Here is a 113399-nt window from a genome sequence, read left to right on the forward strand (position 1 = left end):
AGCGACACCACTTTCTTCATCACCTCGATCGGGCATGGCGAGCCGGCCATGATGCCGGTGCGCAGGCTGGAGAGATCGAAGGACTGGAAGTCCGGATGATCGAGCAGCGCGACGAACATGGTCGGAACGCCATAAAGACCGGTGCAGCGCTCATTCGCCACCGCTTTCAGCGTGGCGCCAGCATCGAACCCCTCGCCCGGGAAAACCATGGTCGCGCCTTTCGACACGCAGCCCATCGTGCCCATCGACATGCCGAAGCAGTGATAGAGCGGCACCGGGATGCAAAGCCGGTCGTCGACGGTCAGCTTGATCGCCGAGGTGACGAAATTGCCGTTGTTGACGATGTTGTTGTGGGTCAGCGTCGCGCCCTTGGGTGCCCCTGTGGTGCCTGACGTGAACTGGATGTTGATGGCGTCGCCGGGCTTCAGCCCCTCGGAGATGCGGTCGAGGCTGTCATGCTCGTCGCGCCCGGCCATGGCCAGTACATCAGCGAAATTGAACATGCCGGGTGAGTTGTCCTCGCCCATGCGGATGACGATCTTCAGCGCCGGCAATGCCTTTGCCTTGAGCTTGCCGGGTGTGGCGGTCGCGATCTCGGGCGCCAGCGTCTCGATCATGCCGAGATAGTCGGAGGTCTTGAACTTGACCGCCGTCACAAGCGCCTTGCAGCCGACCTTGTTCAAGGCATAGTCGAGCTCGGTCAGCCGGTAGGCCGGGTTTATGTTGACCAGGATCAGGCCGATGCGCGCGGTGGCGAATTGCGTAACCAGCCACTCCCAGCGGTTGGGCGACCAGATGCCAACACGATCGCCCTTTTCCAGGCCCAGCGCCAGGAAGCCGGCGGCCAACGCATCGACCGTGTCCGACAGTTCGCTCCAGGTGAAGCGCTTGTCCTGGTCGACGAAGACCGCGGCATCGAGCGTGGCGTATTTGCTGGCGGTGTCGGAAAACAGCGCGGGTATGGTCTTGTTGAGCAGCGGCGTCGTGCGCTCGCCGGAAACGTGCGCCGTGCCGTCGACGGGTGCCACGAAGACACCGCCATCGCGCGATCCACGCCCGCGCAAATTGGTGGCATTCTTCAGCTCGTCGAGATTGATCGGCATCGCTGTCTCCTCCCAGGACGGGTCGAGCCTATCAGCCCGCCGGGATGGTGGAAATCCCGTCGATGGTACTGGAGAGCAACCTTAGCTGACGATGGCCGCCATCTTCGCGGCCACATCGCGCAACAACGCCTCATCCGCCGCCGCGCGCTTCTTCCTTGACGCCACCAGGCAGGCCTGCGAGCGCAGGACGAGGCCGTCGCCGAGCACCTTGAGATGATTGGCGCGCAGCGTGGAGCCGGTGGTGGTGATGTCGACGATGACATCGGCCAGGCCCGCCGCCGGCGCCCCTTCGGTGGCGCCGAGGCTCTCGACGATGCGATAGACCTGGATGCCGTGTTTTTGCGAGAAGAACTGCTGCGTCAGCCGCCAATATTTGGTGGCGATCCTGAGCCGCCGGCCATGGCGCTGACGAAAATCGGCAGCGACATCGTCAAGATCCGCCATGGTGTCGACGTCGAGCCAGATGTCGGGCACGGCGACCACGACATCGGCATTGCCGAAGCCGAGACGAGCGACGATTTCGGCGCGGGTTTCCCAGTCGGCAAGGTTCTCGCGCACCAGGTCCTCGCCGGTGATGCCGAGATCGACCGCGCCCTGGCCGATCTCGCCGGCAATCTCGGAAGCCGACAGGAAGGCCACTTCGATGCTTTCCCAGCCTTCGATGCGGGCGCGATAGGAGCGCTGGTCGCCAGGCAGGCTGACGGCGAGCCCAGCCTTGGCCAGCACGTCCAGCGCCTGCTCCTTGAGCCGGCCTTTCGACGGGATTGCCAGCGTGATCATGGCGCCGTCTCCCGCAATGCGTCGATGCGGTCGAGCCAGACGGAAAAGCCGACGCCGGGGATCGGCGCCTTGGCGCCAAGCAGCGTCAGCAGACGGTCGTAACGGCCGCCACCGACGAGCGGGCGTTCGCCATCTTGCGCCGCGATTTCGAAGACCAGGCCGGTGTAATAGTCGAGTGGACGGCCGAAAGCGGCGTCGTAGCGGATACTTCCCGTCGGCAAGCCATGCGCTTCGATCGCCTTGGCGCGGGCGGCGAAATTCTCCAGTGCGGCGCCCAGCGAGAGCCCGGCGCCGCCGGCGAAGGTCGCCAATGCCTGGGCCGCGCCATCGAGCGGCACATCGATCGCAAGAAAACTCTTCAGCGCCGCGAAGGCCTCGTTGGACAGCCGCACGCTGCGCAATTCGGCCTTCTCGATCAGCCGCCGTGCAATGTCGGCCGGCGAACGCCCGGCGGAAGCCGACAGGCCGGCTTCTTCCATGCCATTGGCGATATGCGCGGACAGACCTTCGAGATCGCCGTCGAGAACGAGCGCGGCGACCGGACCGGAGAGCTGGCCGTTGCGGGGCGGGTTGGCGAGATCGGCGAGCGCCGCCTGCAGCATCGGCGCCGAGCCGAAGGCACGGGCAAGACGCATGCGCCAACCGCGCGGCAGGCCAAGGGCCGCCAGCACGGCCTCGAAAATGGTCTGGTCGCCGAGGGTGATCGCCAGCGCCTGGCCGGGCAGCACAAGGGCAAGCAGCGCATGCGCGTCGGCCAGCGAGCGGGCATCGGCTTCGGCGGTGTCGCGATCGCCCAAATCCTCGATGCCGGCCTGGAAGAACTCGTTGCCGCCTTCGCGGCGCTGGCGAAACACCTCGCCGAGATAGGAATAGCGGCGCGGCGTGCCGGCCTGCGATCTTATGTGGTCGAGACAGACGGGAATGGTGAACTCCGGCCGCAGGCACAGCGCCTGACCGGTCTCGCTTTCGGTGAGAAAAATACGCCGGCGCAGATCCTCGCCGGCCATGTCGAGGAAGGGGTCCGCCGGCTGCAGCACGGCGACTTCGACGGCATGCGTGTTGCGCGTGGCGAAGAGGTTGATGATGTCGGCTGATATGGCGGGGTAGCGGGACGTCATCGATCAGACGGGCGCGAGGCACCCCCCTCTGGCCTGCCGGCAATCTCCCTCTCAAGGGGGGAGATTGGATGTCGAGTAGGCTTTCGCCAATCTCCAGCGCTGAAGAAGAGGCGCCGAGCCTCAAGCTGCCAATCTCCCCCCTTGAGGGGGAGATGGCCGGCAGGCCAGAGGGGGGTGTTCAAGCGCCACCTTTCGCGCGATCAGCCGCCTGCGCCGCCAGGATCTTCTTCACCTCTGCTACCAACTCACTTTCCGCCACCGTCACCTGCGCTGGACGTGCGGCGCGCCATTCGGCGTTGTCTGATATTTCGGCCGACATGCGGGCGCCCTCGATCAGGTCCTTGATCTGCAGCTCGCCCTTGGCGCGCTCGTCGCCGCCCTGGATGATTGCCACCGGGCAGCCGCGCCGGTCGGCATATTTGAGCTGCGCCTTCATGCCGGCGCCGCCGAGATACATTTCAGAACGGATGCCGGCGGCGCGCAGCTCGCTCACCATCTTCTGGTAGCGGCCGAGGCTGTCGGTGTCCCTGTCCATGACCAGCACGACGACGGGCGCGATCACATCCGCGCTGTCGAGCTTGCCGAGGTTTTTCAGTGCGGTCATCAGCCGGGAGACGCCAATGGAGAAACCGGTCGCCGGTACCGGCTCGCCGCGAAAGCGCGAGACGAGGCCATCATAGCGGCCGCCGCCTCCGACAGAGCCGAAGCGGACGATCTGGCCGTCCTCATTGGGGATCTCGGCCAGCAACTCGGCCTCGAAAACGGGGCCGGTGTAGTATTCAAGGCCGCGCACGACGGAACGGTCCATGGCGATACGGTCTTCGGCGTATCCCGCAGCCCGGACCAGGGCTTCGATCGTCGAGAGCTCGCCGACGCCTTCCTGATAGACCGCATTCGTGCTGACGCTGGAATCCTGGCCGGCCTGTGTGTTCCTTGCTGTTGCGCGAAGCACCGCCTCGGCTTGTCCGTCATTCAACCCGGCGCCCTTGGCGAAATCGCCCTCGCCTTCCTTGCCGCCATCCCAACGCCCCGGCCCAAGCAGAAGTCTCACGCCTTCGGGCCCCAGCTTGTCCAACTTGTCGATCGCCCGCAGCACCGTCAGCCGGCGGCCGACATTGTCGTCGCCGCCAAGGCCGATCGCCTCCAGGACGCCGTCCAGCACCTTGCGGTTGTTGACGCGGATGACGTAGTCGCCGCGCTTGATGCCGAGCGCTTCCATCACGTCGGCCATCATCATCGCCATCTCGGCGTCCGCCGCCACGCCCGGCGTGCCGATCGTGTCGGCATCGAATTGCATGAACTGGCGGAAGCGGCCGGGGCCTGGCTTCTCGTTGCGGAACACCCAGCCGGAGCGGTAGCTGCGATAGGGCTTGGGCAGGCGCTCGTAATTCTCGGCGACAAAGCGCGCCGTCGGCGCGGTCAGGTCGTAGCGCAGCGACAGCCACTGGTCGTCATCGTCCTGGAAGGAGAAGACGCCTTCGTTCGGCCGGTCCTGGTCGGGCAGGAACTTTCCCAGCGCATCGGTGTATTCGATCAGCGGCTGGTCGGCCGGTTCGAAGCCGTAGAGCTCATAGACCGAGCGGATCGTCGTCATCATCTTCTCGACGGCGCGAATGTCTTCCGCACTGCGGTCGGCAAAACCGCGCGGCAGCCGCGCTTTCGTCTTTTCCGATTTGTCGGCCATGGGATGGGTACTCGGTGTTTCGTGGCGCTGTGCGATAGGAAATTTCCTATTTCCGCAGCGCGCGTGTCCTAACCGATGCAGCTTTGTGCGGCAAGGGTTTGCCGCCTTGCCTCTCCCTGCCGGGAGAAGATCGAACCGAACCACCCTGAAACAAGAACGCACCGAAAATGAAACAATCCCGCCATGGCTACGGCATCGTGCCGACACAATCGCAGCCGATAAGTCGCGCCGACACGAAGGGTTCGGGCCATGACCAGCGCAGCAAGATTCCATGCCGTCGACGGCGGCGCAGGCGAAGTGCCCGCGCGCCTGCGTCCAGCCGACCTCCACGCCCGGCAAATGGTCAGCCAGGCTGCTGGTCCGTTCGAGATACCGGCCGACACCGGCAAGGGACCATCCATGCGCGACGCATTGATGACCGGCCTGCTGGTGATCTACCCGACCGTGGCCACGGTGGTGGCGATTGTCGCCGGGCTTTTCCTGGCCAGCGCCAACGGCACCTGAAAGATACCCCCACCCGCGCCGTCGGGCGACTCCCCACAAGGGGGGTGCAAGCGCCGCTACTTCGGCCGCTTGAAAGCCTTCCGCTCTTTCTCGACTTGCTTGCGGCAGACACAGCCCTCGAGATGGTCATTGACCAGGCCCATGGCCTGCATGAAGGCGTAGACCGTGGTCGGGCCGACAAAGCTCCAGCCGCGCTTCTTCAGCTCCTTCGAAATGCGAACCGAGACCGCCGTGGTCGGGTTGGCGCGCAGATGGGCGAGGTCGACGATTTCGGGACGCTCGTCCTTGCCGGGTTCGAACTTCCAGAACCAGGCGGCCAGCGAGCCGAATTCATCGGCCATCTCGCGGGCGCGCTTGGCGTTGTTGATGGTCGAGACGATCTTGCCGCGATGGCGGATGATGCCGGCATTGCCTAGCAGGCGCTCGACATCCTTGTCGGTGAAGGCGGCGACCTTGTCGAATTCGAAATTGGCGAAGGCCTCGCGAAAATTCTCCCGCTTGCGCAGGATGGTCAGCCACGAAAGGCCCGACTGAAAACCTTCGAGGCAGATCTTTTCGAACAGCCTGCGGTCGTCCGCCACCGGCCGGCCCCATTCATGATCATGGTAGTGCAGATAGTCGGGCAGGTTGCCGTGCCAGAAGCAACGCGCGACACCGTCGGGGCCGGCAAGCAGGCCGGTGTTTTCTTTTTCCATAGCCAAAAACCCGTTCGTTAATACGCCTTTGCGCTGCATTTACTGCGGCTTTACCAGATTCCTGAACCCGGCGGTAACCACACCAAAAGGTTTACTGACAACGGCGCATTTTACGCATTCCGATTCATGTTTCGGTTGCTGCTTGCGCGCCAATGATCGCCGAACCGGGGGGCGTTCCACCCGGTTGTTTCAGACAATCAAGGTGCGTTCCGATGAAGACAGTTCTGTTTCCCGTGCTCGGCGCCGTGGCTGTTTTTGCCGCAGGCGTCACGCCTTCAACCGCTGGCGACCGCTATGCCGACAGGCCGCCGGTGATGGTGAGCCCCGACCTTTCCGCCCCCTGGGTGCTGCAGCTTGGCCATGCGCCCGGCATCGTGCGCCAGAACCGCCAGGTCGTGCAGCAGCCGCGCCTGCGCTACGCGCAGCCGGGGCAGCCCGACCGGGTGCAGACGGCGGCCGTGCAGCCGCCATCCAAGCGCATGGTCATGCGTCCACAGATCAACCCGATCTACCTGCCGCAGGAAGTCGCCTATGACGGCCCGCAGAAGCCGGGCACGATCGTCATCGATACGACGCAGAATTTCCTCTTTCTGGTCGAGAAGAACGGCAAGGCACGGCGTTACGGCGTCGGCACCGGCAAACCCGGCTTCGAATGGTCGGGCACGCACAAGATCACCAATAAGCGCGAGTGGCCGGACTGGCGCCCGCCGGCGCAGATGATCAAGCGCGAAGCCGCCAAGGGCCGCTACCTGCCGACCTATCTGGCTGGCGGCCTGGAGAACCCGCTCGGCGCACGCGCGCTCTATATCGGCACGACCGAATATCGCATCCACGGCACCAACCAGCCATGGACGATCGGCGGCGCGGTGTCGTCGGGTTGCATCCGCATGCGCAACGAGGACGTCGTCGACCTCTATGAACGGGTCAATGTCGGAACCACGGTCGAGGTGATATAGTTCGAATTGCGAATCACTTGGCCGGCAAGCACCTCGCTTTTGACGGCCAGTCCAGGAGATAACGGGGGACGGGCCGTATGGGGATGCGGCCAGTCAGGAAGGGCAGCACGGGAAACCGCGTTGCCCTTTCCGTTTCGACCGGAGCCTGACGATCAGCGGGGCACTCCCTGGTCGGCACGTCGCGCAAAAAGCATGACGGTTCGCTTTCGCGCTGCCCTTGGCGATGTTCTTTTGCTATGTCGGCGGCAACCAAGCAAAAGAGTTCACCCATGTCCCTGTCCGACGACAGCCGCTATCTCAAGGGCGGCCCGGTTGCCCAGCGCATCATCGCCGCCGTGCGCGAGGATGCAGCGATCGCCAAAGCCGAGGGGTTTCCGCCCAAGCTGATCTCGATCACCGTCGGCGATACCGCGGCGGTGGATGTCTACGTGCGCAACCAGCGCGCCAAGGCGCAACTGGCCGGCATCGATTTCGAGGAACGGCGCTTTCCCGCCACCATCACATCAGGCGAACTGGAAGCGGCCATCCACGGACTGAACGCCGATCCGCGCGTCACCGGCATCATCATCCAGCGGCCGGTGCCGGCACATATCCCGGTCCGGACGCTGCAGGCGGCGGTGCATCCGCTCAAGGATGTCGAGGGCATGCATCCGGCTTCGATCGGCAACATCGTCTACAACCAGCTCGACCTCGCGCCCTGCACGGCCGCCGCCTCGGTCGAGCTGCTGAAGGAGACTGGACTCGATCTCAAGGGGCTGGAAGTCGTCATCGTCGGCCACTCCGAAATTGTCGGCAAGCCGATCGCCTTCCTGCTGATGAGCGAAGGCGCGACGGTGACGGTCTGCCACCACATGACCCGATCGGTTGCCGCGCATGCCCGTCGCGCCGACGCACTGTTCGTCGCCGTCGGCAAGCCGCGGCTGATCAAGGCCGACATGGTCAAGCCGGGTGCGGCGGTCATCGACATCGGCATCAATTCCGAAATCGGGCCTGACGGGTCCAGCCGCATCGTCGGCGACGTCGACACCGAGAGCGTCCGCGAAGTCGCCTCCTGGATCACGCCGGTGCCGGGCGGCGTCGGCCCGATCACGGTCGCGATCCTGCTGCGAAACACGATGGTGGCGCTCAGCCGGCAGCGCGCGCTCTACGAGGCGACCTACGGCACGGTTGACAGGCTGGCGGCCGAGTAAGCACCGAGACAGGCCGCAGAGGTCTACTCCGCAGCGATCACGCTGTCTTCCGCAACGCCTTCCGGCTTCGGCCCGCCGTAGGCCCAGTCGAGCAGCTTTATCGTGTGCACCACCGGCATCTTCGCCGCGGATGCGATCTGGGTTATGCAACCGATGTTGCCGGTGGCGACGATCGAGGCCCCCGTCGCCTCGATGTTTTTCACCTTGCGGTCGCGCAGCCTGGCCGAAATCTCGGATTGCAGGATGTTGTAGGTGCCGGCCGATCCGCAGCACAGATGTCCCTCGCGCGGTTCGCGCACCATGAATCCGGCCTTGGCCAGCAATTCCTTCGGCTGGCGGGTGATCTTCTGGCCGTGCTGCATCGAACAGGCCGAGTGATAGGCAACGATCGTGCCCGGCTTGCGCACCGGTTCGGGCAGGTTGATGCCGGCCAGATACTCGGTGATGTCCTTGGCCAGCGCCGACACCCGCGCGGCCTTGTTGGCATAGGCCGGATCGAGACGCAGCATGAAGCCATAATCCTTGATCGTCGTGCCGCAGCCGGATGCGGTGATGACGATGGCATCGAGCCCGCTTTGTTCGATGGCGCGCGTCCAGGCGTCGACATTTTGCCTCGCCGAGGCAAGCGCTGCCTGCTCCCGCCCCGTGTGATGAACCAGCGCACCGCAGCAGCCCTCGCCCGGCGGCACCACGACCTCGACGCCGAGCCGCGTCAGTAGCGAAATCGTCGTTTCGTTGATGGCGGGATCAAGCACCGATTGCGCGCAGCCGGTGAGGATGGCGACGCGGCCTTTTTTGGTCCCTTGCCCGGCATGGATACCCGGCGAGGCCATCGGTGACGTTTTGGGGATCGACGCCGGAGCGAGCTTGAGCATTGCGCTGAGCGGCTTCAGCGCCGGGACCTTCTCGAACAGGCCGATTAACGGCTTGCCCAGTCTCGCCAGCCTGAGTGCTGCGCGAAAACGCGCGGGATAGGGCAGCACGAAGGCGAGCATGGTGCGGGTCAGGCGGTCGAGCAGCGGGCGCTTGTAGGTCTCCTGGATGTGGGCGCGGGCGTGGTCGACCAGATGCATGTAGTTGACGCCCGAAGGACAGGTGGTCATGCAGGCAAGGCAGGACAGGCAGCGGTCGATATGGGTGACGATCTCCTTGTCGGCCGGGCGACCGTTCTCCAGCATGTCCTTGATCAGGTAGATGCGGCCGCGCGGCGAATCGAGCTCGTTGCCGAGCGTGACATAGGTCGGGCAGGTGGCGGTGCAGAAGCCGCAATGCACGCATTTGCGCAGGATCTTCTCGGATTCCGCGACATGCGGATCGGCAAGCTGGGCAAGCGAAAAATTGGTCTGCATCGCGCTAAGTCCTAACCCATGCGGCCGGGATTGAGGATGTTTCTAGGGTCGAATTCCTGCTTCAGCCGCGCGCTAAGTGCGGCCAGCGCCGGCGCCTGCGGCTCGAACACCGGCAGGGCGGCGCGATGGGAAGGGGCGGCGCGCACCAGCGTCGCATGGCCGCCGCCATGTTTTCTCAACAGCCCGCGCAGCAAAGCAGCCTCCGGATCACCCTCTTCCATGCGCAACCACAGCAGCCCGCCCTGCCAGTCATAGAAGGCGCTGACGGCTGCCTGCATGCGCAGCGTCAGAACCATCTGGTGGCCTTCTCCCGGCGTCATCGACACGCGCCAGACCGGTTTCTCGCTGCCATCGGCGAAGGGCCTGCAATCGCGCACATCGCGCCACATCAGCCGTGAAGCCTCGCCGGAAATCTCTTCCAGTGGCCCGGCCTTGCCGAGCAGCGTTTTCAGCGCGGCGATGCGATAGGCGACGGAGGGGCCAAAACCTTCAACGCGCAGCAAAGTCGCGGCCTCGCTGCCAAGCGTGCCGCCAGCGACGCGCGCGGCGATCCGCTCCGGCAGATGGGCGGCACTCGACACTTCGGCGCTGGAACCAAGCGCCAGGGCCATGGCGGCAGCAGCCGCGTCGTCGAGCAGGCCGCGGACGGCGAGCGTGACCTCGGTCTCGGCGGCGGGCAGCACCTTGAAGGTGACGTCGGTGAGCACGGCCAGCGTGCCCCAGCTGTTGGCCATCAACTTCGACAGATCGTAGCCGGTGACGTTCTTGACCACGCGGCCGCCGGACTTGAACGCCTCGCCGCGGCCTGAAACGGCATTGATGCCCAGGATATGATCGCGCGCCGCGCCCGCCTTCAACCGGCGCGGGCCGGAAAGGTTTGCGGCAAGCACGCCGCCGATGGTGCCTTTGCCAGGCTGCCCCCCGAGCAGCGGGCCGTAATCCATCGGCTCGAAGGCGAGTTGCTGGGCGTTTTCCGCCAGCAGCCTTTCGATGTCGGCCAGCGGCGTGCCGGCCTTGGCCGACAGCACCAGTTCGGCGGGCTCATAGAGCGTAACGCCGCTGAGGTTCGACAGGTCGAGCGTGTGTTCGGTCTGCAGCGGACGACCGATGCCGCGCTTGGAACCATGGCCAAGGATTTCGAGCGGCGATTCCTCCGCCGCCGCCCAGGCAACGGTGGACACGACTTCGTCCGATGTGGTCGGGGTGAGTGTGGTCATGGCTATTTCTGGTTCGCCCCCGTGAAGCGAGGGAGAGGTGGCTCGGGCAAAGCCCGAGACGGAGAGGGGGCAATCATAGAGCGTCGCCTCCGATCTTCCTGGCCGCGAAAACGAACCTCGGGTCTGAGGCGATGACATCCTGGTGGAGTTGTCCTTCCAGTGCCGCAAGAACTGTCTCCCAAACGCTCCGAGGACTCCTCAGCACATCGACGTTCCAAAAACGCAACATCGAGAACCCCTCACCCCGCATGAATTCGTCACGTCGCCTGTCATAGAAACTCTCGGCATGCTGACTTCCGTCCAGCTCGATGACCAGCTTTTTGCTGCGACAGGTGAAGTCGGCGAAGTATGGCCCAATCGGCATCTGACGCACGAACTTGTAGCCACCAAGCCGTTTGGCCTTCAGCTCGTTCCAAAGGGTTGCTTCCGCCGGATTGTCACCATGCCGGAGCACGCGAGCACGCGCGATCTTTTCCGGCGAACGCCCGCTCGGCATGTCGGGCGTCCCCCTCTCCGTCTCGGGCTTTGCCCGAGCCACCTCTCCCCCGCTCTGCGGGGGCGAGGAACCCCCATTCCGATGGGCCGTCACACTCAAAACCTCGGAATGTCCGGAAACGGCAGCTTGCCGCCGGAAATGTGCATGCGGCCGAGTTCGGCGCAGCGGCGAAGCTGCGGGAAGACCTTGCCGGGATTCAAAAGATGATTGGGGTCGAAGGCGCATTTGACCCGCATCTGCTGGTCGAGGTCGATCTGGTTGAACATCTCCGGCATCAGGTCGCGCTTCTCGACGCCCACGCCGTGTTCGCCGGTGAGCACGCCGCCGACCTTGACGCACAGCCGCAATATGTCGGCGCCGAAGCTTTCGGCCTTGTCGAGTTCGCCCGGCACATTGGCGTCGTAAAGGATCAGCGGATGCAGATTGCCGTCGCCGGCGTGAAAGACATTGGCGACGCCGAGACCGTAAGTCTCCGACAGCTCGCGCATGCCGGCAAGCACGCGCGGCAGTTCCTTGCGCGGGATGGTGCCGTCCATGCAGTAATAGTCGGGCGAGATACGGCCAACCGCCGGAAAGGCCGCCTTGCGGCCAGCCCAGAAGCTCAGACGCTCCTGCTCCGACTGCGAGATGCGGCAGGTGGTCGAGCCGTTCTTGTAGGCGATTTCTTCGACAAGGCCGATCAGGTGATCGACCTCGACGCTCGGCCCGTCGAGCTCGACGATCAGCAGCGCCTCGACATCCAGGGGATAGCCGGCATGGACGAAGTCCTCGGCGGCATGGATCGCCGGCCGGTCCATCATTTCCATGCCGCCCGGAATGATGCCGGCGCCGATGATGTCGGCGACGCACTGGCCGCCCTGCTCGCTGGTCGGAAAGCCGATCAGCAGGGCGCGTGCGGTCTCCGGCTTTTTCAGGATGCGCACGGTGACTTCGGTGACGACGCCGAGCAGGCCTTCGGAGCCGGTCATGACGCCGAGCAGGTCGTAACCTTCCGCGTCAAGGTGACTGCCACCGAGCCGCACCACCTCGCCATTCATCAGCACCATCTCGATGCCGAGCACATTGTTGGCGGTGAGGCCGTACTTCAGGCAGTGCACGCCGCCGGAATTTTCCGCCACATTGCCGCCGATCGAGCAGGCGATCTGGGAGGATGGATCGGGGGCGTAGTAGAAGCCCTCCTGCTCGACGGCGGTGGTGATGCCGAGATTGGTGACGCCCGGTTGGGCGACAACGACGCGGTTGGGGAAATCGATCGCAAGAATGCGGTTGAAGCGGCTCATGACCAGCAGCACCGCGTCTTCCAGCGGCAACGCGCCGCCAGACAGCGAGGTGCCGGAACCGCGCGGCACGACACGGATGTTGCGGTCGTTGCAGTATTTCAGCACGCGGGAAACCTGCGCCACCGTCTGCGGCAGCACGACGACCAGCGGCAGCTGCCGATAGGCGGTCAGGCCATCGCTCTCGAAGGCCCGCATGGAATTGGCGGCGTCGACAACGCCCTCGCCCGGCACGATGATGCGCATGTCGGCGACGATCTCGTCGCGCCGGCGCATCGTGGCGTCGTCTGGTTTCGGCATGGCCAGGCCGGACATCAGCAGCCTCGTTTCGCTTGACTGGTCAAAATCTTTTACCAGTGAAGCGCGGCGGTTGCAAATCCCGCTTTGGTGGAAAGTCCAAAGTTGCGGTCGGACGGGCTTCCGCAGCGGCAATCTGCCGCTGCGGATACAAGTCTTATTCGCCCGCCAGCTTGCTGGGCTCGGAATGCATCCGACGCACGCGGCGCACGCCCCACCAGACCAGCAGAATGGCGACTGGTACCGAAGCCGCGGTGACGACCTCCGGCGCGAAGGCATGGCCGAAGATGGAGGCGCCCTTGGCGACATAGCCGACGAGGCCGACCACATAGTAGGAGACAGCGGCGACCGAGAGACCTTCGACGGTCTGCTGCAGGCGCAGTTGCAGGCGGGCGCGGTTGTTCATCGACGCCAGCAGGTCGCGGTTCTGCTTCTCGACCTCGACATCGACCCAGGTGCGCAGCAGCGTCGTGGCGCGGGTCAGCTTGCGCGACAGATTGGCCTGGCGCTCCTCGACCGAGCGGCAGGTGCGCATGGCCGGTGCGACGCGGCGCTGCAGGAACCCGCCCCAGGTGTCGTAGCCGGGCACGGCTTCTTCCTCGAGCGCTTCCAGGCGCTCGACGACGATGCCGTCATAGGCGCGGCTGGCGCCGAAACGGTAGAGGCTCGACGCGGCGTCCGCCTCCAGCTCGGCGGCAAGCTCGGTCAGGTCGGCCAGCAGCGTCTGGCTATCGCGGGTTTCGGCGACCTTCATTTCCAGCGTGGTCTGCGCCAGCCTGTCCTCGATGCGGCGGGCGCGGCCGGACAGCGTCAGCGCCAATGGCAGGCCAAGCATGGCCAGTGTTCGGTAGGTTTCGATGTCGATCAGCCGTTGCGACAGCGCCCCAGTGCGCGCCGGCGTCAGGCCGCGGTCGAGCACCAGCATGCGGGTCATGCCGTCGCCATCCTGGCGGAAATCGGTGACGATGGCGGCGTTGCCGCGTTCGACCAGCGAATAGCACAGGCTGGTTGGATCAAAGCCGGCGATCAGCCGCTCGCTCGCCTGCGTCCATTTGCGGATTTCGAGCCTGATCCCCGAGATGACGGTTCCCGGCGGCGAAAATCCGTTGCCGAACGGCGAGTCCTCCTGCGCCCTGCCGCTTTCGGAGAGCGGGCCTTCCCACAGATAGGTCGAGAATTCCGTGTGCCGCTCCCAGCGCAGCGAGCCCTTGCCCCACTTCATGGCGTGGTGGCGGGCCTGGCGGTCGGGCGCGGCAATGCCGAGGCGCCGCGACAGTTCGGACAGCACCGCATGGTCGACACTGGATCCGCCCTCGGTCATGAAGGCGAGTTGCACCAGGACACGCGGCTTTTCGATCAGCGGATGCGGCCGGGCATGAACCTCGCCGAGCGCACCGGGCCGGCCTTCATGCGCGGGAAAACCCATGACGCTGCCCTTGGCGCGCGGCAGGAACTCGAGATTGGACGGGTCGTCTGACACGGCTTGTCCCCCGGGGTTCTCTAGACCCTCTTACATTGCGTCCCTCTAGGGCCAATGGCCAGATGACGCAAACAACAAAGTTTAGCCGAAGACGATATGGCGTCAGGTGACAGAATCGACCCGCTTCGGCCAATTGGATAAATAATTTGACCAGTTGGCGACGCAGGCTTTATCCTGCCCGACAGCGGTTCACCTTCCAGGCATTCTTTTGAGCGACATTTTTTCCAGGATCGAGCATTCGCGCACCGCCGACGAGGTGGTGCAGCAGATCGAGGGCCTCATCCTCGAAGGCGTGCTGCGCACCGGCGACCGGTTGCCGGGCGAGCGCGAACTTGCGCGCCAGTTCGACGTGTCGCGGCCGATCCTGCGCGATGCGCTGAAGGCGCTCGAAGGGCGCGGCCTTTTGACGACCAAGGCCGGCGGCGGCACGCATGTCGCCGACATCATCGGCCAGCTGTTCACCAAGCCGGTGGCGGACCTGATCTCGATGCATCGCAAGGCGGTGGCCGACTATCTGGAATACCGCCGCGAGATCGAGGGCGTCGCGGCCGAATATGCGGCGCGACGCGCCACGCCGGAGGATCTGGCGCTGCTCGACCGCATCATGGCGCGCATGGACGAAGCGCACCGGACCGGCGATTTCGACGACGAAGCCGAGATCGATGTCGAGTTCCACCACGCGATCTGCGAGTGCGCGCACAACATCCTGCTCTTGCACACGCTGCGCTCCTGCTACCGGCTGCTGTCGGAAGGCGTGTTCCAGAACCGGCTGCTGGTGTTCACCGTGCCCGGCGCGCGCGACGCGCTGCTTGCCCAGCACCGGGCGATCCATGCCGCTGTGAAGGCCGGTGACCCTGCGGCCGCGCGGCAAGCGGCGATGGACCACATGATCTATGTCGAGCGGTCGATGGCCGAGGCCGAGCGCAGCGGCGACTGGCAACGCGTCTCGCGGCTGAGGCTCAGGCAACGCTCTGAAGGGGCCAGATGAACCCACACGCTCCCAGGACTGATAAGCGGGGACCCTCATGAGCCAAATCCTCACCATCGCCGATCTCAAGGACCTCGCGCGCCGGCGCGTGCCAAAAATGTTCTTCGAATACGCCGATTCCGGCGCCTGGACTGAAAGTACCTACCGGGCCAACGAGGAGGATTTCGCCAAGATCAAATTCCGCCAGCGCGTGCTGGTCGACATGAGCAACCGCTCGCTGGAATCGACCATGATCGGCGAAAAGGTGGCAATGCCGGTGGCGCTGGCGCCGACCGGCCTGACCGGCATGCAGCATGCCGATGGCGAGATGCTGGCGGCGCAGGCGGCCGAGGAGTTCGGCGTGCCATTTACCCTGTCGACGATGAGCATCTGCTCGATCGAGGACGTCGCCTCGGTGACCAAGAAGCCATTCTGGTTCCAGCTCTACGTGCTGCGCGACAAGGATTTCGTGCTCGACCTGATCGACCGGGCAAAGGCGGCGAAGTGCTCGGCGCTGGTGCTGACGCTCGACCTGCAGATACTCGGACAACGCCACAAGGATGTCCGCAATGGACTTTCGGCGCCGCCCAGAATGACGCTGGCCAACATCGCCGACATCGCCATGCGCCCGCGCTGGTGGATGGGCATGGCCGGCACCAAGCGCCGCACCTTCCGCAACATTGTCGGCCATGCCAAGGGCGTCGGCGACGTCGCCTCGTTGTCCTCCTGGACGACCGAGCAGTTCGATCCGCATCTGTCGTGGAAGGATGTCGCCTGGATCAAGGAACGCTGGGGTGGCAAGCTGATCCTGAAAGGCGTTCTCGACAAGGAAGATGCGCTGATGGCGGCCAAGACCGGCGCCGACGCCATCATCGTCTCCAACCATGGCGGGCGCCAGCTCGACGGCGCGTCGTCTTCGATCATGGCGCTGGAGGAGATTGCCGACGCGGTCGGCGACACGATCGAAGTCCACATGGATGGCGGCATCCGCTCCGGCCAGGACGTGCTGAAGGCGCTCTGCCTCGGCGCCAAGGGCACCTATATCGGCCGGCCATTTCTTTACGGCCTGGGTGCGCTCGGCAAGGAAGGAGTTACCAAGGCATTGGAAATCATCCGCAAGGAGATGGACATCACGCTGGCTCTGTGCGGAAAGCGTCTGGTCACCGACATGGGCAAGGACCAGCTCCGGCGCTAAGTCCGTGACAGCCTGACCACGGAGACGGCGCAGAGTTGGCAGAACCCGGCATCCATTTTCTCGACGCGCATGGGCCGGAAGGTGTGCGTCTTTATGCGATCGGTGACGTGCATGGCCGGCTCGATCTGCTGGCCGCCATGCATCAACGCATAGAGGATGAGATCGAGCGGGATTTGCCTGCCGACTGGCGTGTCATCCATCTCGGCGACTATGTCGACCGTGGACCGGATTCCAAAGGCGTCATCGACTTCCTGATCGAGGCGCGAGAGCGCGACTCGCGCCATGTGATGCTGGCCGGCAACCACGACGTCGGCTTTCTCGACTTTCTCAAGAAGCCCGACCCGGAAGGGCTTTTCATCCGTTTCGGCGGCATCCAGACGGCGCTGTCCTACGGCGTGGCAATCAGCGAAGGCACCAGCATGTGGTTCGGCAAAGCCGAGGCCGCCGTGCGCAAAGGACATGAATCCCTGGTCGAGGCGGTGCCGCAAACCCACATCGATTTTTTGCGATCGCTGCGGCTTTCGCTGACGCTCGGAGATTTCTTCTTCTGCCATGCGGGCATCAGGCCGGGCATCGCGCTGGCAAGGCAAAACCCGCAGGATCTGATGTGGATCCGCGACATCTTCCACAATTACCAGGGCCTGTTCCCGAAGATCGTGGTGCACGGGCACACGCCGGTGCCGGAAGCGGAAGTGATGGCCAACCGCGTCAATGTCGACACGCTAGCCTGGCAATCAGGCATGCTCACCGCGCTCGTCGTCGACGGCCCGGACAAACGCATCCTGACGATCACGATCAAGGAGCCTGGGACGACAAAGGAAGCGTGAGCGGCGCGTCCGAGGACGCGAAAACGCTCCGGCTTTTAGCGAAGCGAGGCGGTTACGCCGTAGCCGTCGACGGCGTTGTGGTTGTTGGCTGCGTCGGCGGAATAGATGCCGAGGCCGCACAGCACGATGGCGGACAACATGGCAAAGGACAGAAGCGCTGCTTTCACGGACGTCATCTCTTGTTGAGCTTGCTGCATCTGTGCACCAGGCGGTTACCAATGCGTTGAAACGGAGAATTCGCTTCAAAGTTTCGACGATTTCGCGCTTCTAGGCGCGTTCTGTATCGACGGTGTGTCGCGCGGGTCACACCAAAGGTTCATCGCGGTTGCACAGCCGATGCAGAGCGCGCGCCTTCTAGGATGACGGGCGGACACAAGCCAAGGATGAAAGGTGTTTTCCCCAGCCGGTTTCACCGCCGCGTGCCAATTATGTCACGCGGCGAGGCGCCAAGGGTTGGACGCTCAGATCGTTGCGACCCAGGCGCGGGCAATGGCCAGGCCGGCAGCGTCGGCGTCGGGCCCGTTGCGGGCCATTTCGCCATCGAGCTTGCCGGCCCAGTCGGGGTGGCGCGCGGCGATGGTCGGGGCAAAGGAGGTGCTCCAGTCCTGCACCATCGGGCGGTCGGCCTCGAAATGGAACTGGAAGCCGTAGACCGCGCGGCCAACGCGAAACGCCTGGTTCTCGGCGACATCGTTACCGGCAAGCCGCACGGCGTTCTCCGGCAGCACGAACGTGTCGTCGTGCCACTGGAAGATCGGGAATTTTTCCGGCAACGCGCCCAGCACCGGATCGGCCCTGGCGTCCGGCGTCAGCGACACGCCGTGCCAGCCGAACTCGTTGGCGCCACCGATGCGGTTCTCGCCACCGAAGGCGCGGGCAACGAGCTGACTGCCCAGGCAGATGCCGAGCACTGCACGGTCCTTGTCGGCGAAATCACGGGTCAGTTCGAGCAGAGCCGGGAAATAGGGGTAGTCGTCATCGTCCAGTGCATTCTGGCCACCGCCGAGCACCACCATGGCATCGTGCCCGGCCGCATCATCCGGCAGCGGATCGCCCTTGTAGGGCAGGCGCAGATCGAGGTCGGCGCCCGCTTCCGCCAGAGCCGCGCCTACCTGGCCAAGGCCGGTATTGTCGTAGTTCTGGACCACCAGCACCCGCATCGCAAAAACCCTGCTGACATGAAAATGATGCGACGAGCGATATCATGCCGCCTGCATTGCAGCCAAGATGCGTGTTGCGGGAGAAAGCTATGCCACTGCAGAACCGGGTCGATCCGTTCGGCGCCATCCACGCCGTGCCCGAGCGCGGGCTGTTCACCGGAAATCGCGGCATCATCCATGATCCCGAGACAAAGACATTGCTGAAAAAGCGCTGGGCGCTTCCGGCCTGGATCGTTTGCGTCTGCCAATTCCGCGGCGTGCGGCGAGAGCCGATGGGGCGTAACCGGAAGAGCGACGACCATTTGGGTGGCAAAGCGGGCTGGACCGAGCTGTTCTTCCTCGACGAGGTGACGGCACTGGCAGCCGGGCATCGGCCCTGCTTCTTTTGCCAGCGCGAACGGGCCAAGGATTTCGTCGGCCGCTTCGGCGATGCCTACGGCATTGCCGAGCCACGCGCGCCGCAGGTCGACAAGCGGCTGCACAAGGAGCGACTGGCGTCCGGTGGCAAGCCGCCGATGCTGGCCCTAAAGGAGCTTGCCTGTCTTCCCGACGGTGCGATGCTTGCTGATGGCGGCACCGCCTATGCCTTGCGCGGCGGCAAAGCGCTGCGCTGGTCCTTTGCCGGATATGGCCCACCCGGCGATTTCAGCCTGCTCGAAAGCCAGGTGCTGGCGCTGCTGACGCCGGCCACCACGCTCGCCGTCCTGCAGCATGGCTTTCGGCCGGCGTGGCATCCGACCGCCGAGGCTTGACGCCGGCGGGCGGCTCGCTCATTCCTCGGCGATGCGCGCCAATTACAAGATGCAACGCCTGTTCGTGCCCGACGATCTCGGGCCAGAGATCGAGTTCGACGCCGGTCAGCAGCAGAGCCACTATCTCCTGCATGTGTTGCGGCTTGGAGAAGGCGCCGAAATCCTGGTGTTCAACGGCCGTGACGGCGAGTGGTCGGCGGCCATTGCGGCGAAATCAAAAAGGGCGGTGCGCCTGAAGGTGTTGGCGCTGCAACGGCCGCAGCCGCCGCTGCCCGATCTCACATACTGCTTTGCGCCGCTGAAGCAGGGCCGGCTCGACTATCTCGTGCAGAAGGCGGTCGAGATGGGCGCCGGCATCCTGCAGCCGGTCATCACCCAGCACACGCAAGTGGCCAAGCCCAGTATCGATCGCCTGCGCGCCAATGTCGTCGAAGCCGCCGAACAATGCGGCATCCTGGCGGTGCCGGAGGTGCGCGAAGCGGAAAAGTTCGACCGCCTGCTGACCGGCTGGGACAGAGAGCGGCGGCTGATCTTCTGCGACGAGGACGCCTCGACCAACAATCCGCTGCCGGCTCTGCAGGCGGTCAGGGAAAAGAAACTTGGGCTGCTGGTCGGGCCCGAAGGCGGCTTTTCCGATGACGAGCGCAAGATGCTGCGCGCCCTGCCCTTCGTGACAGCCATTCCACTCGGACCGCGCATCCTGCGCGCCGACACGGCGGCGGTGGCGGCACTTGCGGTGATCCAGGCAACCGTCGGAGACTGGTGAGACTTCATTTCTTGCAAGGGACGGAGAGCGCCGTATCGTTCAATTCCTGTTGACCTGTGGCTCAGGATTTTTCGCTTGATCGACTACTGACATTTCGTCCATCTAGCGCCGGCGGTCGTGCGGCCGTCCTATAGCGCCGCGCGTCCTTTCGGACGCGCAAAGGACGCTGTAGCATTTTGAAGGGGCACGTGATCCTTTCCGAAAATCGAAAGCCGATTTTCGGGATCACGTGCGGAGGGCTTTGTCATGGCGCGCGACACTACCGATTTCCGCCCGATCGAAGGCGTCGATGAGCTCGTCGAGCATCTGGCCGAAGGCAACAAGCCGCGCGACAAGTGGCGCATCGGCACCGAGCACGAGAAATTCCCGTTCTATGTCGATGGCAACGCGCCCGTGCCCTATGGCGGCGAGCGCGGCATCCGCGCCATCCTCGAAGGCATGCAGCAGAAACTCGGCTGGGATCCGATCATCGATGACGGCCGCATCATCGGCCTGGTCGAGCCGACCGGCCAGGGTGCGATTTCGCTGGAACCCGGCGGGCAGTTCGAGCTGTCAGGCGCGCCGCTGGAGACGATCCACCAGACCTGCCGCGAGGGCAATGCGCATCTGGCGCAGGTGCGCGAGATCGCCGAGCCGATGGGCATTCGCTTTCTCGGCCTTGGCGGAAGCCCGAAATGGTCGCTGGCCGAGACGCCGAAAATGCCGAAGTCGCGCTACGAGATCATGACGCGCTACATGCCAAAGGTGGGCACCAAGGGTCTCGACATGATGTACCGCACCTGCACGATCCAGGTGAACCTCGACTTCGAGAGCGAAGCCGACATGCGGCGCAAGATGCAGGTATCTCTGAAGCTGCAGCCGCTGTCGACGGCATTGTTCGCCAATTCGCCGTTCACCGAGAGCCGGCCAAATGGATTGCAGAGCTGGCGCGGCGACATCTGGCGCGACACCGACAACCGGCGCTCGGGCCTGCTCGAATTCTGCTTCTCGCCCGATTTCGGTTTCGCCGATTATGTCGAATGGGCGCTCGACGTGCCCATGTATTTCGTCATCCGCGACGGCCATTATCACGACATGACGCACATCACCTTCCGCCAGTTCATGGCCGGGGCCGCCCGCAATGAAGTGCCGGACGGGCTGCCGACGATGGGCGACTGGGCGAACCATTTGTCGACGCTGTTCCCGGACGTGCGGCTGAAGCGTTTCCTCGAGATGCGTGGCGCCGATGGCGGGCCGTGGCGGCGTATCTGCGCGTTGCCGGCTTTCTGGGTCGGATTGCTCTATGACGAGGCAGCGCTCGATGCCGCCGAGGCACTGACCTCAAGCTGGACATATGACGAAGTGCTGGCGATGCGCAACGCGGTGCCGGAACAAGGCATTTCCGCGCCCTTCCGCAACACCACGCTGCGCGAGATCGCCCGCGACGTGATGGTCATCTCACGCATGGGTCTGAAGAACCGTGGTCGCAAGAACCGCGACGGCTACGATGAAACCTCGTTCCTCAACACGCTCGATGAAGTCGTCGCACGCGGCACCACCAGCGCCGAGGAGATGCTCTCCGCCTACCACACGCGCTGGGGCGGCTCGATCGAGCCGGTATTCATGGAATACGCCTATTGACCCTGCAAGCGTCGGCGCGGCCGATTGATTGGCAAAAGCCGCTTCAATCGGCCATCGAAACGAATTAGGCTCTCCACCCTAGGATTTCCCGGAGGAGAAAGCCGATGCCTACCTTGTTCGATATGCTGGCGCAGGCCCAGAACGGCAACGGCATGCAGGCCCTTGCCCAACAATACGGCCTGTCGATGCAGCAGACACAGGCGGCCGTTGCCGCTCTGCTGCCGGCCTTTTCGCAGGGGCTGCAGCGCAACACTGCCGATCCCTATGGGCTCGGCGCCTTCATGACGGCAATGGCAAGCGGCCAGCACGCCAAGTATTTCGAGGACGCAACCCGAGCCTTCTCGCCGCAAGGCGTCGATGAGGGCAACGGGATTTTGGGGCACCTGTTCGGCTCGAAGGACCTGTCGCGGGCCGTGGCCAGCCAGGCGGCGCAAGCCAGCGGCGTCAGCCAGCAGATCCTGCAACAGATGCTGCCGGCGATCGCCTCTATGGTCATGGGCGGGCTGTTCAAGCAGACGACAAACCAGATGCAAGCCGCTGGCGGCCTCGGCGGCGGCAACAATCCGCTCGGCGAGATCATCGAGCAGATGATGCGGCAAAGCGGCATGCAAGCCCCCGCTCCACAGCCACGCCAGGCACCGCAGCCCCAGAATCCGATGGACAACCCGCTCGGCAAGGTTTTGCAGGACATGTTCGGCGGCGGCGCCCCGCAGCCGCAAAGCCAACCGCAGCCGGCACCCAATCCCTATGGCGACAATCCGCTCGGCAAGGTGTTGCAAGATATGTTCGGCGGTGGGGCGTCGCAGCCGCGGCAATCGCAACCGCAGCAGACCCAGAGCCCCTATGGCGACAACCCACTGGGCAAGATCTTCGAGGAGATGCTGCGGCAAGGCGGCGGTGGCGGCTTCGGCGGGGGCGGACAGCCCAAACCGCCACAGCCACAGGCACCACCGCAGCAGCCGCAGCCGCAGACCAATCCGAGCGGCCGGCCGAGGAACCCGTTCGACGACCTGTTCGGCAAGATGTTCGAGACCGGCGCCCAGCAGCGTGACGAGTATCAGAAGGGCGTGGAAACGATCTTCGACCAGTTCAAGCGGGATATGGATCGGCGGTAGCCTGATTGGTCCTTCAAAAGAAAAGCCCGGTCCTGGGAGGACCGGGCCAGAGTGCAGGCGGGCCGGCGGGGATCCGGCAGGGAGTGGGGGCCTGCATGCTCGTCAGTCGCGTCGAACCTTAAAAAGGTTCACGGCAACCGATGCGATAGCAACCAAGCTAGGCTATCAGGCCACCTTGCGGGCGAGATCCTCGATCGTTTCTACGCGATCGCTGGCGATTGCGCGCAAGATCTTCGTCGGATCGCGGCCAAACGGTATGTCGATGGCGACATGGAGGTCGGCGCGGGTCAGGCCGATATCGGCGAGTTCGGAATCCGACATCTCGCCAAGGCGATAGAAGGCGCGGCGGTTTTTCCAGGCGCGGTAAACGTTGGAGACGGTGTTTGCCACGCGCGTCGCAACGGCCGGACGCGAGGTGATGCGCGAGGTCTTGGTGGCGAAATCAAACGTGGTCATGTCGGTCTCCTTCAGACTCGAACGGACAAAGCCCTGCCATCGGCGCTGGCGACAGCGGCCGTTTCGGCTTCGATTCACATGCCTTCATGTGGACAATCACAATTTGCCATCGACCGATTGATTAATCCAACGAATGTTTCTAATCCTAGGCATCAACACTAGTGATGGATTGGACCCGATGAAAGCGCCACTCGATCTCGATCAGTTGCAGACCTTCATCTCGATTGCCGACACCGGCAGCTTTACGCGGGCGGCCGAAGAGGTGCACCGGACCCAGTCGGCGGTGTCGATGCAGATGCGCCGGCTGGAGGAGCGAATCGGCAAGCCGCTGTTCGAAAAGGACGGGCGCACCAACAGGCTGACCGAGGAAGGCGACAAGCTGCTCTCCTACGCGCGGCGGCTGCTCTATCTCAACCGCGAAACGCTGGCCGCCTTCGACGACCGGCGGCTCGAAGGCACGATCCGCATCGGTACGCCCGACGACTATGCCGATCGTTTCCTGCCCGAGATCATGGCGCGGTTCACGCGCTCCAATCCGCGCGTCGAACTGACCGTCATCTGCGAGCCGACGCCAGGACTGGTCGAGCATATCAAGCGCGGCAATCTCGACCTGGCGCTGGTGACGCACAATGATGTACGCGGCCAGTCGGAGGTGGTGCGGCGCGAGCCGCTGCTGTGGGTCACCTCCGCCAACCATGCGACGCACGAGCAGCAGACGCTGCCGATGGCCTTTGGCCGGCCGAATTGCATCTGGCGGCGCGCCGCCGTCGATGTGCTCGACCAGCAGAACCGCGACTATCGCATCCTGTTCACCAGCTTCTCGGCAACCGTCATCACCGCGGCTGTGCTTTCCGGCCTGGCGATCTCGGTGTTGCCGGAATGCGCGCTCAGGCCCGGCATGCGGGTGCTGGGTGAAGCCGACGGCTTCGGCGCCCTGCCCGATTGCCGCATCGGCATCATGCGCGGCCAGACGTCGCGGCCGGAGATCGTCGATGCGCTTGCCCGCCACATTTCGGAAAGCCTGGACAATATTTCCGTGCCGATCGGTGAAGAGACCGGGACATTCGACTTCGCCGCCCTCGCCTATGCCAAGATGAAGCGGACGAAGCCGAACCAGATCCTGCCGGGCTGGTAGGCCAGATCCTCCCTGACAGGAAGATCAACCAAGAGCCGATGCCGACCTGCCCTCACCGGGCGACGGGCCTGCGAGGGCCAGCATCTGGGCCGGCTCCAGCGGCGGTGACAGCAGATAGCCCTGCAACTGATGGCAGCCCATGCCGACGAGCAGAGCCTTTTGCTCCTCGGTCTCGACCCCCTCGGCGGTGACCTCGACGTCAAGAGCAATGGCAAGGTCGACCAACGCCTTGACGATCGCGGTGGAACTTCGATCATTGTCGAGAAGGCGCACGAAGGAACGGTCGATCTTGAGCTTGTCGATGGCATGGCGGCGCAGGTAGTTCAGCGAAGAATAGCCGGTGCCGAAATCATCGAGCGCGACCCTGATGCCGGTTTGGCGCAAGGCCGCCAGTATCGTCCTGGTGGTGTCGTTGTTTTCCAGAAGCACACTTTCGGTGATCTCGAGTTGCAACCGCGACGGCGCCAGCCCGGTCTCCGCAAGGATCAACGCAACCTCGTCGGCGAACCCGCCGTCGCGCAGCTGTAGCGGCGACACGTTGACGGCCACCCAAGGCAATTGCGTGCCGACGGCGAACCGGCAGGCTTCGCCCAGCACCCATTTGCCGAGTTCGCCGATCATGCCGCGTTCCTCGGCAATGGCGATGAACTGCTGGGGCGGCAACGCACCATGGATTTCATGCGCCCAGCGGATCAGCGCTTCGGCGCCGGCGATCGTCCTGCCATCCGCGGTGAAAATCGGCTGATAGGCCAGTTTTATCCCGGTCCCGCCAGCAAGGGCGCTGCGGAGCTCGTTCTCGACCTTGCGCTTGTGCAGCAAGAGGTCGTCCATGTCGCCGGCGAAGACCTGATGGCGACCGCGGCCGTTCTTCTTGGCCTCGTAAAGCGCAATATCGGCCTTGCGCAGCAGATCGTCAGCATCGACTTGCGGACCCGACGCCAGGGCAATGCCGATGCTGGCACTGACGAAGACCTGATCGTCCATCAGCCTGAACGGCTCCTGCATCTTCCGCAGCAGCCGTTCCGAAACATCCTCGGCCGCCCTGATGTCGCGAACATCGACCAGAATGATCGCAAACTCGTCGCCGCCGAGCCGCGCCACCGTGTCGATTTCCCGGACCGTCTGCTGCAGCCTGGTCGCCGTCTGGCGCACAAGCTCGTCGCCGGCGGGATGGCCGAGCGTGTCGTTGACATGCTTGAAGCGATCGATATCGAGATAAAACAGCGCCATCCTTGCCGTATCGCGCCCGGTCGTCAGCAAGGCCCGCCGCAACCTGTCCTCGAAGAGAGCCCGGTTGGGGAGGCCCGTCAGCGTATCGTGAAAGGCGAGATATTGCGCCTGCGCCTGGCTGGTCTGCAGCGCCAGCGATGTCCGCCGCAGGCGCCGCAGGAGAAAGATCAATGCACCCGCGGCAAACAGCACGCCGGCGACCAATGCAGGGCCCGCCTTGCGCACCAGCGTCAGACCGGGGCGCTCCTGATCCCAGCCGATGTAGCCGAGAATCACTCCGCGTGAATTCATCAGCGGAATGGCGGCTGAGCTGATCGGTTGCGACAACAGCAGCAGGTGCGCGCCATCGAGCAGGTATTTTTCGGCGATCTTGCCGATGACAGCGTCGTTGATGAACTCGATCGAGACATGCAGATATTCGCTGCCCGGCGCCTGGGTGACACGGTCCGAACTCGGCACCAGCGGTGCGATGCTGAGGATCGCGGGCTTGCCCCCAAGCGACACGAGGTCCTCGGCGACCATTTTGGTCGGGCCGCCGGATGCGTTCCCTTGCGGCGGTTGAGTGATCAGCTGGCGCAGCTTTTCGATGGTGGGCCGCAAAGCAGGCTCATCCGCGCCATAGACGGCCAGCGGCATCACCTTACCTTCCTGCATGGCGTGGATCGGCCGGTTTGCATCGTCCAGCACATAGACACGGTTGTGACCGTAGTAGGTGTACATCCAGACGCTGATGTTCTCGACCATCCATTGCTCGTTGCCGGCCTTGGCGTTGAGGATGGAATCGTCCCAGACAGAGATACTTTCCTGCTCGCGCTCCACGGTAGCGATCTGATCCTGCAAACCGTTGGCGAAGAATATCTTTTGTCGCTCAAGCGAGGCACGATCGGTCTGCACGGCCGCGTAGAAGCCAAATCCGACGACCATGACCAGCGCAAAAGCGGCAAGCGCCAGCACGGTCAGCGTGACCTGATACGTCAATGGGCTGCGATGTCCGCTTGCGCTCATGCGTCCTTGGCCAGCTTCGTTGGATGCAACTCAATCAAAGCAGGCTTAAGATCACGTTATGACGTGTGGTCCGTCACAGGCGCCTTGACGCGAGCGTTCAACCGTTCCCCAATCGGCCAATGAGCGAGGCAGCATCCGAATCACGCACCAACGCCACCGAATACACGGTGAGCGAGATTTCCGGCGCGCTGAAGCGCACGGTCGAGGATGTGTTCGGCAATGTGCGGGTGCGTGGCGAAATATCCGGCTATCGCGGGCCGCATTCGTCCGGTCATGCCTATTTTGCGCTGAAGGACGACCGCGCGCGGCTCGACGCCGTCGTGTGGAAGGGCACGATGAGCAGGCTGAAATTCCGCCCCGAGGAGGGGATGGAGGTGATTGCGACCGGCAAGCTCACCACCTATCCCGGCAAATCCAATTACCAGATCGTCATCGACAATCTGGAGCCAGCCGGCGCCGGCGCCCTGATGGCGCTGCTGGAAGAGCGCAAGCGCCGGCTGCAGGCCGAGGGCCTGTTCGACCCCGGCCGCAAGCGCTTGCTGCCGTTCATGCCGCGCGTCATTGGCGTCGTCACCTCGCCAACAGGTTCCGTCATCCGCGACATCATCCACCGCATCAAGGACCGGTTCCCATTGCATGTGCTGGTCTGGCCGGTGCGTGTGCAGGGCGAGACGGCAGGCGCGGAAGTGACCGCCGCGGTCAATGGCTTCAACGCGCTGGCCTGGGACGGCGCCATCCAGCGCCCCGATCTGCTGATCGTGGCGCGCGGCGGCGGCAGCCTCGAAGACCTTTGGGGCTTCAACGACGAAGCGCTGGCGCGCGCCGTTGCCGCCTCCGCCATCCCGGTGATCTCGGCTGTCGGCCACGAGACCGACTGGACGCTGATCGACCTCGTCGCGGATCGCCGGGCGCCCACGCCGACAGGTGCCGCCGAAATTGCCGTGCCGGTGAAGGCCGACCTCGAAGCGACGCTTGCCAGCCTTGGCGCGCGGCTCAAGGCGGCGGTCTTGCGCAATTTCGAGCGCAAGCGGCAAGCCGCGCGTGCGGCCGCCCGCGCTCTGCCCTCGCCCGATCAATTGCTGGCGCTGCCGCGCCGACGCCTCGACGAGGCGACAAGCCGGCTTGGCCGGGCGCTGTCCGTCAGCGTCGACCGCAAGCGGGCGCGACTTCAAGGCCAAAGGCTGACGCCGGCCACGCTGTCGCGGCGCATGAATGAAGCCCGCACGCTGACCGGCCGCGACCTCGCCCGCGCGCAGGCGGCATTTTTTGCCATAGTACGCGAACGGCGCGCACGATTTTCGCGCACCGCGACGCGGCTGTCTCCGGCCCCGATCGCGCGGCGCCAAAAGCTGCAAGGAGAGACGCTGGCAGGACTGGCGCGGCGGCAGGATCGGGTGATCTCCGTCCGGCTCGAGCGCTTGCGCGGACAATTGAGCCAGGCCGACCGCCTGTTGACCACGCTTTCGCACAAGGCCGTCCTGGCGCGCGGCTTCGCCCTGGTGAAGGACGCCGACGGAGCGGTGATCAAACATGCTGCCGAAGTGGCGTCGGGAATGGCGCTTTCGCTGGAGTTCGCCGACGGCACCGCCGATGCGATTGCCACCAGCGGCACGGCAAGACCGAAAGCCGTGGCCAAGCCGGCGGGCAAGGCCAAAGAGCCCGGCAATCAGGGATCGCTGTTCTGAGATCATGACCGACAATCCGAACCATCTGGCAACGCCTTCCGGCAAGCCGCGAGCGCGACATTTCGGCGTCGGTTTCGACGGCACGCCCGGTCCGTTCAACGCCATCACCGATGTGCCCGGCGTCGCAGTCGGTTACACGACGCTGATTTCAGGTGATGGCGCACTCGTCGTCGGCCAGGGACCGGTGCGTACCGGCGTCACCGCGATCCTGCCCCGACCGCGCGCCGATCTTGCCACGCCGGTCTTTGCCGGCATCTTCAGCCAGAACGGCAATGGCGAACTGACCGGCTCGCACATCGTCGAGGAAACCGGCGCTTTCAACTTCCCGATCACCATCACCAACACCCATTCCTGCGGTGTTTCACGCGATGGCACGCTGCGCTGGATGCAACGTGTGCTGCCGTCGGCACTCGACAGCGGCTGGGGCCTGCCGGTGGCAGCGGAGACCTATGACGGCTTCCTCAACGATATCAACGGCCACCATTTGACATCAGAGCATGTCGCGCAGGCACTTGACGGTGCGGCCAGCGGACCGATCGAGGAAGGCAGCGTCGGCGGCGGCACCGGCATGATCACCTTCGGCTTAAAGGCCGGATCAGGGACCGCGTCGCGCATCGTCGAATGGCAAGGCCGCGCCTACACGGTCGGCGCGTTCGTGCAGTCGAATTTCGGCAAGCGTCACAATCTTACGGTTCGCGGTCTGCGCGCCGGGCCGGAGCCGGCAATCCGGCAGGGCACGCAGCGCGCCGAAAAGGGCTCGATCATCGCCGTCATCGCTACCGACGCACCATTCCTGCCGCATCAGATGAAGCGGCTGGCCCGCCGTGTGCCGCTTGGCGTCGCCATGACAGGCGGCTTCGGCTATCACAGTTCAGGCGACATCTTTATCGCCTTCTCAACGGCCAATGCGAGCGCGGCGCTGGCGCCATCCGGCCGCATCGCCAGCGCCGATTTTGTTCCCGACGCCGACATCGATCCTTTTTTCGATGCGGTGATCCAGAGCGTGGAGGAATCGATCCTCAACGCCTTGGTCGCCAATGACGACATGAGCGGGCGCGACGGCAATTTCGTGCCGGCGTTGCCGAAAGTGTGGCTGAAAGAGAAATTTGGCCGAAGGGATGACTGATACGAAGACGCGGGCCGAATAGCCCGCGTTTCAGACAGTTTTCCTGGAATTGCTCTAAGCGGCTATTCCGCGGCTTTGTTGGGGGCCTGCTGGTTCTCGTCGGCCTCGGCCGCTTCCTCGAGCCGGGAGGCAATCAGTTCCTGAATGTCGCCGACCTCTTCCTGGATATCCTCCAGGGGGATGCCGACCTCTGCCGCCTTGGCAGCGCATTCCTTGGCCAGAGTCTCGGCCTGCTTGTCGATCCTGGCGTGGGATGACTGGCAGTGGACCTTTTCGCCAATCCATCCCCGCAAGAACTCGATCGCGTGTTCACTCATACTGCTGTTCCCTGGCGGCAAAGCCGGTTGGTAATCATAAACGCCGACACCCCGCAAAGGATGCATGCTCCCATACGAACCGAGTCGTCGCCAACCGGCAAGCCGATCTTGTCCAAGGTCCACAGCGTCAAAGGAAATCGAGGGGTCAAGAGCATTCTGTTTCTGAGGGGTCGGTACCGTTGGCTGGGATCACGCCCAGCTTTGCGCCACTGTTTCTATTTGCTTTTTTCCGGTTTCCGAGCCGATTTTCGTCACAATAGATGGCGCAATCCGTAACACATTTACAGTCGCCTCGGCGGCGCTGCCCTCAGGCGCGCGGGTCGAAGCCGCCGGTATATAGTGACATCCTGATGCAATGTCGACTCTGCTCGCCATCAGCTAGTGTCTCAGTTTGAAATTTTGCGATACGGACAATGCCGAGACCCGAGAGGCAGATCGACCCAGGTCATTTCTCTCGCACATAAGTCACTTCGTGAATAATCTCGCGCCCGTCGAACGGATTTTGGGCGGGGGGCGAGGTGTAAGTCAGCGTATGTTCGTCGACTTTGCAGAACCGCACCTGTTCCGTGCCGCTCCATGCTTCATTCCAGCTCATGTCGACATGATGGACCACCCGATCTGCCTCAACCGTATAGCTGCCCGAATAGGCGAACATCGAGTCGAACAACGCAATCTTCTCTTCGTCGGATGGCGGCAAACGCTCCGGCGGTTTGCGATCGTTCCTAAGGATAAAGAAAATGACGCGCTCAGGTGTATAGATGACGATGCCATGAGGTTCTTGACCCAGGGCTGGCTGCCGCTCCCCGGTCGAAACGTCTCTCGTCATCCAAGACGTCATCCGCCAGCTTCCAAGCAGGAGATCGCGGCGAATCGGTTGAACGGGCATATCTTCAGCCATTACCCACACCTCCGTTATTCCTCGGCAAAGCGCTCTCTATACCATCCACGTGGTCCCGGCCTCGGCGCAGTTGCGTCCAGCGGGGAGCGCATAAAGGCAATCCACGTCATCCGGGCATGTCTGGACGGCATATGGCATGAAGCCTCCCCATGCTTTGTGGAAAGCATACAGGAGTTCGGCCCGGATCGCGACCAGCGAGCCTTCAAACCGAGACACTCCGGATCATGCGCATCGACAAACGGGGCAGCGAATGCCGCCACCGCGTCCAAGCCGACAATGTGCTGGAGTTCATGCCGCCATCGACGCTGACGCAGGACGAGCGCGGTGGCAACGGGCAACCCCTATGTTCCCGGACGCGAAGCCCCATATTCATGGTACGATCCACCGTCTTGCTGAGCCCTGCCGGGCAAGGAAAAGTGCGAACGACAGGGACGCAACCGGATGCCTTTTGGGATCGACCAGGCGACGATCGCCGCCTATCTGGAAGTCGTGACCATCAATCTCGTCCTGTCGGGCGACAATGTCGTGGTGATCGGCATGGCCGCCGCCGGCCTGGCAAAGGCGCTGCGGCAGAAGGCGATTGTCGCCGGCATTGCCGCAGCGGCTGTCATCCGCATCGTCTTTGCCGTGGTGGCGGTGCAGTTGCTGGCGATCCCGGGCATCATGCTCGCCGGTGGCCTGCTGTTGTTCTGGGTCTGCTGGAACATGTTCGGGGAATTGCGATCGGCCGGCGATGCCGATGACGGCGCAGACGCCGATCCTGCGGCGGCAACCCATGCGGCGACCCGACCGGCCAAGGCATTGCGCACCGCGATCCTGCAGATCGTCGTCGCCGACGTCTCGATGTCGCTGGACAATGTGCTCGCCGTGGCCGGTGCTGCCAGCGACGACATGGACGCGCTGGTCTTCGGCCTCATCCTGTCGGTGGTGCTGATGGCGGTTGCCTCGACGCTGGTGGCGGCGCTGCTGGCAAGGCATCGCTGGATCGGCTGGCTTGGCCTTGCGATCATCGTCTATGTCGCAGGCAGTATGGTGCTGGATGGCGTCGAGCAGGTGAAAGCGCTCAACCATTGGACGGTTCTTTCAAGAACGTCGAGCTCGATGGGAGCCTCAACAACTAGAGTCTCCATCCGGGCCAAGGAATGAGCGACCATTTCTGGATTCGAATTGCCGGAATCGTCTTGGGCACAGCCCTCAGGGACTTCCGGCGACCCGCACGATGAGCTTGCCGAAATTCTTACCCTCGAGAAGGCCAAGGAAGGCTCGCGGAGCGTTCTCTATTCCATCCACGATATCTTCCCGGTACCGAACGCGGCCGGATGCTATCCAGTCGGCCATGTCGCGGTAGAATGCCGGGCGCTGGTCGACGAATTCACGCTGGATGAATCCCCTGATCGTCAGGCTGCGGTGGAGCACCTGCTGCATCAGCGTCGGCAGCCGATCGATGCCGGACTCCGCGATGACATTGTATTGCGCGATCAACCCGCAGACCGGCACGCGGGCAAAATCGTTCAGCAGGGGGAACACCGCATCCCAGACAGGGCCGCCGACATTCTCGAAATAGACGTCGATGCCATCAGGGCAGGCCGCCTTCAACTGCGCGGCAAAATCATCGGCACGGTGATCGACGACCGCATCGAAGCCGAGCTCCTGCCGCACGAAAGCGCATTTGTCAGCCCCGCCGGCGATGCCGACGGCACGCGCTCCCTTGATGCGCGCGATCTGTCCAACGGCTGACCCGACCGCGCCGCTGGCCGCCGCCACGACGACCGTCTCGCCAGGCTTTGGCTGTCCGATCGTGAGCAGGCCGGCATAGGCGGTGAAGCCCGGCATGCCGAGCACGCCGAGTGCCGTGGTGACGGGCGCCGCCGCGGGATCGAGCTTGCGCAGCCCGACGCCATCCGACAGTGCAAAGCTCTGCCATCCCGAGTGCGACAGGACGAGATCGCCTTCAGCGAAGCCGGCATGGCGGGATCTGACGACACGCGCAACGGTGCCGCCTTCCATCACGCCGTCGATCGCGACCGGCTTGGCATAGGATTTGGCGTCGTTCATCCGCCCGCGCATATAGGGATCAAGCGACAGATAGAGGATCTGCAGGAGGACTTCGTCCTCCGCTGGCTCGACAACTTCAACCGTCTCGATACGAAAATCGCCTGGCTTCGGCCGGCCTTGCGGTCGCGCTGCAAGCACGATGCGGGTGTTTGTCTGGGCTGACATTTGGAGACAACCTCGCTGTCAAGAACACTCTATTCGAAAAACCGGTTGGGCGGCCGCTTCAGGCCAAGATTCTCGCGCAATGTCGTTCCCTCGTACTGCCGCCTGAAGATCCCACGTCGCTGCAATTCGGGCACGACCTTCTCGACAAAATCGTCGAGCCCGGCGGGCAGATAGGGAAACATGATGTTGAACCCGTCCGAGCCCTCGGTGACCAGCCATTCCTCCATTTCGTCGGCGATTGTTTGGGGCGTACCGACGAAAGCAAGGCCGGAATAGCCACCCAGCCTCTGTGCAAGCTGCCTGACGGTCAGGTCCTCCTTGCGCGCCAGTTCGATGACACGCTCGCGGCCGCTCTTGCTGGCATTGGTTTCCGGAATTTCGGGCAAGGGCGCGTCCGGGTCAAAACCGGATGCATCATGCCCGAGCGCGATCGACAGCGAGGCGATGCCGCTCTCGTAGTAGACGAGGCTGTCGAGCTTCGCCCGCCTGGACTGCGCGTCCTCGACACTGTCCCCGACGACGACAAAGGCGCCGGGCAGGATCTTGATGTCGTCGCGCGAGCGGCCGAGTTTCTCCGCACGACTTTTGACGTCGGCGAAGAAACGTTGGCCGGCGGCGAGATCGGCATGCGCGGCGAAAATGACTTCCGCCGTTTCCGCCGCCAGTTGCCGCCCTGCTTCCGACGCGCCGGCCTGGACGATGACCGGCCAGCCCTGGATTGGCCGGGCGATGTTGAGCGGCCCGCGCACCGAGAGGTGCTCGCCCTTGTGATCGAGCACATGCAACCGCGCCGGATCGAAATAGAGACCGCTTTCGGCGTCGCGGATGAAGGCATCGTCAGCGAAGCTGTCCCACAGACCGGTTACGACATCATAGAATTCCCGTGCCCGCCGGTAGCGCTCGTCATGCTCGACATGTTCGTCGAGGCCAAAGTTGAGCGCCGCATCGGGGTTGGATGTGGTGACGATGTTCCAGCCGGCGCGGCCGCCGCTGATATGGTCCAGCGAAGCGAAGCGGCGAGCGATGTGGTAGGGCGTGTCGAACGTCGTCGATGCGGTTGCGACCAGCCCGATGTGATCGGTGACGGCGGCCAGCGCCGACAGCAGCGTGAACGGCTCGAACGACGTAACCGTGTGGCTGCGCCGCAGCGCCTCGATCGGCATGTTGAGGACGGCCAGGTGGTCGGCCATGAAGAAGGCGTCGAATTTCGCCGCCTCCAGGGTCTGGGCGAAGCGCTTCAGATGCGCGAAATTGAAATTGGCGTCAGGATAGGCGCCCGGATAGCGCCAGGCGCCGGTGTGCAGGCTGACGGGGCGCATGAAAGCGCCAAGCCGCAATTGTTTCTGTGTCATGAAATCGTTCCGACCGATCAATACGATCGAGCGCCATTGCTCGAATCCTGATCGTTAGGATCGGCCCGTCCGACCAACCCGGGAAGGTATTCCGTTGCGCCGCGCCCGGTTTTTGCAGCAATTCCGTTTTGCGATCCACGACCGTGGCATAAAAAATGGCCGGGCGCGAATGCGGCCCGGCCAAAAGAAGGTTCAAACCTTCAGAGGGGAACACCGCTCAGCGGAATGGGAGGAAACCACCGAACGATTCTACCTGTTTGAGCTTATTTCCGCGACTTGGCGACGAATGACGTTCCAAAGAACAGGCAGAACGGCGAAAATCTGTTCGGCATTGGGGTTTTGCCTATGCAGTCGATCTCCCTATTGTGTGGCGACGTGCATTGGGCTTCACGGGCGCACCGCTCCGGTCTGGAGAAGATCGGCATAGTGGCGGCGCGCCACGTCGGGATGCGAACGCAGACGGCTTTTCAGGACATTGGTGCCGACATCGCGGAACAACGGGTTGTCCGGGTCGCTTGCCGGTCCGCGTGCCTCGGCCGCCAATTCCTCGGGCAAATTTAGCAGCGGTATCGTCGCATCCAGCCGCGCGCTGAAGAAGAAGGGAACGGAAATCCGCTCGACGCCGGCAGGTGGCGTCACGACGCGGTGAACGGTGGCGCGCAGATAGCCATTCGACGCCAGTTCGAGCAGTTCGCCAATGTTGACGACAAGCGTTCCGGGGAGCGGGTCCACATTCACCCAGCTGCCGTCATATTCAACCTGTAGCCCCTTGTTGTCGTCCTGCAGCAGCAGCGTCAGGAAGCCGCCATCCTTGTGCGCGCCGACACCCTGGTCGCCATCCGTCGCGTCACGCCCGGGATAACGCACGATCTTCATGCGATGGTTTGGCGAGTCCCTGTAGATCGCATCGAAGGCGTCCTCGGGCTGATCAAGCGACAGCGCGAAGGCTTTCAGCAGCCGGATCGCCACAGCTGTAGCCCTGGTCTGCCACGCCAGCAGCGCCGGCTTGAGATCGGGCAGTGCCGACGGCCATTGGTTCGGTCCTTGCAGCCGTGTCCAAGGCGCAATTCCCGGCCCTTGCGGGATGGGCTGGCGCTCGACGCCGATGTCGAGTTGTTCACGCCAGTCGGCGGCGCCCTTGGTCAGTTCACCGCCGGCGCGCGTGTAGCCGCGAAACTGCGAGGACTTGACCATTTCGATCGCCAGCTTGTCGGTCTCCGGCAGGGCGAAGAACCGGCGCGAGGCATCCAGTACTTCATCGGTCTCCGACGCCGAAATTCCGTGGCCGCTGAGATAGAAGAAGCCGACGTCGCGCGCCGCCGTGCGCAGATCCTGGAGAAAGGTGCGGTGCTCGGACGCTCCTTGTTCGAGACGGCTCAGATCGAGTACCGGCACAATTCTGGGCATGGGCAGGTTCCTTCTTTTCTCCGCCCTTGCCGAGGAGAAGTAGAAGCGACCATCGGCAAGCACTCGAGGCGTGGATCGTGCATCCAAGGTGCCACGCAGGGCCTGCCGATCAAAGCAATGGGCTCTCCAATCTGGGCACCGACAGAAGAAAGTCAGCGCTGCATATCATGGCCTGGGGGCAAATAATATTCCCAACGGATGTTCTATGCACAATGCGACGAGACATAGATGGAGAGGTTTACGCGGACTTCGGCATGAACTGAAGGCCCCGCAGGTTGGCCGTTGAGCCCGTATCCCTCCTCACGCCGCCTGCCTGATGACTTCAAGCCAGGCCGAACGTCTCCACGGCGCGCATGATGCCGCGCAGCTCGGCGAGGCCTTTCAGCCGGCCGATGAGCGAGTAGCCGGGATTGATCCTGGTCTTGCCGATGTCGTCGGCAAGCAGGTGGCCGTGATCGGGGCGCATGGGGATGCGCCAGTCGGCGCGGCCTTCCCTGCTACGGCGCGCCTCTTCCTGCATCAAAGCGAGGATGACATGCGCCATGTCGGTGCCGCCCTCGAGATGCTCGGCTTCGTAGAACGAGCCATCCTCCTCGATGGTGATGTTGCGCAAATGGGCGAAATGGATGCGGTCGGCGAACTCCTTGACCATGGCGACGATGTCGTTGTCGGCGCGCGTCCCATAGGAGCCGGTGCAGAACGTCAAGCCATTGGCCGGGCTGTCGACGGCGTTGAGGATGAAGCGCGCATCCTCGGCGGTCGAAACGATGCGCGGCAGGCCATAGAGCGAGAAGGGCGGATCATCAGGATGGATGCACATGCGCACTCCTTCCTGCTCGGCCACCGGAATAATCTCGCGCAGGAACCAGGCGAGGTTATCGCGCAATTCCTTCCGCCCGATCGCATCGTATTCCGCCAGCGCCTCGCGAAAACTGTCACGGTTGTAGCTGCGCTCGGTCGCCGGCAGGCCGGCAATCAAATTGCGCTCGATCCTCTCGATCTTCTCGTCGCTCAACTCCTTCAGCCGCGTCTCCGCCTCGGCGATGCGGGCGGCGCTGTAGCTCGCCGCGGCATTCCTGCGCTTCAGCACGAACAGGTCGTAGGCCGCGAAATCGATCGCATCGAAACGCAAGGCGTAGCCCGTCGTCGGAAGCCGATAGGCCAGATCGGTGCGGGTCCAGTCGACCACCGGCATGAAATTGTAGCAGACCGTGGTGACGCCGGCCTTGGCAAGGGCGCGGATCGTGTCGCGATAGTAGCCTGCATAGCGCTCGCGCTCCGGCGCACCGATCTTGAAGGAATTGTGGACGGGAATGCTCTCGACGACCGACCAGGTCAGCCCTGCCGCCTCGATGATCCGCTTGCGCTCCAGAATGTTCTCGAGCGGCCAGGCGCGCCCGTCGTAGATGTCGTGCAGCGCCGATACGATACCCGTCGCACCTGCCTGTCTGACATGATCGAGCGTCACCGGGTCGTCCGGTCCATACCAGCGCCAGCATTGTTCCATTACCGCTTTCCTTCTGCGAGGACGGCAACCTATTGTTGGACGGCAATGAGTGTCAAACCAAAGCGCGTCGCATTTGAGCGGATTCAGGCGACGCGCCTTAGGTCCCTGTTTTTATGCATGTACAAGAGCCGCCTTCGACGGCAAATAATGGAGTACCCGAAATGAAGGATTTCGACGGCAAGGTTGCTCTGGTGACGGGTACGACCGGGATTGGCCTCGCCAGTGCCAGACGTCTTGCGGCAGGTGGTGCCGCGATCATCGCCTGCGGCATCGACCGCGCGGCCAACGCGGCGATGCAAGCGCAACTGGAAAGTACCGGAATGGGCGTGCTGGTCATAGACACCGACGTCTCCGTGCCGGATCAGGTTCGCGATGCGGTCGCGGCCGGCCTCGAACGGTTCGGCGGCCTCGATATCATCGTCAATTCGGCGGCGGTTCATCCATACGGAACCGCCACCAGCACCGATTTCGAGACCTGGAACAAGGCAATGTCGGTCAATGTCGGCTCGATCTACCTGACCGCGCATTTCGGCATCCCGGAAATGATCCGGCGGGGCGGCGGGGCCATCGTCAACGTGGCCTCGGTGCAGGGTCACGCTTGCCAGCAGAATGTCGCCGCCTATGCGACGACCAAGGGGGCGATCCATACGCTGACGCGCTCGCTGGCGCTCGACTACGCACGCCAGGGAATCCGCGTCAATTCCGTCAGCCCGGGCTCGATCCGCACCCCGATCCTGGAAAAAGCGGCACGCGGCGAAAACGGCACCGATGCCGATGTCGAGGCCGCCTACAAGCGCTTCGGCGAAGCACACCCCATAGGCCGCATCGGCGAGCCGGAGGAGGTGGCGGAATTCATCGCTTTTCTCTGTTCGGCCAAAGCCGGATTCTGCACCGGCGCGGACTACAAAATCGATGGCGGCCTGACTGCCGGCATCGGCGTGAAATAGAGCCATTAGGCTTTACCGGGAGTCGCTGACATCTGACGGCCTCCGGCGCTTCTGCGGGCGCGGCGTTGAAGCCTTCATTGCCCAGCTCGCAAGTACTGCCATCGCGAATCTCGACCAACACCAACTTTGAGTTTTTGAACAGATTTAACTCGGCATCTAGGCGCCTCTACCAACTGCTCTATTTCCTCCATTGTCGCATTGATCAACGATGGAGGTTGGCATGGATCGGCGATTATTTCTGACTGGAATGTTAGGATTGGCGGGCGCTGCGGCCGTGGTCACCGTAGCTCGCCCCGTGAGGGCGCTGGCGGGCATCCCGAGCACTGGGAACGGCATTCTCAATGAGCTGGACAAGCCGGTAGACGACCTTGTGGAGCCGGGTCCTGATAGCCAGAATGACGTCGAACCCGTGCAGTACTATCGATGGAGGCGGCGGCGTGTATGGAGGCGGCGGCGTGGATGGCGAGTGGTTTGCCGTCGCTATTGGCGTCGAGGCCGCTGGCGCCGGAGATGTTTCCGCCGATCCTACTGGATCTATTGAAATCCCGTAAACCGCGAAGGCTCCGGCATGTTGTTGGAGCCTTCGCAAAGAATTTCAAAGCCGGGGATGGAGGCCTTCGGCTGAGTTCATTCCTTGTTGCCAGCTCTAATCGGCTGCGCTTGCGGCGGCGGCTCCCATCCGAAAACACTGCGTCCGCCCAGCATGTGCGACTGGTCAAACTCGCCTGCCACGATTTCCTTCAGGCTGGGACCGGTGACATAGCGCTCGACCTGGCGTGACTGGTTGTCCAACCGTCTCAATGCATCGATTTCCTCGGTGCGGCCGAGCTTCGCCTTGTGAATGGCCGATTTCAGCACGCCGATCGTCTCGTCATAGACTTTCAGCGGCACGGGGAACGGGTGTCTGTCTTTGCCGCCATGCGCCAGCGAGAACCGGCCGGGGTCCGAGAACCGGCATGGCGCTCCATGAACGACCTCGGCCACCATCGCCAATGCACGCACGGTGCGGGCACCGACGCCCGGCACCATGAGCAGCTCCGGAAAATCCGCAGGCCCGCGTTCGACGGCAGCGGCGATGTTGCCGTGCAGGCGGCGCATGACGACGTCGCTTTCGCGGACGTCATGATGCGCCGGCATGATCAAATGCGGCAGCAGGGGCTGCGCGGGCGCGGGCGGCGAGCCATGCTCCAGCAAGGCGAACTCCTTGACGATGCGATCGGGTCCCAGATCCCGCAGCAGCTCCAGTTGGCCGTGACGCGAAGCATCGGCGCGCCGGTCGGTCAGATTGACGATCTCACCCTGATTGGCGCCTTCGATCGCGGCATGCGGCTGGTCGACAAAGCTCGTCAGCCCCTCGGACAGCCAGTGGTAGCGACGCGCCACCTTGCTCTCTCCGTTCATGCCTTGTTGTACCACGACCCAGTCGCCATCATCGGTGACGATGAAGCCATGAAGATAGAGATCGAAGCCGTCCTGGACGGCGGCGCTATCGACCTTGGCGACCAGTCGACTGGCCTTGGCCAAGCCCGTTCCGTCGAAGCCGACGCGCTCGCCGATCAATGCCAGTTCGTGCGGGGTCTTGCGCGAATGCGTGCCACGCCCGCCGCAGACATGGATGCCGAGTTCGCCGGAGAGTGGAGACAGGCCACGTTTCAGGGCCCCGATAACGCTTGTCGTGATGCCGGAGGAATGCCAGTCCATCCCCATCACCGCGCCGAAAGACTGGAACCAGAACGGGTGTGCCAGGCGACGCAGCAATTCGTTGCGACCATAGTGATGGACGATCGCCTCGCACATCACCGCGCCAAGGCGCGTCATGCGATCACCGAGCCATTTGGGCACGCGACCGCCGTGCAGTGGGAGATCAGCACTTCCCGATCGTTGCGCCAATTTGTGCCGCCCGCGTTGCTCGTTGCGTACAGATAGGTGCTGCGGACCTGCCAGGGAAGCCTGCCGTCGCCCTTGGCTTGGCCAACGTCAAGCAACGCCGCTAGACGTCTGGCCGCGGCACTTTCGATAGTGAGGCTGTCGCATCCACAAAGAGCTTGCCAACGGATCGCACCCCGCTGGCTCGTGCGGTTTGCCCATCCCGGCGTCCAAGCCGGAGGAACGATTTGCACGGAAACCCGTTTGCCCTGACTGGAAACAGGATGAGAAAAAATGGTCGCGCCGCGTGCTGCCTGGAAGGGTTTTTTGAAGGTTGGTTCGGTGTCCTGCGGCGTGAAGATCGTCGGCGCTACCAGCGAGGCGTCGAAGGTTCATTTCAGGATTTTGAATCGCAAGGACGGTCTTCCGGTCAAAAGCGTCTACGCCGACGAGGAGACTGGAAAGCCGGTCGACGCGGAAGACCAGGTGAAGGGTTTCGAGGTCGAAAAGGATGAGTTCCTCCAGATCGAGCCTGACGACATCAAGGCGCTGAAGCTGACATCGAAGCATACGCTTGAGGTCGGCGAGTTCGTGTCGATTGACGAGATCGATACGCGCTATCTTGAGAAACCCTACTATCTGATCCCGGCCGATGGAGCTGCACTGGAGGCCTACTGCGTGATCCGCGATGCCATGAGGAACAAGGGCGTCGCCGCGCGATCCTGCGTCGTGCTTTATCAGCGCGGCCGCGAGGTTCTGATCCAGCCCTATGGCAAGGGCATGGTGATGACCGAGTTGCGCAACCACAATGAAATGGTCTCGCAGGACAGCGTGTTCGATGGCTTGAAGACGCAGAAATATGATCCCGAGTTGCTCGAAATCGCCGGCATGCTCATCGACAAGAAGGTGACGACGTTCGATCCTTCGAAGTTCGAGGACACCTACGAAGATGCGCTGATTGCCATGATCGATGCCAAACGCAGGGGTAAGCAGCCACCGAAGCCGGCGCCGAAGCCGAGAGAGAACGTCATCAACCTGGCCGAGGTGCTGAAAAAGAGCCTCGAACAGGAAGGGTTGGGGACGCCTAAGAAGAGCGCCTCGCCCAAACGCAAGACCGCCTAGCACCTGTCGCACCTGGCGCGCCCCAACCACGCTAAATCCAATCGAAGTGGGGAACGGCAGCCACCTGGTTGGCCGGCACGGTAGCAACCTTCGGGGTGGCGCTGGGGCCGTGCCGGCCGGCTGGGGCTTCGAGGGACCAGCGACGATCAAGCTATAGGCATATTAGCAATCTCGCAATTAAGCCAAATGGCCTATCCTTCGCGGATATGGCGAAGCTGCGCAGGCTGGCACCGCAAACGCTGCAAATTGTGGCGGCAATGGCTCGGCACCGACACGGGATTGGTCGCAGAATTCCACGAGGCGGCGCTGAGGCGGCAGGCGGACGCGCGACAATGCGCGGGTGGGGCAAAAGCTGGCGGTTGGCTCGTCTACCTGGAAACGAAAGGCAGTAGGACGATGACGATCTCTCCGTTTCTCGCCGCTCTCGGATCCGAAGATCCCCCAGCCGACCGAGCGATAGACATGGACCTGTATGGATGGCTGATTGGAAGCTGGGAAATGGACACGGTCCACCACCTCGACGACGGCACAATCCAGAAGTGGAATGGAGAATGCCATTTTGGCTGGGTGCTCGGCGGCCGTGCGATCCAGGACGTGCGGATCAGGCCCAAGCGGCCTGCGCCGTCGACGATGTATGGCACGACCTTGCGCATCTTCGATCCTGGGATCGATGGCTGGCACATCATATGGAACGACCCGCTCAACCAGGATCACTCGCGCCAGATCGGGCGGGCCGAGGGCAAGGACATCGTCCAGCTCGGCAGTGACTCGCACGGTTTGAAAACCCGATGGCGCTTCACCGAGACCACTGCCGACAGCTTCCATTGGATCGGCGAGGAAAGATCTTCCGAGAGCGACCTCTGGCAAATCACGTATGAACATTTTGCCCGCCGACAAAACCCTGAAGCCAGCTAGCCGTCGAAAGGAAAGGCCGTCGTTTCCTACAAACGACGGCCCCATGCTTGCCTGCCCACCACCCCCAGGACAGCACTCACCTACTTTAGAACAAGCTAATGTCTTCGTCTATTAACTTTGACATACAGGCAGCAGGTCTCGCGCAGTCGCTGGCATCACCATGTCGCTCGGCTGCGCGCGATGAAAGACAGCTTCGGTGAAGACATCGCGAAGTAGTCCGCGATTGTGCCGCCCGGCTTTGCCACGACAGACCATGACTGAGTTGGAGCTATTCCAGGAAGGTGTGAAACGGTTTTCCGTCCGGGATTGCCTTAGAAGGAGATACCGTCGTGTTTGGCGGGAGACGCTCCGTCGGGCTTCTTCTGAACCGCTCGATCGGCATCGGTCGCTTCATCGACGCGGCGGAAAATCATGACGAGCAGGCAGGCGAAATACCCCACCTGCAGCACGACGGCGCTGATGACTGTCCACGCGAACGAGACCCAAAACGAGCCCGTGACGCTGTAGATCCAGCCAAAGATGACGGCCAACGCCGCCGTTGCTCCCACCAGAAACTGTGGAAAATACATTCGCCCTCGAAAGATTCCGGGAAGCATCGACCCGGTTGTCTTTCGCCCCATTGCATGATTTCTACCCCGAACGAACAGTTTCAGTTTTTGCATATCAATGCAAGCCTGAACTAATATGCCTCGGCGGCACGCTATGACGGATCTTTGTCTGTCACAATTGCAAACAAAACCAACCCGGCGCAAAGCGTTGCTGCAACGCCCACGTTATCACCCCGAGGGGACCGAGCGCCGGCAAACTGGAGAGTCTCGTGAGCGCATGTTTGCCGGCGCTCGGTAATCGCAGCACCGGGGGGTCGTTTGGGGTGTTTTGGGCTGCGACCTCTATACGTTAGCACAAGCTAATATAGAGGTATACGGCCATTTTGCTGGCTATCCCCGGCATAGCGCAATTGATGAAGGCGCGTTTTGCTGCGCCTCAGATCGTCGGGCCAGGGTATGCGCATTGGCGCGCTTGCATTCGCTCACCAAAATGAAGAAAAGGAAGGAAATAGCATCGGCGTCTTGCGCTTGTAGGCCTCGTATTCGGGGAAGGCCGATTGCAAGACCTTTTCCTCATTGACCAGCCGCCGATATTGGAAGGTGAGAGCAATCGCGCAAATTGCGACTGTCTGCCACGTCGGATTGCGCAAGACTATGCCGACCAGGACGATCGCTTCGCAGGCATAGAGGGGGTGCCGTACAATCCGATATGGCCCTGCTGTGACAAGCCGCCTAGCCTGGGCGGTGATGCTGAACGATCTGCCGAGCCACCACAGGCACCAAATGCAAAGCGTGAAACCGCCGAGGATGATGAGGTCCGCAAAAAGTTCAAGTTGCGGAAGTATCTGAACACGAGGCACAACCACCAAAGTCACCGTGGCAAAGCAGCCGATCAGCGCCGCGATTCGGGGTTCAATTCCCTGCGCTGTCTTCACCGGTGGAAGACGCGTCACGGTTGAAAAACCCATGAGCGCCAGGAAGCCGAGAGAGGCAACGTCCGCCGCAAAGTCGACGCTGGATGCTGTCGTCCACACAGTATCGCGCAGAGCCAATATCAAAGCTGCCACCTTGATGACCGCGCCGAACGCGAAGTAAAATGTCAGCGTTGCACGACCGATAAAGTCACGCGTCGCTGGTGACGGGAGCAAGCGCATGGATCGTTGAAGAATGCCTTCTTGAACACCTTCCGTCGGCGCCTCAGAGCAAACGGATATGCGATCCCTTTCAGAATTGGAAATGTTCATTTGGAGCCCCACCGACAAGATGCAATCCAAGCATTTTGCCGGCTCCACGGCAAGTTAATGGTTCCCAAAAGGTTAATCTGGTTATCAAAGCTTCGGCGAAATCCACCGAGTGATTTTGTGAATCACACCCGTTAGGCAAATAGACTTCCGGGGGCGACAAAGCTGCTTACGATCTGGAATGCGATCGTACATATCGACGCCAAGGAAATCGGCACTCCAAACGGCACAACACCTTTGCGATCCAAATGCTGAATGTACCCGCGGAAGGCGCCTTCCGGCAGCAGCGTCGGGTTTTTCACGACCAGCGCCGTGACGAGAGCAAAAAGCAGCATCAGAAAGGAAAAAACGACGAGCGCGCTGCCACCGACCAGAAAAGGCACGGTCGCCATCAGCTTGATATCGCCGGCGCCAACCTTGCGCAGCGCCCAGAAAGGGAAGAGTGCGACAAACAACAGAAGCCCGGCAGCGACACTCAACCCCATGTCCCACCAAGATCCGGACTGCAGCGACAGCAGCAACTGCGACCCCGCCCCCAGACAGAGCAGCAGCAGCACGTCGCGATTGGCTATCTGCTGGGTGGTGAAGTCGAGCCAAGCAATCCTTGCCAGCAGGGGGATGGCGAGCGCCATTAGCAGCAGCGATTCGACAAGCAGCATGCTAGCGCTCGATGTTTTGCACGCTCGACGACAGCAGCTTCAGATTGTTGGCGACGGTCGGATCTTTTGGCGCCAGTTCATAGGCCTTGAGGAAATTGCTGCGTGCACCCTGCAGCTTGCCGCGCAGCAGGTAGGAATAGCCGACATTGTTGTAATATTCTGCCGTCGGGCCAACCAGCTTGAAGGCTCGGGCATAGGCCCGGTCGGCGAGATCGAAGCGGTGGATCCGGTCGCTGCATGCGGCCAACCCCATCCACGCGTTGCCGTCATTGGGGGACAGTTGCGTCGCCTTGAAGAACAAGGCGCCGGCATTGCCGTAGTTTTCCGCGCGGAACTGGTTCTTGGCTTCGGCCACGGCCTGGTCCGAGGCATGATATTCGACATCGGCGACCGTCTTTAGTCCGTCGAAAGCATCGCCAAAGGACGTTAAGTCGCCTTTCGACGGCTCGTTGGTGCGAACGACACCGTCGAGGGAGTCGTTCGTTTGACAGCCGGCAAGCGCCATCATCAACAGACTGGCTGCTACGGCTGCGAAACGCATTGGTCCTGTCATTCTTTGTCCCCCAAGAGCCCTCCGACTCTAGTTTTAGAACCAAAGCATATATGGAACTAGAAGAAAACGCCTTTCATTCGGATGACAACCGGCAGCATGACAATCATCATCACGACAGGAAAGATGCAAAGACCCAATGGAATCATCATCTTGACCGGAAGAGCGTTGGCGATCTCCTCCGCACGCAGGATTCTCTGACTGCGCATTTCGTCGCTGTAGACCCGCAAAGCGTCCGTCAGGCTGGTGCCGAGTTCTTCCGATTGCCGGAAAAGCACCGCCAGGGATCTCGCCTCTTCGAGGCCGATTCGGTCGGCGAGCTCGCGCAGTGCTTCCCGCAACGGCTTGCCGGCGCGCAACTGCAGGTTCATGATTGACAGCTGAATACCGAGCCATTTGTGGGTGGCTGCAAGTTCTGTCCCGACGCGCTCGACCGCCGCCTCGAGGCTCATGCCGGCATCGGCGCAGGTGATCATCATATCCATGAAATCGGGAAAGCCACGGCGATAGACCTGCTTTTGTGCACTCTCGAACCGATCGAGAGCGATGCTCGGGATGACTATGCAGGCCAGCCCGAACACGGCGGCGATGGCAAAGATTATGACTCCTGGCACCCGAGACGGCAGTATATGCGAGAGGATCGCGAACGTCACCGCGAAGCCTATCAAGACTGCAGCCAGGCGCGACAAGGTATAAATCGCGGGCGCGCTTGATTGATAGAAGCCGGCGCGGAAAAGCTTCGCGTCCAGGGCGCTCGGTTCGTCCCGTTCCTTTTCTATCGACCGAAAATACGCTTCGACTGGACGCTGCGCCGAAATCTTGGCCAGGTGGTCCTGGCCCATCAGCGAGCGACGGCTGGTAATTCCCTCGGCCAACAGGCTTTGCGCAACCAGCTTCCGTGTCTGCATAGCCGGAAAGATGATAAATGCGCCGCACAGGAAAAGCGCCATCGCCGCCATGAAAACGGCGAGCGAGATGAGCAATCCCGAATTCTGAAGGCTTGCAAAAACGGTCATGGCGCGCCCTCCTCAGAAATCGAAATTGACCATTCGAAACATGATGAAATCGCCAAAAAGCGCCAATATTCCAAATATCAGGAATACCGGCGTGATCAGTGGGCTACCCCAAACATCTCCATAGTAGCTAGGGGCAACTATAAATAGTATTCCAAACATGACCAGGGGAAATAGAGAAATTATCCACGCCGATGCTCGACCCTCGGCGGATAGCGCCTTGATCTTCAGCCTCAATTTCTGCCGCTCGCGGAGCGAAGATGAAAGGTTCGATAACATCTCGGTCAGGTTGCCGCCTGTCTTGGCCTGAATGGAGAGTGATATGGTGAGGAGATGGAGACCTTCGAAGCCGACGCGTTGGGAGAGTTTGCGCACGGCCTGTTCAAGGCTGAGGCCAAAGGTGATTTCGTCGGAGACGATGCCGAATTCTGTGCCGAGCGGGTCGGGCATCTCACGTGCCACAAGCCCAATCGCCACTGATGTCGGATGACCAGCACGCAACGAACGCACGATCATGTCGAGTGCGTTGGGAAGTTGGGCAGCAAATTTCTGGATTCGCTTGTTCCGTGCACGGCGCAAGACGAGAAGCGGCAAGGCAAAGCCGACAAGCAAAAAGGCAATAATCGCAACCGTGACCGAATAACCCAGAAGCAATGGCAGCATCAGCGCCACCACCAGACCGGCCAACAGGAACACCACGGCAAATGCCAAAGGATTGCCGGTTATGCCGGATTGCGTGTAAAGCCGGTTGAGCGCGACGGCGCCGAAGATGAAGTCGCCACTCGCCGTCAGGCCACGTTCCTGCAACAGCCCCTGCAACGTCTGTTCGGCGGGGGCGTCCTCTCTCAACCGCTTGATACGCCGGTTGACGGTGGTGATGCGCGCGCGCCGCCCTGAAAATGACACGTAGAGCGATTCCGCGGCGAGAATGACCGAGGCTGCTGCCAGCACATAGATGAAGTAGAGTAAGGTCTGTCCGGTCGGCATCAGAGCGGAACCTGGGGATTGAAGGCATCCTTGGCGAACTGATGGCCAAGCGTTGCCGCCTCCTGGGCAAAGCGCGGTCGAACACCCGTGGCACGAAAGTCACCGATAATGGAGCCGTCGGCGCCGACATCGCGGCGGACGAAATGGTAGATTTCCTGAAGCTGGACAACATTGCCTTCCATGCCGGTCAGCTCCGATATGGATGTTACGCGCCTGCCGCCATCCGAAAGACGCTGCGTCTGCACGACAATGTCGATGGCCGAGGCAATCTGCGCCCGGATGGAATCGTTGCTCATCGGCATGCCGGCCATGCCGACCATCTGCTCCAGCCGCGAGATCGCGTCGCGTGGCGTGTTGGCGTGGATGGTGGTCATCGACCCCTCATGGCCGGTGTTCATCGCCTGCAGCATGTCGAAGGCTTCCTCGCCGCGCACCTCGCCGACGATGATGCGATCGGGCCGCATGCGCAGCGCGTTCTTCAGCAGCTCGCGCTGGCGGACCTCGCCCTTGCCCTCGACATTGGGCGGACGCGTCTCCAGCCTCCCGACATGCGGCTGTTGCAGCTGCAATTCGGCCGCATCCTCGATGGTGATCAGTCGCTCTTTCGAGGGGATGTAACTCGACAGCGCGTTGAGCAAGGTCGTCTTGCCGCTGCCGGTGCCACCGGAAACCAGGATCGACTTGCGAGACTGCACGGCGATGCGCAGGAGATCGACCATCGGCGGGCGGATGGAATTGAACGCCATCAGGCGATCGAGCGAATAGGGATTCTTTGAGAACTTGCGGATCGACACCAGGGGCCCATCCACGGAGATCGGCCGCACCGCGATATTGACGCGCGAACCGTCTGCCAGTCGGGCATCGACCATCGGCGCGGATTCGTCGACACGGCGGCCGATGGCAGAGACAATCTTGTTTATGATACGCAGCAGGTGTGCCTCGTCGCGGAACCGTATTGCGGTTTCCTCGATCACGCCACGCCGCTCGATGAAGACGCGCTTGTGGGTGTTGATCAGGATATCCGCGATGGAATCGTCCTTGAGCAACGGCTCGATCGGCCCGAGGCCCAGCATCTCGTCGGCGGTGTCGCTGGTCAACTGGTCGAGTTCGCGAGCATTCAGCGGCACGTTGCGGCCACGAACGAACTCACGCACGATCGGGCGGATCTCGTTCAGGATCTCGTCCTTCGACGCCGTATCAAGCGCCGCGAGATTGAACCGGTCGATCAGATGTCGATGGAGGTCGACTTTCAGCGCCAGGAACTCGTCGCCGTGCGGCGCAAGATCCGGAACTGGCGGCGCGGCAACGGGTAGCGGCGCCCGTTGGGTTACTTGCTGCACCAGCGGCTCGGCTGATCCCTTGATGAAACGGCCTAACATTTTGTGTTGCCCCCGAATTCCCTTGCCCAGAGACTATTTGTTGACTTCTTGGCGCGGACACCGTCGACCAAGCCCATCTGGGTCACGTCACATGCGCGCTCCGGCAGATGTCTCGCGACCCGCTCGCCACTCCCCGCCTGCCCCGTTTCCGATCGACTCAACACAGTTAGCCCCCGCTAAATTCGTGCGGCCTAAACTAACCATTAACCACGGGAGGGGGCAAGCGTCCGGCAGCGAACCGCAAGCCAATACTTGTAACATAGTTAAGGCCGCTCACCGGAAAATATCGTTTTATTTTGCCTGAGGCGTCCCCCCACCCAACCTCACGGAACCTTACAAACCGGAACACACGGTGCGGCGTCATGAACAGGGCGTAACCCATTAGATATAAAGGAATATGCGGTACACCTAATGTATGAGCGGCATACCCCCAACTGAGACGGAATTGTGAACGAATGGTTAAGAGCGCTTGAAAAATTAGTCGAATCAAGGTCTTGCTAAAATTAAAATCGGCTCGAACCTTGCTGGATAAGGTATTCAAACGTTAACGAACCCTTAATCCCATTTGACTCTGCTTTTTCGTGAGACCTAGGATTGAGATGACGGGGGATGCTTGGGTATGGATTTCATCTCTGGCTCGTCTCGTCGGGTTCAAACCTCCAAAAGGGAGAAATTGACATGAAGAAGCTCATGACGATGACCCGGCAGTTCCGCGACGACGAAAACGGCGCTGCCATGGTCGAATACTCGATCCTGATCGGCCTGATCAGCGCCGCGGCAATTGCGGCGATTGTTCTGGTCGGCGGTTATGTGTCCACCTCGTGGAACACACTGACCAACGCGCTCAATCTGGGCTAAGCCAACACTCTGGGCCCGGCTGGTCCGGGCCCAAAGCTCTACAAGGGGCGGGCGACGAGCGTTCGCCCGGGCAACAAGGGGCTGGGTCATGCGTGCCAACACTATCATTATGGTTGTTCTCGCCGGCGTGTTCGGCGTTATTGCGGTTGTCCTCGCCAACATCTGGCTGGCCAATCAGCGAAATGCGATGGCACAAACAAGTGACGTCCCGCGCGATACGGTCGTCGTCGCCGCGGTAGGGCTGAAGTTCGGCGACACGCTTGACGCCGACAAATTGCGTGAAGTTGCATGGCCATCTGGCGCTGTTCCGGCCGGCGCCTTCAAGACGACAAAGGAACTGCTCGCCGGTGACGGCTCGAAGCAGGCGTTGCAGGCGATCGGCGTCAACGAACCGATCCTCGCCACCAAAATTACCGGCCCCGGCCAGCGCGCCACACTATCGGCGGTGCTCGGCGAGGGCATGAAAGCGGTGTCCATCCGCGTCAACGACGTGCTTGGCGTCGCCGGCTTCGTCTTCCCGGGTGACCGGGTCGATGTGCTGCTGACGCGTACGGTGCGCAGCGAAGACGGCGCGGACCAGAGTTTTGTCGACGTGCTGCTGCAGAGCATGAAGGTGCTCGCCGTCGACCAGGTTGCGGATGAAAGCAAGGACAGCCCGACGGTCGTGAAATCGGTCACGCTCGAGGCCAGCACCAAGGATGCACAGAAGCTGACCTTGGCCGCCGGCGCAGGCCAGTTGTCCCTGGCGCTGCGCCAGGCCGCTGCCAGCAAGGGCGAGACGACCGAGCGCGTGACTCTTTCCGACCTGACCGGGGAAATGCCGGCTGACGTCGCCAAAAGGCAAGCCGAACTGGACAGGCAGGCTGCAGCCGACGCTGCTGCCGCAGCCGATCGCCAGCTCGCGGAGGACGCGCGCAAGCGTGCCGACGACAAGATTGCAGGATTGGCACAGGCAGTCGACCGGGTCGGAAACAAGCTCGACGATCTGAGCAAGATGAAGCCGGCTCCGGCCGTGGCAACGGCCCCGGAAGTGCGCGAAGTTGTTAAGGAAGTAGTCAAATATGTCACACCCGAGCCGCCGTCGCGTGCTAGTGTGGGCGTTTTTCGGGGTGTGAAGCTTGAGACATATGACGTGCCGCGACAACAATGATAAGATACGGCGAATAAAGTGGCTGCCACCGGCAGCGAGTGGGGAGACGGGTATGCAGGGGACTTGGTTGAGGATGGCGGCGGCCGCGTTGTTCTGTATGGCAGCGCTGTTTCTATCGAGCCTTGCGGCTGAGGCAGCCGACCGCTTCATCGACGTGTCGAACCCCAGCGTCCATAAGATATTCCTGCCGATGTCGCAATCGGTAACGATCCAGGTGAATGCCAATCTGGGCGACATCGTCGTCGGTGACGAGAAGATCGCCGATGCCCAGCCGATGACCGATCGCACGCTCTATGTCATCGGCAAGGGCGCCGGCACCACCACGGTCAATCTGTTTTCCACGGACAAGCATTCGCTCGGCGTCATACAGATCGAGGTCGGCGTCGACGTCAGCGACATGGCGCAGGCGATTCGCCAGGTGGCGCCAAAGTCGCGCATCGAAGTGGGATCGGTCAACGGCAGGGTCAGGCTTGCCGGTCATGTCAAGGACGGCGCCACGCTGGCGGCAATCATGGAAGTTGCGCAGCAATATGGTCCCGACGCCATCATCAATTCCGTTATCGTCGACGACAGCCAGCAGGTCAATCTGGAAGTGCGCGTGCTCGAGGCCAAGCGAAATGCGGGCCGCGATCTCGGCGTGTCGATCAGAAGCACCAACAGCAGAGGCACGACTATAACCGGAACTGGCATTGCTGCCGTGGACAAAGATAATGTGGTGCTAGGATCGGGCGGGTTTCTCAGCAACCTCCTGTCCGACTCCACTCCCTTCGGAGCACTGCTCACCCGCGTCATCGACAACAACATCAAAGTCGACTTGTACATAGAGGCGCTCGAGGCCAAGGGCGTGGTGCGCACGCTCGCGAACCCCAACCTCACCACGCTTTCCGGCGAGGAAGCCAGCTTCAACGCCGGCGGCGAAGTGCCTATCCGCTCTCTCGACAAGGATGGCGAGATAAACATCGTCTACAAGCAATTCGGCGTCAATCTGGTGTTCTTGCCAGTCGTACTCGATGACGGCAAGATCCACATGAGGCTGGCGCCGGAGGTCAGCGACCTGACCGGCTTCACCACCGCCGGCGATCCGATCTTCACCAACCGCAAGCTGGCAACCGTGGTCGAGTTGCGCGACGGCCAGAGCTTCGCCGTCGGCGGGCTTCTGTCCAGCAAGACCACCAAGCTGCAGAACCAGGTGCCATGGCTCGGCCAGGTGCCGGTTATCGGGACGCTGTTTCGCAATTCGAGCAACCAGAAGGAAGAAACCGAACTGGTGGTCATCGTCACGCCGCATCTCGTGCGGCCGGTGAAGCCCAGCGAGCAACTGGCGACGCCGTTCGACAAGACGCGCCCCGCCAACGACCCGGAATTCTTCGTGCTCGGCCAGCTCGAGGTGAACAAGGACATGATCCGAAAATATGAAACAGGCGACGGCGTCACCGGCCCCTATGGCCACATGCTCGACTTCAAATCGAAGGACAAGATGATCTATGTCAAGAAATAGCCTCTTGATCCTCATCCTGTGCGCCAGCGCGCTGTCGGGCTGTGCCGCGGACTATCTGAACAACTACGATACTGTGACCTTGGCCGCTGGCGACACACAGAAGTTCAATTCGCTGCTGCAGACGGTCGACCCGTTCAATCCGGCCTCAAGGAACACCAGGATCGAAGGCGACGGCCCGCGCGCCGCCGCTGTTGCAAACAACTACAAATTTCCGCCACCGCCACCGCCGCCGCCAGCGATCAATGTCAATGTCGGCGGGGCTGGGGCGGCTGTAACGACGACGACGACGCCGTGAATTGAACAGAAGGATGCGGTTTTAGTCCGCCAGGCCAAACGAGGGAACCTGGCGTCAGGGGAGCAAAGAGTAAGGCCATGCTGCGGACCATTCGCGCGTTCTGGCACGATCAGAGGGGAATAGCGCTGATCCTCGTCAGCGTCACGCTGCCGGCGATCATCGGTTTTTCGCTGTTGGCGATCGACATGAGCCGGGTCAACAACCTGCACAACGATTTGCAGAAGGCGGCGGATGCCTTTGCGTTGGCTGGAGCCGCCGAGCTTGATGGCTTGCCCGGGTCATGGGCCAGATCCGAACGCGCCATGGCGACGCTGGTCACCAACGAGGCCACGTTCTCAACCGTTGGCGCTACTGGCCGGTTCAACTTGACTTCCGGGCAACCGGGCGGCACCGCACGATGCAACAGCGCCGGCAACATTTCGTGGTGTTTCCTGAAGTCCTTACCCGCGTCAGACGGAACGCTTGTCACCAGCGCAAACTATGCCAATGCAACGCAATCTATCGGCGAAGATGAAACCGCATTCATTGAAGTGAAGGTGGCGCCAACTGGTTTCGCCGCGATATTCCCCGCGTCGTTTCTGACGGGCAATTCGGCCAGCAACGGCTTCAACGTTGCTGCCCGGGCGACTGCCGGGTTCACGTCGGGCGTTTGTGACTACACGCCCGTTTTCATGTGCAACCCGTATGAGGATACAAGCATCACCGGCGGCGTCACGCTGGAACAGGCGGCACAAAGCAGGCAATACCGCCGCCGCCAAATCAAGTTGCGCGGAGACGGGTCTTACGCTCCCGGCAACTTCGCTTTCCTGGCTTCGCCGTTTGGCAACGGCGCCAACCAGCTCGAGAAGATGCTCGCTGACTCCAAGCCGCAGAATTGCTATTCGCGCGACGGCGTCGACACCGAGCCGGGACAGAATTCCGGTCCGGTGAAAGATGGCATCAACTCGCGCTTCGGCATCAATGCGTCCTCGTTTTCGGACGGACCCGCGGTCAATGTGCGCAAGGGTGCCATAAACTGGGATCAATTTGTCAAGAGCAACAAGGTCAACTACCAAACGGACCCGACCAAGGGCATCGGGCTTGAACGCGACTCGTGCCATATCTCTGGCACCTGCACCATGATGGGCGGCCGCATGGGCGCCGGCGACTGGAACTTCGCGCGCTACTGGGCTGCCAATCACCCCTTGCGTGCCGTGCCTGCGGCTCTATCTGGCACCGGTGCCAACCTCCCGACGCGGTATGAGGTCTATCGCTACGAGATAGACAACAACATTGTTTCGGACGCGTCCGTCGGCGGCGAAAGAGGCCAACCGCCGGCTGGGGCCGGCACGCCGATCTCAATCCCGGATCGCCGGTTGCTTTACGGGGCAGTCCTGGACTGCAACGCGCTTCAGGCTGCGGGCACGAAATTTAATGGCCGCGCGAATGTTCCGGCCAGGAGATTTGCCAGTTTCTTCATCACGGAGCCCATCATCGACGGGAAAGACATCATGGTGGAACTCGTCGACATCACAGGCAAGGGCGGCAGTGGCACGCTCGACAACTACCTGCGCGATGAAGCGCAGCTCTACCGGTGACCGCCATGTTCAAGATGCTGTCCCGCTATCTCAGTCGATTTCGACGCGACCAGCGCGGCGCGGTGATTGTCGAGATGACACTGATCACGCCACTGATGCTGATCCTGTCGGCAGGAGTGTTCGAGTTCGGCAACCTGATCCATGACAAGCTGCTGATGGAGGCAGGGCTTACGGACGGCGCTCGCTTTGCCGCGCGCTGCAACAGCCAGATGTATACAGACGCCGGGCTGGGGGCGATCAACTGTTCCGCCATTGCCGCGAACATCGCGGTGTTCGGCAACCCGACCGGCACCGGCAGCCCGCGCATCAGCGGCTGGCAGACATCAGGAGCGACATCGTATGCGACGGTGACTATGAACAACGCATGCAAGGATACCGTGGTGGGCGGCGTTACCCAATATCGCTCCACCACGGCACAAGTCTGCACCGTCCGCGCGGTCGGCTCCTACCCATACGCGGGTGTTGGAATGCTGTCGTTCATCGGCATCGGGCCGCTCACGATTCATGGCTCGCACGACGAGCGGTTGATCCGGTTCTGACCATGCTCAAGCGTTTTGCAAAATCGGAAGACGGCGCGGCGATGGTGGAAATGACCATCGTCTCGGGGTTGTTGTTCACGCTTGTCCTGGGCTTCGTCGATTTCGGCTATGCGTTCTATCAATGGAATGAAGCGACCAAGGCCGTGCAGATCGGAGCCCGACTTGCATCCATTTCCAATCCCGTTGCAACGGCATTGGCGACAGCCGCGCCGACCGCGAATCCAGGCGCGCCGGTTGCTGCCGGGGCCTATGCGCCTTTCGTCTGCAAGTACACCGGCAACACCGGAGCTTGCAACGGCGACTCCACCAAATTCAGTGCCAACGATTTCAGTCGGATCTTTCGAGGCGACACGGCGGTTACCAACGACAACACGTGCCCCCCGCTGGGCGCAAACCAGCGCTCCGGCATGTGCCACTTCTTCCGGGGTCTGCGCCGCGACAACATTGTCATCACCTACACGGCCACCGGTCTTGGCTACCAGACCCGTTTGAGTGGACCGGTGCCGACGATCACCGTCAGTCTGCAAAACCTGACATTCAACTTCTTCTTCCTGAGGTTCACCAGCATCGCCATGCCCTCCATGCTGAGCACAGTCACGGGCGAAGATATGAAGAGCGTCTATCCATGAATGCCATCAACACCAAAGTTACGCCGACCAAGCGAAAGCAGGTGGCGCTGTTCTCGTCGGATCCGAACTTCAAGCGCGAGGTGGCGACGCGGCTTGATGCACTGGCCATCTACGATGTCCGGATTTCCGAGACGGGCGACTTTCTCAAGGGCCCGCCCGCGGACACGCGCCCCGGCATCGTCATCCTCGATCTCGGCAATGGCGAGTTGCTCGGCAGGCCGGGTATCGTCGAGGCACGTGCCCTGTGGGCGGCCGTGCCGCTGATCGCGGTTTCCGACGAGCTGTCGTCGGAACAGACGCGCGTGCTGGTGCGCATGAACGCCTCGGACTGGCTGCACAAGCCGCTCGACGGCAAGGAGTTGCTCAACGCGGTGACCTTCCACGACACCGGCAACCAGGGCACCAAAAGCCGGATCATCACCTTCATCAGCGCCAGCGGCGGCGCCGGCGCCACGACGCTGGCCTTGTCGGCGGCCGAACACCTGGCCTCGAAATCGGCCGAACGCGCGGCTTCCACCTGCCTGGTCGATCTCGATTTCCAGAGCGCCAATTGCGGCGCCTATCTCAACCTGTTCAACCAGTTCGATCTTGCGGGCATCATCGGCCAGCCGGAACGGCTCGATGTCGAACTGATGGATGTGATCAAGCTGTCGCGCCCGTCCGGCCTCACCCTCTATGCCTTCGAAAGGCCGCAACTGCCGTTCGAGCCGCATGGCAGCGATTTCGTGTTCCGGCTTCTGGACCTTGTCGCCTACCGCTTCGACGACATCGTCATCGACCTGCCTAACATCGAGACGCCCTGGCACAACTCCGTGCTGTCGACGAGCGACGAGATCTTCATCGTCTTCGAGCTTAACGTCGCCTCGCTGCGGCAAGGCAAGCGGCTCTACAGAAAGATCCGCGAGCTGCGCGGCAATGCGGTCAGCATCACGCTGGTCGCCAACAAGCACAAGCGCAAATGGTTCGGGAACCATTTTTCGCGCAGCGAGCTCGAGAAGATCTTCAAGGCGCCGCACATCAAGTCGGTCCCGCTGGACAATGCGCTGCTGACCGACGCCTTGAATCGTGCGATCCTGCCTTCGGAAGTCGATGGGCGGGCGCGCTTCAACAAGGACCTGAAGCGGATGTTCAAAGAGCGGCTCGATGACGCTGCTGCACGCTAGCTACCGGATCGCCCAGGGGTTGGCCTACGCCAGCCTGCTGGGCGTGGCGTTGGCGCTACCAGTCCAAGACTTAGCCCAGGCGAGATCGAGCCTTTCGGATCGGCCGCCGTTGCCGGCGATGGGGCCCAGCCTGCGCAAGTCGGTTGCCTTTGCAACCACAGAGCAGCCGGGGACGATCATCATCCGCAAGAACGAGAAAGCGCTTTACCTGGTGACTCGCCAGGGCCAGGCGCTCCGCTACCAGATCAGCGTCGGGCGCGACGGTTTTGGCTGGACGGGCGTCGTCAAGGTGGGAGCGAAGACCGAATGGCCGGAGTGGCGCCCGCCGCAGGAAATGCGGGCCCGCCAACCGGAGCTGCCGAAAATGGTGCCCGCCGGCCCCTACAACCCCCTCGGCGCAAGGGCGCTCTACCTGCTTCGCGACGGTCGCGACACGCTCTACCGGATACACGGCACCAACGATCCGTCCGGTGTCGGTTTCGACGGGACATCGGGATGTTTTCGGCTTACCAACACCGATGTGATCGATCTTTTCAAGCGCGTCGCGGTCGGCGCGAAGGTGGTGGTCCAATGACGATGATCAGCGAACCGGACATGCCGGCTATCGATATCGGAAACCACGAACAGCCCGAACAGGACGCCATCGAGAAACCCAGCAAGATAAAGACGATCGGCATTCTCATCGCCAGCGGCGGCTTGCTGCTCACCGTGGTCAACATGGCGGCCGCGATCTATCTCTATCGCGGCATGAGCGACCTGCGTTTCGTCGAAGCGCGGCTGGAGCAGCTCGGAGCGTTCGAGCAGCGGATCGCGGCACGGCTCGACACGGTCAACAACGGCTTCCAGAGCCGCTTCGAGAAACTGGACAGCCAACTGCAAGGCAGCTTCAACGAGATCAATAGCAACGTTGCCCAGCTGGCACTGACTAGGCCGATCGCCGGCGGCGAGGCCGTGTCGGGTGCTCCGGAACCGCCCGAGATCACCACCAGCACGCTGGCGGAGGCGCCCGAAGCTGTCGAAGGCGCGAGCGCGAGCGAATCCGGTGTCATCGAAGCGCCGCGTGCGCCCAGGAAAAGGGCCGCACCGGCGTCACCCCCTCCCCCAAGCTCCAACTACCAGCGCATCCAGCAGCCTGACGGCAAGGTCTATTACAAGAGGATCAATTAGACATCGTAGGGCATGGATTTGGGCAGGGCGCAGGTTGCGAACGCCGCCTGCTCCAACGCTTTGTCCCGACGCAACTCCGGACGGAAAATTGCTCTAGAGATCGCGCCGCAAGGCCAAGATGCGGACGGTCCGGGCTTCGGACCGCGCCCGCGCTTCGGCGAGGAAGGCGACGTGGCAGTATGCACAGGCTGCAGTGCCCAGAACCAGCAACAGGCTGCCCTTCAAGGTGAAATTGACCGTCAGCGAGAACGGAAAACCGCTGGGCGAGGTGAAGGTAGCGATCGTGCTCGCCGTTTCCGAGTGGCTGCCGACCGCGACCATCAGCCCGGCGAAGATCAGGGCGATGTGGTTGGCGAGAAAGAAAAAAGCCGACCTTCTGGTGTGGCATGCTACCCAGCACACGATCGATGCGGCGGCAAGGATGGCGGCGTCGACAGCCATCGATTCACCCAGATTGAAATCGATCTGCTGCCAAAGTATCGTCGACAACGGGCGCAGTTCAAGCCATATCCACCACGCGGTCGGGCTGGCTGGATAGGCTCCCAACAAGAAGGTCGCCATGCGTTCCCCAGCGAGGATCGCAAGAATGAGAAACGGGAAGGCAAAAAGCAGAAGCGGCTTGCGTTTCATGTTCCCTCGCCAATCTGCCTGTGACGATAGACCGCGAAGATTGCGCAAGGCTTAACGCCCCTGGCGACCACTGGCAGCAAAGCTTGCTGATCGGCGTCGTCGGAATGAGCGAGGGATGTTTGCGGCCCGGACAGCAGAGACGGGTTTCGCCCGACTAAAGATTGAAGACGTGCGAGGCCGTCAGCCCGGCGAGCAGCACGCCCGCAAGGAGAGCGATGATCGAGGCGAGGAACCAGCGCAGCGTGACCTGATAAACCGGCTCGTCGTCGTCTCGTGGGAGCAACGACCGCCACAGCGCAACGAACTGAAGGACGATGGCCATTGCCAGCAGGAGCGTCGCCAGGATCGAGGCAACCGTCCATCCACCTTCAACTTCGAAATTCCAGTACCGCAGGAAAAGAAGCGAAAATCCGAGCAGCACGGTGATCGCGGAGATGACACCCTGTCGGTAGCCAGCGGGCAAGGGAACTCTGCGCTGTAAACCTGTTTCCTGCTGGTGATCGATCTGGCGATCGGGATCGTCGTCCGGGCGGTTGGGCTGGTCGGTCATGCCGTTCACAATATCGCCGGCGTCGGCATCGTCAAATGGTGACGATTTTCAAGGTATCGCTCGCCGTGGACGATGCGGATCTTGGCCGGGCGCATCGCCGCTTGCAGGGACTCAAAGCTCCAGACATCGGCTTTGACCTCCAAGCTGACGTAAGGTCAGAAATTGAATGACTCGAGTGCACTGCTCCAATAGTCTGGTCCTTGATAGTCAGCGGGGAGTTAGCCCCGTAACCCTTAAGGCCCCCCGGGCGCGGTCGAAGCAAGGATGATACTCAGGGAGATCAGCTGTGAGTTCATACGATTCCGACAAGGTTGCCAAACTTCATCGGGAATTGCACAGCCATCTTCCGCCTGAACCGGCGCTTCGCCTGAAAGCACTGGAGACGGTTCTGGTCGAGAAAGGCTTTCTGGCGGCCGACGCCGTGGACAAGTGGCTCGACGACTACTCGGAAAACGTGGGTCCGATGAATGGAGCCAAGGTCATCGCGCGGGCGTGGACTGATCGCGAGTTCGCCGAACGCCTGGCGAAACATGCGGCCGAGGCGTTTTCGGAAATCATCCCAAGCGTCAGGAAGGATTACCCCCTTGTCGCAGTGTTCAACACGCCTGAGATCCACAACGTTGTCGTTTGTACGTTGTGCTCCTGCTATCCAGTCGGAATCTTGGGAATGTCTCCATCTTGGTACAAGTCGACCGAGTACCGGGCGCGAGTGGTTCGCGATCCGCGTGGCGTTCTCGCCGAATTCGGAACCGACCTGTCGGACAAGGTTGAGGTCAAGGTGTGGGACTCGACCTCGGACCGCCGGTACATGGTGGTCCCGCAGCGTCCAGAAAGGACGGATGGCTGGACCGAAGAGGACCTCGCCGGCCTCGTGACGCGCAATGCAATGATCGGGACGATGAGGGATCTGTCGCCAAAGCAGGAGGTGGGGTGATGGATACGGTACACGACCTCGGCGGCAGACAAGGGTTCAGACCGATCCCTAACGTCGCAGAAGATGACTCGGCTCTGTTTTCCGATGAATGGAGGGCCCGCACATGGGCGATCGCCATGATGTCGATGAAAAAGCTGACGACGGATCGCACGGGCTGGACGCTCGATTGGTATCGCCACGTCTTGGAAAGGCTTCCCCCGGACGCCTACCTCGGCCTCGACTATTTCGAGAAATGGATTCTGGCCATGATGGTCACGTCTGTGGATGAAGGCGTCGCGGGCGTTCAGGAGTTCTTCGATGGCAGGGCCTCAAGTCGAACCTTCGAATACGAGTCGCCCAGGCCTGCGGTCGAGGTCCCGCCCACAGGGGCGAGGTTCAAAGCTGGCGACAAGGTTGTGGCACGGCGCGACATCGCCACAATGCACACGCGGCTGACGGGGTATGTCCGCGGCCGGCTCGGGATTGTCGACAGCATGAACGGACCACAGCCTTTGCCCGATGAGAAAGCTGTCGGCACGATACGGCGCGAGCAGACATACGTCGTGCGGTTTCGCATGTCGGATCTTTGGCCTGAAGCCGGCGACAGCGCAGACAGCCTGCTGATCGACATGTGGGACAGCTATCTTGAGCCGGCCTGAGATTGCCCGTCGCGCGCGGCGCCATCGCGATGGCGAACCTGTCTTCTCCGAGCAATGGCACGCTCAGGTCATTGCGTTGGTCGACCTGCTCATCGCCGACGGAAAGATCGAAGCCGAGGATTGGTCTCAGACCCTGGGCGCCGAGCTTGATCGACGGGTGACCGATACTTCCATGGACACCGACGCGATCTATTACGGGGCCTTTCTCAGCGCTCTGGAGCAGATCCTGGACAGGAGCCAGTTCGCCCTACGAGCCGAGGTGGACAGACGCCAACAGGATTGGCGAAACGCTTACCTGAATACACCGCATGGCAAGCCAGTTGCCCTGGCAGATTAGTCAGCGGGCCTGCAACCGAGGTCACGCTGGATCGTGAGCTGAATGGCTGCTTTTGCCAACTGGATGCTCGAAGCCGCCGATCTGCAGGATTACCGGCCCGGCACCTGAGCGATCCCGTTGCAATCGACCGTGCGGTCTGAACGCGCGGTGTAGGCGGCATAGATCACCTGACCCTTGTTCATGGAGATTTCACGTACCAGCTTTCGACGGACCGCGGTGGCGAACATGGCGGCCTCGGTGACGCCGATTGTAAATGCGTCTGGCCCGCCAATGACGCAGCGCTCGAAATAGGATTGCAGGTTGGAGCGGTCGTACATCGCAAACCCGTCGGCCCCGCCAATGCGGGGCATTGCGATAGGCAGCCCGTTGATCGTCACGCCTTCCGCCAGAAGAACCTCCCGGATGGGGTCAAGGAGCGCTCCGGCATTGTTGGGTCCGTCGCCGGATACGTCAATAACCCTGCGCGGGCTGCGCAAGCCACTCTCCGCGAACAGATCATTCGCGGCCGACAATGCGCCGGAAATCGACGTTCCGCGGCCTTCGGTCAACGGCAGCGCCGCGAGCCTGTCCGCCAAAGTCAGAACGTCTTCGAGGCTTTCGACAATTGTCCAAGGCACAATGACTGTTTGCTGACGTGGCCCCGCCCACTCCAGATAGAGCACGGCGATCCTGCCCCGCTCTCCCGACTTGATTGCCCTCGCGATGTCCGCGTGGCGGAAGGCATCGACGTAGCCGTCGCGTTGCACTCTTTGCTCGACTTTGCTCATCGAGGGCGAGACGTCCACGGCAAGGATCAATTGCAGATCGACTTCGGCCAGGTCGTCTGCGCGACGGTCGGTCGAGTGAACCTGTGACGCCATCGCGAAGAACAGACCGAGCAGGCAGACGCCCGTGAGCCGTAGCACCGGTCTTGCACCCGCACATCGAGCAATCTGCACCAGGTAGTCCATGGCTAGCCTCTCGCTGGCATTGCAATTGTCGGCCCGAGGCGTCTCTTGGGTCACGAATGGCTTCCGATCATTCGCCGAAATCTGCTCCCCACCGGTCCGAATGGTGATGACTCTTCGCAGCGCGAACCGTGCTAAGATCGAAGAATTGGACTGCGGCTTCGTGCGTGAGGGAACCGGCTTGAATAGCTCGCCGCCCACGACGTTCGTACTCAACGGCATTACCGCCGATCTGAGCAGCGAGACCCTGCGCGACAAGTCCAACAGGACAATCGCACTTCGCCACCAGACATTCGCGGTGCTTCGCCACCTTCTGGAGAACGCTGATCGCGTCATCACCAAGGACGACCTGATGAAGGCGGTCTGGAACGGGATAGCCGTGACCGATGACAGCCTGGTGCAATGCATTCACGAGATCCGTGCGGCGCTCAACGACAATCGGCAGGCCGTCGTGCAGACAGTGCCGAGGCGCGGCTACAGGCTGGTCCTTCCCTCAAATGCCGGACCGAGAATGGCCACCATCCTGGCCGCCAAGTTGGCCGCCGGGGGTCAGCCGACAGGCAAGGATAAGCGGATCTCCGCTGCAACTTTCCGGGCATACAGGCAGATCATCGATCGGCTGCTTGTTCAACATGCAGGCGGTGTGTTCTGGAGCGCCGAAGAGAGCGTGGTCGCCGAGTTTACCGGCCCTGTCGAGGCGATGCGGTGTGCGGGCGAGATCCAGCACGACGTCGATAGGCGGAACTGCGAAGTTCCCGAGACAAAGCGCCTGCGTTTCCGCATCGGCATTCACCTGGGTTATGTCGTCGCCGAGGGCGACTACCTCGCGGGCGAGGCCGTCGAGGTCGCCGCTCATCTGCAAACATTGTCACGACCGGGCGGGATTTGCGTCACGGAAGCGGTCCACGCCCAGGCTCAAGACCGACTCTCGCTGGAGTTCGTCGATTTCGGCGAGCACAAGCTGAAGAACGTCGGACGCGCCCTGCGCATCTACCGCGTACCCCTTGCTTCGGAGGAAACGGTCAGGTCGCCATTTCGCGGTCTCGATGCCTTCGAATTCGAAGATGCCGATCTCTTCTTCGGCCGAGCGCGGGCGATTGCTGCCTGCACTGCAAGACTGGAGCGGCAGGCAGCCAGCGGTACGGCATTCCTGCTCATCTACGGGATGAGCGGTTGCGGCAAGTCTTCCCTCCTGCGCGCTGGCCTGCTGCCATCATTGACCCGGCCTGGAGCCGTGGCGGGCATATCCTTGTGGCGCCGCTGCCTGATCCGCCTCTCCGAAGGACCGGATGCATTCGCTGTGTTGGCTGCGGCACTGCTTAGCGAAGCTGCTCTGCCGGAGCTGTCTCGCGAAGGAACAGCCGCGGAGTTTGCTCTGCTCTGCAGGAGCGCGCCGGATCGGGCGCTGGCGATGGTCCGACAGGCACTTGGCAAGGCCGCCGGGTCGGCCCGCTCGCAGATCAGATTGCTTGTCGCCATCGATCAGCTGGAGGAGCTGTTCACGACAGAGAGGCAGCCGGCTACGCGTGAGGCCCTTGTGCGGCTCATGGCGGTGCTAGCCGCGAGCGGACTGGTCTGGGTGATCGCGGCGATCCGTTCGGACTTTTTTCACCGCTGCGGAGAGGTCCAGGGTTTCTCGGCGCTCAAGGACGGCCTCTCCAGCTACGAACTCCTGCCGCCGACTGGTCCAGAGATCGGGCAGATCATCCGCGAACCGGCGGGCGTTGCCGGGCTCCGCTTTGAGGAGAGCGCCGAGTTGGGGCGGCTCGACGATGTGCTGCAGGAGGCAGCAGCTGCCGATCCCGGATCTTTGCCGCTTCTCGAGTTTGTGCTCGACGCATTGTATCAGGCCGGCCGCCAGCACCGAGTTCTCACCTTTGCGCATTATCGCGCGCTCGGCGGGCTCGAAGGCGCAATCGCGCGCCGCGCCGATGAAGTCGTAGACTTGCTCGCGCCCGAGATCCAGGAGGCCTTACCCGCGGTACTGGGCGCCCTCACCACAGCAAGTCCAAGCGATGAAACGGTGACGGCACGTCCGGCCCCGCTCATCGAAGTTGCAGGCACTCCCGCGCGATCGGCTCTCGTCAGGGCCTTGATCGACGCACGGCTCCTCGTCAGCGATGAGGACGCCGCAGGGCATGTCTTCGTCCGCGTTGCACATGAAGCACTGTTGAGCCGTTGGCCGCGCGCCAGTGACATTGTGAATGCAAACCGGAACTTCCTCGAGACGCGCGACCGCCTGAGGGCCGACGCCCACCGTTGGCACCTGGAGAACAGGAATCGAGAGCTTCTCCTTCCGTCCGGCAAACGTCTCGCGGAGGGCGAAGAGCTGCTGGCGTCAAGACGGGAGGAGGTCGACGATGACGTCCTTGAATACATCGAGGCGTCTTTGCGAGCCCATCAGCTGAGAGAGGAGAAGGACCGGCAGGCAGAGCTGGCGCTGATCGAGGCCGCGGAAGAGGCAAAACGCGAGCGCCTGGAGCGGGAGGCCGAGCGCCGGAGCCTCGCGGCTGCTGCGGCAAACCGGCTAGCCGGACGTACGCGCAATGCCGCGATTGTGGCGATATTGCTCGCTCTCGTGGCGGGCGCAGGCGCACTGGTCGCCTTCAGGGCGCAGGAGGAAGCAAGGTGGCAACGCGACCAGGCGCTGCGCAACCAGTCTCTTTCGCTTTCCTTTCTTTCACAGCAGTCCACGGCGACAGGCAACACCGAGGCTGCGATCCTGTTGGCGCTCGAAGCACTGCCCTCGAAAGACCAGTCCGAGCGGCCATATCTCTTTGAGGCGGAGGCAGCCCTCTTCAAGGCCCTGCTGGCACACCATCAGATCAAAATCTTCCGGCATGGCGCCGGCGTCGCGGATGCGGCGTTCAATCCGAGCGGCGATCACATCGTCACCGCATCCTACGATAAAACTGCGGGCGTCTGGGACATCTCCAGCGGTGCCGAAACTGCGGTTCTAAAAGGTCATGGAGGGGCAGTCGAGAGGGCTGAATTCAGCCCGGACGGGAGCCGTATCCTGACGGCCGCGAGGGACGGCACTGCACGCGTCTGGAATGCCCTCTCGGGAGAACAGCTCTTCATCCTGCAGCCGGTAGGCAATTATCCAACCGCAATCTTCAGCCCGAATGGCAACCAGGTGTTGACGGCGGGGGAGAACAGCGATGCAGCGCTCTGGGACGCTCGGACCGGAAGAAAAGTCGTGAGTGTAAGGAGCGACGGATATGCACGGGCTGGCTTCAGTCCGGACGGTCACAGCTTCGCGACGGCACGCAAGCACTTTGTTTCGATCTGGAATACCGCAGATGGCGCACTGACGCGGTCAATCCGGGTGAACTCACGGCCCTATAGCCTGGCGTTCAGCCCGGACGGGGGCCGGCTGCTGGCTGGCGCATGCGGCCCGCTTTCATACGGCGGCACTTCCAGCCTTTTTGATGCGTCGAAAGGAACGGAGATCGCAAAGCTAGACGGCCAGAAGAGCGACACGCAATTGAACGGCGTGATTTTCAGTCACGGGGGTCAGCGGATCGCCACCGTATCACTCGACGGCGCCGCCCGGATTTGGGATGGAGCGTCAGGAACGCTGCGCGACCTGCTGGGCCAGGAGGTTTCGGGTTTGAAGCTGGCCGATATCGGCGCGGATGAACGCGATGAGGAGATGAACGGTGCTTTCAGCCCGGACGACCGCTTCCTGGCGACCGCTTCGGTCAATGGGCCGGTCCGCATCTGGGACGTTGAACGCGCCTCGTTGGTCACGACGATCGCCGGTCATGACTCTTTGGTCGAGCATCTCGAATTCAGCCCGGTTGACAGCAACGTTCTTCTCACCGCTTCACACGATGGCACGGCTCGGCTGTGGGACGTCGACGGCGCACTGACGACAACGCTCCCTCATGAATATCGGCCGACTTTCGCGGTCTTCAGTCCAGACAATATTCACCTGCTGACCGGTGGCGGCGACAGCGCGGCGCATCTTTGGGATGTCGTGAACGGGCGCGAGATAATCCGGCTCGATACCCATGAGATCGTTCAACGCGCGACGTTCAGTCCCGATGGAAGGCGCGTCGCGACGGCATCTCTTGGGGGCCAGGTCCGAATTTGGGAGGTTGCCAGGGGATTCGAGACCGCCCAGTTCCGAGCACATGGCGGACTGATCCAGATCCAGTTTGGTCGCGACGGCAAATCGCTTGTTTCCGCGTCGATCGACGGCACCGCCCAGCTGTGGGATGCGGCGACCGGTACCGAGCTGGCCGTCATCAATACAAGCAGCAAGCTGCCGCAGGCCATTCTCAGCCCCGACGGACGTCTGATCTTTGCTGCCAGGGAAGACAATGCGGGCCACCTCCTGAAGGCGGGCGGAGCTGAGCTTAAGGCCCTTGTGGGGCACCGGGACCGCATCACGGCAGCGGCCTTCAACCCGGACGGTCAACTGGTCGCCACGGGCTCACTCGACCACACGGCCAGAATTTGGTCGACCGCGGACGGAGCCAGCGTCGTAACGCTGGAGGGACATACCGACGAGGTGACGATGGTCGCCTTCAGCCCCGACGGTCAGTCGCTGATGACGGCCTCAGGCGATGGAACCGTCCGGATCTGGAGCGTCTCGAGCCGACGGGAAATGGCCGTTCTCAGGGGCCACGGCGGCGCGGTGGACAGCGCCCAGTTCAGTCCCAGCGGTTTGTATGTCGTGACCGCATCGTCCGAAGATCGCACGGTCCGGCTATGGGCAACGCAATCGGGACGCCAGATTGCGGTCCTTGCCAGCCAGGACGAAGCGACCGTTCGACCGGGCCTTACACGGGCAGTTTTCAGCCCCGACGGCAGCCGGATCGCAATCATTTCTGGCGAAGAAAGGGTCCGTGTCGTTCGCGTTTTCCAGACACCCGGCGACCTCATTGACTTCGCCCGGCGCACCGTGCCTCGCGAACTCACCCCTTGCGAGCGGCGAAGCTTCTTCCTTCCTGAAGACCCTGCAACTGGGACTTGTCCTGGCTGAGGTCGACAACGGGTCAGATTTGCCCGCCTGAGCCGGCTGCTGGAACGGGCAACTTAGCGCCGCATCTCGACCGTAGAGGCCAGCTTTGCCGTTTCCTGAAAGCTGACGTCGCAGGCGACCTTTGCATACGTCGGCCATCAAATTGCGAAGGGGATTTTTGGCTACCCCAAATGCGACTGATCACATGTTGCGACCTGCCGGACGAGGCAACCGGAAATTTCAGCACCTGCGTCCTTCTATTAAACGCGAGAGCGAGCCATGATGCCTCTCGTATTCATCCCGAGACGATCTATCCAAAAGGGAAGTGAAACGGGCGTATGCGCAGCTGGGTGACAAGGTTCTGGCGCTCGCTTTCCGCCGGCGGCCTCGTTTTGGGCACGCTGTTCTTCGTCGCCTCGCTTACTCCGACGCTCATTCCACGCACGTACCTGACCCAAGGCGTGCTGTCCGGGGCATGTTTCGCCGTCGGATACGGCATCGGAGTCGCCTGGCGCTGGCTATGGACCTATATGGAACTGCCGGAACCGCGTGAGCGGCTTCTGCTCGCCCTCAAGATTTCTGTCGCGGCTGCTTGCGCCGTCATTGCCATACTGTTTCTGTGGTGGGCGGCGGAATGGCAGAACTCGATCCGTCGACTGATGCAGCTCGTACCCGTGACGAGCGCGCATCCGGTTGAGGTCTGCTTCATTGCGATCGCCACGTTCCTGGTGGTCATCGCGCTTGCCAGGCTCTTCAAAGGCATCTCCCGTTGGATTTCAGAAAGGTCGGGCCGCTTCGTCCCACGCAGGGTTTCGAAGGTGATCGGTTTCGCAGTCGCAATACTGTTGTTCTGGACGATGGCAAACGGCGTGCTCTTCCGCTACGTGCTGCACTTGGCCGATTCGTCCTTCGCGGCGGTTGACGCCCTCATCGAGCCGGACCGGCCGCAACCGGAATCTCCGCTCAAGACCGGCAGCTCGGCTTCCCTCGTCCGCTGGAAGGAACTTGGACGGGCAGGACGCGAATTCATCGCGACAGGACCCACCGCCGCCGAGATTCGCGCGTTCACGCACGCCGATGCGCTCGAACCTATCCGGGTCTATGTTGGGCTCGGGGCCGCCGACACGGCCGAGGAAAGGGCGCAAATCGCCCTCGATGAATTGAAACGCGTCGGCGCCTTCGAACGCTCCGTACTCGTCGTCATCACGCCCACCGGCAGCGGCTGGATCGATCCCGCTGCGATGGATACGGTTGAGTATCTCCACCACGGCGACGTGGCGAGCGTGGCCCAGCAGTACTCCTACCTATCGAGCCCGCTATCGCTGCTGCTCGAGCCGGAATACGGCTCGGAGGCTGCAAGGGCTTTGTTTGCCGCAGTCTATGGATACTGGACGACGCTCCCGCACGAGAGCCGGCCGAAACTCTATCTGCATGGCCTGAGCTTGGGAGCGATGAATTCCGAGAGATCGATGGAGCTTTTCGAGATGCTCGGTGACCCTGTCCAGGGGGCTCTGTGGAGCGGTCCGCCGTTCAAGAGCAGAATCTGGCGCAGCGTGACGGAGCATCGCAATGCCGGGTCACCGGCCTGGCTGCCGCAATTCCGGGACGGGTCCTTCGTGCGTTTCATGAACCAGAATGGCGACCCCGGTCCGCGGGACGCGCCCTGGGGCCCGCTGCGCATCGTCTACCTCCAGTATGCGAGCGATCCACTGACGTTCTTCGACTATAGCGATTTCTATCGCCGTCCGGACTGGATGAATGCGCCGCGCGGCCCGGACGTCTCGCCGGAGCTGCGGTGGTACCCGGTCGTATCGATGCTGCAGCTCGCCCTCGACATGGCCGTGTCGACCAACTCGCCGATGGGCTACGGACATGTCTTTGCGCCCGAACACTACGTCAATGCATGGCTCGCCGTGACTGATCCGCAGGGGTGGTCGGCCGACCAGATAGCGCAACTGAAGCAACATCTTGCCGCTCGCGCCAGGATGTGATCGCTGCTTGCGACGGCCGCCTCATGCGATTGTTTGGCCGGTCCGAAAGGCCGGTCGCGGCGGCGGATCTGCGACGAGGTCACCGCCTGATGCGGCGCAGGTCTACGACACGGCCATTGCGCGCGTTCAAGCCGATTTCAAACAGACCGGTGGCGCGGCGTGCCCGATAGACGAAAAGGCGCCCGCGGCAATCCACTCGCCGGACGTCCCAAAAACCACGGCTGCGCAGCAGCCTCTCGCCGTCTCGGCATGTGATCGCCCGGCCATTGTTGAGGCTGGTGCCGATATTGATGTTGATCGTGACGGCATGGGCGGGCGCCGGCAGAGCCAGCGGCACGACAAGACTGAGAACGAGACCCAGGCAAGCAAACAAGGGACGAGGCATGGAACTCTCCGTGACGTTGCTTTGGTTTCCGTAGTATCAGTTCCTCGAGAGGCGTATTGTCAAGGGACTTCTAGACTAAGCGGGCGGGGTCTGGATGGTCTTCGTCTCAAAAGGAGCCGAACGCGACCACCGCCACCAAGTAACCGACAACGCCGACCATGACGATGTCGAGATAGCTCTCCTTGTGCGTTGTGCCGCACACGGCAAGCAACATCACCACGGCGCCATTGTGCGGCAGGCTGTCGAGCCTGCCAAGCCGATCACCGCCATGCGGTGCATCACAAGTCGTGTGATACCTAACCCGGACAACTTCTGTGCTTGCGGCACAGAAATCATGCAAGCTTGCGTGTTCGGCGGCATACCAGTATTTTGAAGTCGCGGGGGATTTTCTGCAAAAAAGGCCCCATCATGTCGGACAAATCTGTAAAGGGCATTGATCGCCGCGATCTTCTAATGGCATCCATTGCAACGGTCGGCGCCGCGGCCGCCTTGGCGGCCAACGCCGGCGCCGCGAACGCCGAGGACTCGGCGACTTCCTCGTCCGCTCCGGCAGCGGGTGCGCCGTCAGCGACGATCTATGTCGGCGATGTGATCCAGGGGAAGAAAGTCGTCAGCACGCTCGACGTCAACGACCTGGAACCCGGCAAGAAGCACCTTCTGTATTTCCAGGGCGTGGAGATGCCCACCGGACAGCACTGGTATGTGTCCGTGACCGTCGCCAAGGGGGCAAAGCCGGGCAAGCGCGGCGTGCTGGTCAGTGGCGTGCATGGCGACGAGATGAGTTCCGTGCATACGATCCAGACCGTGATGAGCCAGCTCGACCCGGCGCAGATGTCGGGCACCGTGATGGCGGTCACGGACGTGTCCCGCCCGGCCATGGAAGGCATGCAGCGCAGATGGCCCAATTTCGGCAGGGGCACTGACTTGATCGATATGAATCGGGAATGGCCCGGGAACGAGAACGGTGTCACCGCGGCCAGCCGGCAAGCAGGGCTCCTGTTCAACCGGCTGCTCCGGCCGAACGCCGACTTCGCGATCGATTTCCACACCGGGACAACCGGATTCGATGTCGCGGCCTTCAACATTGGCGGCATGGATGTGCCCGAGATCAAGGCAATGCTGGAGCTTTATCCGGTCGGCCAGATCTTCGACAATCATGTGTATCCCAGTGTCCTGCACAACGCGTTCATCGACGCGGGCATTCCGTCCTTTTGTCCGGAGATCGGCGCTGCACGTGTCCTGGACCTCGAGATGATCTCCCTGTTCGTGGAAGGCACGATGAACGTCCTCAAGCATCACGGCATCGTTGCCGGCCCGATGGGACGTACGGGCAAGGACGTGGACGTCTTTGTCGGCAACAGTGCGTTCCCGATCCTGGCTACCGCCGGCGGGCTCGTCGAGCATCTGGTGAAGCTCAACGACAAGGTCGAAGCCGGACAGAAGGTGTCCATACAGCGCGATAGCTTCGGCGAAGTGGTTGCGGAGTACGCAAGCGGCGTGGCTGGAGAGATATCGGGCCTGCGCAGCGATGCAATGTCCGAGCCCGGCAATCCCTTGGCATTTATACTTTTCAACAAGCCGGGGCCGGAGGACGTTGGGGGCTACCCCGAGTGAGTTCACCCGTGCGAGCGAGCGTCAACGCCGGCTGCCGAAAGGTAGCGGGCTCTTTGCATATTAGGTGCAACTAATTTTTTGATGCCACGTTTCCACACTGGCCAGCTAAAGTCCCTACTGGCCATTTTTCGAAGCCCGTCACCTTTGCCCAAGGTGGCGGGCTTTTTGCGAACAGGATCGACCATTCGACCTTACGAATTTGTAAGGGGGTTTGGCTTGTGCTGAGTGGACGTTCGCAGCAGGATCGGGCGCCGGCAACACTGCCGGCAAATAGGCCCGGCCTGCAAATCCTGTGTCACCTAGACGAGCAGGTCGGGCTATCCGGGCCTGTTTGCGCTTCTCTAGCGGCGCGGCCTCAACAGCCTGGCCTCTCGTAAGAGTGACGGCCAATTGCTTTCGCCCAATAGGCTAATGGGGTCACGTGCCTGTTCTGCCGTGATGCCTGTTTCCCTGATCAAGCGTTGAATGACCGGGCTGTCCCTAGATTGTGGTTTACTGGGTCGTCGGCCATACGGACACGCTCTCTTGCAACGGCCAACGCCGCTATAGGGGATACGTTCCAGCCTCAGGGGGAATGGCTATTTCCGTACAATCCAGTCGAGAATATCGGGTTCGATATCGTCCAAATCGGTGAGTTCGAGCGCCAGAAGTCGGGCGTACTGGCGTCGGCCCTCTTCTGAGATGCGCCTTTCCACAACGGACTTTCTGAAGGCGCTGCGCACGACCTCGCAATCGAAAGCCGTCATCCTGTTGTCTGAATGGTCTTCTGCCATTTCAGCCTCCCCGTAGCTGGCGGAGCACCTGAGTTGGCTACCAAGCGTCCGTGTGCCGTAGAAGGCGGACGAGCTTGGAAGTGTACGCTTTCGGACAATTTATTGCGAGTCAAATCCCGCAAAGGAACCATGCCCCGTCGCTGTCGTTGGGGTCTTTCCATCGGCCAGGGAGGCTTTCATGATCCATCGACGCGTCGACAAGGAACGGATTGAGCGCGCTGATCGCGAATCGAAACTGGCGATCGAGGCTGAGCGTGTAGCGAGAGATGCCAAGACGGCGCGACTGCGAGAGCAGCGCCTTTCCGTCGAGGAATCTGCCAAGCAGCCCTCTCCGGTCAAACGTCGTCGAACGGCCGCCAAGAAGCCAGGTCGGAAGATTATCGAGGTCGACTAGCGCAATGCGCAGTTTAAATATGCCCATAGTTTAGGCAGCGCGGGAGACGTCCAAATCAAATCGCAGTGGCCAGTGCGGCCTCGCACCGGCCATTTAGAGATCACCGAAACGCCAAGATCCCTACATCGTGATCGAGACATACGACAACAGGTAAAGGATCGCCATGGTCGCCGTCGCGAGTATGACCCATACGCCCAAGCTGCTCATGCTTCCTCGCTTCCCCTAAGGTGAGGATTGCGCCAGTCGAGCGCAAGCGCAAGCCGCCCTGGGTGCGTTGTCCACTCCTTTTTGGAGCACTAGCTCTGGCGGCGGCGCTCCGCGCCCAGCGTTGCACAAATTAGCCGGTGCTTTCTGAATTGCCGGTGCTGCTGCCGAAGGGATAGGGAAACGCGGGTCCGCTTCCGACCCGCATTGCCGCGCCGAAGCTGGACCTAGACTAAGGGTTAGTTGCAACCCGCCACGAGCATCCCAACTTTATAGGGCGGACCTACCCGTCCGAGAGAATTTGCTGGTGTTTTGCGCTGCGTACATGAGTAGAGATCATGAGAAGTCTAGCTCGCACCGCGACGGTGATTGCGTCGATAGCTGTGGCTATCGTTCTGACCTTTATGGCAGCTAAAGGGTTTGAGCTATCGGCGCCAGATCCGATCGTGGCTCATACCTTCGAGAGGAACATCTGAGGCGCTACGCTAGGGGCGCTGACTTCCTCAGCCTCAGCCTGCCATCATGCACAATGACGAGAAATGACGCCCCAGGACTACGATCCTATCTCGTTGGAATGAACAATGTCGGGCAGAACGCGCGGTGGGGCTCTCGTTTGGTCTAGCCATGAATTAAATGAAACAGAAGTTTCAATACGGGAATGACGATTATCAATATTAATACGACAATGTGAGAGCGCTTTATATCCACGTTTTTCGGCCCGGGCAGCGCGTTGCCGGTCCAGACTTTGTTGTAAAGAGCCACCGTCCCAAACATTCCAACAAGGACGAGGAGTGCCAGCGGGAGCGCGTACGGCTTGAACCAAGCAGGAAAGAACGGTCTGCCGATCAAAAGAGGGAAAATCACCATGCTGGCAACAAGCACGATCGCATTGCGAAAGTCGAACCGTCGGAAACGTTCCATCTGCCCCTCCCAAGAACTCTTCAGGGACAGATAAACCAAGGTCAACAGCTATTTGCCACGCAAAATAAGATGAACGGACGGGCTTTTCGTATGGCTAGCACAAGCAGCGGATAGAGAGCCATGCCGGCCATCAGGAGGCCGGCGGCCTTGCTTATCATATCGCGCTGCCTGTAGCGCCACATCCGACCCTGCGGGTCGACCGCACCAGCCGGAAGGCGCTGTCGACGTCGATCGAAGTTCTGATCGGCATGTGAGACGACCTCTCGCCGGATCCTGACCTAGAAGACTCGGCCGGCGACGAATACACGCTTGGATGGCCAATCAGGGGGCCGCATTCGGCCGGCACTGACAACACCGACCGCGAAGGCGATTTCACCGACTTCGAGGACGGCGGCGATGATGAGCACCCGCTCCGCTGGCAGGCCGAAGGCGCCCAAGACCATCTGTCACGGGGAACCGAGGGCGAGGCCGAACTCGGCACAACGGAGGAGATCGACAGCAAAGCCGCAACCTGATGACTGAGGGCTGGTTCTGCTCCGATGGCGAACCTGATCTCGGTTGCGACGAGAATGCCCGCAAGGGCTATCAGAAAGGCGATACCGGCGACGATCGCGAGGGCGGCGATGAGCATGGTTGCAAAAACCGTCTTGCCTCGATGTCGGTTCTCCCAGCTAGCGCCGCGAGAGTGCCAGCGTGGACAGCCGCGACGGCCCGCGTCCTTGGAATGAACTACCCGAGAGTTTGACTGGCGAGCGCATAGGTCACCGGTGTGGTTGCATCGCCGACGGCAAAATCGGCGAGGCGTTTGCCCAGCGACATGGTGAGCACCGTGTCGAAAACCGGCATTCCGCTGTGTGCCAGAAAGGCGGCGAACTCGCCATTGTCCATGTGGGTATCGATCCGCAGGAAAGACCCCGAATGGTCGGCCACGTGCGGCCGCACGATCGCTACAGCGTCGGCGTCGCTCTCCGCCACGACGGGCCCCACGACATGGCCCCGCCCGAACGGCCGACAGAGCGCGAAAGCGTTCAGCTTGTCACCCTTGAAAAGACCATAGCCGGCCGAGTGCGCGAAAAGCTTTTCGATCAGCGCCGCCCGCCTCACGCCAAATCCTGCCGCGTCGAGCGCGATCGCAGCGGGAATATCCCCTGCGTCCAAAGTCCGGACATCGCCTCGACTCTTTGCCGGCCTACCCGTCGTTTGCATGCGGGCGATGCCCTGGCATTGATAGACGGTCTTCTCCGGCTGGAAGTCGAGCGAGAGATAGAGCCGCCTTGCCGCGCGCGTTGCATTGAGGCGCAAGTCGCAGCCGACGACGTTTTCAAAGACCCGCTTCATCAGCCATTGCCCGGCCCCCAGCGTCTGAAGTCGTGGCGAGGTGATGACCATGCCCACGGTTGCGAAATCGGCACCATGCGCGAACCACATGGCCGAACCGAGAACCCGGCCGATCTCATCGAGCGCCACGAACCCCTCTCCCGATTCGCGCAGGAATTGCCAGTCCTCGGCGCGATGCGGCCATCCCACGGAGAGCGAGAGCGCATGCAACCGGTCCAGCTCGACGCTTTCGATGTCGCCGACGCGCATCGAGAAGGTATCGATTTTCAAGCTTCCGGACGGCTTCAATTCCATGCCCCCTGCAAGATTATCGTACCAGAGGGCGACGCACCGATGGCCACTCTCTGCCCCTGCCAACGCTAAACAAGCAGACCGGTACGATTTGCTCGAAAGCCGCGCACCAACGCTAGATTCAACTGAAACACTTCCGCTTTCGGCACGCAATCGCGAAAGAACGCGCACATCCTCTCCGGAAATCTAGCAGCGTATGGTCGACGGATCGATCCCGGTGGACCCGAAATGCTTTGAGGGCTGGAATGGACGTCTTCGACATCCTCGACCGTCTTGTCGCCTTTCCATCGGTCGCAGGCAAGCCGAACGGTGATATCGCCGGCTGGATCGAGGCCTATCTCGCGGAGCACGGCACGCAGGTCACCGTGCTGCCGGGGCCCGAAGGCGACCGTTCCAATCTGTTCGCGACGATCGGCCCCGCCGATGTCCCGGGCTACATCCTGTCCGGCCACATGGACGTCGTTCCCGCCGGCGAGCCGCAATGGAGTTCGGCTCCTTTCGCGCTGCGCCGGGAGGGCGCGCGACTCTACGGACGCGGCACCACTGACATGAAGGGGTTTCTGGCCGCGGCGCTCGCGGCCGTACCCGCGCTGACGGGACTGGGCCTGGCCAGGCCAATCCACCTCGCCTTCTCCTATGACGAGGAGGTGGGATGCCGCGGTGTGCCGCATTTGATCGCCCGCCTTGCCGAACTTTGCGCCAAGCCGCTCGGTGTGATCGTCGGCGAGCCGAGCGGCATGCGCGCCGTGCGCGGCCACAAGGGCAAGGCGGCTGCCCGCGTGACGATCAACGGGCGCTCGGGCCATTCCTCGCGGCCCGATCTCGGCCTCAACGCCATCCACGCCATGGCCGGTGCGCTGAGCACGGCCGTGAGCGAAGCCCAGCGGCTGGCGAACGGTCCGTTCGACCCTGCCTTCGAGCCGCCCTACTCCTCGCTGCAAGCGGGCGTGGTGGCGGGCGGACAGTCGGTCAACATCATCCCCGACACCTGCACACTGGACCTGGAGGCGCGCGCCATTCCAGGCGTCGACCCGGCCAGCCTGCTTGCGCCGGTAAGAGTGCGGGCAGAGGACCTTGCGGCGCAAGGCTTTCGGGTCGAGTGGACGCCGATGAGTGCGTATCCGGCGCTGTCGCTGCCGCAAGACGCGGCACTGGCGGGACTGCTGCGCGAGTTGACAGGCGAGGTGCCGCTTGCCGCCGTCAGCTACGGCACGGAGGCCGGACTTTACCAGGCTGCCGGGGTCGATGCGATCATCTGCGGACCGGGCGACATCGACCGCGCCCATAAGCCGGATGAGTACATTCTCACCAGCGAGCTCGCCGCCTGCCAGCGATTGATCGAGGCGCTGGGCGCCCACTGCGCGGCTTGAAGGGGAACCGGAATGACATTCCTGTTCAATTCCGATGCGCGGCGCGGGACGATCTTCGCCGAAGCCTTCGTCAAAGAACTGCCGGACGTACCCTTCACGATGGATGCCGCGACGGTCGATCCCGACGCGGTGCGCTATCTCATTACCTGGACCGCGCCAGAAGACCTCGCGCGCTACAGGAACCTGGAGCTCCTGTTTTCCATTGGCGCCGGCGTGGACCAGTTCCGCCTCGATACCTTACCGGAACAGGTGAAGATCGTGCGCACGGTCGAGGAAGGTATCGTGCGCATGATGCAGGAGTATGTGACGCTGGCCGTGCTCGCCCTGCATCGCAACCTGCCCGCCTATCTGGCACAGCAACGCGCCGGCGAATGGCGTGACATCCCACAGCTGCAGGCCGGGTCGCGCCGGATAGGCGTGCTTGGCCTCGGGCAACTCGGCCAGGCCGTCCTCGACCGGCTGAAGCCCTTCGGTTTCCCGCTCGCCGGCTGGAGCCGCTCGCCACGGCAGATCGAAGGCGTGACCTGTCATCATGGCGAACTTGGGCTGGGGGAGATACTCGCGGCCAGCGACATACTGGTCTGCCTGCTGCCGCTGACCGAAGACACGCGCGGTTTCCTCGATGCCGACCTGTTCGCGAAACTGCCCAAGGGCGCGGCGCTCGTCCACGCGGGCCGAGGGCCACAGCTTGATCATGAAGCGCTTCTCGTCGCGCTGAACAGCGGCCACCTTGCGGCGGCGATGATCGACGTCACCGATCCCGAACCGCTGCCCGCGGGCCATCCCTTCTGGTCGCATCAGAAGATCATCCTGACCCCGCATGTCGCCAGCGTCACCCAGCCCGCGAGCGCCGCACGCGCCGTCATTGAAAACATCCGACGCCACCGCGCCGGGCTCGACCCCATCGGGCTCGTCGACCGGTCGCGCGGCTATTGAAGTCCAACCTGAAAGGCCGTCCTTTGTCCCTGCTCAAAACCGTCGATACCAGCCCTGCCTTCCCGCCGCGCGAATCCCGGGCGCAGCCCGGGCGGGTGATAGCCGGCGACCCCGCCTTCAAGACCTGGGCACAGGACGCCGCCAAGGACGATCTCGTCCATACCGGCGTCTGGGAAGCGACGCCGGGAGAGACGCGCTCGATCAAGGGCGAGACTTTCGAGTTCTGCCACATCCTTTCGGGCGTGATCGAGATCACGCCAGACGCCGGCGAGACGGTGACCTACCGCGCCGGCGACAGCTTCGTGATGAAGCCCGGCTTCACCGGTGTCTGGAAAACCATCGAAACGGTGCGCAAGATCTACGTCACGGTAGGGTAGTGGGTCTGCGCGAGCCGGCGCCGCCGCAACAGATTTTGCCGTCCCTCATCGCCAGCACGCAACAATCATCCGCGACCGATCTTCGAACGATGCATGCTGCGCTGTTGCCCGCGCTAGGGTCCTCCAGAGCAGCTGAGAGTGGGCGCCCATGGGCTTGAGCTTCGACCCGGATACCGTCTCCCTTCCCGTCGGCCATTTTATCGGCGGGAAGCTGATCGCGGCCGAGGGTGCGATCGAGATGCGCCGGCCGTCGGATGGCAAGACATACGCCGCCAGCCCCGTGGCCGGCGTCGATATGGTCGACCATGCGGTGGCGAGCGCCAAGGCGGCGCTGAAGGCCAGCAACTGGGGCGGCGTCCGGCCACGCGAGCGCACCAGGGCACTCCAGGCCTGGGCCGACCTGATCGAGGCGGAAGCCGAAACGCTGGCCAGGATCGAGGCGCTGTGCTCCACCCGGCCAGTCGGCCAGCTCGTCGCCGGCGACATTGCCATAACCGCCGAGCAGATCCGCTTCTTTGCCGAATTCGCCGACAAGGAAGGCAGCGAACTGGTGCCGACCGACGACACCAGCCTCGGCATGATCATCAGCGAGCCCTATGGCGTGGTCGGCGCGATCACGCCCTGGAATTTTCCGATCTCCATGGCCGGCTGGAAGCTCGGTCCGGCGCTGGCCGCGGGCAATGCGGTGGTGCTGAAGCCGTCGGAAATGACGCCCTTCTCGGCCGTCTATATGGCAGAGCTCGCCGTCAGGGCTGGCCTGCCGGCAGGGCTGATCAACGTGGTGCTGGGCGACGGTCCGACGACCGGTACGGCGCTGACCGGACATTCCGAGATCGCCAAGGTCTCGTTCACCGGCTCGACCCGCGCCGGCTCCGCCATCATGGAGAACGTCGCCCGCACCGGCGTCAAGCCGATGACGCTGGAACTCGGCGGCAAGAGCCCTCAGATCGTCTTTGCCGATACCGACCTGGACAAGGCGGCGACGGCGATCGCCGGCAGCGTCACCTTCAACGCCGGCCAGGCTTGCGTCGCCGGCACGCGGCTGATCGTCGAGAGGAGCGTGGCCGACAGGCTGACGGCCACGATCCTGGAGAAGATGAAGGCGGTACGGCCCGGCCCGACCTGGGACGACGCGACGCAGTATTCGCCTGTTATCTCGGAGCGGCAGCGGGCGCGTGTCGACGGCATCGTGCGCGCCGCGATCGAGGCCGGCGGCGAATGCCTGACCGGCGGCTGCGTCATGGACAGCCCAGGCTATTTCTACGAGCCGACGCTGATCGCAGATGTCGACCAGGCCAATCCAGCGATCGTCGAGGAGATCTTCGGTCCGGTCCTGACCGTCCAGACCTTCAAGACCGAGGACGAGGCGCTGGCGCTGTCCAGCCACCCGACCTACGGACTGGCTTCCGGCCTGTTCACTTCAGACCTGTCCCGCACCGTCCGCTTCGCGCGCAAGCTCGAAGCGGGCACCGTCTGGGTCAACCGCTACAGCCGCTCGCGCGACCATATCCTGCCGACCGGCGGCTACAAGCGCTCCGGCATCGGCAAGGACCTCGGCCGCGAGGCCTATCTCGCCAACCGCAGGACCAAGAGCGTCCTGATCAGCCTGTGAAGAGATGCCGATGAAGTCCTACTCGATCGCCCTGATCCCCGGTGACGGCATCGGCCGCGACGTGACCGCCGCCGCCTGGACGGTACTGGAAACTGTGGCCAAAAACTTCGGCTTTGCCTTGACCGGAACCGAGTTCCCGTGGTCCTGCAAATTCTACAAGGATACGGGCCGCATGATGCCTGAGGGCGGCATCGAGACCTTACGCGGCTTCGACGCCATCCTTCTCGGCGCGGTCGGCTGGCCGGCGGAGGTGCCGGATTCCGTTTCGCTGCACGGCCTGCTGCTGCCGATCCGCAAGGCATTCGTGCAGTACGCCAACATCCGGCCGCACCGCCTGTTGTCGGGCGTCACCGGACCCCTGCGGGCGGAAAACTTCGACATATTGTGCATCCGCGAGAACACCGAAGGCGAATATTCGGGCGCCGGCGGGCGCGTGCATCAAGGCACGCTGGACGAGGTCGCCGTGGAGACATCGATCTTCACCCGTGCCGGCGTCGAGCGCATCCTGCGCTTCGGCTTCGAACAGGCGCGGTCGCGGCGGCGCAAGCTCGCCTCCGTCACCAAGTCCAACGCGCAGAAATACTCGATGGTGTTCTGGGACGAGATTACCCGCAAGCTGGCCGCAGAGTACTCCGACGTCGAAGTGACCAGCTATCATGTCGACGCGCTCGCCGCGCGCATGATCATGGCGCCGGAGAGCCTCGACGTGGTCGTCGCCTCCAACCTGTTCGGCGATATCCTCACCGACATCGGCGCGGCAATCCAGGGCGGGCTCGGTTACGCCGCCTCGGCCAACATCAATCCCGACCGCTCGGCGCCGTCCATGTTTGAGCCGGTGCACGGCTCGGCACCCGACATCGCACATCTGGGCATCGCCAATCCGATCGCCACCATCTGGTCCGGCGCCATGATGCTCGATCATCTCGGCGAAAAGGCCGCGGCCGGCCGCGTCACGAAGGCGGTCGAGGCCGCAACCGCCAGAGGCATAGGCACCATTCCCGGCAAGGATCGCACCGACGCCATCACCCACGCTGTCGTCGCGGCGCTCATCTGATTGCAAGGTCGTTTTCTATGAAAAACCTGAAAGACAAAAACCTCTTCCGCGAAGCCGGCCTGATCGGCGGTGAATGGGTCGCGGCCGGCTCTGGCAGGACGGTCGATGTTGTCGATCCGGCGACCCAGGCGGCGATCGGCGCTGTGCCCGACATGGCTGGTCCGGAGACCCGTTCGGCCATAGAGGCCGCCGCTTTCGCCTATGGCGACTGGAAGAAGAAGACCAATGCCGAGCGCGCCGGTCTCTTGGAGGCCTGGCATGGCCTGATGCTTGCGCATCTGGACGATCTCGCGCTGATCCTGACGACAGAACAGGGCAAGCCACTGGACGAGGCCAGGGGCGAGATCCGCTACGGCGCGTCCTTCGTCAAATGGTTCGCGGAGGAGGCACGCCGCATCAACGGCCACACCATCCCGTCGCCGACGCCAGACCGGCGCATCATCGTGCTGAAGGAGCCGGTCGGGGTGTGCGGCATCATCACGCCGTGGAACTTTCCCAACGCGATGATCACCCGCAAGGTCGCGCCGGCGCTGGCCGCCGGCTGCACGGTGGTGATCAAGCCATCCGAATTCACCCCCTTTTCGGCGCTGGCACTCGGCGTGCTTGCCGAACGCGCGGGCATCCCCGCCGGAGTCATCAACATCGTCACCGGCATGCCGGTCGAAATCGGCAACGAAATTGTGGCGAACGAGACCGTCCGCAAGATCTCTTTCACCGGCTCGACGCGGGTCGGTTCGCTGCTGATGCGCGGGGCCGCCGATACCGTCAAACGGCTCAGCCTCGAACTCGGCGGCAACGCGCCTCTCATCGTCTTCGACGACGCCGATCTCGATCTCGCCGTCGAGGGCGCGCTTGTCTCGAAGTTCCGCAACGGCGGCCAGACCTGCGTCTGCGCCAACCGCATCCTCGTCCAGGCCGGAGTCTACGAAGCCTTCGCCGCCAAGCTTTCGGCTCGCGTCAACGCCATGACGGTGGGGCCGGGCACGCAGCCCGGCGTCGCCATCGGGCCGATGATCAACATGGCGGCGGTCGAGAAGATCAACCACCACGTCGAGGACGCGCTCGCCAAGGGTGCTGAGATCATCACCGAGAAACCGGTGCTGCCGGAGGGTGCTCAGTATGTCGCGCCGCTGGTGCTGACCGGCGCCACGAAGGACATGCAGCTCGCCGCCGAGGAAACGTTCGGCCCGGTCGCGCCGCTTTTCCAATTCGAGACGGAAGAGGAGGCGATCACGCTCGCCAACGGCACGCCCTATGGGCTTGCTTCCTACTTCTACACCGAGAACCTGAAACGCGCCTGGCGCGTCGGCGAGGCGCTGGAGTTCGGTATGGTAGGCTTGAACACCGGCTCGGTCTCCATGGAAGTCGCCCCCTTCGGAGGCGTCAAGCAGTCCGGCCTCGGCCGTGAGGGTGCGCAGGCCGGCATCGAGGAATATCTCGAGATGAAGAGCTTCCACATGGGCGGGCTGGGCTGACAGCCCGGCCGGCCCGGTTCGACGATCACTGGATACGGTCGAGTGCCTTGTAGTAAAGGCCGACCATCGGCAGGAACCAGGGCTTGCCGGAATAGCCGGGAATGGAAGGCCACTCCAGCCCCTTGAGTGGATTGCGGTCCTCCCGGCCGAGCATGGCATCGGCCAGGATCATGCCGAGATGGGTGGAAAGCTGCGCGCCGTGGCCCGAATAGCCCATCGCGTACCAGACACCGTCATGGTAGCCGGCCCGCGGAAAACGGTCCTTGGTCATGTCGACCAGCCCGCCCCAGCAATAGTCGATCTCGACCTTGGCGAGTTGTGGGAAGATCCCCGCAAGGCCTGCCTGCAATATCTGTCCGCTCCTGGCATCGGAGCGCTGGTCCGATGTCGCCGAGAAGCGGGCGCGACCGCCAAAGATCAGGCGCCTGTCCGGCGAAAGCCGGAAGTAGTTGCCGATGTTCATCGATGTCACGCATGTCCGGTTGCCGGGCATGGTCGCGGCGATCTCGGCATCGCTCAACGGCCGCGTGGCGATGATGAAGCTGCCGACGGAGATGATCCTGCGGCGGAAATAACTGAAATTCGGCGTGGTATAGGCGCCGGTCGCCACCAGCACATTGTCGGCGCTGATCCGCCCGCGAGGGGTTGTCAGCTCATGCCTGTTGCCGGCCTGCTTGCGGTCGGTCACCGCCGCGTTCTCGTGGATCACCGCACCGTGGCGGGCGGCGGCCGTGGCCAAGCCTGCCACATAGCGGCCCATATGCATCATGGCGCTCTTCTTCGACAGCATCGCGCCGTGGAAGGGCGAGCCGATCTCGGACTTGAGATCTGCCGCCGACAGCAGCTCCGTATCCGGATCGACTTCGGCATGGAGGGCTTCGAAGTTGCGGGCGATCGCTTCGAAATGCTGCGGCTTGGAGGCGAGCTTCAGCTTGCCGGCGCGGCGGAAGTTGCAGTCGATGCCTTCCTCGGCGACCAGCGCCTCGATGGTGTCGACGGAGTCATCCAGCGCCCGGTAGAGCGCGATTGCGCGTTCCTTGCCGAGCTCCGCCTTGGCCGAGAGATAGCTGTGGGCGAGGCCGTTGTTCAAGTGCCCGCCATTGCGCCCGGATGCGCCCCAGCCCACCCGCTCCGCCTCCAGCACGGCCACCTTGGCGCCGGCCTTCGCCAGTTGGCGCGCCGCGGCAAGACCGGTGAAGCCGGCGCCGATGATGGCGGCATCGTAGTGCCCCTCGACCGGGCCTTGCGCCCCGCCGGAAAAGACAGGGGCCGTGTCGTGCCAGTAGGAGACGAACTTCATCGGCAATCCGCCTGTTTCAGAGACCGACCACGCCTGGAAGACCCGAAATGTCTGATATCTCGACATAGCCATAGTACGGGTTGGCCGGTTCGTGGCCACGGTTGACCCAGACCTTGTTCTTGATGCCAAGATCGTGCGCCGACATCAGGTCGTAACGGAACGAAGACGAACAGTGGAGGATATCCTCCGGACCGCAGCCCAGCATGTCGAGCATGTATTCGAAGGCTTGGAAGCGAGGCTTGTAGGCCTGTGCCTGCTCGGCCGTGTAGACGCCATGGAACGGCGCGCCTAGCTTTTCGACATTGGACATGATCTGCGTATTCATGGCGTTGGACAGGATGACCAGCGGAATCTCCTTGGCCACCTTCGCCAGGCCGGCCGGAACGTCCGCGTGCGGTCCCCAGGTCGGGACACGCTCATAGACCATCCTGGCGTCGTCAGCGCTGAAGGCGACGCCATTGCGCTTGCAGGAGCGCTCGAGCGCGTTGTGAACGACGTCGGCATAGGGCTTCCAGTCGCCCATGATCTCGTCGAGCCGATACGCCGCGAAGTTCTTGATGAACTCCTGCATGCGCGGTTCGTCGAGCCGGCTGCCGTAGAGGTCGCGCGCCGCTTCCGCCATCTGGAAATGGGTCAACGTGCCGTAGCAGTCGAAGGTGATGTATTTGGGCCTGAAGGAAGCCATGTCCGTCGATCTCCGGTGGAAGCACATCCGCGCTGGGATGTATTTCATCATAGGACGGCTGGCGGCGACCCACCTGACCGAAATCGCCCTCCCGAAAGCAGAAAGTTCCGTATCCACCATCCGGTTTGGCACGCTGTAGCATCCGCCGTGCCCAAGCGGCGCCGTGCGAGGCGTGAAGCGCGTCCGCCGTGGAGGGTGCCAGCACAAGATGCGGCGCACGCCTCGCGCTACGGCGAAAGATACTGTCGAAGCCGAAGCCTTCAGATGATCTGCGGCGCGCTGATGGCCGAGACTTGGCCTCAGACGATAGGGACACACCCCATGCCGCAGGGCGAGATCGAAATCCAGGACTTTGGGCCGGACCATATCGAGGGAGCGGTGGCGCTTTCTCGCCAGGAGAAGTGGCCGCATCGCCCGCAGGACTGGCAGATGGCGCTGCAGCTCTCAAGCGGTGCGGTCGCGCTCGACGACGAGGGCCGCGTCACCGGAACCATCCTGGTCACGCCCTACGGCATGGATTGCGCCATGATCAACATGGTGATCGTCGACAGGAACGTGCGTGGCAAGGGGCTCGGGCGCCGGCTTATGGATCAGGCCCTCGCCCTCGCCGGCGACCGTCCGCTGCGGCTCGTCGCGACGACTGACGGCATGCCTCTCTATGAGAAACTGGGCTTTGTGCCCTCCGGCACGATCCTGCAGCATCAGGGCACGGTTGCACAACTCGGCGCGCCCGACGGCGTGGAAGCCGCACGCATGGACGATCTGTGGGACATCAAGGCGCTGGACCGCGACGCCTATGGCGCCGACCGCGAAGCCCTGATCGATGCGCTGGCCGAGCACGGCCAACTAGCGGTCATCCGCCGCAACGGCGCCATCGAAGCCTATGCCGCGATCCGCCCGTTTGGACGCGGCGAGGTGATTGGTCCGGTCATCGCGGGAAGTGCCGCGGACGCCAGGGCCCTGATCAGCTTCTTCGCCGCGCCTCGCCCCGGCGCCTTTCTGCGTGTGGATACCGACAGCCGGACCGGCATTGCCAGCTGGCTCGAAGACATCGGCCTCGCCCATGCCGGTGGCGGCGTCGCCATGGACCGTCCGCCTAGGGCGGGTTCGGAACAGGCCAGGCCAAAAGTTTACGCCCTCGCCAACCAGGCGCTCGGCTAGTCCGGAGGATAGAATGCTCGCCAATTCCCTGATCGAACTCGACCGCGCCCATCTCATCCATCCGGTCGCTTCATATCGCGGCCATGAGGCGCTCGGCGTGCGCGTGCTGAAATCGGCGAAAGGGGCGACCGTAACCGACGCGTCCGGCAAGCAACTCGTCGATGGCTTCGCCGGGCTGTGGTGCGTCAATGCCGGCTACGGCCATGACAGCATCGTCGAGGCGGCGGCCCGGCAGATGCGCGAGCTTCCCTACGCCACTGCCTATTTCGATCTCGGTTCGGAGCCCGCCATCCGGCTTGCCTCAGAACTGGCCGAGCGCGCGCCGGGCGACCTCAATCACGTCTTTTTCACGCTTGGCGGGTCGGACGCCGTCGACAGCACGATCCGTTTCGTCCGCTATTACTGGAATGCCAAAGGCGAGCCGCAACGCGACCAGTTCATTTCCATCGAACAGGGTTACCATGGGTCGTCGGTGGTCGGCGCAGGCCTGACCGCCCTGCCCGCCTTTCACGCCGGTTTCGGCATTCCCTTTGAATGGCAACACAAGATCCCTTCGCCCTACCCCTATCGCAACCCGGTAGGCGAGGACGCGAACGCGATCACGGCCGCATCGCTCGCCGCGCTGAAGGCCAAGATCGAGGAGCTCGGACCGGAGCGGGTCGCTGCCTTCTATGCCGAGCCGATCCAGGGCTCGGGCGGTGTGATCGTCCCGCCGAAGGGCTGGATCAAGGCGATGCGCGAACTCTGCCGGGAGTACGGCATCCTGTTCATCGCCGACGAGGTGATCACCGGCTTCGGCCGCACGGGGCCCCTCTTCGCCTGCACGGACGAGGACATCGTTCCCGATTTCATGACGACAGCGAAAGGACTGACCTCGGGCTATGTTCCAATGGGCGCCGTATTCATGGCCGATCATGTCTACAATGTCATCGCCGATGGCGCGGGCGCTTCTGCGGTCGGCCACGGCTATACCTATTCCGCCCATCCCGTCAGCGCCGCCGTCGCTCTCGAAGTGTTGAAGCTCTACGAAGACGGCCTTCTGGAGAATGGCATCAAGGCCGGCGCCCGCCTGATGGCGGGATTGGAGGGCCTGCGGGACCATCCGCTCGTCGGCGACGTGCGAGGTCGCGGCATGCTTGCCGCGATCGAACTGGTGGTCGACAAAAGGAGGAAGACACCGCTTCCCGCATCGGCCATGCCGGCGCGGCGCGTCTTCGACAGGGCCTGGGACAACGGTCTCATCATCCGTGCCTTTGCGAATGGCGTTGTCGGCTACGCTCCCCCGCTCTGCTGCACCGACGACGACATCGATGCGATCATCAAGCGCACGCGCCGGACGCTCGACCAAACATTGGACGATGCTGATGTCCGCCAGGCCCTGGCATGACGGGCGACGAATACCGCGTGTTTCGAAATAGCGCCGGGGCAGACGATTTCGCAATTTTGTGCCGCGCCCTCACGCCTTTTCGGCGAATCCAGCGCGGGGGAAGTGCCAGACTGTCCTTAAGACAAGGCCAGAAGACCCGAATTTTTGAGCCTTTGAAAAGGCCGACGCCCCGGACAGCACGGAATTTTGTTCTGTTCAGCACCATGCAATTCGGCCGCGCGCAAAGGAGAGCCAGTCTTGGCCAGGGGCTTTAGCGAGTTCAAATACATGACCTTCGACGTCGTCGGGACGCTGATCGACTTCGAAGGTGGCATTACGACCTGCCTGGCCGGGATTGCCGGTGACGCTGGCGTTTCCATCGATGGCGAAGCCGCGCTGGCCCTGTATCGGCAGGCCCGCTACATGCCCGATGCGGGGCTGTTCCCCGACGATCTCCTGCGTGTCTACATGGTCATCGCGCCGCGGCTCGGCCTGCCGGCCGAGGAGAAATACGGCGTCCGCCTGCGGGACTCCGCCAGCACCTGGGAAGGCTTTCCCGACAGCGCGGCGGCATTGGCCGAGCTTGCGAAGTCACACAAGCTGGTTGCCATGACCAATGCCCGGCGCTGGGCGCTCAATCATTTCGAGCAGCAGTTGGGATCGCCCTTCATCGCCACCTTCACCGCCGACGATACCGGAACGGAGAAACCGGATCCGGCGTTCTTCCAGAAGGTCTTCGATTTCGTCGCCTCCCGGGGTGACAGCAAGGACGACATCCTGCACGTCGCGCAAAGCCAGTATCACGACATCGGCATATCCCGGACACTTGGCCTGACCAACTGCTGGATCGAACGCCGGCACGCCCAGAAGGGCTATGGCGGCACGATCGAGCCGGAGCGTTTCACCGCGCCGGACTACCACTTCACCTCAATGGCCGCATTGGCGGCGGCCGTGCGGGAAAGCCTGAAGGAACGAACCTGAGCCCAAGCCCGGAAAGCCGCAACAAGACGAGCATCCCGACCAAACAAACAGAAAGGGGAATAACATGACCGACAAGATCACAAACTGGACCAGCGCAGACGATGCCATGGTCGAAAACGCCATTCGGCGGGGCGCGAGCCGCCGCGAACTTCTCAAGATGCTGTTGGCCGGCGGCGCCGCGGTTGCCGCGGGCAGCCTGGTGCTCGGCCGCGCCACCGATGCCGTCGCCGCTGAGCCGGTTTCCGGCGGAAACTTCAAGGCCGCCGGCTGGTCGTCATCGACCGCCGACACGCTTGATCCTGCAAAGGCGTCGCTCTCCACCGACTATGTCCGCTGCTGCTCGCTCTACAACCGCCTGACTTTCCTCGACAAGGATGGCGTCACGCAGATGGAGCTGGCCGAGAGCTTCAACAGCAAGGACGCCAAGACCTGGACGGTGAAGCTGCGCAAGGGCGTCACCTTCCACGACGGCAAGGACCTCACCGCCGACGACGTCGTCTACTCGCTGAAGCGCCATCTCGACAAAGCGGTCGGCTCCAAGGTCGCCAAGATCGCCGCGCAGATGACCGGCTTCAAGGCGGTCGACAAGTCGACCGTCGAAATCACGCTCGCCGACCCGAATGCCGACCTGCCGACCATCCTGGCGCTGCATCACTTCATGATCGTCGAGGACGGCACCACCGACTTCTCCAAGGGCAATGGCACCGGCGCTTTCGTGCTGCAAACGTTCGAACCGGGCGTGCGGTCGGTGGTCACCAAGAACAAGAACTACTGGAAGTCGGGCAAGCCCTATCTCGACTCCTTCGAGTTCATCGCCATCAGCGACGACAGCGCCCGCGTCAACGCCCTGCTTTCCGGCGACATCAATTTTGCGGCCTCGATCAATCCGCGCGCGATGAAGCTCATCGGCGGCCAGCAGGGCTTCGAGCTGTCGAAGACGACCTCGGGCAACTACACCGACCTCAACATCCGGCTCGACATGGATCCGGGCAGCAAGGCCGACTTCGTTGCCGGCATGAAGTATCTCGTCAACCGCGAGCAGATCGTCAAATCGGCTTTGCGCGGCCTCGGCGAGATCGGCAACGATCAGCCCGTCTCGCCGGCAAATATCTTCCACAACCCCGACGTCAAGCCGAAGGCTTTCGACCCGGACAAGGCGAAGTTCCACTTCCAGAAGGCAGGCCTGCTTGGCCAGTCCATCCCGGTGATCGCTTCCGACGCCGCGACCTCGTCGATCGACATGGCGGTGATCATCCAGGCCGCCGGCGCGGATATCGGCATGAAACTCGACGTCCAGCGCGTCCCGGCCGACGGCTATTGGGACAATTACTGGCTCAAGGCGCCAATCCATTTCGGCAACATCAATCCGCGCCCGACGCCGGACATCCTGTTCTCACTCCTCTACGCTTCCAACGCGCCGTGGAACGAAAGCCAGTACAAGTCCGAGAAGTTCGACAAGATGCTCATCGAGGCGCGCGGCTCGCTCGATCAGGCCAAGCGCAAGGAGATCTACGGCCAGATGCAGGCTATGGTCTCCGAGGAGGCCGGCACCATCATCCCGGCATACATTTCCAACGTGGATGCCCTCTCCAGCAAGGTGAAGGGTTTGGAGGCGAACCCGCTCGGTGGCATGATGGGCTACGCAATGGCGGAATATCTCTGGCTCGAAGCCTGAGAGACGCCTGCCGGGGGCCGGTCAGCCAGCCCCCGGCAGTTCATTGCGCAAGATTGCTTGGCCGAACAACCGCAGGGAGCGCTTCCATGACATCTGGGGTTCTCAACCTCGTGCTGAAGCGGCTGGGGATCGCGGCCGTCACACTTTTGATCGTGCTGTTCGCCGTGTTCTTCGCCACCAGCATGCTACCCGGCGACACCGCGTCGATCCTGCTCGGCCAGGCGGCGACTCCTGAAGCGGTCGCCGGCCTGCGTGAGGCTATGCATCTTAATGATCCGGCGATCCTGCGCTTCCTGCTCTGGCTTCTCGGCCTGCTCCACGGCGACCTCGGCACTTCCTATGCCAACGAGATGCCGGTCGCGGCGCTAATCGGCGGGCGCCTGGTCAACACCATGAAGCTCGCCGGCATCACCACGCTGCTCTCGGTGCCACTGGCGCTGACGCTCGGCATCACCGCCGCCATGTTGCGAGGCTCTCTCTACGACCGCACCGTCACAATCCTGTCGATCGGCATCATCTCCGTGCCGGAATTCATGGTCGCGACCCTCGCGGTCCTGCTCTTTGCCGTTTATCTCAAATGGCTGCCGGCGCTGTCCTCGGTCAACGAGGCGCATTCGCTGACCGATCTCGTGCGCATCTATGCAATGCCGGTGATCACGCTCACCTTCGTCATCTCCGCCCAGATGATCCGCATGACCCGCGCCGCGGTGATCGAGACGCTCTCCACGCCTTATGTCGAGATGGCGCTTCTGAAAGGCGCCTCGCGCAGCCGCATGGTCCTGAGGCACGCGCTCCCCAATGCGCTCGGGCCGATCGTCAACGCGGTCGCGCTTTCGCTTTCCTATCTGGTCGGCGGCGTCATCATCGTCGAGACGATCTTCAACTATCCCGGCATCGCCAAGCTGATGGTCGATGCGGTCGCGACCCGCGACCTGCCGCTGATCCAGAGCTGCGCGATGATCTTCTGCCTCGGCTATCTCTTCCTCATCACCGCCGCCGATGTCGTCGCCATCATGTCCAACCCGAGGCTCAGATGACGATGGCGCGCGCCGCAGCCCCCCGACGATTCTTCCTGGGCCACAGCTACAGCCTCGTGGGCGTCGTGGCCGCGCTGGTCATCCTGGCTTGGACGCTCGTCGCGATCCTTGCGCCCTACGTGATTCCCCATTCGATCGGCGACATAGTCGATGACGACTATTTCGGCCCGATGCGCCAGGGACTGTGGCTCGGCTCGGACTATCTTGGGCGCGATATGCTCTCGCGAGTTCTGATGGGCGCCCGCTACACCGTCGGCATATCGCTCGCCGCCGTTTCCATCGCCTGTTTTTCGGGCGTCGTGCTGGGGATGATTGCGGCCGTCACCGGTGGCTGGCTCGACACCTGCCTCAGCCGCTTCCTGGACGCCATGAACTCCATCCCCAGCAAGCTGTTCGGCCTTGTGGTCGTCGCCGCGGTCGGCTCGTCGATCCCGGTGCTGATTCTGACGCTGGCCGTCATCTATATCCCCGGCGCCTTCCGCTTCGCGCGCGCGCTCGCCGTCAACATCAACACCATGGACTTCATCACCGTCGCCCGTGTCCGTGGCGAGAGCACCGCCTACCTCATCGGGTCCGAAATCCTGCCCAACATCATCCGCCCGGTGCTGGCCGACTTCGGCCTGCGCTTCGTCTTCATCGTGCTTTTGCTCTCCGGCCTGTCCTTCCTGGGACTCGGTCTCCAGCCGCCGCTCGCCGACTGGGGTGCACTGGTGCGCGAGAACATCGGCGGCCTGCCTTTCGCGGCCCCCGCCGTCATCGTGCCGTCGCTGGCAATCGCCAGCCTCACCATCAGCGTCAACCTGCTGATCGACAACCTGCCGCAGAAGATCAGGGACCGGGACGCATGAGCAATCTGGTCGAGGTCAGGAACCTGCGGATCGAGGCGAAGACCGACTCCGGACGGCTTGTCGAAATCATCAAGGGCGTCAGCCTCGACATCGCCGACGGTGAGATCGTCGCCCTGATCGGAGAAAGCGGCTCCGGCAAGACCACGGTGGCCCTCTCGCTGATGGGCTATGCGCGGCCCGGCTGCCGGATCACCAGCGGCGAGATCAATGTTGGCGGCAGGAACATGGCTGCCCTTTCCGAAAAGGAACGCGCCAGGCTGCGCGGTACCGACATTGCCTATGTCCCGCAAAGCGCAGCCGCCTCGTTCAACCCCTCCTCCACGATCATGGAGCAGGTCATCGAGGTCACGCGGATCCACAAGCTGATGCCGCCCGAACAGGCGCGGCAGCGCGCGGTCGAGCTGTTCAGGGCCTTGTCGCTGCCCGACCCGGAAGGGATCGGTACCCGTTATCCGCACCAGGTTTCGGGCGGGCAGTTGCAGCGGCTGTCGGCGGCCATGGCGCTCATCAGCGATCCCAAGCTGGTCATCTTCGACGAGCCGACGACGGCACTCGACGTGACGACGCAGATCGACGTGCTGAAGGCATTCAAGTCGGTCATGCGGGCGGGCGGCGTGGCGGGTGTCTATGTTTCCCATGACCTCGCGGTCGTCGCCCAGATCGCCGACCGCATCGTGGTGCTGAAGGGCGGCGAGGTGCAGGAGACCGGCACCACGGCGACAATTCTTTCGGCTGCCCAGCATCCCTACACGCGCGAACTGCTGGCCGCCTTCGAACCAAAGCCGCGGCAAGCGCATGCGGACGCGGATGCCGCGACAAAGCAGCTGCTGCGCATCGACAATGTGACGGCCGGCTACGGCGCGGTTCGAGCTGACGGACTGCCTCTCATCCGCGCGGTCGATTCCGTCAGCCTGGTCGTCGAGAAGGGGCGCAATCTCGGCGTCATCGGCGAATCCGGTTGCGGAAAATCGACCCTGGCGCGCGTCATCGCCGGTATCCACCCGGCGGCGGCCGGCGACATCGTCTTCGACGGCAAGCAACTGCAGCGAGCCGCCAGGAAGCGCAGCCAGGACCAGCTGCGCGAGATGCAAATCGTGTTCCAGTATGCCGATACTGCGCTCAATCCGGCCAAGCCGGTGGAGGACATCATCTCCCGTCCGCTGGCCTTCTATCACCGGCTCGACAGGCAGGCGCGCTCGAAGCGCGTCGACGAGCTGCTCGACATGGTGCGCTTGCCAAGGGGCCTGCGCTACCGTCACCCATCGGAGCTCTCTGGCGGCCAGAAGCAGCGCGTGAATTTCGCACGCGCGCTGGCCGCCAACCCCAAGCTGATCATCTGCGACGAAATCACCTCGGCCCTCGACACGGTGGTGGCGTCTGCCGTGATCGAGCTGCTCAAGGAGCTGCAGCGCGAGCTGGGACTCTCCTACATCTTCATCAGCCACGACCTCTCCGTCGTCGAGGCCATCTGCGACGAGATCATGGTCATGTACAACGGGGAACGGGTGGAGCAGATCACGCCCGACAAGCTGACGGCTCCCACCCACCCCTATTCCAAGCTTCTGTTCTCCTCCGTGCCGAAGCTTGACCCGACCTGGCTCGACGGCCTCGTCCGCGACCCCGAACTCGTCAGCCAGTACGGCCACCGCTGACTACATGACAAAAGGGCCACCGTTTCAGGAAGCAGCCGCTTCACCTGGGAAACAGGCTGGGTAGCGGCATGTGCGCCTTGACGATGGGCGACTTCAGCACCACGAAGCTGAAATACTTGTCGATGCCGATATCCATGTCGGTCAGCCGCTCCATGATCGTCTGGTATTCGCCGATGCCGGCGGTCACGAATTTCATCAGGTAGTCGTAGCCGCCCGACACGAGGTGGCATTCGATGACCTGGTCGATCTTCTCCACCACGGCCAGAAAGCGGGCGAAGTCCACCTGGCGATGGTTCTTCAAGGTAATCTCGGTGAACACGGTCAGCGTCTGGCCGAGCTTGCCGATATTGATCTGCGCGGAATAGCCCTCGATGTAGCCTTCCGACTGGAGCTTCTTGACCCGCATCAGGCACGGGCTTGGCGACAGATGCACCAGATCGGCCAGTTCCACATTGGTGATGCGGCCGTTCTTCTGCAATTCGTGAAGAATCTTGATGTCGATCCGATCCAGTTTCATGACCGTCTCCGCAGAACGCATGCCGCAGCACAAAATGCTGCCGTACCAATTTCCATCGACACTACCACGGCCCGCCGGCCTGTCCATCCGAATGGATCCGCGTTGAAACACCGGCACTCCCGATTTTAACGGAGCTTTCGAAATAAAATTCTGCTTCGGCCTCAACTGCAGCAGCGGCTGCCTGCGCAACACGCTACATTGGCGCGTCAAGGCAGAGAGACCATGCGCGCACCGCTGCAGCAAATCGAGACATCTGGCGAACTGCCGCAGTCCGCGGACGCGGTGGTGATCGGGGGCGGCATCGTCGGTGTCTTCGCGGCCTATTATCTGGCCAGGCGCGGCATGGAGGTCGCGCTTGTCGAAAAGGGACGCATCGGTGCCGAACAATCCAGCAGGAACTGGGGATGGTGCCGCCAGCAGAACCGCGACGCCCGCGAGTTGCCGATGGCGACTCGCAGCCTCGATCTGTGGGACAGCCTTGCAGCGGAAACCGGCGAGGACACCGGCTTTCGCCGCTGCGGCCTGCTCTATCTCAGCAATGACGAAGCGGAACTGGCCGGCTGGGCGCGCTGGCGCGACTTCGCGAGAACCGCCGGCGTCACCACGCATATGCTCGACAGCGCCGAGGCCGGGGAAAGAGGCCGCGCTACGGGCCGAACATGGAAGGGCGGCGTCTTCTCGCCGACCGACGGCACCGCCGACCCGTCGCGCGCCGCGCCATCGGTCGCCCGTGCCATTCTCAAGCTTGGGGGCTCCGTTCACCAGAGCTGCGCCGCGCGCGGTATCGAGACCGAGGGCGGCCGCCTGAGCGGCGTGGTCACCGAAAGCGGAACGATCCGGACGAAGCTGGCGGTCCTGGCCGGCGGCGCGTGGGCCTCCTCCTTCTGCCATCAGTTCGGTTTCCGCTTTCCACAGGCGTCGGTCCGCTCCTCCATCCTGTCCGTCTCGCCCGGCACGGAGGGCCTGCCGGATGCGCTGCACACGGCACGGATCTCGGCCACGCGTCGCGGCGACGGTGGCTACACGCTCGCCATAAGCGGACGCGGCCGCGTGGACGTCACGCCGCAGCAGCTGCGATTTTCATCGCAGTTCCTGCCCATGTTTCTAAAGCGGTGGCGAAGCCTCGCGCCCGGCGGTCTGCAGGGCATGCGCTCGGGCCACGAAACGCTGCGACACTGGCGGCTCGACCAGCCGACGCCGATGGAGCGAATGCGCATCCTTGATCCCGCCCCCGACCAGGCGACTATCCGCCGGACCCACGCCCGCGCGCTCGAGCTGCTGCCGGCGCTGCGCCAGACCAGGATCAGCGCGGCCTGGGCCGGTTACATCGACAGCACGCCGGACGGTGTGCCTGCCATCGGCGAGATAGATACCATTCCTGGTTTCTTCCTGGCTGCCGGGTTTTCGGGACACGGCTTCGGCATCGGACCCGGCGCCGGGCACCTCGTCGCCGATCTGGTGACCGGGTCGGAACCGATCGTCGATCCGAAGTCCTATGATCCGCGGCGATTCGATGCTTCGGCCTGGGGGAAGGTCGCCGATTTCTAAGACGTGATCCATGTCTTCCTGGTGTGGACTCCGGAATTGCATCCGCCGTCCCGGAGGAAGGCACCGACAGGCGCCGGCCGGACAGGCGCCTGTCCGCGAAACCGGCCGACAGCGTTGGCCGCACAGCCGGCCTGCGCCGCCACGAGTTCGACGGCAGCCAACTGGCAGTAGCGCCCCTGGCATCGCCCCATGCCGACGCGCGATAGCGATTTCACCCTGTTGGCCTCGCCGCCGCCGAAATCCACGCTCTGGCGTACGGCTCCGGCTGTCACGTTCTCGCAGCGGCAGACGACCGCTTCATCGGGAAGTGCCCGCGCCATAGCTGCCGGCCAGGGAAAGGCGCAAGCCAGGCCGCGGGCAAAGCGCTCGAGCCGTGCCAGCTTGCGCAAATCGGCGCTGCCTGAAGGCACCGGATGTCCGAGATCGGCAAGGCATGCCGCCGCTGCGAGACGCCCAGCGACCTCCGCGCCATCCGCTCCCAGAAGACGAGCCCCATCGCCGGCCAGGTAGACTCCGTTGCCGGCACGACCCATCTGGTCGGTCCTTGGCAGCCATTGCCGCCATTGCTCGTCATAAATGAAGGTGCATCCCACAAGGTCGGCCAGATGCGTCTCTGCCCGCAGGTGCCAGCCCATGCCGATCATGTCGCATGGAGTGAAACGCAGCCTTCCGCCCGCGTCGCGCCAGCGCATTGCGGTGACTCCCTTCCCGTCGGCCTCGACGCGTTCGAGCGTCACGCCCGCATGGTAGCGGCCGCCAAGCCTCGCCCGCAGGGCCAGACCGCGCAGCGTGACGAACGGCCGGGCGGCAAGCTGCCAGAACCCGCGCATCTGCTGATGCCAGGGAGAAGTGTCGAGCACTGCGGCCACATCCGCTCCAGCCTTGATGAGCTGGGCGCCGACCAGCGTCAGCAAAGGCCCCGATCCTATCAGGACGATGCGCCGCCCAAGCGCCACGCCCTGCGCCTTGAGTGCGATCTGCGCCGCCCCAAGGCTGTAGACGCCGGCGCCCTGCCAGCCCGGCACCGGAGCGACACGGTCGGATGCGCCGGTCGCAAGGATGAGGCGGTCATAGAGGACCACCTGCACACCACCCTCCCCGAGCACGTGCAGCCGACCCCCATGCACTGCGATGACCGAGCTCGCCGCACAATGGGTGAGCCGCCCCTCTGCGGCCAGCCGGTCGAAGAGCGAATGCAGCGCTCGCGCCTTCGCCGCCTCCGACCCGTAGAGTTGCTCCGGTGTGCGGGTGAACCCGGCGGGCGGGCGGCGATAGATCTGCCCACCTGCGCAATGCCCTTCGTCGACCACCACCGGGTGGAGCCCAGCCTCGACCAGCGTGGCTGCCGCCCTTATGCCGGCGGGGCCGGCGCCCACGATCACGATCCGCGGCGGCGGGGTCTCGCTCACGGCCAGCGCTCCGGTGGCATCGTGCGCAACCGCATGCCTTCGCTGAGAAGTGTCGAGCACGCCCGCAGGCGCGGTCCCTCGTCCTGCCACACCCAGCAATCCTGGCAGGCTCCCATCAGGCAGAAGCCGGTGCGCGGCTCGGGTCCGAACTCGGATTTACGCAACGCGTGCCCTGACGCCAGCATGGCGGTCAGCACGGTGTCGCCCGACAGTGTACTGCGCCTCTCACCGTCGAGAAAGAAATGCAACTGCGCCCGGTCGCGCTCGGCCAGCCGGACGATGCGGCCGGCGGTGATCATTCCGCTGCCTCTCGCACGGGACGAGGATGCGGCAGTTCGGGGAACCGCTCGCAGACCGCATCGAACGCTGCCTGGACGCCTTCCGGCCCTGTGCGCCCCTTCATGCGACGGAATATCTCCGTCTTGGCGAAGAACCGCCAATGGATCGGCAAGTCCCTCAGTATGGCGGTGAGCCGGTCATAGGCCGCTGGGGTCCACTGCGCTTCGTAGCCTTCGCGCTCCGGGCCGAAATGGAAATGGCCGGCGGCCGGCTCCTGCCGCATGCGCAGCCTTTCCGTTGCCCGCTCGTCAACCTCGCCTTGGCGGATGACGACGCCATAGTCGCGCTCGGCAGCCGTTGGCGAGACATAGCCGCGCCGCACGTCCTGCGCGACGCGCCAGGGCTCGCGCTCATGCGGATCGCCGCGCCCGCCGCCTCCGGCGGAACGGATATCGAGCACGTCGCCGGGCTGCAGCACCGCTGTGTCGATGTTGCCCAGCCGCCGCTCATGCTCGGTCCCCGGATTGACGAGCATGTCGGACAGGCCGGCCGCCTTGCCGCCCAGCACACCCCAGGGACGAAAGAAGCTGCGGTCCCGGTTTCGCGCCGTGATCCTGGAATCGGGGGCGAAGACACGGAAGGCCATCTCGGTCGCCAGCCCGCCGCGCCACCGGCCCGCGCCGCCGCTGTCCCTGGCGAGCCCGTATTTCACGAATTCGACCGGAGTCTCGGTCTCGGTGATCTCGATCGGCGTGTTCTTGAGGTAGGCGGCATCGGCGCCCGATCCGTTGGTTCCGTCGCGATGCGGCATGGCGCCACCGCCGCCCACCACCGGGTTCACCGCCGCGATGACGGTCCGGCTGGTCCGTTCGTCCGTGGTCATGACATTGACGATGCAGTTGTTGCCGGCGGGTGCCGCGGGCAGGCGCTCCGGCACCGCCTGCGAGAAAGCGCCGAAGATGACCGACCGCAGCCGGGCGCAGGTGAGCGAGCGCATGCCCACGGCGGCGGGGTATACCGGGTTCAGCACCGAGCCCGTGGGTGCGATGCAGGTGAACGGCCGGGTGAGGCCCGTATTGAGCAGGAGCTTCGGGTTGAGCGTGTAGAGCACATAGTAGACGCCCACCAGCAGCATAGTGTGGCGCGGGTCGCCGCCTGAAGGCACGTTGAGCGAGGAGCCGAGCTGCGGATCGGAGCCTGTGAAGTCGAGCACCGCCTCGTCGCCTTTGATCGTCAGCGTCAGCTTCAGCCGGCAGGGATTGGCCTCGACCGAATCCTCGTCGGCATAATCGGCGAACTCCCATGTGCCGTCGGGCATGGCGCGCAGCACTTCGCGCGCCTGCGCCTCGGCATGGTCGAGAAGCGCGGAAACGCCTTCGATGAAGCCGGCCTTGCCGAACTTCCTCACCATCGCCTGGATCTTGCGCTCGCCGGTGTTGAGCGCACCGACCAGCGCCTTGATGTCGCCGATGTTGAGGTCGGGCTTGCGCACATTGGTGCTCATGATCCGCAGGATCGTCTCGTCGAAGACGCCCTCGTTCACAAGCTTCATCGGGGGAAAGCGGATGCCTTCCTGATGGATTTCGGTCAGCGCCCGGCTAAGCGAAGCCGGCACGGCCCCGCCCATGTCGGTGTTATGGATATGCCCCCCAGTCCAGGCGACGATCTCGCCGTCGACGAAGACCGGCTTCCACAGATGCGTGTCGGGTGCGTGCGTGGCGACGTGGCCGGAATAGGGATCGTTGGTGAACGCAACGTCTCCCGGCCGATAGTTGTCGACCATCGCGATGGCGCGGTGATAGGTGAGCCCCGGATACCAGGTGGCGCCAAGTTCCATCGGCACGGCGAAGGTCGCGCCTGAACGGTCCATCAGCATCACCGTGAAGTCCTGCGTCTCCTTGACGAAGGCGGAGTGCGCGGTTCGGTGCAGCGTGTGGGCCATGTTCTCGGCTGCGGCACGGGCATGGTTCGCCAGAACCTGTAGGTTTGTCCGGTCAAACATGGCGTCACTCCGCGAAGGTCAGCAGAAGGTTGAGATGGCGGTCGACCCGTGCCTGCGCTCCAGCGGGAATGGCGAAGGTGGTGTCTTCCTGAACGACCACGGCAGGCCCGTGGAACGTACTGCCCGGCACGAGGGCTTGCCGGTCGTGGAGGTCGATGGTCTCGACGGCCACGCCCGTGTAGACCGGGATCCGGCGCGCCGGGATGGCGGCAGCGCCGATCTCGTTGCTCTCCGGGAAGGAAAGTTTCGGCCCCGCGCCCACTGCGGACAGCCGGACATTCACGAGTTCAATCTCGCCGTCCGGGTCGTGGAAATCGTAGAGCTGCTCATGGGTGAGGTGGAAGGCTTGCGCGACGGCGGCCGCATTGCCGTCCGTCAGCCATTCCGGATGAAGGACGACCTCGATCTCATAACTCTGCCCGACATAGCGCATGTCGCAGGATAGGTTGAGTTCGGCCGCCCCCTCATGCCCCTGCGCCTCGACCCAGTCGCGACCCTCTTGTGCGAGGGCCTCGAAGGCGCCGCGAATTCCGGCAAGCGAGATGTCCGACAGCGGGCTGAAGATGGTGCGGATGAAGTCGCCGCGCAGATCCGCCACGAGCCCGCCCAGCGCCGACACCACGCCGGGACGGCGGGGCGCCATGACACGCTTCATCCCGAGTTCGCGGGCAAGGAAGGCGCCTAGCATCGGGCCGCCGCCGCCGAAGGGCATCAGCGTGAAATCGCGCAAGTCCACGCCGGCGCGCGAGGCGAGTTTCTCGACCTCGACGAACATCTCCGAGATCGCAATGTCGAGGATCGCCTGCGCGGTCTGCTCGATCGGGCGGCCGAGCCGGGCGGCAAGCTCTCCGACCGCGCGATGCGCCAGCCCCGTATCGATCCTGAGCTGGCCGTAGGCCATCTCGCTGTGACCAAGCCATCCACACACCACCATGGCGTCCGTCACCGTCGCCCGTTCGCCGCCACGGCCGTAGCATGCGGGTCCTGGCGTCGAACCGGCCGACTCCGGCCCGACCCGCAGCACCCCCTGTGCGTCGACACTGGCGATCGAGCCGCCGCCGACGCCGATCGAGCTCACCGACACGGAGGGGATATGGAGCGGAAACTCGCCGATCAGTTCGCCTGTCCCGAACTGCGCCTCGCCGTCGATGATGAGCGCGAAGTCGGCCGAGGTCCCGCCAATGTCGAGGGTAAGAACCTTGTCCTCTCCGGCCCGGCGCGCCAGCCATGAGGCGCCGATGACGCCGGAGGCCGTTCCCGACAGCAGCATGTTGACGCAGGCGCGCCTGCCTTCGGCAGCGTTCATCAGCCCGCCGTTCGACTTCGTCAGCATCGGGCGGGCCGGCACACCGTGGTCCTTCAGCCGCTCTTCCAGCGCCGTCAGATAGGACGAGACGCGCGGATGGACATAGCCATTGAGAATGGCGGTCGAGCTGCGCTCGTATTCGCGGATGACCGGCCACACCTCGGCCGAGGAGAACACGAAGAGGTCGGGCGCAAGACGCGCGATCGTCGCCTTGACGGAGGCTTCCTGCGCGGCATTCCGCCATGAATGGAGGAAGGAGACGATGATCCCCTGCGCCCCGTTCGCTTTCGCCGCCGCCACCGCGCTGGCCACCGCCGCCATGTCCGGTGCCTGGGATTCGCTTCCATCGGCACGCATGCGGACCGGAATGCCGAACACCATGTCGCGCGAGATCAGCGGGTCCGGCCGCGCGCAGAACAGCGAATACATGTCCGGCATTCGCAGCCGTGCGAGTTCGATCACGTCCTCGAAACCGGCATTGGTGAACAGCGCCAGCGGCGCACCCTTGCGCTGGATGATCGTGTTGATGCCGACGGTCGTGCCATGCACGAAGCGCGTCATGTGCGTAGGATCAAAGCCTTCGCGTTCAGCCAGAAGGGTGAGGCCCGTCATCAGCTCGGCGCCCGGATCTTCCGGCGTCGTCAGCACTTTCAGCGAGGCGACGCGACCTGAACGGGCTTCAAGCGCGCAGAAATCGATGAATGTCCCGCCGATATCGACGCCGACCTTCCAGTCGGCCTCTTTCCGCGTCCCATTTACCGCGATGGCACTGTCCATGATGCGTCCCTTCCTGTCTGCCGACCAAAACTGGCACGAGCGGACAGTCGGGGTCCAAGATGGATGAGAGGCAAGGATATAAGTCTTGCTTATGCTTTGGCGCGATGTTCGCCGAGGATCGCGGAACAGGCCGCACGGATTTGCTCGCGCATCATCTCATCGGCCCGCGAAAGTGGCCGTGTGCGCGAGGTCAGCAGCGCGATCGGAAATTCCGGCCCATTTGCAAGCGGCCTGACGGCAAGCCCGGCAAACTGGTGCCAGGGCAGCAACGCATCGACGAGGCCGATACCCAGACCGGCCTGGACGAAGCCGATAGCGGAGATGGACACGTCGATCTCGAGCGACGGCGAAAGCGCCACACCCTGCGCGCGGGCCGCATGGGCCAGTTCGTCGGCGGGACGGGTGTTTCCGCGATAGGATATCAACTCTTCCCCGGCGAGATCGGCGAGCGTCAGCTCGGCTTTCCCGGCTAACACATGCCCGGCGGGCAGCAGGCATGAAAAGCCGACGCTCCCGATAACCTCCGCCTCGATATCTGGAGGCAGACGGTCGTCCATGGCCACGCCGAGGCTGGCATCGCCGGCGCGCAGCATGTCGATGATGGCGGCGATCGGCGCCATATGGGAACGCAGCAAAATATCGGGATGCTGCGCCCGGAATCCGGTGAACGCACGAGGCAATATCGCCATGGCCGGCGGTGGCGAAGCCGCGACCCGGACCAGCCCAGTTCGACCCAGACGTAGGTCGGTGGTCTTGCGGCGCAAGCCCTCGAGCCCCGCCGACAGCCTCTCGGCATCGGCGAAGATCTCCAGCGCCTCAGGGGTCGGCCGCAGCCGGCCCTTCACCCTCTCGAACAGCGTGAAGCCGAGTTCGTCCTCGGTGTGGAGCAGTATCTGGCTGAGCGCAGGCTGGGAGATGTTCAACATCCGCGCCGCGGCGGTCACGGTGCCCGCGCGCATGACGGCGATGAACACTTCGAGCTGCCGGGCCCGCATTGCCACTCCATAGGTAAAGCTTATGGGTCTTGCCCAAACCCATCTTTGACGCAATGCCGGGGCGCAGACAAGATGGATACATCCAGGGATCAACTGCTCTGCGCTAAGGAACGACTATGGATGTGATCGTGTTGGGCGGCGGCCTGATGGGGACGGCTTCGGCCTATTTCCTTGCCAGGCGCGGCGCACGCGTGACGCTTCTCGAGCGCAACCGGATCGGTACCGGAGCGACCGTTGCCTCCTTCGGCAACATCCGGCGCACGGGGCGTCATCCGTCTCAGCTTCCGTTGGCCCATCGCTCGCTCAAGCTGTGGGGCGAGGCCGAAAGAATGCTTGGCCGCGACGTGGAATTCCGCGCCACCGGTCATATCAGGTTGATCTTCGATGAAGGCGGTCTCGCCGACATGCGGGCCTATGCCGAGGCAGCGCGCCCTTGGGGGCTTGAACTGGAGGAACTCGGCCCGCGCGAGATTCGTGCCCGCTTTCCCGGCCTCGGTCCAGAAGCGATCGCGGCGTCGTTCTCGCCGCAAGATGGCAGCGGCAATCCACGGCTGATCGCACCTGCCTTTGCCGAGGCAGCCCGCAAGCTGGGCGCGGAAATCGTCGAGGGAGCTGAAGTCGGGAAGATCACCAGCACGGGCTCCGGTTTCCTTGTCGCCAGTTCAAAAGGTACATTCGCCGCCGGCTGCCTGCTCAACACCGCCGGAGCTTGGGGCGCGCGCATCGCCGCGCAGTTCGGCGAAGTGATCCCGCTCGACGCCTACGGCCCGCAGATGGGCGTGACCGAGCCGCTGCCGCATCGGATCCTGCCGGTGGTCGGCATCTGGACGCGCGACAAGGACTATGGCGCCTATCTGCGCCAGGTCGAGCGGGGCAACATCGTCTTCGGCGGCGCGGCCGAAAGGGTGGCGGTTAACCTGGATCCCGGCCATGCGACCGCCGATCCTATGCGCCTTCCCCTGCAATTGCGCGCCGTCGCGCGGCTGCTGCCGGCAATCGCGCAAGTCGCGATCATCCGTACATGGTCCGGCTGCGAGGGCTATGTGCGCGACATGCTGCCGGTCATGGGGCGCTCGGCGACGACGCCAGGCCTGTTCCACGCCTTCGGCTTCAGCGGACATGGCTTCCAGCTCGGCCCGGGTGTGGGCGACGCCATGGCCGAACTCATCATGACCGACTGTTGCGAAACACTGCTGGACGATTTCAGGGTCGATCGCTTCGCCCGCGCAGCCTAAAGAGCAGCAAAGGACAGAGGCGTGGTGAGCTTTGGCGGCAGACGGGATCGCACCGCGCTGTGATCAAACTTGTCATATATGCGATCGTGCTGCCACTTTCCCGCGCGAACGCCGGCTCCCCCGCTGATGCTTTTGGCTGTCAACCCAGCGCCGCGCCCTGTTTTTGTATCACAATAGGTAGCACTGATGGCGTTTGTCTGACTCCGGTGACCGCCCAAGCCACCCCCACCCGCGTGGGCTACAGGTCATGAGCGTCGAAACAGAAAATGGCGCGGTCGTTATCGCCTCCGATGCTGCCCATTTCTATGCCAATATGGAGCGCGAGAAGCCCTTTCCGGTCTTCGATCCGCTGAGCGATGTGATTTTCGGGGTGGAACGGATGAAGCAGCTTGCCAGTTCGCCCACTCACATCGTGCCAGGGCACGATCCGCTGGTGCTCAAGCGCTTTGCGCCCAGCCGCCAGGATGTCGAGGATATTGTGACCCTTGCCCACCCGTTGAGCTGATCACATCGATGCCGTCGCGGTTGGATCCGGCGGCACATTCCGGCAGTCCACGACGACGCCAGGAATCTGTGCGGGCATGATCCTAATGATCGTTCGGCGAAGCGCCGAGATCGGCACGGTCACGACCTAAGGCGCTGCGATGAACGAGCGTGCGAGGCATGCGCCAATTCAACCTACCTCGGTCGGGACCCCAGCCGCTCTTGCCTTCGCAAAGTGCGTTGACGAAGTGTTCAAACGGGAACGCGATCTGACAAAAAGCGGCGCCAGCCGCCGAATGACGAGATGTCAGAAGCGCCTAGCAAGCCCACGGATTCCACCAAAAACCCTTTGGCGATGCTGCCGTCATCAAGTTCTACACTGCCAATGCCCAGAGGCGGCGGGATGGCGGCCACAAAGTGACCGAAAGCGTCGGCAGGGAGCCGCCAGACCTCCACCTCGATCGCAGTGCCGCCGTTTCCGACACGGACCAGTCCCGGCTTGGGCGTGGCTTGGCCCGCGAGCTCATAAAGCTTGTATGAAGAGGCCGTCCTCATCGCCCGGCAGAACCGGGCACCAGCCTCCCTGAGCTGGCCATTGAGCGGCATTCCCGAGAGGTGAGCGCCGACCACCACCAATTCGATCGTGCCGTCTTCGGCCGATGCGCCGACAGGCTGCGCGCTCGGCTGCCGCCAGCCGGTCGCGCCGAGGGTGAGACCGCTCGCGGCATGGAGATCGCGCGCGACGGACGCCACAAGGCCGTCCAGTCCGGCGGCCGCAAGTAGCGTCACGCTCATCGGCAGGCCGTCATCGCGCGTGCCAGTCGGTACGGCAATGCCGCACATATCGAGCAGGTTGACGAAATTGGTGTAGGTGCCAAGCAGACTGTTGGTTTCGACCGGATCGGCGAGCACGGCGACGGTGGTGTAATGCGTCGGCGCGGTCGGCACGCAGAACAGGTCGACCGAGGCGATGACCGGGGTGAGCTTGGCCCGGTAGGCCTGCAAGGCATAGAGGCCGCGGAAGGCGTCCGCCGCCGACAGCTTCCTGGCGCCGCCGATGATCTTGCGCGTCACCGGATGCATGGCCGCCTCGTTGGCCTCCATAAAATCGGCTATCGCCGCATAGCGCTCGGCCACCCAGGCGCCCTCATAGAGCAGGTTAGCGGTGGCGTAGAAATCGCCGAACGGGATTTCGACCAGCCGGCAGCCGAGCCACGACAGCATGGCGAGCGAGGCCTCGAAGCCGGCCTGCATCGCCGCATCGCCGAAGAATTTCAGGTCGGCCTTTGCCGGGATGCCGACGCTCAGCACCGGCGGGCGTGCGGCGAGCGGCTGGACGGCGATGTCGCGCGAATAGGGATCGGCCGCATCGCGCGCTGCTGCGACGGAGAACACTGCATAGGCGTCGTCGACGGTCAGCGCGAACACCGACACGCAGTCGAGCGTGCGGCAGGCCGGCACGACGCCGCCCGTCGACAACGCACCGACGGTCGGCTTCAGCCCGACGATGTTGTTGAGGCCGGCGGGGATGCGGCCGGAGCCTGCCGTGTCGGTGCCGAGCGCGAAAGAGACGATGCCGCGCGCCGTCGCCACCGCCGACCCCGACGAGGAGCCGCCGGGCACCAGACTGGCATCGATGGCGTTCCTCGGGATCGGGTACGGTGTGCGCACGCCGACAAGGCCGGTGGCGAACTGATCCAGATTGGTCTTGCCGACCACCAGCGCGCCGGCAGCGTTGAGCCGGGCCACCACGGTGGCGTCCACCTGGGGCATGTAGGCATATTCGGCGCAGGCCGCAGTGGTCGGCATGCCGGCGACATCGATGTTGTCCTTGACGGCGACGGGCACGCCCCACAGCGGCTTGGTTACCGGATCGAACGGCCCGAGCGCTTCGGCCGCGGCAAGCAGATCCGCCCTGGCGGCGAGATGGATGAAGATGCCCGGATCATCGGCGGTCTCGATGCGGGCGTAAATCGTCGCGATCACATCGCCAACGCCGACGCCGTCCCGATAGGCCGCGTGCAAACTGCCGATGTCGAAGCGGATCTCGCTCATTTGGTCTGCCCCAGAATGATCACCGGCAGGTCCCATTGGATCAGCACGACGCAGCCCCCCTTCGTCCACACCGAATGCTCGGTCCCGACCGGGTTCAAGACTACGCTGCCGGCCGGATAATCGCCATTCTCGTCGCTTTGCGTCCCCTCGAGCACGACGATGGTCTCCAGCCCGACATGGCGGTGGCGCGGCACGCGAGCGCCGGGCAGGTATTTCAGGATCGCGACCGACGGCTCGACCGGCCCGCCCTTCAGCAGCCAGTGCACGCTGATGCCGTCGCGGAAATGTTCGTACGCCAGATCACGCCAGCCGCCGTCGAGCAGGCCGGCAAAGGCAAGATTAGGCATTGGCAATTCCCTCGAGCACCTGGTCGGTCGTCGCCGTCCAGCCGACGATGGCGCCCTGCGCCCTGATCATGGCGATCGCCGCCGTCTTGAACTCGGGAAAGTAGCTTTCCGTCGCGTCCTCGGCGAGCAGGCACTCATAGCCGCGATCGTTGGCCTCGCGCATCGTCGTCTGCACGCAGACTTCGGTGGTGACGCCGGCAAAGACCAGCTGCTCGGCGCCGAGCCTTTTCAGGTCTTCGCCGAAAGAGGTGGCATAGAAGGCGCCCTTGCCCGGCTTCTCGATGACGATCTCGCCGGGCAGTGGCGCGAGTTCGTCGAGGATCGCTGTGCCCGGCTCGCCAACGATCAGCACGCGGCCCATCGGCCCAACATCGCCGATGCGGATCGACGGATTGCCGCGGCTGCGTTTAGACGGCGGCAGGTCGGACAGGTCGGCCCGGTGGCACTCCATCGTGTGGATCACCGGTAGGCCGGCGGCACGGAACCCCTCGATCAGCCGCTTCACCGTCGGCACGATCGCTGTCACCCGGCTGACATCGTTGCCGAGGCTGGCGCCGAAGCCACCAGGCTCGGCGAAGTCGCGCTGCATATCGATGACGACCAGCGCCATGGTCCGCGGCTTGAAGGCGAACGGAAATGGCTGCGCTGCGATTTCCGCCATTAGTGATGTCCCGCCATATGCTCGCCGATGGTTTGGACGCTGGCCTGCGCGATCGACGTTTCGTAGACCAGCGCGCCGTCGGACATGACGAAGATGCGGTCCGAGAGCTCGAGCAGTTCGTCTAGATCCTCCGACATCAGAAGCACTGCGGCACCCGCATTGCGCGCCTTCATGATGCGGGCGCGGATTTCGGCCACGGCCGAGAAGTCGAGGCCGAAGCACGGGTTGGAGACGATCAGCAGGTCGACCTCGCCGGTTAGCTCGCGGGCAAGCACGGCACGCTGCACATTGCCGCCCGACAGCGAGGCGATCGGCGAGGCAAGCGATGCGGTCTTGACCTTGAACTGCTCGACCAGCCTGGCACTGAAGGCCCTGATGGCGCTGGCACTGATCCAGCTCACCGGTTTGCCGTTGCTGTCAATGTCGAAGGTGCGGAAGGAGATGTTCTCGGCCACCGTCATCTTCGGCGCACAGGCGTTCTTCAGCGGCTCCTCCGGGATGAGGCGGACGTTGAGCGCACGCGCCTCGGCGCGCGTCGCCGCATAGGTGGAGCCGCGCACCAGCACCTCCCCAGCGTCGCGCGGCCGCTGGCCGGCCAGCACTTCCAGAAACTCCTTCTGGCCATTGCCGGAAATGCCGGCGATGCCGACGATCTCGCCCGAATGCACGCCGAGATCCTCGATGCGGATCGACTTCAGCCCGGTTCGATCCGGCGCCTTCAGCGATTTGACCTTGAGCACGATCTCGGCATCGGGTTTCGGTGCGGCGCGGCTGTCGAGTGCCGCGATCGGCTGGTCGCCGATCATCATCGCCGCCATCGCCTTGTGATCGAGGTCGGCGACGCGGCCGGTTCCCGTCAGCTTGCCCTTGCGCAGCACGCTGACATCATCGGCGAAGGCAGTGACCTCATGGAATTTGTGCGAGATCATCAGCACGGTGAGGTCGCCCGCCTTGGTCATACCGCGCACCAGCCCCAGGACCTCCTGGGCTTCGCCAGGCGTCAGCACCGAGGTCGGCTCGTCCAGCACCAGGAAGGAGCGGCCGAGATAGAGCTGCTTGACGATTTCGAGCTTCTGCTTCTCGCCGGCGGCGAGCTCGGCCACCTTGACGTCAAGTGGCAGCTTGAACGGCATGCGCTCCATGAACACGGCAAGCTCGCCGCGCTCCTTGCGCCAGTCGATGATGCCGGGCACCTTTTCGCGCGAGATAACGAGGTTCTCCGCGCCCGTCAGCGAGGGCACCAGCGTGAAATGCTGGTAGACCATGCCGAGCCCAAGTGCCGAGGCATCGCGCGGGCTGGCGATCGCCACCTCCCGGCCATCGACGAGGATGTCGCCGGAGGTCGGGTGATAAAAACCCATCATGCATTTGACCAGCGTCGACTTGCCGGCGCCGTTCTCGCCGAGCAGTGCGTGGAAGGAGCCGGTCGGCACCTTGATGGAGACGTCGCCCAGCGCCGTGAAGGCGCCGAAACGCATGGTCATGCCGATGGTCTCGACGCCGACGGCTTTTCTGCTGCCCTCATGCATGGTCGAACCTCACGGCAATTGGGCGACGAAGGACGCCGAGCTCGACACCGCGCCGAAGACGCCGCCCTGCATCTTGATCATCTTGATGGCCGCCAGATGGTTGCCGTAGTCGGTCGCCCCGCAGCAATCCTCCAGCATCACGCATTCGAAGCCGCGGTCGTTGGCCTCGCGCATGGTGGTGTGCACGCAGACGTCGGTGGTGATGCCTGTGAGCACGATGTTTTCGATGCCGCGCTGGTTGAGGATCAGCTCGAGGTCGGTGGCGCAGAACGAACCCTTGCCGGGCTTGTCGATGATCGGCTCGCCTTCGGCCGGATAGAGGTCGGGGATGATGTCCCAGCCCGGCTCGCCGCGCACCAGGATGCGCCCACAAGGGCCGGGGTCGCCGATGCCGGCATTGATGCGGCGCGAGCGCCAGCGCTTGTTGGCCGGCAGGTCGGCGAGATCGGGCCGGTGGCCCTCGCGTGTGTGGATGATGGTGTAGCCTTTCGCGCGCATGGCCGACAGCACAGACTTGATCGGCTCGATGGGCGCGCGCACCAGCGACAGGTCGTAGCCCATATGGTCGACATAGCCGCCCGGTCCGCAGAAATCGGTCTGCATGTCGATGATGATCAACGCCGTGTTGTCGGGGCGAAGTTCGCCATTGTAGGGCCATGGATACGGGTCGGCGTCGATATAGCGCTGGGTGATTTCGGCTCTGGCGTTCATGGCAAAAACTCCAGTCATTTGGTGATCGACAATTCGCCTGGCGCCCCGGCAAGCGAACGGGTCGGCGACGAGGTGGCGATCATGATGATTAAGGTGAGGATGTAGGGAGCGGCGTAGAACAGGTAGTAGCCTTGCGTGACGCCGACCGACTGCAGCGCCGGTCCGAGCGCTCCGGCGCCGCCGAACAGAAGGGCGGCGGCAAAGCAGCCGAGCGGATTCCAGCGTGCGAAGATGACCAGAGCCACTGCCATCAGCCCCTGCCCCGACGAGATACGCTCGGTCCAGCTGCCGGGGTAGTAGAGCGACAGATAGGCGCCGCCGATGCCGGCCAGCGCGCCGCCGACGCCGGTGGCGAGGAGGCGCACTGTGTTCGGGTTGAGGCCCATGGCGCGCGCGGCGTCGGAACTGTCGCCGACGACGCGCACGATGAGGCCGGCGCGGGTGTTGCGGAATGCCCACCACAGGACGAGCGAAAGTGCCGCCCCGATCAGGAACAGGACGTTGACGTCGAGTGCCGCCTGCACCTGCGGAATGTCGGACCAGGCGCCGAACGGAATGGCCGGAAGGTTGGGCGCCTTCGGCTTGATGAACGGCTTGCCGAAGAAGAAGGCGAGCCCCGAGCCGAACAGCATCAGCGCGATGCCGATGGCGATGTCGTTGACTTTCGGAAATTTGCAGATCCAGCCATGGAACAGGCCGAAGCAAAGGCCGGCGGCCGCGGCGGCCAGCAGGCCGAGCCACGGCGAGTTGGTCATGACCGCGACCGCATATGCGGTCATGGCGCCGAAGACGAGGGTGCCTTCGAGCCCCAGATTGATGCGACCGGACCGCTCGGTGATGGCCTCGCCCAGAGAGACAAAGATGAAGGGCGTCGACACGCGGATGGCGCCGCCGAGGATGGCGAGCGGCACGCCCCAGAGGCCGATCTCGGTCGCGTCCATCAGGAGGCCCTCTGCCACAAATCGGGATTGAAGGCCTTGAAGCGGCCGTACAAGGTTTCGCTGAACAGGATGACGATGAACAGCATGCCTTGCAGCACAAGCACGGTGGCGTCGGGCAGGTCCATGCGACGCTGGATCAGCCCGCCGGACGCGTCGATGCCGCCAAGCAGGATGGCGACCGGGATGATGGCCAACGGGTTGTGGCGGGCGAGGAAGGCGACGAGGATGCCGGTGTAGCCATAACCGGCGGCGAGCGAAGCGTTGGCGCTGCCCTGGACGGCGGCGACTTCCAACATGCCGGCCAGCCCGGCAAAGCCGCCCGCAAGCGTGGTAAAGCCGACGATGAGCGGCCCGACCGCCAGGCCCTGAACCTGCGCTGCCCTGACATTGCCGCCGGCGATGCGGGCGGCAAAGCCCCAGCGGGTCTTTTCGATCAGCACCCACGAGAGAACGCAGGCGACGACGCCGACGGCAAGCCCCCAATGCACCTCCATGCCCGGAATGTTGCCGATGCGGTAGATGTCCGCCAGTGGCTGCGTCGACGGCTTGTTGAGCGAGGCCGGGTCGCGCAGCGGCCCTTCGACCAGCTGGTTCATCAGGGCGATGGCGATGTAGGCCATCAGCAGGCTGGAGATCGTTTCGTTGACGGCCCGGTAGTGGCGGAGCGCGCCGACGGCACCTATCCAGATGCCGCCGGCGGCCATGCCCGCCACGCCCATGGCAAGAATGACGATTGATGATGGCGCGCCGCTTAGCGCCACGCCGGTGGCGGCGGCGGCGACGCCGCCGAGAACGATGGCGCCCTCGCCGCCGATGACGACGAGGCCGAGCCGCGCCGGCAGCGCCACGCAGAGCGCCGCAAGCAGCAAGGGTGCTCCTCGCGACAGCGAGTTCTGGATCGAGAACCACGAGCCGAAGCCGCCGCGCCACATGGTTTCATAGAGCTGGACCGGCGACTTGCCGACCAACGCAATGAACAGGCTGAACAGGACCATGCCGACGACCAGCGCCGCGAGCGGAATCACGAAAGCTTCCGCCCGCCTGGCGATCCATTCGAGCGCCGCCGGATATCCCCTAGCGCCGAGCATGGCCGGCGCCTCCGCACTGCTGACCGTATCCGTCATGGTCGCCGTCTCCGCGCTCAGCTTCAGGCGGTCGAGCCGACGACGCCTTCGACGAGATAGTCCATGCTTTCGAGTTCGATGGCGGTCTCGACGAAGGCCTGCCCTTCCGTCGCCACGACGGCGCCCTTGTTGCTCTTCAGCGGACCCTTGATGACCGAGAAGCCGCCCTTCATCATTTCGGCCAGGGTGGCGTCGAATTGCTTGCGGGCCGCCTCGCCGACGGCGGGACCGAGCGGGCTCATCTTGACGAAGCCGTCGGCCAGTCCGCCGCGGGTGAAATTTGGCAGCGGCGCGCCGGCGACGAGGTCGTCGACGAACATCTTGTAGACCTTGGCCCAGTTCCACTCAGCCCCGGTGAGGTATTTTTCCGGCGCCAGCGGGCTCTGGTTGGCGTGATAGCCGCAGACGAAAGCGCCGCGGCCGGCCGCCGTCTCGACCACCACTTTCGGGCTGTCGACATGGCAGGTGATGACGTCGGCGCCCTGGTCGACCAGCGCGTTGGTGGCTTCCGCCTCCTTGACCGCCAGCGACCACTCGCCGGTGAAGATGACCTGGCAGGTGATGGTCGGGTCGACCGAGCGCGCGCCGAGCAGGAAGGAATTGATATTGAGCAGCACCTGTGGGATCGGCTTGGCGGCGACGAAGCCGAGCTTCTTGCTCTTCGAGGTGTGGCCGGCGACGACGCCGTTGAGATACTGGCCCATGCCGATATAGCCGAAATAGGAACCGGCATTCATCGGGTGCTTGTCCTTGTTCCACATGCCTCCGCAATGGCGGAACTGCACGTCGGGGAATTTCGCGCACATGGCCAGCATGTGCGGATCGAAATAGCCGAAGGAGGTCGGGAAGATCAGCGAGGCGCCATCGAGGTTGATCATCGATTCCATCGTTTTCTGGACGTCGACCGTCTCGGGAACGTTTTCCTCCTCGACGACTGAGATGCCTTCGATGCCCTTCAGCGACGCCGCCCCCTCGGCATGCGCCTGGTTGTAGCCATAGTCGTCCTTCGGGCCGACATAGATGAAGCCGACGGTGGCGGCGGCGGCGAAGGCACGGCTGATCGGAAAGGATGCCGAGGCCAGGCCGAGTGCGGCTCCGGCGGCGGAGGTTTTGAGCAGTTGGCGGCGGTTAAGCATGAATCTGTCGGTCATAGTGAATGCTCCCCTTTAGGACCCTTTTCCGGGTCGGTTAACATGCCGTCAAGAAAGTGCATGCAATCAGCATGCCAGTTTGTGATTTGAAATTTATCCAATAAAATCAGTTATCAGATCGAAGGCCTGTGCCCATACTGGAGGCAATTGCATGCACTTTTTGCCTTGAAAGTAGCCAGTTTGACAGGCAGATTAAAATAGAGGCATAGAGGGCATATCGGAATTGAAAGGCCAACGAGTCGGCCGACTCCACGAGAAGACGTGACGGAGGAAACTTGTCGGGGAAGCGCAGCTTGATCAGGTCGGGCACGACCGTGGATCAGATGGTCAGGGCGATCGGCGACCGGATCGTCACCGGCTACTTGCGCCCCGGCGAAAAGCTGGACGAGACCTCGCTCGCCGCCCGCTTTGACGTATCACGCACCCCGGTCAGGGAGGCGCTCGGCCAGCTCAGCGCCATGGGCCTGGTCGAGAGGCGGCCCAACAGGGGCGCTATCGTTGCCGTCGTGACGCAGGAGCATCTCGCCTCGATATTCGAGAGCATGGCCGAACTGGAAGCGATCTGCGCGCGCTTCTCGGCCGAGCGCATGACCAGCAACGAGCGTCGCCGGCTCGAGATCGAGCACCAGGCTTCGGCGCGGATGGTGCAGCTGGGCGCCAAGGAGGACTATGAGTATTTCAACCACGAGTTCCATAGCCGGCTTTATCGTGGCGCCCACAATACGCATATCCACGATCTCACCGTGATGACCCGCAGCCGGTTGGCACCCTTCCGCCGCGCGCAGTTCATGCTGCCCGGACGGCTGGCCAAATCCTGGCAGGAACACGACCTAATCGTCACCGCAATCATGCGCGGAGACAGCGTGGCAGCAGGCAAGGCCGCCAGGGACCATGTCTCTATCGTCAGCGAGGCGAGCGCGGTGTTCGCGGCTGATGATCGCAAGCCAATTCGCCGGGACGTGGCCTGAAAATTTCCGGACAGCCCGAATGCCCGCAGACGATGTCGCTTCCAGGCAGTGCAAAGTTCACTCCAACGACCTGATGCGACCCAAAGCTGCCATCCGTAGAAGTTAAATGCGATCGGCGAGTGGCTGGACCAGCTCCTTGACTCAACTTTGGCGAACCGCTTCGTAACCTATTGGCAGACAACGATTATTTTAGTCGAGGAGGGACGTCGCCTCTTCAACAAAACAAACAGTTAGCGGTGGTTCGCCAAGCCATATCCTTCATATGTTCTCAAATGGTCTGGCGAACCCGAGGACAATAAGGAGGAATGAACCTGATCAGCTTCTCGACCGCAGCGCACGCAGCTGTTCTTGCGGCGCGCCCAAGTTTCGCGGGTGTGATGCCCACTGGCGACCACCAGCTGGAACCGGACGGGAGGGCCTATTGCCAAGCCCTACAGATGGAGTGATCCGTGGCGCTCTTGAGCAAGTGGGGCAAACCGGAAAATAACTAAGCCTCGTCGGTGTCGAAGGACATGGCTCTGGCGTCTTGTCTTGGTCCTAGTGTCTAGGCCAACCGCTGATTGGACGGCGCAACAGAGACACCATCAAAAGCGCCTGATCGCGGTTGCGGCGAGGTTGAAAACAGGGCTCGGTGGCGGCATGTTGACGTTATTGCTTTTGGGCGTAACGTTCCTCATCTGGCAGCGAGTGCCAACGAAGAAAAAACGACAGGTCGAGGGGGCAGACCTGTCGCAGGCAAGAGGACCTGATCGTGGCGAAGCATGTGCTCGTTCTCATCGGCACCCGCAAAGGTGCTTTCACCCTAGAAAGTGATTCCGGGCGCAAATCGTGGGGCCTTAAAGGTCCGTTCTGCGCAACATGGCCGATGAACCATGTTGTCGGCAATCCGGCGACGGGCACGATCTTTGGCGGCGGCGGCAATGAATGGTTCGGCCCGGCGGTCTGGAAATCGACAGATCTCGGCGCGAGTTGGACCCATTCGAGCAAGGGGCTCGCCTATGAGGGGGGCGCCGAGCCGATCAAGGCGGTGTGGACCGTCGCGGCGAAGAACGGCAGCCTCTATGCCGGCGTACAGCCTGCCGGCCTGTTCCGTTCCGACGATCGCGGTGAGACCTGGCAGCATGTTGAAGGGCTGCAAAAACATCCGTCACGGCCACAGTGGACCCCCGGCGGCGCCGGCCTGATCCTGCATTCGCTCGTGCTTCACCCGAACGACGAGAACCAGATGTGGATCGGCATCTCGGCGGCCGGCGTGTTCCACACGTCGGACAGCGGCAGGACATGGGAGCCCCGCAACAAAGGGACCCGTGCCGATTTCCTACCAGAGGGTGAGAATTATCCGGAGTTCGGCCAGTGCGTGCACAATCTCGTCATGGCTGCAGGGAGGCCTGACCGACTCTACCAGCAGAACCATTGCGGCATGTACCGCTCGGACGACGGCGGTAAGAACTGGCAGAGCATAGAGAAGGGCCTGCCGTCGAGCTTCGGCTTCCCGGTGGCGGCCCACGCGAGCGACCCCGACACGGCCTTCATGATCCCCCTCAACGGCGACACGGCGGGCCGCTACGTGCCCGATGCGAAAGCCGCGGTATGGCGCACGCGCGACGCGGGCAAGACCTGGCAGGGCCTGCGCGAAGGCCTGCCGCAGCAAAACGCCTATTTCGGCGTGCTGAGGCAAGCGATGGCGACGGACCGGCTGGAGCCGGTCGGCGTCTATTTCGGCACATCGAGCGGCACGGTATTTGCCAGCGCCGACGAGGGCGATAGCTTTGAATCTATCGCCGAGCATCTGCCCGTCATCACCTCGGTCGAGACAATGGTGGTCGAGAGGTAAGGACCGTGCCGAACGATACGCGTCACCCGCGACCCGCTCAGGCCGTTGCAATCACCGTGAGACTGCCCGGCGTGCTGGTCGACCTGTTCC

At 63.1% G+C, this 113399-nt stretch carries 106 protein-coding genes and 1 pseudogene (2 of these 107 only partly in view); 55 read left to right on the forward strand and 52 right to left on the reverse strand.

What is annotated here, in order from left to right:
* From HNQ71_RS07905 to hisS, 4 genes are all read right to left on the reverse strand, one after another.
* Positions 1-1103 carry the 5' portion of an AMP-binding protein gene (locus HNQ71_RS07905; protein WP_184871945.1) on the reverse strand. The gene continues 670 nt to the left of window position 1, outside the view, so the window shows 1103 of its 1773 coding nt (coding positions 1-1103); the start codon lies at positions 1101-1103; the stop codon falls past the left edge of the window.
* An 81-nt stretch (positions 1104-1184) separates the two neighbouring features.
* A complete protein-coding gene (hisG, locus tag HNQ71_RS07910; RefSeq protein ID WP_184871946.1) occupies positions 1185-1883 on the reverse strand; it encodes an ATP phosphoribosyltransferase in 699 nt (232 codons plus the stop codon).
* Positions 1880-3001: an ATP phosphoribosyltransferase regulatory subunit gene (locus HNQ71_RS07915; RefSeq protein ID WP_184871948.1), complete on the reverse strand. Its 1122-nt coding sequence runs from the start codon at positions 2999-3001 to the stop codon at positions 1880-1882. The genes hisG and HNQ71_RS07915 overlap by 4 nt, the downstream gene beginning before the upstream one ends.
* A gap of 178 nt (positions 3002-3179) precedes the next feature.
* Positions 3180-4685 carry a histidine--tRNA ligase gene (hisS, locus tag HNQ71_RS07920; RefSeq protein WP_184871950.1) on the reverse strand — a complete coding sequence of 502 codons (1506 nt, stop codon included), beginning with the start codon at positions 4683-4685 and terminating at the stop codon, positions 3180-3182.
* Positions 4686-4934: 249 nt separating this feature from the next.
* Here hisS and HNQ71_RS07925 point away from each other — a divergent pair, with 249 nt between their 5' ends.
* The gene (locus HNQ71_RS07925) at positions 4935-5189 is read left to right on the forward strand and encodes a hypothetical protein (protein ID WP_184871951.1); all 255 of its coding nucleotides are present in this window, start codon (positions 4935-4937) and stop codon (positions 5187-5189) included.
* Positions 5190-5245: 56 nt separating this feature from the next.
* On the opposite strand, the gene HNQ71_RS07930 is transcribed toward HNQ71_RS07925, so the two are convergent.
* The gene (locus tag HNQ71_RS07930) at positions 5246-5884 is read right to left on the reverse strand and encodes a DNA-3-methyladenine glycosylase I (RefSeq protein WP_184871953.1); all 639 of its coding nucleotides are present in this window, start codon (positions 5882-5884) and stop codon (positions 5246-5248) included.
* Positions 5885-6096: 212 nt separating this feature from the next.
* Between HNQ71_RS07930 and HNQ71_RS07935 the strand changes: the two genes are divergently transcribed.
* Together HNQ71_RS07935 and HNQ71_RS07940 are read left to right on the forward strand one after the other, a co-directional pair.
* Positions 6097-6840: a L,D-transpeptidase gene (locus tag HNQ71_RS07935; RefSeq protein ID WP_184871955.1), complete on the forward strand. Its 744-nt coding sequence runs from the start codon at positions 6097-6099 to the stop codon at positions 6838-6840.
* Between the two features lie 269 nt (positions 6841-7109).
* Positions 7110-8030, forward strand: a complete 921-nt coding sequence (locus tag HNQ71_RS07940; RefSeq protein ID WP_184871956.1) for a bifunctional 5,10-methylenetetrahydrofolate dehydrogenase/5,10-methenyltetrahydrofolate cyclohydrolase — start codon at positions 7110-7112, stop codon at positions 8028-8030.
* Positions 8031-8053: 23 nt separating this feature from the next.
* Here HNQ71_RS07940 and glcF read toward each other — a convergent pair whose 3' ends face one another.
* The 5 genes from glcF to HNQ71_RS07965 all read right to left on the reverse strand — a co-directional run bounded on the left by glcF (position 8054) and on the right by HNQ71_RS07965 (position 14146).
* A complete protein-coding gene (gene glcF, locus HNQ71_RS07945) occupies positions 8054-9379 on the reverse strand; it encodes a glycolate oxidase subunit GlcF (RefSeq protein WP_184871958.1) in 1326 nt (441 codons plus the stop codon).
* 11 nt (positions 9380-9390) lie between these two features.
* Complete coding sequence (locus tag HNQ71_RS07950) at positions 9391-10596, reverse strand: FAD-binding protein (protein ID WP_184871960.1); 1206 nt, start codon at positions 10594-10596, stop codon at positions 9391-9393.
* A gap of 73 nt (positions 10597-10669) precedes the next feature.
* Positions 10670-11092, reverse strand: coding sequence for an endonuclease domain-containing protein (locus tag HNQ71_RS07955; protein ID WP_184871962.1), 423 nt, complete (start codon positions 11090-11092; stop codon positions 10670-10672).
* A 95-nt stretch (positions 11093-11187) separates the two neighbouring features.
* Positions 11188-12684: an FAD-linked oxidase C-terminal domain-containing protein gene (locus HNQ71_RS07960; protein WP_184871964.1), complete on the reverse strand. Its 1497-nt coding sequence runs from the start codon at positions 12682-12684 to the stop codon at positions 11188-11190.
* Between the two features lie 139 nt (positions 12685-12823).
* A complete protein-coding gene (locus tag HNQ71_RS07965) occupies positions 12824-14146 on the reverse strand; it encodes a DUF3422 family protein (protein ID WP_184871966.1) in 1323 nt (440 codons plus the stop codon).
* A 208-nt stretch (positions 14147-14354) separates the two neighbouring features.
* Between HNQ71_RS07965 and HNQ71_RS07970 the strand changes: the two genes are divergently transcribed.
* From HNQ71_RS07970 to HNQ71_RS07980, 3 genes are read left to right on the forward strand one after another with little or no spacing between them, the layout of a single operon-like run.
* Positions 14355-15134 carry an FCD domain-containing protein gene (locus HNQ71_RS07970; protein WP_184871968.1) on the forward strand — a complete coding sequence of 260 codons (780 nt, stop codon included), beginning with the start codon at positions 14355-14357 and terminating at the stop codon, positions 15132-15134.
* 37 nt (positions 15135-15171) lie between these two features.
* Positions 15172-16308: an alpha-hydroxy acid oxidase gene (locus HNQ71_RS07975; protein ID WP_184871970.1), complete on the forward strand. Its 1137-nt coding sequence runs from the start codon at positions 15172-15174 to the stop codon at positions 16306-16308.
* 35 nt (positions 16309-16343) lie between these two features.
* A complete protein-coding gene (locus HNQ71_RS07980) occupies positions 16344-17135 on the forward strand; it encodes a metallophosphoesterase (protein WP_184871971.1) in 792 nt (263 codons plus the stop codon).
* A 35-nt stretch (positions 17136-17170) separates the two neighbouring features.
* On the opposite strand, the gene HNQ71_RS35460 is transcribed toward HNQ71_RS07980, so the two are convergent.
* Entirely contained in the window at positions 17171-17302 is a 132-nt protein-coding gene (locus tag HNQ71_RS35460; protein ID WP_257784452.1) for a hypothetical protein, read from the reverse strand.
* 294 nt (positions 17303-17596) lie between these two features.
* Positions 17597-18295 carry a type 1 glutamine amidotransferase gene (locus HNQ71_RS07985; RefSeq protein ID WP_184871973.1) on the reverse strand — a complete coding sequence of 233 codons (699 nt, stop codon included), beginning with the start codon at positions 18293-18295 and terminating at the stop codon, positions 17597-17599.
* An 89-nt stretch (positions 18296-18384) separates the two neighbouring features.
* Between HNQ71_RS07985 and HNQ71_RS07990 the strand changes: the two genes are divergently transcribed.
* The 4 genes from HNQ71_RS07990 to HNQ71_RS08005 all read left to right on the forward strand — a co-directional run bounded on the left by HNQ71_RS07990 (position 18385) and on the right by HNQ71_RS08005 (position 22548).
* The gene (locus HNQ71_RS07990; protein ID WP_184871975.1) at positions 18385-19047 is read left to right on the forward strand and encodes a hypothetical protein; all 663 of its coding nucleotides are present in this window, start codon (positions 18385-18387) and stop codon (positions 19045-19047) included.
* Between the two features lie 31 nt (positions 19048-19078).
* Entirely contained in the window at positions 19079-19813 is a 735-nt protein-coding gene (locus HNQ71_RS07995) for a 16S rRNA (uracil(1498)-N(3))-methyltransferase (RefSeq protein ID WP_184871976.1), read from the forward strand.
* A 246-nt stretch (positions 19814-20059) separates the two neighbouring features.
* Positions 20060-21433 carry a glutamate--cysteine ligase gene (locus tag HNQ71_RS08000; protein ID WP_184871978.1) on the forward strand — a complete coding sequence of 458 codons (1374 nt, stop codon included), beginning with the start codon at positions 20060-20062 and terminating at the stop codon, positions 21431-21433.
* Positions 21434-21537: 104 nt separating this feature from the next.
* On the forward strand, positions 21538-22548 hold the full coding sequence (locus HNQ71_RS08005) for a DUF937 domain-containing protein (RefSeq protein WP_184871980.1): 1011 nt from the start codon (positions 21538-21540) through the stop codon (positions 22546-22548).
* Positions 22549-22713: 165 nt separating this feature from the next.
* Here the strand turns inward: HNQ71_RS08005 and HNQ71_RS08010 are convergent, their stop codons facing one another.
* A complete protein-coding gene (locus HNQ71_RS08010) occupies positions 22714-23004 on the reverse strand; it encodes a DUF1127 domain-containing protein (RefSeq protein WP_184871982.1) in 291 nt (96 codons plus the stop codon).
* A gap of 178 nt (positions 23005-23182) precedes the next feature.
* Here HNQ71_RS08010 and HNQ71_RS08015 point away from each other — a divergent pair, with 178 nt between their 5' ends.
* On the forward strand, positions 23183-24139 hold the full coding sequence (locus tag HNQ71_RS08015) for a LysR substrate-binding domain-containing protein (protein WP_184871984.1): 957 nt from the start codon (positions 23183-23185) through the stop codon (positions 24137-24139).
* Positions 24140-24163: 24 nt separating this feature from the next.
* Here HNQ71_RS08015 and HNQ71_RS08020 read toward each other — a convergent pair whose 3' ends face one another.
* Positions 24164-26347 carry a bifunctional diguanylate cyclase/phosphodiesterase gene (locus HNQ71_RS08020; protein ID WP_246461272.1) on the reverse strand — a complete coding sequence of 728 codons (2184 nt, stop codon included), beginning with the start codon at positions 26345-26347 and terminating at the stop codon, positions 24164-24166.
* A gap of 146 nt (positions 26348-26493) precedes the next feature.
* Between HNQ71_RS08020 and xseA the strand changes: the two genes are divergently transcribed.
* Positions 26494-28059 (forward strand): exodeoxyribonuclease VII large subunit, encoded by a 1566-nt coding sequence (gene xseA / locus HNQ71_RS08025; protein WP_184871987.1) that lies wholly within the window; start codon positions 26494-26496, stop codon positions 28057-28059.
* A 4-nt stretch (positions 28060-28063) separates the two neighbouring features.
* Complete coding sequence (locus HNQ71_RS08030) at positions 28064-29185, forward strand: DmpA family aminopeptidase (RefSeq protein WP_184871989.1); 1122 nt, start codon at positions 28064-28066, stop codon at positions 29183-29185.
* Between the two features lie 62 nt (positions 29186-29247).
* Here HNQ71_RS08030 and HNQ71_RS08035 read toward each other — a convergent pair whose 3' ends face one another.
* Together HNQ71_RS08035 and HNQ71_RS08040 are read right to left on the reverse strand one after the other, a co-directional pair.
* The gene (locus HNQ71_RS08035) at positions 29248-29502 is read right to left on the reverse strand and encodes a DUF768 domain-containing protein (RefSeq protein ID WP_184871991.1); all 255 of its coding nucleotides are present in this window, start codon (positions 29500-29502) and stop codon (positions 29248-29250) included.
* 445 nt (positions 29503-29947) lie between these two features.
* Complete coding sequence (locus HNQ71_RS08040; RefSeq protein WP_184871993.1) at positions 29948-30400, reverse strand: lipocalin-like domain-containing protein; 453 nt, start codon at positions 30398-30400, stop codon at positions 29948-29950.
* 441 nt (positions 30401-30841) lie between these two features.
* Here HNQ71_RS08040 and HNQ71_RS08045 point away from each other — a divergent pair, with 441 nt between their 5' ends.
* Positions 30842-31546 carry a YjbE family putative metal transport protein gene (locus tag HNQ71_RS08045; RefSeq protein ID WP_184871995.1) on the forward strand — a complete coding sequence of 235 codons (705 nt, stop codon included), beginning with the start codon at positions 30842-30844 and terminating at the stop codon, positions 31544-31546.
* A 48-nt stretch (positions 31547-31594) separates the two neighbouring features.
* On the opposite strand, the gene HNQ71_RS08050 is transcribed toward HNQ71_RS08045, so the two are convergent.
* The 4 genes from HNQ71_RS08050 to uxuA form a co-directional block, all read right to left on the reverse strand.
* Entirely contained in the window at positions 31595-32620 is a 1026-nt protein-coding gene (locus HNQ71_RS08050) for an NADP-dependent oxidoreductase (protein WP_184871997.1), read from the reverse strand.
* Between the two features lie 29 nt (positions 32621-32649).
* The gene (locus tag HNQ71_RS08055; RefSeq protein WP_184871999.1) at positions 32650-33972 is read right to left on the reverse strand and encodes an LLM class flavin-dependent oxidoreductase; all 1323 of its coding nucleotides are present in this window, start codon (positions 33970-33972) and stop codon (positions 32650-32652) included.
* Between the two features lie 387 nt (positions 33973-34359).
* On the reverse strand, positions 34360-35379 hold the full coding sequence (locus tag HNQ71_RS08060; RefSeq protein WP_184872000.1) for an isopenicillin N synthase family dioxygenase: 1020 nt from the start codon (positions 35377-35379) through the stop codon (positions 34360-34362).
* Positions 35380-35701: 322 nt separating this feature from the next.
* Positions 35702-36886, reverse strand: a complete 1185-nt coding sequence (gene uxuA, locus HNQ71_RS08065; RefSeq protein ID WP_184872001.1) for a mannonate dehydratase — start codon at positions 36884-36886, stop codon at positions 35702-35704.
* Positions 36887-37047: 161 nt separating this feature from the next.
* Here uxuA and HNQ71_RS08070 point away from each other — a divergent pair, with 161 nt between their 5' ends.
* Positions 37048-37833 carry an SDR family NAD(P)-dependent oxidoreductase gene (locus HNQ71_RS08070; protein ID WP_184872002.1) on the forward strand — a complete coding sequence of 262 codons (786 nt, stop codon included), beginning with the start codon at positions 37048-37050 and terminating at the stop codon, positions 37831-37833.
* A gap of 627 nt (positions 37834-38460) precedes the next feature.
* On the opposite strand, the gene HNQ71_RS08075 is transcribed toward HNQ71_RS08070, so the two are convergent.
* On the reverse strand, positions 38461-39723 hold the full coding sequence (locus tag HNQ71_RS08075) for a DUF763 domain-containing protein (RefSeq protein WP_184872003.1): 1263 nt from the start codon (positions 39721-39723) through the stop codon (positions 38461-38463).
* 270 nt (positions 39724-39993) lie between these two features.
* Here HNQ71_RS08075 and ku point away from each other — a divergent pair, with 270 nt between their 5' ends.
* Together ku and HNQ71_RS08085 are read left to right on the forward strand one after the other, a co-directional pair.
* Positions 39994-40821: a non-homologous end joining protein Ku gene (ku, locus tag HNQ71_RS08080; protein WP_184872004.1), complete on the forward strand. Its 828-nt coding sequence runs from the start codon at positions 39994-39996 to the stop codon at positions 40819-40821.
* 279 nt (positions 40822-41100) lie between these two features.
* Positions 41101-41736 carry a hypothetical protein gene (locus HNQ71_RS08085; protein ID WP_246461274.1) on the forward strand — a complete coding sequence of 212 codons (636 nt, stop codon included), beginning with the start codon at positions 41101-41103 and terminating at the stop codon, positions 41734-41736.
* A gap of 311 nt (positions 41737-42047) precedes the next feature.
* Here the strand turns inward: HNQ71_RS08085 and HNQ71_RS08090 are convergent, their stop codons facing one another.
* From HNQ71_RS08090 to HNQ71_RS08120, 7 genes are all read right to left on the reverse strand, one after another.
* Positions 42048-42332 carry an exopolysaccharide production repressor protein gene (locus HNQ71_RS08090; RefSeq protein ID WP_184872005.1) on the reverse strand — a complete coding sequence of 95 codons (285 nt, stop codon included), beginning with the start codon at positions 42330-42332 and terminating at the stop codon, positions 42048-42050.
* A 434-nt stretch (positions 42333-42766) separates the two neighbouring features.
* Positions 42767-43528, reverse strand: a complete 762-nt coding sequence (locus tag HNQ71_RS08095; protein WP_184872006.1) for a methyltransferase family protein — start codon at positions 43526-43528, stop codon at positions 42767-42769.
* A 131-nt stretch (positions 43529-43659) separates the two neighbouring features.
* Positions 43660-44184 (reverse strand): A24 family peptidase, encoded by a 525-nt coding sequence (locus HNQ71_RS08100; RefSeq protein WP_184872007.1) that lies wholly within the window; start codon positions 44182-44184, stop codon positions 43660-43662.
* A 1-nt stretch (position 44185) separates the two neighbouring features.
* Positions 44186-44737, reverse strand: coding sequence for a tetratricopeptide repeat protein (locus tag HNQ71_RS08105; RefSeq protein WP_184872008.1), 552 nt, complete (start codon positions 44735-44737; stop codon positions 44186-44188).
* A 56-nt stretch (positions 44738-44793) separates the two neighbouring features.
* Positions 44794-45750 carry a type II secretion system F family protein gene (locus HNQ71_RS08110; protein ID WP_184872009.1) on the reverse strand — a complete coding sequence of 319 codons (957 nt, stop codon included), beginning with the start codon at positions 45748-45750 and terminating at the stop codon, positions 44794-44796.
* A gap of 12 nt (positions 45751-45762) precedes the next feature.
* Complete coding sequence (locus tag HNQ71_RS08115) at positions 45763-46734, reverse strand: type II secretion system F family protein (RefSeq protein WP_184872010.1); 972 nt, start codon at positions 46732-46734, stop codon at positions 45763-45765.
* Entirely contained in the window at positions 46734-48113 is a 1380-nt protein-coding gene (locus tag HNQ71_RS08120; protein WP_184872011.1) for a TadA family conjugal transfer-associated ATPase, read from the reverse strand. The genes HNQ71_RS08115 and HNQ71_RS08120 overlap by 1 nt, the downstream gene beginning before the upstream one ends.
* A 678-nt stretch (positions 48114-48791) precedes the next feature.
* On the opposite strand from HNQ71_RS08120, the gene HNQ71_RS08125 reads away from it, so the two are divergent.
* The 10 genes from HNQ71_RS08125 (at position 48792) to HNQ71_RS08170 (ending at position 56989) form a co-directional block, all read left to right on the forward strand.
* Positions 48792-48971 carry a Flp family type IVb pilin gene (locus HNQ71_RS08125; protein ID WP_095088858.1) on the forward strand — a complete coding sequence of 60 codons (180 nt, stop codon included), beginning with the start codon at positions 48792-48794 and terminating at the stop codon, positions 48969-48971.
* Between the two features lie 88 nt (positions 48972-49059).
* A complete protein-coding gene (gene cpaB / locus HNQ71_RS08130; protein ID WP_184872012.1) occupies positions 49060-50121 on the forward strand; it encodes a Flp pilus assembly protein CpaB in 1062 nt (353 codons plus the stop codon).
* 52 nt (positions 50122-50173) lie between these two features.
* Positions 50174-51619: a type II and III secretion system protein family protein gene (locus HNQ71_RS08135; RefSeq protein ID WP_184872013.1), complete on the forward strand. Its 1446-nt coding sequence runs from the start codon at positions 50174-50176 to the stop codon at positions 51617-51619.
* Positions 51606-51914 carry a hypothetical protein gene (locus HNQ71_RS08140; protein ID WP_184872014.1) on the forward strand — a complete coding sequence of 103 codons (309 nt, stop codon included), beginning with the start codon at positions 51606-51608 and terminating at the stop codon, positions 51912-51914. The genes HNQ71_RS08135 and HNQ71_RS08140 overlap by 14 nt, the downstream gene beginning before the upstream one ends.
* A 77-nt stretch (positions 51915-51991) precedes the next feature.
* The gene (locus HNQ71_RS08145) at positions 51992-53491 is read left to right on the forward strand and encodes a TadE/TadG family type IV pilus assembly protein (protein ID WP_184872015.1); all 1500 of its coding nucleotides are present in this window, start codon (positions 51992-51994) and stop codon (positions 53489-53491) included.
* 5 nt (positions 53492-53496) lie between these two features.
* On the forward strand, positions 53497-54030 hold the full coding sequence (locus tag HNQ71_RS08150; protein ID WP_210333759.1) for a TadE/TadG family type IV pilus assembly protein: 534 nt from the start codon (positions 53497-53499) through the stop codon (positions 54028-54030).
* A gap of 2 nt (positions 54031-54032) precedes the next feature.
* Positions 54033-54659, forward strand: coding sequence for a TadE/TadG family type IV pilus assembly protein (locus HNQ71_RS08155; protein ID WP_184872017.1), 627 nt, complete (start codon positions 54033-54035; stop codon positions 54657-54659).
* On the forward strand, positions 54656-55822 hold the full coding sequence (locus HNQ71_RS08160; RefSeq protein WP_184872018.1) for a CpaE/TadZ family protein: 1167 nt from the start codon (positions 54656-54658) through the stop codon (positions 55820-55822). Before HNQ71_RS08155 ends, HNQ71_RS08160 begins: the two co-directional genes overlap by 4 nt.
* The gene (locus HNQ71_RS08165; protein WP_184872019.1) at positions 55803-56396 is read left to right on the forward strand and encodes a L,D-transpeptidase; all 594 of its coding nucleotides are present in this window, start codon (positions 55803-55805) and stop codon (positions 56394-56396) included. The genes HNQ71_RS08160 and HNQ71_RS08165 overlap by 20 nt, the downstream gene beginning before the upstream one ends.
* Positions 56393-56989, forward strand: a complete 597-nt coding sequence (locus HNQ71_RS08170) for a hypothetical protein (protein WP_184872020.1) — start codon at positions 56393-56395, stop codon at positions 56987-56989. Before HNQ71_RS08165 ends, HNQ71_RS08170 begins: the two co-directional genes overlap by 4 nt.
* A 93-nt stretch (positions 56990-57082) precedes the next feature.
* On the opposite strand, the gene HNQ71_RS08175 is transcribed toward HNQ71_RS08170, so the two are convergent.
* Positions 57083-57619, reverse strand: coding sequence for a hypothetical protein (locus HNQ71_RS08175; protein WP_184872021.1), 537 nt, complete (start codon positions 57617-57619; stop codon positions 57083-57085).
* A 154-nt stretch (positions 57620-57773) separates the two neighbouring features.
* The gene (locus HNQ71_RS08180) at positions 57774-58169 is read right to left on the reverse strand and encodes a hypothetical protein (protein ID WP_210333760.1); all 396 of its coding nucleotides are present in this window, start codon (positions 58167-58169) and stop codon (positions 57774-57776) included.
* Positions 58170-58204: 35 nt separating this feature from the next.
* Here HNQ71_RS08180 and HNQ71_RS35465 point away from each other — a divergent pair, with 35 nt between their 5' ends.
* From HNQ71_RS35465 to HNQ71_RS08195, 4 genes are all read left to right on the forward strand, one after another.
* Positions 58205-58339, forward strand: coding sequence for a hypothetical protein (locus HNQ71_RS35465; protein WP_281391361.1), 135 nt, complete (start codon positions 58205-58207; stop codon positions 58337-58339).
* A gap of 161 nt (positions 58340-58500) precedes the next feature.
* Entirely contained in the window at positions 58501-59103 is a 603-nt protein-coding gene (gene nthA / locus HNQ71_RS08185) for a nitrile hydratase subunit alpha (protein ID WP_210333761.1), read from the forward strand.
* A complete protein-coding gene (locus HNQ71_RS08190; protein ID WP_184872023.1) occupies positions 59103-59741 on the forward strand; it encodes an SH3-like domain-containing protein in 639 nt (212 codons plus the stop codon). Before nthA ends, HNQ71_RS08190 begins: the two co-directional genes overlap by 1 nt.
* Positions 59728-60078 carry a nitrile hydratase subunit beta gene (locus tag HNQ71_RS08195; RefSeq protein WP_184872024.1) on the forward strand — a complete coding sequence of 117 codons (351 nt, stop codon included), beginning with the start codon at positions 59728-59730 and terminating at the stop codon, positions 60076-60078. Before HNQ71_RS08190 ends, HNQ71_RS08195 begins: the two co-directional genes overlap by 14 nt.
* A gap of 89 nt (positions 60079-60167) precedes the next feature.
* Here the strand turns inward: HNQ71_RS08195 and HNQ71_RS08200 are convergent, their stop codons facing one another.
* Positions 60168-61028, reverse strand: a complete 861-nt coding sequence (locus tag HNQ71_RS08200) for a DUF1194 domain-containing protein (RefSeq protein WP_184872025.1) — start codon at positions 61026-61028, stop codon at positions 60168-60170.
* 106 nt (positions 61029-61134) lie between these two features.
* Here HNQ71_RS08200 and HNQ71_RS08205 point away from each other — a divergent pair, with 106 nt between their 5' ends.
* Both HNQ71_RS08205 and HNQ71_RS08210 read left to right on the forward strand, forming a co-directional pair.
* Positions 61135-66018 (forward strand): nSTAND1 domain-containing NTPase, encoded by a 4884-nt coding sequence (locus HNQ71_RS08205; protein ID WP_184872026.1) that lies wholly within the window; start codon positions 61135-61137, stop codon positions 66016-66018.
* Positions 66019-66335: 317 nt separating this feature from the next.
* Positions 66336-67988, forward strand: coding sequence for an alpha/beta hydrolase (locus HNQ71_RS08210; protein WP_184872027.1), 1653 nt, complete (start codon positions 66336-66338; stop codon positions 67986-67988).
* 79 nt (positions 67989-68067) lie between these two features.
* Here HNQ71_RS08210 and HNQ71_RS08215 read toward each other — a convergent pair whose 3' ends face one another.
* Together HNQ71_RS08215 and HNQ71_RS08220 are read right to left on the reverse strand one after the other, a co-directional pair.
* Positions 68068-68373 (reverse strand): hypothetical protein, encoded by a 306-nt coding sequence (locus HNQ71_RS08215; RefSeq protein ID WP_184872028.1) that lies wholly within the window; start codon positions 68371-68373, stop codon positions 68068-68070.
* A gap of 106 nt (positions 68374-68479) precedes the next feature.
* Positions 68480-68655, reverse strand: a pseudogene (locus HNQ71_RS08220) (GntP family permease); the annotation flags it as partial.
* A 126-nt stretch (positions 68656-68781) separates the two neighbouring features.
* Here HNQ71_RS08220 and HNQ71_RS08225 point away from each other — a divergent pair.
* Complete coding sequence (locus HNQ71_RS08225) at positions 68782-69987, forward strand: M14 family metallopeptidase (RefSeq protein ID WP_184872029.1); 1206 nt, start codon at positions 68782-68784, stop codon at positions 69985-69987.
* Between the two features lie 578 nt (positions 69988-70565).
* On the opposite strand, the gene HNQ71_RS08230 is transcribed toward HNQ71_RS08225, so the two are convergent.
* A complete protein-coding gene (locus tag HNQ71_RS08230; RefSeq protein ID WP_184872030.1) occupies positions 70566-70760 on the reverse strand; it encodes a hypothetical protein in 195 nt (64 codons plus the stop codon).
* A gap of 178 nt (positions 70761-70938) precedes the next feature.
* On the opposite strand from HNQ71_RS08230, the gene HNQ71_RS08235 reads away from it, so the two are divergent.
* Positions 70939-71154, forward strand: a complete 216-nt coding sequence (locus HNQ71_RS08235) for a hypothetical protein (protein ID WP_184872031.1) — start codon at positions 70939-70941, stop codon at positions 71152-71154.
* Positions 71155-71976: 822 nt separating this feature from the next.
* On the opposite strand, the gene HNQ71_RS08240 is transcribed toward HNQ71_RS08235, so the two are convergent.
* Together HNQ71_RS08240 and HNQ71_RS08245 are read right to left on the reverse strand one after the other, a co-directional pair.
* Positions 71977-72279: a hypothetical protein gene (locus tag HNQ71_RS08240; RefSeq protein ID WP_184872032.1), complete on the reverse strand. Its 303-nt coding sequence runs from the start codon at positions 72277-72279 to the stop codon at positions 71977-71979.
* A gap of 729 nt (positions 72280-73008) precedes the next feature.
* A complete protein-coding gene (locus HNQ71_RS08245; RefSeq protein ID WP_184872286.1) occupies positions 73009-73911 on the reverse strand; it encodes a GNAT family N-acetyltransferase in 903 nt (300 codons plus the stop codon).
* A 242-nt stretch (positions 73912-74153) separates the two neighbouring features.
* On the opposite strand from HNQ71_RS08245, the gene argE reads away from it, so the two are divergent.
* From argE to HNQ71_RS08275, 6 genes are all read left to right on the forward strand, one after another.
* Positions 74154-75278, forward strand: a complete 1125-nt coding sequence (gene argE / locus HNQ71_RS08250; protein ID WP_184872033.1) for an acetylornithine deacetylase — start codon at positions 74154-74156, stop codon at positions 75276-75278.
* Between the two features lie 12 nt (positions 75279-75290).
* Positions 75291-76214 carry a 2-hydroxyacid dehydrogenase gene (locus HNQ71_RS08255; protein WP_184872034.1) on the forward strand — a complete coding sequence of 308 codons (924 nt, stop codon included), beginning with the start codon at positions 75291-75293 and terminating at the stop codon, positions 76212-76214.
* Between the two features lie 23 nt (positions 76215-76237).
* Positions 76238-76591 carry a cupin domain-containing protein gene (locus HNQ71_RS08260; RefSeq protein ID WP_184872035.1) on the forward strand — a complete coding sequence of 118 codons (354 nt, stop codon included), beginning with the start codon at positions 76238-76240 and terminating at the stop codon, positions 76589-76591.
* 148 nt (positions 76592-76739) lie between these two features.
* Complete coding sequence (locus HNQ71_RS08265) at positions 76740-78203, forward strand: aldehyde dehydrogenase family protein (RefSeq protein WP_184872036.1); 1464 nt, start codon at positions 76740-76742, stop codon at positions 78201-78203.
* 10 nt (positions 78204-78213) lie between these two features.
* Complete coding sequence (locus HNQ71_RS08270; protein WP_184872037.1) at positions 78214-79257, forward strand: tartrate dehydrogenase; 1044 nt, start codon at positions 78214-78216, stop codon at positions 79255-79257.
* A gap of 17 nt (positions 79258-79274) precedes the next feature.
* The gene (locus HNQ71_RS08275) at positions 79275-80732 is read left to right on the forward strand and encodes an NAD-dependent succinate-semialdehyde dehydrogenase (RefSeq protein WP_184872038.1); all 1458 of its coding nucleotides are present in this window, start codon (positions 79275-79277) and stop codon (positions 80730-80732) included.
* A gap of 25 nt (positions 80733-80757) precedes the next feature.
* Here HNQ71_RS08275 and HNQ71_RS08280 read toward each other — a convergent pair whose 3' ends face one another.
* The gene (locus HNQ71_RS08280) at positions 80758-82032 is read right to left on the reverse strand and encodes an NAD(P)/FAD-dependent oxidoreductase (RefSeq protein WP_184872039.1); all 1275 of its coding nucleotides are present in this window, start codon (positions 82030-82032) and stop codon (positions 80758-80760) included.
* Positions 82033-82048: 16 nt separating this feature from the next.
* Complete coding sequence (locus HNQ71_RS08285) at positions 82049-82717, reverse strand: haloacid dehalogenase type II (protein ID WP_184872040.1); 669 nt, start codon at positions 82715-82717, stop codon at positions 82049-82051.
* On the opposite strand from HNQ71_RS08285, the gene HNQ71_RS08290 reads away from it, so the two are divergent.
* The 8 genes from HNQ71_RS08290 to HNQ71_RS08325 all read left to right on the forward strand — a co-directional run bounded on the left by HNQ71_RS08290 (position 82716) and on the right by HNQ71_RS08325 (position 91437).
* Positions 82716-82856, forward strand: coding sequence for a hypothetical protein (locus HNQ71_RS08290; RefSeq protein ID WP_184872297.1), 141 nt, complete (start codon positions 82716-82718; stop codon positions 82854-82856). The two genes, HNQ71_RS08285 and HNQ71_RS08290, sit on opposite strands and share 2 nt — an antisense overlap.
* Before the next feature lie 182 nt (positions 82857-83038).
* Complete coding sequence (locus tag HNQ71_RS08295) at positions 83039-83878, forward strand: GNAT family N-acetyltransferase (RefSeq protein WP_184872041.1); 840 nt, start codon at positions 83039-83041, stop codon at positions 83876-83878.
* Positions 83879-83891: 13 nt separating this feature from the next.
* Positions 83892-85265 carry an aspartate aminotransferase family protein gene (locus HNQ71_RS08300; RefSeq protein WP_184872042.1) on the forward strand — a complete coding sequence of 458 codons (1374 nt, stop codon included), beginning with the start codon at positions 83892-83894 and terminating at the stop codon, positions 85263-85265.
* Positions 85266-85532: 267 nt separating this feature from the next.
* Complete coding sequence (locus HNQ71_RS08305) at positions 85533-86225, forward strand: HAD-IA family hydrolase (RefSeq protein WP_425492190.1); 693 nt, start codon at positions 85533-85535, stop codon at positions 86223-86225.
* A gap of 64 nt (positions 86226-86289) precedes the next feature.
* Positions 86290-87900, forward strand: a complete 1611-nt coding sequence (locus HNQ71_RS08310; protein WP_184872044.1) for an ABC transporter substrate-binding protein — start codon at positions 86290-86292, stop codon at positions 87898-87900.
* Between the two features lie 86 nt (positions 87901-87986).
* Positions 87987-88937, forward strand: a complete 951-nt coding sequence (locus HNQ71_RS08315; protein WP_184872045.1) for an ABC transporter permease — start codon at positions 87987-87989, stop codon at positions 88935-88937.
* Positions 88934-89785 (forward strand): ABC transporter permease, encoded by an 852-nt coding sequence (locus tag HNQ71_RS08320; RefSeq protein WP_184872046.1) that lies wholly within the window; start codon positions 88934-88936, stop codon positions 89783-89785. The genes HNQ71_RS08315 and HNQ71_RS08320 overlap by 4 nt, the downstream gene beginning before the upstream one ends.
* Entirely contained in the window at positions 89782-91437 is a 1656-nt protein-coding gene (locus tag HNQ71_RS08325; protein ID WP_184872047.1) for an ABC transporter ATP-binding protein, read from the forward strand. Before HNQ71_RS08320 ends, HNQ71_RS08325 begins: the two co-directional genes overlap by 4 nt.
* Positions 91438-91477: 40 nt before the next feature.
* On the opposite strand, the gene HNQ71_RS08330 is transcribed toward HNQ71_RS08325, so the two are convergent.
* Positions 91478-91954 carry an Lrp/AsnC family transcriptional regulator gene (locus HNQ71_RS08330; protein WP_184872048.1) on the reverse strand — a complete coding sequence of 159 codons (477 nt, stop codon included), beginning with the start codon at positions 91952-91954 and terminating at the stop codon, positions 91478-91480.
* A 222-nt stretch (positions 91955-92176) separates the two neighbouring features.
* Here HNQ71_RS08330 and HNQ71_RS08335 point away from each other — a divergent pair, with 222 nt between their 5' ends.
* Positions 92177-93502, forward strand: a complete 1326-nt coding sequence (locus HNQ71_RS08335) for an NAD(P)/FAD-dependent oxidoreductase (protein ID WP_184872049.1) — start codon at positions 92177-92179, stop codon at positions 93500-93502.
* On the opposite strand, the gene HNQ71_RS08340 is transcribed toward HNQ71_RS08335, so the two are convergent.
* The 5 genes from HNQ71_RS08340 to HNQ71_RS08360 form a co-directional block, all read right to left on the reverse strand.
* Entirely contained in the window at positions 93499-94911 is a 1413-nt protein-coding gene (locus HNQ71_RS08340; protein ID WP_184872050.1) for an FAD-dependent oxidoreductase, read from the reverse strand. The two genes, HNQ71_RS08335 and HNQ71_RS08340, sit on opposite strands and share 4 nt — an antisense overlap.
* Positions 94908-95210 (reverse strand): (2Fe-2S)-binding protein, encoded by a 303-nt coding sequence (locus HNQ71_RS08345; protein WP_184872051.1) that lies wholly within the window; start codon positions 95208-95210, stop codon positions 94908-94910. The genes HNQ71_RS08340 and HNQ71_RS08345 overlap by 4 nt, the downstream gene beginning before the upstream one ends.
* Positions 95207-97192: a hydantoinase B/oxoprolinase family protein gene (locus HNQ71_RS08350; protein WP_184872052.1), complete on the reverse strand. Its 1986-nt coding sequence runs from the start codon at positions 97190-97192 to the stop codon at positions 95207-95209. Before HNQ71_RS08350 ends, HNQ71_RS08345 begins: the two co-directional genes overlap by 4 nt.
* Positions 97193-97196: 4 nt before the next feature.
* Positions 97197-99275: a hydantoinase/oxoprolinase family protein gene (locus tag HNQ71_RS08355; protein WP_184872053.1), complete on the reverse strand. Its 2079-nt coding sequence runs from the start codon at positions 99273-99275 to the stop codon at positions 97197-97199.
* Between the two features lie 89 nt (positions 99276-99364).
* On the reverse strand, positions 99365-100270 hold the full coding sequence (locus HNQ71_RS08360; RefSeq protein WP_184872054.1) for a LysR family transcriptional regulator: 906 nt from the start codon (positions 100268-100270) through the stop codon (positions 99365-99367).
* Positions 100271-100386: 116 nt separating this feature from the next.
* Here HNQ71_RS08360 and HNQ71_RS08365 point away from each other — a divergent pair, with 116 nt between their 5' ends.
* Both HNQ71_RS08365 and HNQ71_RS08370 read left to right on the forward strand, forming a co-directional pair.
* Complete coding sequence (locus tag HNQ71_RS08365; protein WP_184872055.1) at positions 100387-101505, forward strand: NAD(P)/FAD-dependent oxidoreductase; 1119 nt, start codon at positions 100387-100389, stop codon at positions 101503-101505.
* 247 nt (positions 101506-101752) lie between these two features.
* Positions 101753-102010 carry an MBL fold metallo-hydrolase gene (locus HNQ71_RS08370; protein ID WP_184872056.1) on the forward strand — a complete coding sequence of 86 codons (258 nt, stop codon included), beginning with the start codon at positions 101753-101755 and terminating at the stop codon, positions 102008-102010.
* A gap of 230 nt (positions 102011-102240) precedes the next feature.
* On the opposite strand, the gene atzF is transcribed toward HNQ71_RS08370, so the two are convergent.
* From atzF to HNQ71_RS08410, 8 genes are read right to left on the reverse strand one after another with little or no spacing between them, the layout of a single operon-like run.
* Complete coding sequence (gene atzF, locus HNQ71_RS08375) at positions 102241-104043, reverse strand: allophanate hydrolase (protein WP_184872057.1); 1803 nt, start codon at positions 104041-104043, stop codon at positions 102241-102243.
* Entirely contained in the window at positions 104040-104390 is a 351-nt protein-coding gene (locus HNQ71_RS08380; protein ID WP_184872058.1) for a cupin domain-containing protein, read from the reverse strand. The genes atzF and HNQ71_RS08380 overlap by 4 nt, the downstream gene beginning before the upstream one ends.
* Positions 104383-105051, reverse strand: a complete 669-nt coding sequence (locus tag HNQ71_RS08385; RefSeq protein WP_184872059.1) for a cysteine hydrolase family protein — start codon at positions 105049-105051, stop codon at positions 104383-104385. The genes HNQ71_RS08380 and HNQ71_RS08385 overlap by 8 nt, the downstream gene beginning before the upstream one ends.
* On the reverse strand, positions 105051-106580 hold the full coding sequence (locus HNQ71_RS08390; protein ID WP_184872060.1) for an ABC transporter ATP-binding protein: 1530 nt from the start codon (positions 106578-106580) through the stop codon (positions 105051-105053). The genes HNQ71_RS08385 and HNQ71_RS08390 overlap by 1 nt, the downstream gene beginning before the upstream one ends.
* A gap of 9 nt (positions 106581-106589) precedes the next feature.
* Positions 106590-107291: a biuret amidohydrolase gene (gene biuH / locus HNQ71_RS08395; protein WP_184872061.1), complete on the reverse strand. Its 702-nt coding sequence runs from the start codon at positions 107289-107291 to the stop codon at positions 106590-106592.
* 14 nt (positions 107292-107305) lie between these two features.
* Positions 107306-108232 (reverse strand): ABC transporter permease, encoded by a 927-nt coding sequence (locus HNQ71_RS08400; protein WP_184872062.1) that lies wholly within the window; start codon positions 108230-108232, stop codon positions 107306-107308.
* The gene (locus tag HNQ71_RS08405) at positions 108232-109320 is read right to left on the reverse strand and encodes an ABC transporter permease (protein WP_246461383.1); all 1089 of its coding nucleotides are present in this window, start codon (positions 109318-109320) and stop codon (positions 108232-108234) included. Before HNQ71_RS08405 ends, HNQ71_RS08400 begins: the two co-directional genes overlap by 1 nt.
* 59 nt (positions 109321-109379) lie before the next feature.
* Complete coding sequence (locus HNQ71_RS08410; protein ID WP_184872064.1) at positions 109380-110507, reverse strand: BMP family ABC transporter substrate-binding protein; 1128 nt, start codon at positions 110505-110507, stop codon at positions 109380-109382.
* A gap of 293 nt (positions 110508-110800) precedes the next feature.
* Here HNQ71_RS08410 and HNQ71_RS08415 point away from each other — a divergent pair, with 293 nt between their 5' ends.
* From HNQ71_RS08415 to HNQ71_RS08425, 3 genes are all read left to right on the forward strand, one after another.
* A complete protein-coding gene (locus HNQ71_RS08415) occupies positions 110801-111475 on the forward strand; it encodes a GntR family transcriptional regulator (protein ID WP_184872065.1) in 675 nt (224 codons plus the stop codon).
* A 751-nt stretch (positions 111476-112226) separates the two neighbouring features.
* Positions 112227-113309 carry a beta propeller repeat protein gene (locus HNQ71_RS08420; protein ID WP_184872066.1) on the forward strand — a complete coding sequence of 361 codons (1083 nt, stop codon included), beginning with the start codon at positions 112227-112229 and terminating at the stop codon, positions 113307-113309.
* Between the two features lie 5 nt (positions 113310-113314).
* Positions 113315-113399, forward strand: the 5' portion of a protein-coding gene (locus HNQ71_RS08425; protein WP_184872067.1) for a MoaD/ThiS family protein. It continues 221 nt past the right edge of the window; the window shows 85 of its 306 coding nt (coding positions 1-85); it begins with the start codon at positions 113315-113317; the stop codon falls past the right edge of the window.

Source organism: Mesorhizobium sangaii, from assembly GCF_014207355.1.
Classification (GTDB): Bacteria; Pseudomonadota; Alphaproteobacteria; order Rhizobiales; family Rhizobiaceae; genus Mesorhizobium; species Mesorhizobium sangaii.

Excerpts from the sequence above, each read along its gene's own strand:
- hisG (WP_184871946.1), bottom strand. The coding sequence starts at position 1,883 with ATGATCACGCTGGCAATCCCGTCGAAAGGCCGGCTCAAGGAGCAGGCG.
- HNQ71_RS07915 (WP_184871948.1), bottom strand. The coding sequence starts at position 3,001 with ATGACGTCCCGCTACCCCGCCATATCAGCCGACATCATCAACCTCTTC.
- hisS (WP_184871950.1), bottom strand. The coding sequence starts at position 4,685 with ATGGCCGACAAATCGGAAAAGACGAAAGCGCGGCTGCCGCGCGGTTTT.
- HNQ71_RS07925 (WP_184871951.1), top strand. The coding sequence starts at position 4,935 with ATGACCAGCGCAGCAAGATTCCATGCCGTCGACGGCGGCGCAGGCGAA.
- HNQ71_RS07930 (WP_184871953.1), bottom strand. The coding sequence starts at position 5,884 with ATGGAAAAAGAAAACACCGGCCTGCTTGCCGGCCCCGACGGTGTCGCG.
- HNQ71_RS07935 (WP_184871955.1), top strand. The coding sequence starts at position 6,097 with ATGAAGACAGTTCTGTTTCCCGTGCTCGGCGCCGTGGCTGTTTTTGCC.
- HNQ71_RS07940 (WP_184871956.1), top strand. The coding sequence starts at position 7,110 with ATGTCCCTGTCCGACGACAGCCGCTATCTCAAGGGCGGCCCGGTTGCC.
- glcF (WP_184871958.1), bottom strand. The coding sequence starts at position 9,379 with ATGCAGACCAATTTTTCGCTTGCCCAGCTTGCCGATCCGCATGTCGCG.
- HNQ71_RS07950 (WP_184871960.1), bottom strand. The coding sequence starts at position 10,596 with ATGACCACACTCACCCCGACCACATCGGACGAAGTCGTGTCCACCGTT.
- HNQ71_RS07955 (WP_184871962.1), bottom strand. The coding sequence starts at position 11,092 with ATGCCGAGCGGGCGTTCGCCGGAAAAGATCGCGCGTGCTCGCGTGCTC.
- HNQ71_RS07960 (WP_184871964.1), bottom strand. The coding sequence starts at position 12,684 with ATGTCCGGCCTGGCCATGCCGAAACCAGACGACGCCACGATGCGCCGG.
- HNQ71_RS07975 (WP_184871970.1), top strand. The coding sequence starts at position 15,172 with ATGAGCCAAATCCTCACCATCGCCGATCTCAAGGACCTCGCGCGCCGG.
- HNQ71_RS07985 (WP_184871973.1), bottom strand. The coding sequence starts at position 18,295 with ATGCGGGTGCTGGTGGTCCAGAACTACGACAATACCGGCCTTGGCCAG.
- HNQ71_RS07990 (WP_184871975.1), top strand. The coding sequence starts at position 18,385 with ATGCCACTGCAGAACCGGGTCGATCCGTTCGGCGCCATCCACGCCGTG.
- HNQ71_RS07995 (WP_184871976.1), top strand. The coding sequence starts at position 19,079 with ATGCGCGCCAATTACAAGATGCAACGCCTGTTCGTGCCCGACGATCTC.
- HNQ71_RS08000 (WP_184871978.1), top strand. The coding sequence starts at position 20,060 with ATGGCGCGCGACACTACCGATTTCCGCCCGATCGAAGGCGTCGATGAG.
- HNQ71_RS08005 (WP_184871980.1), top strand. The coding sequence starts at position 21,538 with ATGCCTACCTTGTTCGATATGCTGGCGCAGGCCCAGAACGGCAACGGC.
- HNQ71_RS08010 (WP_184871982.1), bottom strand. The coding sequence starts at position 23,004 with ATGACCACGTTTGATTTCGCCACCAAGACCTCGCGCATCACCTCGCGT.
- HNQ71_RS08015 (WP_184871984.1), top strand. The coding sequence starts at position 23,183 with ATGAAAGCGCCACTCGATCTCGATCAGTTGCAGACCTTCATCTCGATT.
- xseA (WP_184871987.1), top strand. The coding sequence starts at position 26,494 with ATGAGCGAGGCAGCATCCGAATCACGCACCAACGCCACCGAATACACG.
- HNQ71_RS08030 (WP_184871989.1), top strand. The coding sequence starts at position 28,064 with ATGACCGACAATCCGAACCATCTGGCAACGCCTTCCGGCAAGCCGCGA.
- HNQ71_RS08035 (WP_184871991.1), bottom strand. The coding sequence starts at position 29,502 with ATGAGTGAACACGCGATCGAGTTCTTGCGGGGATGGATTGGCGAAAAG.
- HNQ71_RS08040 (WP_184871993.1), bottom strand. The coding sequence starts at position 30,400 with ATGGCTGAAGATATGCCCGTTCAACCGATTCGCCGCGATCTCCTGCTT.
- HNQ71_RS08045 (WP_184871995.1), top strand. The coding sequence starts at position 30,842 with ATGCCTTTTGGGATCGACCAGGCGACGATCGCCGCCTATCTGGAAGTC.
- HNQ71_RS08050 (WP_184871997.1), bottom strand. The coding sequence starts at position 32,620 with ATGTCAGCCCAGACAAACACCCGCATCGTGCTTGCAGCGCGACCGCAA.
- HNQ71_RS08055 (WP_184871999.1), bottom strand. The coding sequence starts at position 33,972 with ATGACACAGAAACAATTGCGGCTTGGCGCTTTCATGCGCCCCGTCAGC.
- HNQ71_RS08060 (WP_184872000.1), bottom strand. The coding sequence starts at position 35,379 with ATGCCCAGAATTGTGCCGGTACTCGATCTGAGCCGTCTCGAACAAGGA.
- uxuA (WP_184872001.1), bottom strand. The coding sequence starts at position 36,886 with ATGGAACAATGCTGGCGCTGGTATGGACCGGACGACCCGGTGACGCTC.
- HNQ71_RS08070 (WP_184872002.1), top strand. The coding sequence starts at position 37,048 with ATGAAGGATTTCGACGGCAAGGTTGCTCTGGTGACGGGTACGACCGGG.
- ku (WP_184872004.1), top strand. The coding sequence starts at position 39,994 with ATGGTCGCGCCGCGTGCTGCCTGGAAGGGTTTTTTGAAGGTTGGTTCG.
- HNQ71_RS08090 (WP_184872005.1), bottom strand. The coding sequence starts at position 42,332 with ATGCTTCCCGGAATCTTTCGAGGGCGAATGTATTTTCCACAGTTTCTG.
- HNQ71_RS08095 (WP_184872006.1), bottom strand. The coding sequence starts at position 43,528 with ATGAACATTTCCAATTCTGAAAGGGATCGCATATCCGTTTGCTCTGAG.
- HNQ71_RS08100 (WP_184872007.1), bottom strand. The coding sequence starts at position 44,184 with ATGCTGCTTGTCGAATCGCTGCTGCTAATGGCGCTCGCCATCCCCCTG.
- HNQ71_RS08105 (WP_184872008.1), bottom strand. The coding sequence starts at position 44,737 with ATGACAGGACCAATGCGTTTCGCAGCCGTAGCAGCCAGTCTGTTGATG.
- HNQ71_RS08110 (WP_184872009.1), bottom strand. The coding sequence starts at position 45,750 with ATGACCGTTTTTGCAAGCCTTCAGAATTCGGGATTGCTCATCTCGCTC.
- HNQ71_RS08115 (WP_184872010.1), bottom strand. The coding sequence starts at position 46,734 with ATGCCGACCGGACAGACCTTACTCTACTTCATCTATGTGCTGGCAGCA.
- HNQ71_RS08120 (WP_184872011.1), bottom strand. The coding sequence starts at position 48,113 with ATGTTAGGCCGTTTCATCAAGGGATCAGCCGAGCCGCTGGTGCAGCAA.
- HNQ71_RS08125 (WP_095088858.1), top strand. The coding sequence starts at position 48,792 with ATGAAGAAGCTCATGACGATGACCCGGCAGTTCCGCGACGACGAAAAC.
- cpaB (WP_184872012.1), top strand. The coding sequence starts at position 49,060 with ATGCGTGCCAACACTATCATTATGGTTGTTCTCGCCGGCGTGTTCGGC.
- HNQ71_RS08135 (WP_184872013.1), top strand. The coding sequence starts at position 50,174 with ATGCAGGGGACTTGGTTGAGGATGGCGGCGGCCGCGTTGTTCTGTATG.
- HNQ71_RS08140 (WP_184872014.1), top strand. The coding sequence starts at position 51,606 with ATGTCAAGAAATAGCCTCTTGATCCTCATCCTGTGCGCCAGCGCGCTG.
- HNQ71_RS08145 (WP_184872015.1), top strand. The coding sequence starts at position 51,992 with ATGCTGCGGACCATTCGCGCGTTCTGGCACGATCAGAGGGGAATAGCG.
- HNQ71_RS08150 (WP_210333759.1), top strand. The coding sequence starts at position 53,497 with ATGTTCAAGATGCTGTCCCGCTATCTCAGTCGATTTCGACGCGACCAG.
- HNQ71_RS08155 (WP_184872017.1), top strand. The coding sequence starts at position 54,033 with ATGCTCAAGCGTTTTGCAAAATCGGAAGACGGCGCGGCGATGGTGGAA.
- HNQ71_RS08160 (WP_184872018.1), top strand. The coding sequence starts at position 54,656 with ATGAATGCCATCAACACCAAAGTTACGCCGACCAAGCGAAAGCAGGTG.
- HNQ71_RS08165 (WP_184872019.1), top strand. The coding sequence starts at position 55,803 with ATGACGCTGCTGCACGCTAGCTACCGGATCGCCCAGGGGTTGGCCTAC.
- HNQ71_RS08170 (WP_184872020.1), top strand. The coding sequence starts at position 56,393 with ATGACGATGATCAGCGAACCGGACATGCCGGCTATCGATATCGGAAAC.
- HNQ71_RS08175 (WP_184872021.1), bottom strand. The coding sequence starts at position 57,619 with ATGAAACGCAAGCCGCTTCTGCTTTTTGCCTTCCCGTTTCTCATTCTT.
- HNQ71_RS08180 (WP_210333760.1), bottom strand. The coding sequence starts at position 58,169 with ATGACCGACCAGCCCAACCGCCCGGACGACGATCCCGATCGCCAGATC.
- HNQ71_RS35465 (WP_281391361.1), top strand. The coding sequence starts at position 58,205 with ATGGTGACGATTTTCAAGGTATCGCTCGCCGTGGACGATGCGGATCTT.
- HNQ71_RS08190 (WP_184872023.1), top strand. The coding sequence starts at position 59,103 with ATGGATACGGTACACGACCTCGGCGGCAGACAAGGGTTCAGACCGATC.
- HNQ71_RS08200 (WP_184872025.1), bottom strand. The coding sequence starts at position 61,028 with ATGGACTACCTGGTGCAGATTGCTCGATGTGCGGGTGCAAGACCGGTG.
- HNQ71_RS08205 (WP_184872026.1), top strand. The coding sequence starts at position 61,135 with ATGACTCTTCGCAGCGCGAACCGTGCTAAGATCGAAGAATTGGACTGC.
- HNQ71_RS08210 (WP_184872027.1), top strand. The coding sequence starts at position 66,336 with ATGCGCAGCTGGGTGACAAGGTTCTGGCGCTCGCTTTCCGCCGGCGGC.
- HNQ71_RS08215 (WP_184872028.1), bottom strand. The coding sequence starts at position 68,373 with ATGCCTCGTCCCTTGTTTGCTTGCCTGGGTCTCGTTCTCAGTCTTGTC.
- HNQ71_RS08225 (WP_184872029.1), top strand. The coding sequence starts at position 68,782 with ATGTCGGACAAATCTGTAAAGGGCATTGATCGCCGCGATCTTCTAATG.
- HNQ71_RS08230 (WP_184872030.1), bottom strand. The coding sequence starts at position 70,760 with ATGGCAGAAGACCATTCAGACAACAGGATGACGGCTTTCGATTGCGAG.
- HNQ71_RS08235 (WP_184872031.1), top strand. The coding sequence starts at position 70,939 with ATGATCCATCGACGCGTCGACAAGGAACGGATTGAGCGCGCTGATCGC.
- HNQ71_RS08240 (WP_184872032.1), bottom strand. The coding sequence starts at position 72,279 with ATGGAACGTTTCCGACGGTTCGACTTTCGCAATGCGATCGTGCTTGTT.
- HNQ71_RS08245 (WP_184872286.1), bottom strand. The coding sequence starts at position 73,911 with ATGGAATTGAAGCCGTCCGGAAGCTTGAAAATCGATACCTTCTCGATG.
- argE (WP_184872033.1), top strand. The coding sequence starts at position 74,154 with ATGGACGTCTTCGACATCCTCGACCGTCTTGTCGCCTTTCCATCGGTC.
- HNQ71_RS08255 (WP_184872034.1), top strand. The coding sequence starts at position 75,291 with ATGACATTCCTGTTCAATTCCGATGCGCGGCGCGGGACGATCTTCGCC.
- HNQ71_RS08265 (WP_184872036.1), top strand. The coding sequence starts at position 76,740 with ATGGGCTTGAGCTTCGACCCGGATACCGTCTCCCTTCCCGTCGGCCAT.
- HNQ71_RS08270 (WP_184872037.1), top strand. The coding sequence starts at position 78,214 with ATGAAGTCCTACTCGATCGCCCTGATCCCCGGTGACGGCATCGGCCGC.
- HNQ71_RS08275 (WP_184872038.1), top strand. The coding sequence starts at position 79,275 with ATGAAAAACCTGAAAGACAAAAACCTCTTCCGCGAAGCCGGCCTGATC.
- HNQ71_RS08280 (WP_184872039.1), bottom strand. The coding sequence starts at position 82,032 with ATGAAGTTCGTCTCCTACTGGCACGACACGGCCCCTGTCTTTTCCGGC.
- HNQ71_RS08290 (WP_184872297.1), top strand. The coding sequence starts at position 82,716 with ATGTCCGTCGATCTCCGGTGGAAGCACATCCGCGCTGGGATGTATTTC.
- HNQ71_RS08285 (WP_184872040.1), bottom strand. The coding sequence starts at position 82,717 with ATGGCTTCCTTCAGGCCCAAATACATCACCTTCGACTGCTACGGCACG.
- HNQ71_RS08295 (WP_184872041.1), top strand. The coding sequence starts at position 83,039 with ATGCCGCAGGGCGAGATCGAAATCCAGGACTTTGGGCCGGACCATATC.
- HNQ71_RS08300 (WP_184872042.1), top strand. The coding sequence starts at position 83,892 with ATGCTCGCCAATTCCCTGATCGAACTCGACCGCGCCCATCTCATCCAT.
- HNQ71_RS08305 (WP_425492190.1), top strand. The coding sequence starts at position 85,533 with ATGACCTTCGACGTCGTCGGGACGCTGATCGACTTCGAAGGTGGCATT.
- HNQ71_RS08310 (WP_184872044.1), top strand. The coding sequence starts at position 86,290 with ATGACCGACAAGATCACAAACTGGACCAGCGCAGACGATGCCATGGTC.
- HNQ71_RS08315 (WP_184872045.1), top strand. The coding sequence starts at position 87,987 with ATGACATCTGGGGTTCTCAACCTCGTGCTGAAGCGGCTGGGGATCGCG.
- HNQ71_RS08320 (WP_184872046.1), top strand. The coding sequence starts at position 88,934 with ATGACGATGGCGCGCGCCGCAGCCCCCCGACGATTCTTCCTGGGCCAC.
- HNQ71_RS08325 (WP_184872047.1), top strand. The coding sequence starts at position 89,782 with ATGAGCAATCTGGTCGAGGTCAGGAACCTGCGGATCGAGGCGAAGACC.
- HNQ71_RS08330 (WP_184872048.1), bottom strand. The coding sequence starts at position 91,954 with ATGAAACTGGATCGGATCGACATCAAGATTCTTCACGAATTGCAGAAG.
- HNQ71_RS08335 (WP_184872049.1), top strand. The coding sequence starts at position 92,177 with ATGCGCGCACCGCTGCAGCAAATCGAGACATCTGGCGAACTGCCGCAG.
- HNQ71_RS08345 (WP_184872051.1), bottom strand. The coding sequence starts at position 95,210 with ATGATCACCGCCGGCCGCATCGTCCGGCTGGCCGAGCGCGACCGGGCG.
- HNQ71_RS08350 (WP_184872052.1), bottom strand. The coding sequence starts at position 97,192 with ATGTTTGACCGGACAAACCTACAGGTTCTGGCGAACCATGCCCGTGCC.
- HNQ71_RS08355 (WP_184872053.1), bottom strand. The coding sequence starts at position 99,275 with ATGGACAGTGCCATCGCGGTAAATGGGACGCGGAAAGAGGCCGACTGG.
- HNQ71_RS08360 (WP_184872054.1), bottom strand. The coding sequence starts at position 100,270 with ATGCGGGCCCGGCAGCTCGAAGTGTTCATCGCCGTCATGCGCGCGGGC.
- HNQ71_RS08365 (WP_184872055.1), top strand. The coding sequence starts at position 100,387 with ATGGATGTGATCGTGTTGGGCGGCGGCCTGATGGGGACGGCTTCGGCC.
- HNQ71_RS08370 (WP_184872056.1), top strand. The coding sequence starts at position 101,753 with ATGAGCGTCGAAACAGAAAATGGCGCGGTCGTTATCGCCTCCGATGCT.
- atzF (WP_184872057.1), bottom strand. The coding sequence starts at position 104,043 with ATGAGCGAGATCCGCTTCGACATCGGCAGTTTGCACGCGGCCTATCGG.
- HNQ71_RS08380 (WP_184872058.1), bottom strand. The coding sequence starts at position 104,390 with ATGCCTAATCTTGCCTTTGCCGGCCTGCTCGACGGCGGCTGGCGTGAT.
- HNQ71_RS08385 (WP_184872059.1), bottom strand. The coding sequence starts at position 105,051 with ATGGCGGAAATCGCAGCGCAGCCATTTCCGTTCGCCTTCAAGCCGCGG.
- HNQ71_RS08390 (WP_184872060.1), bottom strand. The coding sequence starts at position 106,580 with ATGCATGAGGGCAGCAGAAAAGCCGTCGGCGTCGAGACCATCGGCATG.
- biuH (WP_184872061.1), bottom strand. The coding sequence starts at position 107,291 with ATGAACGCCAGAGCCGAAATCACCCAGCGCTATATCGACGCCGACCCG.
- HNQ71_RS08400 (WP_184872062.1), bottom strand. The coding sequence starts at position 108,232 with ATGGACGCGACCGAGATCGGCCTCTGGGGCGTGCCGCTCGCCATCCTC.
- HNQ71_RS08405 (WP_246461383.1), bottom strand. The coding sequence starts at position 109,320 with ATGCTCGGCGCTAGGGGATATCCGGCGGCGCTCGAATGGATCGCCAGG.
- HNQ71_RS08410 (WP_184872064.1), bottom strand. The coding sequence starts at position 110,507 with ATGACCGACAGATTCATGCTTAACCGCCGCCAACTGCTCAAAACCTCC.